Consider the following 115,343-nt stretch of genomic DNA (forward strand, 5'->3'; position numbering starts at 1 on the left):
CCGGACTCCACCTCGCCGCCATCTTCATCTGGTCGGCGAGGTGATCCGAAGGAAACGGCCTAGTCCGGCCCGATGACGCGGGGTGCCCCTTCCCGGTGGGCACCCCGCGCCCCTGTTCAGCCGGCCGTCCGCGGAGGCAGCTTCGGGCGGGACCGGTCGGGCACGCCGGTGTGGTCCGGGGGGACCGCCGCCGGGTGGGCCCGAAGCAGTTCCAGGGCCAGCCGGACGGCCTCGCCCAGCACCGGGTAGCGGCCTTCGGCCCAGTCGACGGGGGTGCGCAGGACCTCCACGTCGGGGGCGACGCCGTGGTTCTCCACGGACCAGCCGTAGGCGTCGAACCAGGCCGCGTTCATCGGGACGGTGATGACGGTGCCGTCGCCGAGGCGGTGCCGCCCGGTCATGCCGACGACCCCGCCCCAGGTCCGCTGGCCGACGACCGGTCCCAGTCCCAGCAGCTTGAAGGCGGCCGTGATCATGTCGCCGTCCGAGGAGGTCGCCTCGTCGGCCAGGGCCACCACCGGCCCGCGCGGGGCGTTGGAGGCGTACGACACCGGTTGCGCGTCCCGGGTCAGGTCCCAGCCGAGGACCGTACGGGTCAGCTTCTCCACCACGAGTTCGCTGATGTGCCCGCCCGCGTTGCCGCGCACGTCCACGATCAGCGCCGGCCGGGACATCTCCATGCGCAGGTCGCGGTTGAACTGGGCCCAGCCGGAGCCGCCCATGTCGGGGATGTGCAGATAGCCGCAGCTGCCGTCGCTCAACTCCCGCACCACCTGACGGCGTTTGGCCACCCAGTCCTGGTAGCGCAGCGGCTGTTCGTCGACGAGCGGGACGACGGCGACCCGCCGGGGCCCGCCGGGCTCCCCGTTTGGCGGGGTGAACGTCAGCTCCACGGTCGTCCCGCCGGAACCGGCGAGCAGCGGGTAGGGGCCGGTCACCGGGTCCACCGGGCGGCCGTCGACATGGGTGAGGACGGCGCCCTCGCGGATGCCCGTGCCGGCCAGCGGGGAGCGGGCCCGGGAGTCGGAGGAGTCGCCGGGCAGAATCCGCCGCACCAGCCAACGCCCGTCGCGGCGCACGAAGTTGGCGCCGAGGAGGCCCTGCCGGCGCTGGTAGTGGGCCGGGCCCTCGTTGCGGCGGGCGGCGGTGACATAGGCGTGGGAGGTGCCGAGCTCGCCCAGGACCTCCCGCAGCAGATCGGCGAACTCGTCGGGGGAGGCGACGCGTTCGACCAGCGGACGGTACTGGTCGAGGACGGCGTCCCAGTCGATGCCGCACATGCCCGGGTCCCAGAAGTAGGCGCGGATCAGCCGGCCCGCCTCGTCGTACGCCTGGCGCCACTCGGCGGGCGGGTCCACCTCGTGCAGGATGCGGCGCACGTCGATCCACACGGTCGTGTCGCCGTCGCCCACCTCGGTCGACGGCACCGCCCGCAGGTCGCCCTCGTCCACCACGACCAGCCGGGTGCCGTCGCCGCTCACCGAGAACCAGTCCAGGTGGTCGACCAGTTCGGACTTCTTCGCCTTGGTGAGGCTGAAGTACTCCAGGGTCGGGCGTCCGCTGACGTCGGCCGGGTTGACGAAGGTCTCGCCGAGCGCGCCGGAGATCGGCCAGCGCAGCCAGACCAGTCCGCCGCCCGCGACCGGGGCCAGCCCGGAGTACTTGGAGGCGATCACCGGGAACGGGGTGACCCGGTTCGCCAGCCCCTCCACCTCGACCGTGACCGTGCCGGCCTCGCCGGTCTCCTCGTCCTCCAGCGGGTCCAGCCCGCCGGCGGCCGGCCGGCCCTCCGGGTTGAGCGCGAAGGGGGAGGGGGTCGCCGAGGACAGCGGGACGAGGTAGGGGCGGCAGCCGAGCGGGAAGGACAGGTCGCCGGTGTGCACGTCGTAGACCGGGTCGAAGCCGCGCCAGGAGAGGAAGGCGAGGTAGCGGCCGTCGCGGGTGAAGACCGGGTTCTCGTCCTCGAAGCGGCCGTTGGTGACGTCCACGGTCAGCCGGTCCTTGATGCGGGCCAGCTTGATCTGTCTCAGGGAGCGGCCGATGCCGGGGTGCGACCAGGCGAGCCAGGCGCCGTCCGGGGAGAAGGCGAGGTCGCGGACGGGCCCGTTGGCGGAGCGGATCAGCTCGGTGACCGCGCCCGTGTCCGTCGTGACCGCGCCCGTGTCCGTCGTGGCCGTCTCCTCGGTGCCGTCGGGTACGTCGACGAGCAGCAGCCGTCCGTCGTGCGAGGCGATCGCCAGCCGTTCGCCCAGCGGGTCGCAGGCCAGTTCCAGGACGCGGCCCAGGGTGCCTGAGGCGAGCCGGCGGGGGACGCGGCCGCCGCTGGCGCGGGGGAGCTGGGCGATCTCCACGGCGTCCGCGCCCTCGGCGTCGGTGATGTAGGCGACCTGCCCGGTGGAGCCGAGCATCTCCGGCAGCCGTACCCGTACGCCGGGCGTCTCGGTGAGGGTGCGGGCCGGGCCGTCGCGGTGGGTGAGCCAGTACAGGCTGCCGCGGACGACGACCGCGCTGGCCCGGCCGGTCTCGTCCACGGAGATGCCGTCGATGTGCAGGGCGGCCGGCACCTGGTAGGGGCGGCGGCCGGTGCGCGGGCCGGCGAGGTGGACGTCGAGCCGGCGCGGTCCGGCGCCGGGGGAGAGGTCGTCCACCAGCCACAGGTCGCCCGCGCACTGGTACACCACCCGGCTGCCGTCGCTCGCGGCGTGCCGGGCGTAGAAGGCGTCGTGGTCGGTGTGGCGGCGCAGGCCGGTGCCGTCGGGGGCGCAGGAGTAGAGGTTGCCGACGCCCTCGTGGTCGGAGAGGAAGGCGATCCGGCCGGCGACGAACATCGGGCAGGCCAGATGGCCGTCGAGGTCCGGCAGCAGCCGCTGTCCGTGCAGCCACAGGCGGCCGGTGGCGCCGCCGCGGTAGCGCTTCCAGGAGGCCGGCTCGTGCGGCGGGGTGCCGGTGAGCAGCAGGGTCCGGCGTTCGCCGCCGAGACCGGTGACCTGGATGTCGGAGACCGGTCCCCAGGGCAGCCGGCCGCCCGGGTCGCCGTCGGGCGGCACCTTGTAGGCCCAGGTGAAGTGGGAGAAGGGCTGGCCGTGGGAGGCGACGGCCAGGATGTCGCCGTCCGGGGTCCAGCCGCACACCCGGGTGTCGACGCTGCCCCAGTACGTCAGCCGGCGCGCGGGCCCGCCGCCGGCCACGTCGACGAGGTGGATCTCGGGGACGAGGCTGCGCCAGGAGGTGTAGGCGATGTGGCGGCCGTCGGGGGAGAAGCGGGGATGGCCGGCCTTGGTGCGGTCCGCGGTGAGCCGCCAGGCGCGGTCCGGGGCGCCCAGGCGGGTCAGCCAGAGGTCGTCCTCGGCCACGAAGCACAGCAGGTCGCCGCTGAGGTGGGGGAAGCGCAGATAGCTCACCCTCCCCATGCTTTTCCGGGCACCGGGCACCGGCAACTCGTGGCCGGGGCGCCCGTGTCGGAGGCGTCTTCCTTACGGGCTCTTCACGTTCGTGACCCAGCACACGTACGAAACCGTTTCGTTTCGCTGAGGCTCCGGGGTATCTTCGGTGATACGAAGGCGGAAGACCCGGAGCGGAGGTGAGTGGCATGACCGAAGGCGTCGCGACGACGCGCCGCAGTCGGATCACGCCCGAGCGCGAGGCCGAGCTGTACGAGGCCGTGCTCGACCTGCTCCGGGAGGTCGGCTACGACGCCCTCACCATGGACGCCGTGGCCGCCCGCACCCGCTCCAGCAAGGCCACGCTCTACCGCCAGTGGGGCGGCAAGGCCGAGCTGGTGGCGAAGGCCGTCCGGCATCACAAGCCGGGCCGGGCCGCGGCGGTCGACACCGGGTCGCTGAAGGGCGACCTGCACGCCCTCATCCTGCACGCCGACGACTGCGAGATGGAGCAGAACTCCGCGCTGATGCGGGGCCTGGCCATGGCGGTGCACGGCAACCCGGACCTGCTCCAGGCCTTCCGGGAACACTTGATCGAGCCGGAGCTGGCCGAACTGCGCCGGATGCTCCAGCGGGCGGTGGAGCGGGGCGAGGTCCGCGCGGACAACCCCGCGACCGGGTTCGTGCTCCACATGATGATCGGCGCGTTCGCCGCCCGCACCCTGATCGACGAACAGCCGCCGACGCAGGACTTCCTCCTTTCGTACATCGACGCCGTGGTCCTCCCCGCCCTCGGCGTCTGAAACCGACGCAACACCCCACCTCCCCAGCAAGCCCACCACCTGACGTCACCGCTCACGTCGTCGGGCTGATCACCCCTGCCCAGCCGAACCCACGACCTGACCGGGAGAACGCCCCAAGTGGCAACGTTCCTCTATAAACTCGGCCGCCTCGCCTTCCGGCGACGGCACTTCGCCGCCCTGATATGGGTCGCGCTGCTCACCCTCGCCGGGGTGGGCGCCGCGTCCGCGCCGACCCCCGGCAACACCTCCTTCTCCATCCCCGGCACCGAGGCCCAGAAGGCCTTCGACCTGCTGGAACAGCGCTTCCCCGGGATGAGCGCCGACGGCGCCACCGCCCGGGTCGTCTTCAAGGCCCAAAGCGGCGGGAAGATGACGGACGCCGGCAACAAGGCGGCCGTCGAGAAGACCGTCGAGGAACTCGGCGCCGGCCCCGAGGTCGCCTCCGTCGCCGACCCCTACACCGGGCACGCCGTCAGCAAGAACGGCGCCGTCGCGTACGCCTCGGTGAAGTACAAGGTCTCCGGCATGGAGCTGGCGGACACCACCCGGGACGACCTCAAGGAGGCCGCGCAGCACGCGCGGGACGCCGGGTTGACCGTCGAGATCGGCGGTGACGCGCTGAACGCGACGCCGGAGACCGGCTCCGGCGAGATCATCGGCATCGCGATCGCCGCCGTCGTCCTCGTCATCACCTTCGGCTCGCTGCTCGCCGCCGGGCTGCCGCTGCTGACCGCGATCATCGGCGTCGGCATCGGCGTCGCCTCGATCACCGCGCTGGCCTCCGCGCTGGACCTGGGCTCCACCACCTCCACCCTGGCCACGATGATCGGCCTCGCCGTCGGCATCGACTACGCCCTGTTCATCGTCTCCCGCTACCGCGCCGAACTCGCCGAGGGCCGCGAGCGCGAGGAGGCCGCCGGCCGCGCCGTCGGCACGGCGGGCTCCGCGGTGGTCTTCGCCGGCCTGACCGTCGTCATCGCCCTGGTCGGCCTGTCCGTCGTCAACATCCCGATGCTGACGAAGATGGGCATCGCGGCGGCCGGCACGGTCGCCATCGCCGTCCTGATCGCCCTGACGATGATCCCGGCGCTGCTCGGCTACGCCGGCCGCCGGATCAAGCCGGCCGGCGAGAAGAGCAGGCTGCTCGGCGGCGGCCGGACGCCCAGGAACCCGGCCCGCCCCAACCTGGGCACCCGCTGGGCCCGGTTCGTCGTGCGCCGCCCGGTCGCCGTGCTGCTGCTCGGCGTCCTCGGCCTCGGCGCGGCGGCGCTCCCGGTCGCCTCCCTGGAGCTGGGCCTGCCCGACGACGGCTCCCAGCCCGTCTCCACCACCCAGCGCCGCGCCTACGACCTGCTCTCCGAGGGCTTCGGTCCCGGCTTCAACGGCCCGCTGATGGTCGTGGTCGACGCCAAGGACAGCGCCCGGCCCAAGGAGGCGTTCGCCAAGGTCGGCGCCGAGATCAAGGGCCTGAAGGACGTCGTCACGGTCGCCCCGGCCGCGCCCAACAAGGCCGGCGACACCGCGACGATCACCGTGGTGCCGAACTCCAAGCCGTCCTCCGTCACCACCGAGGACCTGGTGCACGCCATCCGCGACAAGGGCGCGGAGATCACCCGGGACACCGGCGCCACGGTGCTGGTCACCGGCTCCACGGCGATGAACATCGACGTCTCGCAGAAGCTGAACGACGCGCTGCTGCCCTACCTGGCCCTGGTGGTGGGCCTCGCGTTCCTGCTGCTGATCGTGGTGTTCCGCTCGGTGCTGGTCCCGCTGAAGGCGGCCCTCGGCTTCCTGCTGTCGGTGCTCGCCGCGCTCGGCGCCGTCGTCGCGGTCTTCCAGTGGGGCTGGCTGTCCGGCCTGATGGGCGTCGAGCAGACCGGCCCGGTCATGTCGATGATGCCGATCTTCATGGTGGGCGTCGTCTTCGGCCTGGCGATGGACTACGAGGTGTTCCTCGTGACCCGGATGCGGGAGGCGTACGTCCACGGCGAGACGCCCGGCCAGGCCGTGGTGACCGGGTTCCGGCACGGCGCCCGGGTCGTGACCGCCGCCGCCGTCATCATGATCGCCGTCTTCTCGGGCTTCATCGGCTCCAGCGAGTCGATGGTCAAGATGATCGGCTTCGGCCTCGCGATCGCCGTCTTCTTCGACGCGTTCCTCGTCCGCATGGCCATCGTCCCGGCCGTCCTCGCCCTGCTCGGCAAGCGGGCCTGGTGGCTGCCGAAGTGGCTGGACCGCGCGCTGCCCAACGTGGACGTCGAGGGCGAGGGCCTGCGCACCCACGCCGACCCGGAGGAGGAGAAGGAACTGGTACGCGTCTGACGTACCGCTTCCGGCGCTGACCGGCCGGTGAGGGTGCCCGTGGGGACGGGGACGCACCCTCACCGGCTTCGTCGTACAGCCGGACGATCACGACGAGGAGCCGGGGGCACCTCCGGTTCCCGGGGCCGAAATCCCCGTGAGCGGCGGCCGGGTGTGCCGTAGCGTGCCGCGCATGACGACGACAGACGCCGACGCCGAAGACCACGGAGCCCACCCCCGGTTCGCCGAAGCGCTGCGGGCGCTCGGGCTGGACGACGTCCTCGCGCGCACCCGCCGCTTCCCGGAGGCCACCCGGACCGCGGCCGAGGCCGCCGCCGCGATCGGGTGCGGGCTGAGCCAGATCTGCAAGTCCCTGGTGTTCGCCGCCGACGGGGTGCCGGTGCTGGTGCTGATGGACGGCGCCTCGCGGGTGGATGTGGAACGGGTACGGCGGGAACTGGACGCCGGGAAGGTCACCCGGGCCGACGCCCGGGTGGTGCGGGAGACCACCGGGTACGCCATCGGCGGTGTGCCGCCCTTCGGGCACCGTACCCGCACCCGGGTGCTCGCCGACCGCGGGCTGCTGGAGCACGACCTGGTGTGGGCGGCGGCCGGGACGCCGTACACGGTGTTCCCCGTGGCGCCGAAGGACCTCGTGCTGCACGCGGGCGCCACCGTCGCGGACGTGCGCGAACACACCGCCTGACGGCGCCGACATGACGGGCCGGGGTGGCAGGGCGCACCCTGGAAGCAGCGATTCTCGGAGGTGGTCGTGATGACGCACACCCCTGTCGGATGGCACGTCGAGCTGGAGTTCAAGGAGGAGGACGACCAGCACACACGCGCGGCGGCCCTGGTGCGCCTGCCCGACGGCAGCGAGGTACGGGCGCACGGCCGGGCCAGCAGGCACCAGGTCGACCCCAACCAGCCCCGGGTCGGTGAGGAGATCGCCGGTGCCCGCGCCCTGAACGACCTGGCCATGCAGCTGCTGAGCAAGGCGCACGAGGAGATCGACTCGGCGTCCGGGCGGACGTCCCACCCGATCCACGTATGACCCCCGCCCGGCGTGCGCCGGGCGCGGTCGCGGATCAGGCGAGCGCCGTACGGACGGCCCGTACCAGCGCCTGCGCCCTCGGGTCCGCCGTCACGCTCGCGCGGAAGCCGTTGGTGACATAGCCGAAGGCGATGCCGGACTCCGGGTCGGCGAAGCCGAGGGCCCCGCCGCGGCCGGGGTGGCCGAAGGAGCCGGGGGAGAGCAGCGGGGACGCGGCGCCGTGCAGCATGTAGCCGAGGCCGAAGCGGGTGCCCACCACCAGCACCCGGTCCGGTCCGGCGGACCGCTCGGTGCGGGCCAGCTCCATGGTGTCCGGGGTGAACAGGCGGGTGCCGCCGTCCACCTCGCCGATCAGCGCGGCGTAGAAGCGGGCCAGCCCGTCGGCCGTGGCGATGCCGTTGGAGGCGGGCAGGGCGGCGGCGCGGTAACCGGGGTCGTTCTCGTCCGGCAGCGGGGTGATCGCGGCGAACGCGCGCCGGGTGAGGGAGTCCGGGTCGGCGTAGGCCTCGGCCACCGCGCGCTTGGGGCGGGTCTTCAGCCCGCCCGCCGTCTCGGGCGTCGGTGCCGGGCCGACCCGGCCCGCCCGGGCCCGCTCCGCCTCCGGCAGCCCGAGCCACAGGCCGGCGCCGACGGGCCCGGCGATCTCCTCGGCTGTCCACTCGCCCACCGGGCGGCCGGTGACCCGGCGCACCAGTTCGCCGGTGAGCCAGCTGTAGGTCTGGGCGTGGTAGCCGTGGTCCGTGCCCGGCTCCCACACCGGCGCCTGGGCGGCCACGGCCGCGGCACCGAGGTCGGGGTCGGCGGCCTCGGCGGGGGTCAGCGGGCGGTCCAGCACCGGTACGCCCGCCCGGTGCGCGAGCAGGTGCCATACGCGTGTTTGGTCCTTGCCGGCCGCCTTGAACTCCGGCCAGTACGTGCCGACGGGGGCGTCCAGGTCCAGCTCGCCGCGCTGGTGCAGGAGCAGCAGGGCGGCGGCGGCCACGCCCTTGGTGGCCGAGCGCATGATCTGCGCGGTGCCGGGCTCCCAGGGCACCGCACCGGCCGCACCGTCGATGTCACGGGTGCCGGCCCACAGGTTCACCACCCGGTGTCCGTCGCGGTAGACCGCGACGGCCGCGCCGCGCTCGCCGAGCCGTGCGAAGTTCTCGGCGAACGCCTCCCTGACCGGCTCGAAGCCCTCGGCCACTGTGCCGTTCACGTCCACGTCCGCCATCCCTTCCCGATCGCCTGCGACAGTGGGTGCAACAGGGGAGGTGCGCCTGCGATTCCTCGGTGGGACCGGTCCAGCGGGATCGTTATGTCGATGTTGCCGGGGGAAGTGAGCGTCACGCGCCCATGGCCACGGACTTCGGGTCGAAGCCGAACGGCAGCTCCAGCCGGTGCGCCCGCATCAGCTCCTCGTCGGAGAGCAGCTCGCCGGTCGGGCCGTCCGCCGCGATCACGCCGTCACTGAGGATCAGGGAGCGCGGGCACAGCTCCAGGGCGTACGGCAGGTCGTGCGTGACCATGAGCACCGTCACGTCCAGCGAGCGCAGGATGTCGGCCAGCTCGCGGCGGGAGGCCGGGTCCAGGTTGGACGACGGCTCGTCCAGGACCAGGATCTCCGGCTCCATCGCGAGCACGGTGGCCACCGCGACCCGGCGGCGCTGCCCGAAGGACAGATGGTGCGGCGGCCGGTCGGCGAAGTCCAGCATGCCGACCCGCTCCAGCGCGGTGCGCACCCGCTCCTCCAGCGCGGCCCCCTTGATCCCGGCGGCGGCCGGACCGAACGCCACGTCCTCCCGCACGGTCGGCATGAACAGCTGGTCGTCCGGGTCCTGGAAGACGATGCCGACCTTCTGCCGGATCGCGGCCATGTGCTGCCTGCCGACCGGCAGCCCGGCCACGGTCACCGTGCCGGTGCCGCCGCTCAGGATGCCGTTGAGGTGCAGGACCAGCGTGGTCTTGCCGGCGCCGTTGGGGCCGAGCAGGGCGACCCGTTCGCCGCGCGCGATGGTGAGGTCCACGCCGAACAGCGCCTGGTGTCCGTCCGGGTAGGCGAAGGCGAGGCCGGAGACCTCCAGAGAAGCAGTCACAGGAACCATCCCAGCAGACAGACGACGAGGGCGGCGCAGGGGAGGGCGAGGGCGTGCCGCCACTGGGCGCCGGAGGCGGTCACCTCGTCGATGACCGGCATCGACCCGGCGTAGCCCCGGCTCACCATGGCCAGGTGCACCCGCTCCCCGCGTTCGTAGGAGCGGATGAAGAGCGCGCCGGCGGACTTGGCGAGCACGCCCCAGTGCCGCACGCCCTTCGCCTCGAAGCCGCGCGACTCCCGGGCGATCCGCATCCGGCGCATCTCGTCGGTGATGACATCGCCGTAGCGGATCATGAAGGAGGCGATCTGCACGAGCAGCGGCGGCAGCTTCAGCCGTTGCAGGCCGAGCAGGAGTTCGCGCAGCTCGGTGGTGGCGGCCAGCAGCACGGAGGCGGCGACACCGAGGGTGCCCTTGGCGAGCACGTTCCAGGCGCCCCACAGCCCGTTCACGCTGAGCGAGAGCCCGAGGACGTGCACCCGCTCGCCCTCCGCGACGAACGGCATGAGCACCGCGAACGCCACGAACGGCACCTCGATCAGCAGCCGCCGCAGCAGGAAACCGGCGGGCACGCGCGCGTGGTACGCGACGGACGCGAGCAGCACGGCGTACACCGCGAACGCCCACATCGCCTCGCGCGGGGTCGACACCACGACCACCACGAACAGGAACGCGGCGGCGAGCTTGGTGTGCGGCGGCAGCCCGTGCACGGGCGAGTGCCCGTGCCGGTACAGCCGGTGCGCGTGCCCCGCACCCATGTCAGACGCTCGTGTTCACGGGGGAGGCGTCGTCGCCGCGCCGCCGGCGCAGGGCCCAGAACACCGCGCTGCCCGCGACGACGGTGACGCCGACGCCGATGACGCCCGCGAGACCGCCGGACAGCCGGGCGTCGGAGATGTCCTTCACGCCGTAGTCGGCCAGCGGAGAGTCGGCCGCGGCGTGCTCCTCCTCCTTCTTGTCGATCCCCTTGTCGTGCGCGACCTTCTCCAGGCCGTCGGGGTCGGCGGAGGCGTAGAAGCTGACGAAGCCGGCCAGGACCAGGGAGGTGACCAGGCCGGTCACCCACAGCGTGCGGCGCGAGGTGCGCGCGGCCGCGGGCGCCGGGGTGGCGGGCTCGGCCGCGGGGGCGTCCACCAGGGCGCCGTCGACCCGCAGCCGGAGCCGCTGACGCAGGCCGCGCGCGCCGTGCACGAGGTCGGGGCGGACGGCGATGACGGCGCCGACCGTCAGTGCGGTGATGACCGCCTCGCCGATGCCGATGAGCACATGGACGCCGATCATCGCGGTGGCGACCTTGCCGATGGAGACGTCCGTGGTGCCGCCGATCGCGTAGACCAGGGTGAAGGCGACCGCGGCGGCGGGCACGGAGAGCAGCGCGGCGACGAAGGAGGCCACGGTCACCGAGCGCCGCTTGCGGGGCAGCACGGCGAGCAGACCGCGGAAGACGGCGTACGACACGACGGTGGTGACGAGCGCCATGTCGGTGATGTTCACGCCGAGCGCGGTCAGCCCGCCGTCGGCGAACAGCACGCCCTGCATCAGGAGCACCACCGACACGCACAGCACGGCCGTGTACGGTCCGACGAGTATTGCCGCCAGGGCCCCGCCGAGCAGGTGTCCGCTGGTCCCGGCGGCGACGGGGAAGTTGAGCATCTGCACGGCGAAGATGAACGCCGCGACCAGACCGGCCAGCGGTGCGGTGCGCTCGTCGAGCTCGCGGCGGGCACCGCGCAGGCTCACCGCGAGGGCGCCGGCGGCCACCACTCCGGCGACCGCGGAGGTCGGGGCGTCTATGAATCCGTCAGGTACATGCACCCGACGATTTTAGGCCCTTGTTGCGAACCTCTTGCAAGAGAGACAAAGTCTCGTCTCCCACCGGGGTGCGAACCGGAAATTGTGCCACTCTGGATGGAAGCGGAAGAACAGCTTTCACATAGGTCACGGTGCGTGAAAGGGCGGTCCGATGTCTGTGGTCGAACAGTACGCACGCGCTCATATCGTCACGGACGAGGAGGACCCGGGGGCCGTACCCGTCGTGCTGCGCTACGACCCCGACCGCGATCCCCGCTCCGTCCGCATCGGGCTGCCCGGCCCGCACGAGTGGACCTTCTCCCGCGCGCTGCTCGAACGGGGGCTGCGCGCGCCGGCCGGGACCGGCGCGGTCCGGGTGTGGCCCTGCGGGCGCGTCCAGGCCGTCGTCGAGTTCCACACCGACCGCGGCGTGGAAGTCGTGCAGTTCGACTCCAAGACCCTGCTGCGGTTCCTGCGCCGCACCTACATCGCCGAACCGGTACGCGGCTGACCGGCCGCCGCGCTTCAGCCGCCGAGCTTCAGCAGGGACGCCACGATGGGGCCGGCCGTGTCGCCGCCGTGACCGCCCGCCTGGACCACGCCCGCGGCGGCGAGGTCGCCCCGGTAGGCGGTGAACCAGCCGTTCGGCTTCTTCTGGCCGTCGACCTCCGCCGAGCCGGTCTTCGCGCCGTAGTCCGGTCCGAGCCCCGCCATCGCCTCCGCCGCCGTGCCCGAGGCGGCCGTGTACCGCATCAGCTCGCGCAGCTGGGAGAGGGTCTTCGGGGACAGGGTGCGCGCGGCGGTGGCCAGCGTCCGGTGGTCGACGGACGGCGCGACCAGGTACGGCTGGTGGAAGGAGCCCGCCCGCACGGTGGCCGCGACCGAGGCCATGTTCAGCGGGTTCATCCGCACCCCGCCCTGCCCGATCAGCGCGGCCGCCATCTGCGCCGCCGACTGCACCGGCACCGATCCGTCGACGCTGGGCACGCCGATCGCCCAGTTGTTCATCGACAGCCCGAAGACCTGCTGGGCCTGCTTCGTCAGATCGTCGTTGTCCAGCTTCTTTGCCTGGCTGATGAAGGCGGTGTTGCAGGAGCGGGCGAAGCTCGCCTTGAACGTGCCGCCCTTGATCTCGAAGTCGTCGTCGTTGTGGAACTTCCAGCCGCCGTAGGTGAACGTCTTCGGGCAGGGGTGCGGCTTGTCCGCCGAGGCCAGGCCCTTGTCGATGAGCAGCGACGCCGTGATGACCTTCATCGTGGAGCCGGGTGCGAGGGAGCCCTGGAAGGCGGTGTTGAAACCGTGCCCGCTGTTGGCGACCGCGAGGATCTCGCCGGTGGAGGGCCGCAGCACGACCACCGAGGCCTTCGCCCGCTTGTCCACCTGCCGCTCGGCCGCCGCCTGGAGCGCCGGGCTGAGCGTCGTGCGCACCGTGCCCGGCGTGCCCTCGCTCAGCTCCACCAGCGTCTTGTCGGACAGCTTGGCGGCCTTGGACTCCTTGCCGCGCACCACGCGCAGCTCGACCCCCGCCGTGCCGCCGGCCGTCTTGCCGTACTTCTCCCGCAGCCCGTCCAGCACCGTGCCCAGCGACGGGAACCGGGCGGCGGTGATCTCGCCGCCGTCGCGGTCCAGCGCCTTGACCGGCGGGGTGCCGGACGCACCGGTCACCAGCCGGTCGCCGTCCCTCAGGTCCGGGTGCACGACGGCCGCGTGCCAGTCGACCCGCGGCTCGCCGTCACCCGGGCGGCGGACGACGGTGAGCGAGCTGCCGTAGGCCAGCGGCTTGCCGGCACCCTGGTAGGCCACGGTGGCGCGGACGTCGAACGGCACCGTGGCGCCCTTGGCCGCCTTGGGGGTGAGGGTGACGTCCTTCAGGTGGGCTTCCTTGGCGTAGCCGGTGAGCAGCGGTGCCGCCGCCGCGGGGTCGTCGGTGGCGGCGGCGGCCTCGGCGGCCTTGCCGTGCTGCCAGGCGGTGAGGAAGCGGGTGGTGGCCGTGCGGACCTCGGCGGCGGTGAGCGGGCCGGTCTTCACGGTCTTGCGGCCGGCCGCGGCGGCGGTGCCCTCGTCGGCCGCGGCTCCACCGTCGTACAGCGCGTAGAGGCCGGCGCCGGCGCCGCCGACGACCACGGCGAGCATCCCGCCGAGCACGGCGGGACGGGTCTTCCGTCGCTCGGTGACGCGCCTTCTCTTGCCCACAGCCTCAGTTCCTCCGCGCGCTTTTCAGGCTCTCCTAAGCCCTCACACTCCCAACGACGGCTTTCACCTTAAGGTCCCCGTCTCCACGGGTGATCTCAACCGGCGTTCCGTAGCACGGTTGCGACAATCGGCCCGGCGGCGTCGACGCCGTGCCCGCCGTCCTGGACCATGGCCGCCGCGGCGGCGTCGTCGCGGTACCCGGTGAACCAGCTGTCCGACCCGGCCGTGTCGTCGGCCTCGGCGGAGCCGGTCTTCGCGCCGACGTCCCCGCTCACCTGGGCCATCACCCGCGCCGCGGTGCCGGAGCGCGCGGTGCGGTTCATCATGGCGCGCAGCTGCCGGACGGTGCCCGGCGCGAGGCCGCGCGCGCGGGCCGGTTCGCGGCCGTCCAGGCTCAGCGGGACGATCACCGGCTGGCGGAAGGCGCCGGTCATCGCGGTCGCCGTCACGGAGGCCATGGTCAGCGGGCTCATCTGCACCCGGCCCTGGCCGATCAGGCTCGCCGCGGTGTCCGGGCCGGCGGAGACGGGGACCCGCCCGTCGAAGGTCGGCACGCCGGCCTGCCAGTCGTTCCGGCCGAGCCCGAACCGGTCCTCGGCCTCCCGGGTGAGGGCGTCGGGCCCCAGCTCGTCGGCGAACTTGACGAAGGCGGTGTTGCAGGAGCGGGCGAAGCTGTCGGCGAGGGTGGCGTGCTCGTCGGGCGCCAGGTTCGCGAGGTTGCGGAAGGTCTGGCTCTGCCAGACGGCCGAGGGCGGGCAGGGCGCCGGGCCGTCCGCCGTGGTCAGGCCGGCGTCGATGAGGGCCGCCGCGCTGACGATCTTCATCGTGGAGCCGGGGGCGCGTTCGCCGAGGAGGGCGGCGTCGAAGCCGTCCACGCGGTTGTTGGCGACGGCGAGGATCTCCCCGGTGCTCGGCTTGACGGCTACCACGGAGGACTCGGGATACTTCATCACGGCCGCCTCGGCCGCCGCCTGGACGCTCGCGCTGAGCGTGGTGGGAAGCCTGCCGGGTCTGCCCTCGGCCAGGGTGACCAGCGGGGTGTCCGCGGCCCCGCCGCCGTCCGCCGCGGCCTGGTGCCGGATCACCAGCTCCACACCGGGCCTGCCGCCGGCCTTGTCGCCGTACCGGTCGCGCAGCTCGTCCAGCAGGGGGCCGAGCGAGGGGTACTTCTCCCGGGTCAGCACCTTCCCGGCGCGGTCCACGGGCTCGATCCGGGGGGCGGACGACTCCCCGGTGGCCAGCGTGTCGCCCTGGCGCAGCCGCGGGTGGACGACGGAGGGCCGCCAGTCGACCAGCGCCCGGTGCGAGGTCACGCCGCGTACGACGGTGAGCGTGCCGCGGTAGGACAGCGGCTTGGAGACGCCGTCGTAGGACACCGTCGCCGTCACCGCGAAGGGCACCGTGTCGCCGACGGGGGTGTCCGGGGTGATCCGTACCCTGCCTATGTGCGCGTCCCGGCCGTAGGCGGTCAGCAGCGCCTCGGCGGCCTGCGGGTGGTTCGTGTGGGAGGCGGCGGTCGCCGCGTCCCCCTTCTCCCAGGCGGCGAAGAACGCCTTGGCCGCCTCCCTCACCTCCGAGCCGTCGGGCGGCCCGGTCCGCGGGGGCGCCACGCCGGCCGCCGTGCCGCTGTCACCGCTCATCGCGGACGCGAAGGTGTAGAGCCCGTAACCGGCGCCGCTCAGCAGTGTGACGCACACCCCGCCCACCACGGCCGCCTTGACCCCGTTGCGCATGACGCGGATCCCCTCCCGTTCAGCCTGTTGAACATGTTCAACTCAGCGTGCGGGAGCACTGTAAGCGGTTGTGGTGCGCTGGGGGCGGGAGTTGTCCAACCGTGACGCTAGACCCACGTGTCCAGCCACATCCGCGCGCGCCAGGAGCCGATCGGGATGGCCTGGCCGGTGTACAGGGGCCAGAAGTAGACGAAGTTCCAGGCGATCAGCAGCACCAGGACGCCCGCCGCCGTCGCGCCGATCACCCGGCGGGTGTCGGATGAGCGCGCCGGGCCGATGACCGCGCCGGTCATCATCGCCACCGCCAGACACAGGAACGGCAGGAACACGACCGCGTAGAAGAGGAAGATCGTCCGCTCCTGGTACAGGAACCACGGCAGATAGCCGGCCGCGATCCCGCAGGCGATGGCACCGGCCCGCCAGTCGCGGCGCAGCGCCCAGCGCCACAGCACGTAGGCGATCGCGAAGCAGGCCGCCCACCACAGCAGCGGCGTGCCGATCGCCAGCACCTCCCGGGCGCACTTCTCCCCGGCGTCCGCCGGGCAGCCGTCGGTGCCGGGGCCGGGGGACTCGTAGAAGTACGACACCGGGCGGCCCAGCACGAGCCAGCTCCACGGGTTGGACTGGTAGGTGTGCGGCTGGTCGAGGCCGACGTGGAACTTGTACACCTCGTGCTCGTAGTGCCACAGGCTGCGCAGCCAGTCCGGCAGGAACGCCCAGGTGCCGCCCTTGCCGTCGGTGGCCGCCCAGTCGCGGTAGTAGCCGCCCGTGCCGTCGGCGGGGGAGAGGATCCAGCCGGTCCAGGAGGCCACGTAGACCACCAGCGCCACCGGGATCGTCGCCACGAAGGCGGCACCGGTGTCGTACTTGAGGACCGCGAGGTACGGGTGGCGGGCGCCGGCCACCTTGCGGGTGCCGACGTCCCACAGGACCGTCAGCACACAGAACGCCGCGAGGACGTACAGGCCGTTCCACTTCGTGCCCACGGCCAGGCCCAGCAGCACGCCCGCCGTCCAGCGCCAGGGACGCGGCCCGAACCGGAAGGTGTCGGCGACGGACGCGTCCGGCCGGACCCGGCCGTCCGGCCCGGCCGGCAGCGCGGCCGCGAGCCTCTCCCGGGCCCGGTCCCGGTCGACCACCAGCGCGCCGAACGCGGCCACCACGAAGAACATCAGCACGCCGTCCAGCAGCGACGTCCGGCTCATCACGAAGTGCAGCCCGTCCACCGCCATCAGCGCGCCCGCCAGACAGCCCAGGAACGTCGAGCGGAACATCCGGCGCCCGATCCGGCACAGCAGCAGCACGCTCAGCGTCCCCAGCAGCGCCGTCATGAACCGCCAGCCGAACGGGTCGAACCCGAACAGCAGCTCCCCGAGCCCGATCACGTACTTGCCGACCGGCGGGTGCACCACGTACGCCGCGTCCGTCGGCACCGCGAGGCCGCCGTGCTGCTGGAGCACCATGTCGTTGGTGTTCTTGCCGTACTGGTCCCAGCTGACCTCGAAACCGCGGTGGACGAGCGCCCAGGCGTCCTTGGCGTAGTACGTCTCGTCGAATATCACCGCCCGCGGACTGCCCAGGTTCCAGAACCGCATCAGGCCCGCCATCAGCGTCACCAGCAGCGGCCCGCCCCAGCCCGACCAGCGGGTGAGCCGCTCGGCCAAGGCCGGCGAGGCGCCCAGCACCCGCCACAGCCGCGGGCTCGGCTGCGTGTACGGCGGCACCAGCCGGTCGCGTACGTCACCGGCCGGCGCGTCCTTGCCCGGCGCGTACCCGAAGCGGCGCAGCCGCCGCTGCCACGACGGCCGCCCCTCGTGCGGTGCCTGGCCCTGCCGGAGGTCCATGGAGGACGCGGTACTGGTCACCGCGCCATCGTAGGGAACCGTGCTGTGCGAGTCCCGCGCATGGGCGCTACCCGGCCGTCGCGTACGCGTTTTCCTCCCCCGGCGCGCGCCCTGGGAGGATGGGGGCGTGACTGGAACCCTTGTCCTGGCAGGTACCCCCATCGGCGACATCGCGGACGCTCCGCCCCGGCTGGCCGAGGAGCTGGCCGCGGCCGACGTGGTCGCCGCCGAGGACACCCGGCGGCTGCGCCGGCTCACCCAGGCGCTGGGCGTCACCCCCCGGGGCCGCGTGCTCTCCTACTTCGAGGGCAACGAGTCCGCCCGCACCCCCGAGCTGGTCGCCGAGCTGGTCGGCGGGGCGCGCGTGCTGCTGGTGACCGACGCGGGCATGCCGTCCGTCTCCGACCCCGGCTACCGGCTGGTCGCCGCCGCCGTCGAGCAGGACGTCCGGGTCACCGCCGTCCCCGGCCCGTCCGCCGTGCTCACCGCGCTCGCCCTGTCCGGGCTGCCCGTGGACCGGTTCTGCTTCGAGGGCTTCCTGCCGCGCAAGGCCGGCGAGCGGCTGTCCCGGCTGCGCGAGGTGGCGGCCGAGCGGCGCACCCTCGTCTACTTCGAGGCCCCGCACCGGCTCGACGACACCCTCGCCGCGATGGCCGAGGTCTTCGGCGCGGACCGGCGGGCGGCCGTCTGCCGCGAGCTGACCAAGACGTACGAGGAGGTACGGCGCGGCCCGCTGGCCGAGCTGGCGCGGTGGGCCGCGGAGGGCGTGCGCGGGGAGATCACCGTCGTGGTCGAGGGCGCCCCGGAGACCGGACCGGAGGAACTGGACGCGCAGGAGCTGGTGCGCCGGGTCCGGGTGCGGGAGGAGGCCGGGGAGCGGCGCAAGGAGGCGATCGCCGCGGTGGCGGTGGAGGCGGGGGTGCCGAAGCGGGTGGTCTTCGACGCCGTCGTCGCCGCCAAGCGGGCCGGTGAGTGAGGGGGCGCCGGGTCGCGCCGTAGGGGGCCCGTGCGTTGCGGGCCGCTGGTCCGTCGTGGTTGATCGCGCGGTTCCCCGCGCCCCTTGAGGGGCGCGCCCCCCATGCGTCGGCAAAGAGCCGGCGTTGATGGCAAAGCCCAGCCGTCCCGATCGGCTCGTTCGGGCAAGCGGGGGCCAAATCGGGGCCAACACTCGGCAGGTCGGGTGCTTTCACGGCGGCCGAGGCGTCCACTGGGCGAGAGGACGCACCCGTGTCGACAGGGAGTTGGCCCATGAGTGACATAGCGTCGTACGCCTTCGCCTGCATGCGCTGCGGGCACGGCTGGGAGCAGTCGTACGCGATCGAGCACCGCACGAACGCCGAGGGGGAGCCGTTCGTGCGGTACGTGGCCGACGGCCGGGTGGTGCCGTCGCCGCTGACCCGGCCGGTCTGCCGGAACTGTGACGGCCACCTCGTGCGGATCATGCGCGCGGGCCAGGTGGCCTCCGTGCGCGCCGCGGCCGACGGGCGGTCCCGCCCGGTGCCGGCGGCGGGCCCGGTGGAGGTACCGCGGGTGCCGGGGCAGACCGAGCGGCCGCACCACTGGCACCTGTCCGACCTGCTGCACCCCTTCCACCGCAGGACGGGCTGAGCGGAGCACCGGCCGGCCGGGGCACGCCCCTTTCGTAGGATCGGGGCATGCCTTCGAACGCCGGCCACAGCTCCAAGGGCGACGACAAGAACGCGGCTCCGCCGCTCCCGGCACCCCTCGCGGTGCCCGTCGCCGACTCCCACACCCACCTCGACATGCAGTCCGGCACGGTCGAGGAGGGCCTGGCGAAGGCCGCCTCGGTGGGCGTCACGACGGTCGTCCAGGTCGGCTGCGACATCAAGGGCTCGCGGTGGGCCGCCGAGACCGCCGCCGCGCACGACGGCGTCCACGCCGCCGTCGCCCTGCACCCCAACGAGGCCCCGCGCATCGTCCACGGCGACCCCGACGGGTGGTCCCGGCAGGGCGCGCGGCCGGCGGGCGGGGACGCGGCGCTGGACGAGGCCCTCGCCGAGATCGACCGGCTGGCCGCGCTGCCGCACGTCAAGGGCGTCGGCGAGACGGGACTGGACTACTTCCGCACCGGTCCCGAGGGCAAGGCCGCCCAGGAGCGCTCCTTCCGGGCCCACATCGAGATCGCCAAGCGGCACGGCAAGGCCCTCGTCATCCACGACCGCGACGCCCACGCCGACGTGCTGCGGATCCTGAAGGAGGAGGGCGCCCCCGAGCGCACCGTCTTCCACTGCTACTCCGGCGACGCCGAGATGGCCGGGATCTGCGCCCGCGAGGGCTACTTCATGTCCTTCGCCGGCAACGTCACCTTCAAGAACGCCCAGAACCTGCGGGACGCCCTCGCCATCGCCCCGCTCGACCTGGTCCTGGTGGAGACCGACGCGCCGTTCCTCACCCCGGCGCCGTACCGCGGACGGCCCAACGCGCCGTATCTCGTTCCGGTCACCGTGCGCGCGATGGCCGCCGTACGCGGCATCGACGAGGACACGCTGGCGACGGCCCTGGCCGCGAACACCGCCCGCGCCTTCGACTACGAGGCGTAGCGACTGCCGCGTTCGCCGCTTCGGTGCGTAGTCGTGCCGCTTTGGAGAGTGACCGGCGCTCCGCTAGGTTCTGGGGGCCCGATCCGGACCCCTCTGGACCCCTCTGGCCCTCTCTGGAGCGTGTCGGCGTGAGCAAGTCGCAGTACGAGACGTATGAGGCGTACGGCCCCCGCGCGGCACCGCCCGGCGAACCCGGCGGCGCGCTGCCGGGCCTGTGCGACCCGGTGACGGCGGTACACACGCGGGCGGGCGAGCCGCTGCTGCCCCGGCAGGGCACGGGCGGGCCGCCGGGGGAGGGAGCCCGCGAGCACGGCGGGCACGGCCGCTCCGGGAACCCCCGGGCGCACGGTGCGGACCTCCGCGTGGACGACGAGGGCGGTGAACCGGACGGGCGGGACGGGCGGGCCGGGCGCCGGGGCAAGGCCCGCGGTGCCGACCGCCCCGAATCCGCCGTGCGCCGCCTGCTGCCGCAGGCGCTCGTCGTGGCCTTCCTCGCCGGCGGCACCAGCGCCTTCGTCGCCAAGGACAAGGCGGTCGAGCTGAGCGTCGACGGCAGCCGGCGCACCCTGCACACCTTCGCCGACGACGTGGGCGAACTGCTCGCCGAGGAGGGCGTACGGGTAGGGGCGCACGACATGGTCGCGCCCGCCCCCGGCACGGAACTCGGCAGCGGCGACGAGGTCGCGGTGCGCTACGGGCGCCCCGTACTGCTCACCCTGGACGGCCACCGGCGGCAGGTGTGGACGACGGCGCACACCGTGGCCGGCGCGCTCGACCAGCTGGGGGTCCGCGCCGAGGGCGCCTATCTGTCCGCCTCCCGCTCCCGGCGCATCTCACGCGCCGGGCTCGCGCTCGACGTGCGCACCGAGCGGGCCGTCACCGTCATGGCCGACGGCCGGAGCCGGACCGTCCGCACCAACGCGGCCACCGTCCGGGAGGCCGTCGCGGAGGCCGGGATCACCCTGCGCGGCCAGGACACCCTCTCCGTCCCGGGGGACAGCTTCCCGCGCGACGGACAGACCGTGACCGTGCTGCGGGTGACCGGCCGGCGGGAGGTCCACGAGGAGCAGATCCCGTTCCCGGCCGTACGCGTCACCGACCCCTCGCTCTTCCAGGGCACCGAGGTCGTCACCCGGCCCGGCCGGCCCGGACTGCGCCGCACCGTCTACTACGTGCGCACTGTCAACGGGGTCCGGCAGCGCCCGCGCCCGGAGCGGACCGAGCTGGTGCGCGCGCCCCGCACCCAGGTGGTGAAGGTCGGCACCCGGCCGCGCCCCACCTCCGTGCACGACGCCGACCACCTGGACTGGCACGCCCTCGCCGTCTGCGAGTCCGGCGCCCGCCCCGACGCCGTCGACCCCTCGGGCACGTACGGCGGCCTCTACCAGTTCGACACCCGCACCTGGCACAGCCTCGGCGGCGCGGGCCGCCCCCAGGACGCCTCCCCGGACGAACAGACCTACCGCGCGAAGAAGCTGTACCTACGGCGGGGCACCGGCCCGTGGCCGCACTGCGGCGCCAGGCTGCGGGGCTAGCACCCGGCCCCGCCGGTCCCGCCTCCCCTGGCGGCCCGGCCCCCCGCGCCCCCGTACCCTTGTCCCGTGACCAGCCCCACCCCCGACGCCCTCCTCGGCCCCGCCGACATCCGTGAGCTCGCGGCAGCGCTCGGTGTCCGCCCCACCAAGCAGCGCGGCCAGAACTTCGTGATCGACGCCAACACGGTCCGCCGGATCGTCCGGACCGCCGAGGTCCGCCCCGACGACGTGGTGGTGGAGGTCGGCCCCGGGCTCGGCTCGCTCACCCTCGCGCTGCTGGAGGTCGCCGACCGGGTCACCGCCGTCGAGATCGACGACGTGCTCGCCGCCGCCCTCCCCGCGACCATCGCCGCGCGCATGCCCGGGCGCGCCGACCGGTTCGCGCTGGTCCACTCCGACGCGATGCACGTCACCGGGCTGCCCGGCCCCGCCCCGACGGCCCTGGTGGCGAACCTGCCGTACAACGTCGCCGTGCCGGTGCTGCTGCACATGCTCGACACCTTCCCGACCATCGAGCGGACGCTGGTGATGGTGCAGTCCGAGGTCGCCGACCGGCTCGCCGCCGCGCCCGGGAACAAGGTGTACGGCGTGCCGTCCGTGAAGGCCAACTGGTACGCCGAGGTGAAGCGGGCCGGGGCCATCGGCCGGAACGTGTTCTGGCCGGCGCCGAACGTCGACAGCGGACTGGTGTCCCTGGTCCGGCGGACCGAGCCGATCAAGACGACCGCCTCCAAGCGGGAGGTGTTCGCGGTGGTCGACGCGGCGTTCGCGCAGCGCCGCAAGACCCTGCGGGCCGCGCTCGCCGGCTGGGCGGGCTCCGCCGCGGCGGCCGAGGCGGCGCTGGTCGCGGCCGGAATCTCGCCGCAGGCCCGCGGGGAGTCGCTGACGGTGGAGGAGTTCGCGCGGATCGCCGAACACAAGGAGAGCGGCAAGTGAGCGTCACGGTACGCGTCCCGGCCAAGGTCAACGTCCAGCTCGCGGTGGGCGCCGCCCGCCCCGACGGGTTCCACGACCTGGCCAACGTCTTCCTCGCCGTCGGCCTGTACGACGAGGTGACGGTGACCCCGGCGGCGGAACTCCGGGTCACCTGCGACGGCCCGGACGCCGGCCAGGTACCTCTGGACCGCACCAACCTCGCCGCCCGCGCGGCGATCGCCCTCGCCGCGCGCCGGGGCATCGAGCCGGACGTGCACCTCCACATCGCCAAGGACATCCCGGTCGCCGGCGGCATGGCGGGCGGCAGCGCGGACGGCGCGGGCGCGCTGCTCGCGTGCGACACGCTGTGGGGCACGGGCGCCTCGCGCGACGAGCTTCTGGAGATCTGCGCCGAGCTGGGCAGCGACGTGCCGTTCAGCCTGGTCGGCGGGGCGGCGCTCGGGGTCGGGCGCGGTGAGCGGCTGACGGAGCTGGAGGTCGGCGGCGCCTTCCACTGGGTGTTCGCGATGGCCGGGCGCGGGCTGTCCACCCCGGCGGTGTTCCGCGAGTTCGACCGGCTGGCCGAGGGTCGGGAGATCCCGGAGCCGGTGGCCTCGCCGGACCTGCTGGCGGCGCTGGCGAAGGGCGACCCGGACGCGCTGGCCGCCACCGTCTCCAACGACCTTCAGCCGGCGGCGCTGTCCCTGTTCCCTGAGCTGGCGGGCACGCTGGCGGCGGGGCGTGGCGCGGGGGCGCTGGCCGCGCTGGTCTCCGGGTCCGGTCCTACGACCGCGTTCCTCGTGCGGGACGCCGGGGCGGCGGAGAAGGTGGCCGAGACGCTGCGGGTGTCGGGGACGTGCGGGACGGTACGGGTGGCGGCGGGGCCGGTGGCGGGGGCGACGGTTCTCTGAGGGGGCTCAGTACTGCTCGAAGGCGGCCAAGTCGATGTGGATGTCGTAGGGAACACTCACTTTGACTTGGTCGTGAAAGATGCCGGTCAGCGCATAGGTGCCGGTGGCCTCGCCGCGTTCGTACACCTGGACCACCGGGTGGTCGTCCTGGCCCGCCATCTCGACCAGCCAGTAGTGCGGGATACCTGCCGCGGCGTACTTGTGCGGCTTGTAATCGCGGTCACGGGCCTCGGAGTCCGGTGAGACGACCTCGACGGCGAGAAGGACGTCGGCCGCCTTGAAGTGGGTCTGACGCCGGCCCGTGACAGCTTCTTTGCGCACCACGGAGATGTCCGGTTCCGGACCGTTACGCCGGTCCAGAACCACTGTCATCTCACACGCCACCTTCAGGTCGGGTGGCACGGTGCTGCGCAGTCCGTTCGCCAGCAGATGGATCACCGCGAAGTGGAAGTAGCGCTGCGGACTCACGAAGACCAGGCTCCCGTCGATCAGCTCGGTGTGCGGCGGGAGATCCGGCAGCGTGAACAGGTCGTCCACGGTGTAGCCGTCCTGCGGCGGCACCGGCCACTGGACACGATGCTCTACGGACTCGGCGGTCATGGTTCCTCCCATGGACAGGCTCCTGGTGCCTGCCCTCCACCGTAGCGGCCCCATCCCGATCACGTCATCACAAAGAGTGACAACCCCCTCGCGCCCCGCCCCTCACGCCCGAAGCCCTACGCTAGAAGGCTGACCCACACGGTGGAGCCGCATGTCGATACCGCCCCGCGCACAGGAGTGAAATGGCCGTCAACCTGGTCAATGTCGAGAACGTCAGCAAGGTCTACGGCACCCGTGCCCTGCTGGACGGCGTCTCGCTCGGCGTGTCGGAAGGGGACCGGATCGGGGTCGTCGGACGCAACGGCGACGGGAAGACCACCCTCATCCGGATGCTCGCCAAGCTGGAGGAGGCCGATACCGGAAGGGTCACGCACTCCGGCGGGCTGCGGCTCGGCGTGCTCACCCAGCACGACTCCCTCGACCCCGCCGCCACCGTCCGCCACGAGGTGATCGGCGACTTGGCCGACCACGAGTGGGCCGGCAACGCCAAGGTCAGGGACGTGCTGACCGGACTGTTCGGCGGGCTGGACCTGCCGGGCTTCCCCAAGGGGCTGGACACCGTCATCGGACCGCTCTCCGGTGGCGAGCGGCGCCGGATCGCGCTGGCCAAGCTGCTCATCGAGGAACAGGACCTGATCGTCCTGGACGAGCCCACCAACCACCTCGACGTCGAGGGCATCGCCTGGCTCGCCGAGCACCTGCGCGAGCGGCGCTCGGCGCTGGTGTGCGTCACCCACGACCGCTGGTTCCTGGACCAGGTCTGCACCCGCATGTGGGACGTGCAGCGCGGTGACGTGTACGAGTACGAGGGCGGCTACTCGGACTACGTCTTCGCGCGCGCCGAACGCGAGCGGATCGCCGCCACCGAGGAGGCCAAGCGGCAGAACCTGATCCGCAAGGAGCTGGCCTGGCTGCGGCGCGGGGCGCCCGCGCGGACCTCCAAGCCCCGCTTCCGGGTGGAGGCCGCCAACGAGCTGATCGCGGACGTGCCGCCGCCCCGGGACAGCAGCGAGCTGATGAAGTTCGCCTCCTCCCGGCTCGGCAAGACGGTCTTCGACCTGGAGGACGTCACCCTCCAGGCCGGGCCGAAGGTGCTGCTCAAGCACGTCACCTGGCAGCTCGGCCCGGGCGACCGGATCGGTCTGGTCGGGGTCAACGGCGCCGGGAAGACCTCGCTGCTGCGCGCCATGGCCGCCGCCGCGGTTACCGACGGCGAGGAGCAGCCCGCCGGGGGCCGGATCGCCGTCGGCAGGACCGTCAAGCTCGCCTACCTCTCCCAGGAGGTCGCCGAACTCGACCCCACCTGGCGGGTGCTGGAGGCCGTACAGCGGGTCCGGGAGCGCGTCGACCTCGGCAAGGGGCGCGAGATGACGGCCGGGCAGCTGTGCGAGACGTTCGGCTTCGGCAAGGAGAAGCAGTGGACGCCGGTCGGGGACCTCTCCGGCGGCGAGCGGCGGCGGCTCCAGCTGCTGCGGCTGCTCATGGCCGAGCCCAACGTCCTCTTCCTGGACGAGCCCACCAACGACCTCGACATCGAGACCCTGACCCAGCTGGAGGACGTCCTCGACGGCTGGCCCGGTTCGATGATCGTCATCTCCCACGACCGGTTCTTCGTGGAGCGGACGACGGACCGGGTGTTCGCGCTGCTCGGCGACGGCACCCTGCGGATGCTGCCGCGCGGCATCGACGAGTACCTGGAGCGGCGCCGACGCATGGAGGAGGCGGTCGCCGAGCGGTCCGCCGCCGCGGCGCCCAAGCCGGTCACGACGGAGAAGAGCGCCGCCGACCAGCGCGCCGCGAAGAAGGAACTCCAGAAGATCGAGCGCCAGTTGGACAAGATCTCCGAGAAGGAGGCGAAGCTGCACGCGCAGATCGCCGACAACGCCACCGACTTCGCCAAGGTGGCCGAACTGGACGCCCGGCTGCGGGAGCTCGCCGGGGAGCGCGAGGAACTGGAGCTGCGCTGGCTGGAACTGGCGGAGGACGCCTGACCCCCGACCCGGCGCGCGAAGGGGGCGCGTGCGCTGGGTGAAGGGGGCGTGAAGGCGCGTAACGAGGGCATCACGGGCCGGTCCTCCCTTGGGAACAGGGGAGGGCGCGGCCCCGTGTGCTGTCGGTGCCGGGTGATAGAAAGAGCCGTCTGAAAACCGTCTGAGAAACGGCCCAGAGCCGTCCGTCGCGTGCTTCGGGGCGTGGCTAAAAATCAGTGAACGAGGGGGAAGAGCGCTGATGACTCAGCCGCCCGACCAGCCGCCGCAGGGCGGGTTCGGAGCACCGCAGGACCAGCCGCCACAGCCCGGCGGCCACGGCGCCCCCCAACCCCCGCCCGCCCAGGCCGGCTTCGGCGCCCCGCAGTCCCCCGCCGCACCCCCGCAGCCCCCGCGGACGCCTCCGGCGCAGGGCGGTTTCGGCGCGCCCCGGCCGCCCGCCGGGTCCCCGCAGCCCCAGCCGGGCTACGGCTACCCGCAGCCGGGACCCTACGGCGGCACCCCGGGCCCCTACGGCCGGCCGCAGCCGGGCCCCTACGGGTACCCGCAGCAGGCGCCGCAGCAGCAGGGCCCGTACGGTGCCCCCCAGCCCGGTTACGGCCTGCCGCCGCAGCCGCCGTACCCGGGCACGCCCGGGTCCGCACCCGGCATACCCGGGGCCGCGCCCGGCGGGCCGGCGTCCAAGAAGAAGACGGCGCTGATCATCGGGTCCGCGGTCGCCGCGCTGCTCGTCATCGGCGGCACGGTGTTCGCGGTCACCTCCGGCGGCGACGACGAGGGCGGCGGCAAGAAGCCCGTCGCCCAGGGCGGCGACGGCCCCGCCCACTCCCCCACCGCCTCGCCGACGACCTCCGGCGGCGCGGACCCGGACCACCTCAACGACGGACGCGGCCCCGGCGAGGCCAAGGTCCTCTGGTACGCGCCGCCCCCCGACGCCCCCGCGTCCGGCGCCGACGCGCCCGGCATGTGGACCAGCGGGGACACGGTGGTGAAGGCGGCGTACAAGCAGGTCTTCGCCTTCGGCGCCGGGGACGGCCACACCGCCTGGGGGCCGGTCTCCCTCCCGCAGAAGATCTGCGCGGTCACCCCGGTGAAGTCGGCCGACGACAAGATCGTCGTGGCGTACCTGAGCGGTGCCGGCGAGCGCGCCAAGTGCAACCGGCTCCAGCAGCTCGACCTGCGCACCGGCCGGAAGGGCTGGAGCGGCGAGGTCGCCGACGGCGGCCTGTTCGACAGCGCCCTCCACATCGAGCTGACGGTCGGCGGCAAGACGCTGATGGTGGGCCGTTCGCAGTCGGGCACGGCGTACGACATCGACACCGGCAAGAAGCTGTACGACAAGAAGCGGTACGGCGCGGCCTGCTTCCCCGCCGCCTACGCGGGCGGCACCGACCGGCTGATCCAGGTGGCCTCCTGTGGCGTCGGCGGCTCCGACGAGCACGAGGAACTCCAGGAGCTGGACCCGTCGAACGGCACGGTGCGCTGGACGCAGAAGCTCAAGAAGGGCTGGGAGGTCAGCCGTACCTACTCGGTCGACCCCCTCGTGGTGTATCTGAGGAACCGCGAGAACAAGACCTGGAACATCTCCTCCTTCTCCGAGGACGGCACGTTCCGTTCCCAGGTGATGGTGGACGAGAAGTTCGCCCCCCGCTGCGGCTGGGCGATCCTGGAGCGCGAGCTGCAGGGCTGTCAGGGGGTCGCGGTCGACGCCGACACGCTCTACCTGCCCACCGACGCCACCGTCAGCGCCAACGAGATCGTGGCCATCGGCCTCGCCGACGGCAAGGAGAAGTGGCGGGTGAAGTCCCCGGGCGACCGGCCGATGTACCCGGTGAGGACCGAGGGCGGCAAGCTCATCGCGTATGTGCAGCCGTCGTACGACAGCGGCGGCCAGGTGGTGTCGGTGCCGGTCGCCGGCTCCTCCCACGGGACGACCGCGCTGCTGCGCAACCCGCGGGGCGCCGCCGGTGTCGAGAACACCTTCTACGACGGTGTCGTCGACTGGTCCGGCGGGCGGCTGTTCATCTCCTCGGGCCGGCTGTCCGGCGACGACGACTCCAAGGAGAAGCTGATCATGGCCTTCGGCGACTGAGCCGGACGCCAGGTCCCGTCCTCCCCGTCCCCTTCGCCGTCCGCCCGCAGAGCGTCACCGAGGTATCCGCCGCCATGACCCAGCCACCCCCGCCGCCGCCCAACCAGCCCCCGCAGCCCGGCTACGGCTATCCGCCGCAGCCGCCGGGCCCCGGTTACGGCCCGCCCGGCGCGCAGCCCAACCCGTACGCCCAGCAGCCGCCGGCCCAGCCCCCGGCCTACGGCGCCCAGCCGCCGGCCCAGCCCCCGGCGTACGGCGCCCAGCCGCCCGCCGGTTACCCGCCCCAGCCGCACAACCCCTACGCCCAGCCCGTCCAGCCCGTCCAGCCCGTCCAGGGCATGCGGCCGGGCTACGGCTACCCGGGCCAGGCGCAGCCGCCGACCGCGCCGATGACGCCCCGGCCGGTGCCGGGCGGCGGCCGGCGGAACACCACCCTGTTCATCGTGGTGGCGGCGGTCGTCGCCATCGCACTGATCGTCGGCGGCGGCATCTGGTACGCCAACTCCTCCGGGGACGAAGGCGGTTCCCACGGACCCGCCTCCTCCGCCGGCGGGACCGGCGGCACGAGCGGCGGCTCCGGCGGCTCCGGGAGCGGGGGCGGCGGTGGCGGCAAGGAGAAGGTGCCGGCCGATCCGGCCGCCGAGGTGCTCTTCAAGGTGCCGCTGCCCAAGACGGACGACACGGTCGTCACCTCCGGCTCCTGGCTGACGGACACGGTGTACGCCAAGAGCGGCATCGCGGAGATCGTCGGCTACGACCCGGACCGGGGCACCAGGCTGTGGACGGTCAAGCTGCCCGGCCCGATCTGCGCGGCCAGCGACCACGTGAACGACGACGGCCGGACGGCGGTCACCTTCCAGCCGAGGATGCCCCCGAAGGACTCCTCCGCGGGGTGCAGCCAGGTCGCCGCGATCGACCTCGCCGCGGGGAAGAAGCTGTGGACGAAATCGATCAATTCCGGTGACTATCCGGTCACCTTCCAGAACGTGACGGTCGCCCAGGATACGGTCGCGGTCGGCAGCTCCGACGGTGGTGCCGCGTTCGACATCGACTCCGGCAAGGCGCTGTGGCAGCCGAAGGCGGACGACACCTGCTCCGACGCGGGGTACGGCGGCGGCGCCCGGCTGGTCGCGGTGCGCAAGTGCGGCGCGTACGACAGCCGCAAGCTGCACATCCAGACCATCGACCCGAAGACCGGCAAGGTGATCTCCGAGTACCGGATGCCCGACGGCGTCGAGTACGCGTCCGTCGTCTCCACCGACCCCCTCGTGGTCGCCGCCGACGTCGGGGACACCGCCGGCGACGGCAGCGGTGTCTCGGACTACTTCTCCATCGACGACAAGACCGGCAGACTGCTCGCCCGTATCGCCGCGCCCGGCGACACCTACGGGGGCCGCTGCGACGGCATCACCCGGATCGAGGGCTGCAACCAGGTCGTCGCCGGCAACGGCAGGCTGTACCTGATGACCGAGTCGCACGACGGCCGGGCCGAGTACAGCAGGACGAACGAGATCGTCGCCTTCGACCTGCAAACCGGCAAGCCGACCGGGCAGCGCGCCGAGGCCGGCGACGGCTACACGCTCTCCCCGCTGCGCATGGACGGCGGCAACCTGCTGGCCTACAACGCGCCGCCGTACAACAAGGGCGGCCAGGTCCTCAGCATCGACGGCGGCACCTTCAAGGTGACCAAGCTGCTGGAGAACCCCGGCGAGCGCAGCGTGCACACGGCGGAGACCAGCCTGCTGCCCGAGTACGCCGAGCTGCTCTTCGGCAAGGGCCGCCTGTACATGTCGGCCCAGTTCGCCCACAAGGCCAACCGGACGTACGACCAGGAGTACCTGGTGATGGCGTTCGGCACGGACGGCTGACCGGCCGCCGGCACCGTTGCCGGACTCGCCCGAACGAGTGAACTGCCCTGTGGTGCCCCGGATTTCATCGATCCGGGGCACTTCTCTTCTGGAGGGGCAGCGCGACGTCGAACAAGCGTGTAGCTTCCGGGGGCATGAAGCGCGGGGGTGCCGGGGGGACTGGGGGGTTGCTCAATGGGAGTGCGGCTCGTGGTCGTCGACGACCATCGCCTGCTCGCGGAGGCGCTGGCGTCGGCGCTCAAGCTGCGCGGGCACCGGGTGGTCGCCGCGGCGGCACCGGCCGCGGGCGCGGCGGACCTGGTGATCGCGCGGGCACCCGAGGTGTGCCTGCTGGGCACGGCGGCACCGGCCGAGCCGGGCGCCTTCGACCCGGTGGTCAAGATCAAGCGGGAGCGTCCGCAGGTGGCGGTGGTGGTGCTGGGCCCGGTGCCGTCGCCGCGCGGCATCGCGGCGGCCTTCGCGGCGGGCGCGTCGGGGTACGTACGGCACGACGAGCGGATCGAGGGCGTCGAGCGGGCCATGACGAAGGCCCGCGCCGGGGAGGCGGCCGTCGCCCCGCAACTGCTCCAGGGCGCGTTCGGCGAGCTGCTGAACCCGGCCGCGCAGCCCGACGACGAGGCCCAGCGGCTGCTGGAGGTGCTGACGCCGCGCGAGGTGGAGGTCCTGGTCCGGGTGGCCGACGGCGAGGACACGCGCCTGATCGCGGCGGGCATGGGCATCGCCCCCAGCACGGCCCGCACCCACGTCCAGCGGGTCCTGATGAAACTGGGCGTGGGCTCCCGCCTGGAGGCGGCGGCCCTGGCCGCCCGCACGGGCTTACTGGAACGGGCGGGCCCGCGCGGGAACACCGGCCTGGGGTAGACGGGCTGCCGGGCGGCACCGTGGAAGCCGACGGGACCGCGATTCCCCAGGGGCGCGGGGCCGTGCCGATAGGCGGCTTTGCCGCGTGCGCGCGACCGGCCCCCACGCCCCCGCGGCCGGCGTACGGCCTCAGGTCTCCCGGCGCTCCTCCGCCTGCTCGTCCGCCGGAGGCACGGGCCGCAGCTTCAGCCACGCCAGGAAGAAGATCCCCAGCAGCAGCATGCCGATCCCGGTCCACAGGTTGATGTTGACGCCCTCGGCCTTGTCGATCGCGGCCTGGGAGTCGGTGAGGCCCGTGATCGTGACGATGACGCCGTAGACCACGAACAGCCCGCCGATGATACGGCGCAGATCGAAGATGCGGGCCGCCGTCGCGGACTTGGTCTGCAGCTCGGTGACCTCCCGCTGGACGTCGTGCTCGGTGTAGTGCGGCGGACGGTGCTCAGGGTGCTCGGTCATGGTTTCCTCGGTCCTCCCGCGTCAGAACGAGAACGGGATGTAGCAGGCGGCGGCCAGGACGACCGCGCCCCAGCCCAGCAGGGCCGGCTTGCGGTACCACGCGTCGTCGCCCTCGGCGGGCGGCTCGGACATACCGGGGGAGCGGGTGCCGTAGACCAGGCCCTGGAGCTCCTCCGCCGGCTTCGGCCTGGTGAACAGGGACACCGCGATCATCACGACCGCGCCGGCGACGAACCCCGCGATCGCGGAGACGAAGTTGGCGCCCTGGTCGGAGGGGATGGAGATGACGCCCTGCTTGTAGAAGACGAAGTAGTTGACCATCGCGGCGGTGGTGCCGGCGAGCAGGCCCCAGAAGCCGGACTTGGCGGACGCGCGCTTCCAGAACATGCCGACGACGAAGACGACGAACATCGGCACGTTGAAGAAGGAGAACAGCGTCTGCAGGTAGCTCATGATGTTCGAGAACGAGGACGCCAGGAACGCCGTGCCGATGGAGGCGCAGACACCGATCACGGTGATCAGGCGGCCGAACCGCACGTAGTAGTCGTCCGCGCGGCCCGGCACCACGTACTTGGCCCAGATGTCGTTGGTGAACACCGTGTTGAACGACGACACGTTCGCCGCCATGCCCGCCATGAAGGCGGCCAGCAGACCGGTGACGGCGATGCCGAGCACGCCGTTGGGCAGGAGCTCCTGCATCAGGTAGGGGATGGCGTCGTTGTACTGGAGCCCGGACTCCTTGCTGCCGATGTTCGGCACGAGCGCGGCGGCGACCAGGCCCGGGGTCATCACCAGGAAGACGATGAAGATCTTCGGGAAGGCGGCGATGAGCGGGGTGCGCTGCCCGGCGGAGAGGTTCTTCGCGGACAGGGCGCGCTGCACCTCGGCGAAGTTGGTGGTCCAGTAGCCGAAGGAGAGCACGAAGCCGAGGCCGAGGACGATGGTGAGCCAGTTGGCGCCGAGCGGATTGGCGTGCCCGATGCCGGTGCCGCCCCAGGCCGTGGTGAAGTCGGCGCCGTGCTGCGCGGTGAGCTTGTCGGTCAGGCCGTCCCAGCCGCCGGCCTTCTTCAGGCCGAGCACGGTGATGGGGATGAGCGCGGCGAGGATCACGAAGAACTGGAGCACCTCGTTGTAGATCGCCGAGGACAGGCCGCCCAGGGTGATGTAACCGAGCACCAGGGCGCCGGCGACGACGATGGCGACCCACTTCGGCCAGCCGAGCAGGGCCTCGACGACGAGGGCGAGGGCGTAGAGGTTGACGCCGGCGATCAGCACCGAGGCGAACGCGAAGAGCGCCGAGCTGAGCAGGTGGGCGGCCCGGTCGAAGCGCAGCAGCAGGAACTCGGGGACCGAGCGGACCTTGCTGCCGTAGTAGAAGGGCATCATCACCAGGCCGAGGAAGACCATGGCGGGGATGGCGCCGATCCAGTACCAGTGGACGGTGTAGGCGCCGTACTGGGCGCTGTTGGCCGCCATGCCCAGGATCTCGGTGGCCGCCAGGTTCGCCGAGATGAAGGCGAGGCCGGTGATCCAGGCGGGCAGCGAGCGTCCGGAGAGGAAGAAGTCGAGGCTGGTCTTGACCGAGCGGCGGGCGGCGAGACCGATGCCGAGGACGACGACGAAGTAGATCGCCAGGATCGTGTAGTCCAGCCAGTTGGTGGGGAGCCGTAGCTCCGCCGCCAGGGAGGTGGGGGCGTATGGGGGGGTTTGCATGAGAACTCGCTTCGTTGCGCGAACTGATCCAAGCGGAACCTACGCCGCCGTGTTCGGTATTTGAACACTCCGACTGGTGTTCTTTGTTTGATTGTGATCGAGCACGGGGGTATCGAGTTGTGCTCTGTTATGTTTGATTGTGTTGAGTGATGGAGTGGGGATGTGGAGGAGTCCGGCGTGAAGAAGACCTCGACCCGGCTGGCCGACGGTCGTGAGCTGATCTACTACGACCTTCGGGACGACACCGTGCGTGACGCGGTCGACCGGCGTCCTCTGGACCGTACGGTCACCACGTCCGAGATCCGCCGCGACCCGCTGCTCGGCGACGGCGTCGCCATCGCCTCGCACCGCCAGGGCCGCACCTACCACCCGCCGGCCGACGAGTGCCCCCTGTGTCCGACGCGCGGCGACCGGCTCAGCGAGATCCCGGACTCCTCGTACGACGTCGTCGTCTTCGAGAACCGCTTCCCCTCCCTCGCCGGCGACTCCGGCCGCTGCGAGGTCGTCTGCTTCACCTCCGACCACGACGCCTCCTTCGCCGACCTCACCCCCCGGCACGCCCGTCTGGTGCTGGACGCGTGGACGGACCGCACCTCGGAGCTGTCCCATCTGCCCTCCGTCGAGCAGGTGTTCTGCTTCGAGAACCGCGGTGCCGAGATCGGCGTGACGCTGGGCCACCCGCACGGGCAGATCTACGCCTATCCCTTCACCACCCCGCGCACCGCGCTGATGCTCCGCTCGCTCGCCGCCCACAAGGAGGCCACCGGCGGACAGAACCTGTTCGACGCGGTCCTGGAGCGTGAACTGGCCGGCGAGCGGGTCGTCCTGGAGGGTGAACACTGGGCGGCCTTCGTGCCGTACGCGGCCCACTGGCCGTACGAGGTCCACCTGTACCCCAAGCGCCGCGTGCCCGATCTGCTCGCCCTCGACGAGGCGGCCCGCACAGAGTTCCCCCAGGTGTATCTGGAACTCTTGAAGCGGTTCGACCGGATCTTCGACGGGCGGGACGGAGGGGAAAGCCCCGCGGGTGAGCCTCCGACGCCGTACATCGCGGCCTGGCACCAGGCGCCGTTCGGCACCCTGGAGGAGTTCGACGGTGTGACGCGCGACGACTTCGCGCTCCACCTTGAGCTTTTCACCATCCGCCGCACTTCCGGCAAACTGAAGTTTCTCGCGGGTTCCGAGTCCGGCATGAACGTGTTCATCAACGACGTGCCGCCGGAGCGCGCGGCCGAGCGACTGCGAGAGGTAGCGAGTTCATGAAGTACCTGGTGACGGGTGGCGCCGGATATGTCGGCAGTGTCGTGGCCCAGCACCTGCTGGAAGCCGGACACGAGGTCACCGTCCTCGACAACCTCTCCACCGGCTTCCGCGCCGGCGTGCCCGCCGGCGCCGCCTTCATCGAGGGCGACATCCGCGACGCCGCCAAGTGGCTCGACCCCTCCTTCGACGGCGTGCTGCACTTCGCGGCGTTCTCGCAGGTCGGCGAGTCGGTGCTGAAGCCGGAGAAGTACTGGGACAACAACGTCGGCGGCAGCATGGCACTGCTCGCCGCGATGCGCGAGGCCGGCGTGCGCAAGCTGGTGTTCTCCTCCACCGCGGCGACCTACGGCGAGCCCGAGCAGACCCCCATCCGGGAGACCGCCCCGACGCGCCCCACCAGCCCCTACGGCGCCTCCAAGCTGGCCGTGGACCACATGATCACCGGCGAGGCGCACGCCCACGGCCTGGCCGCGGTCTCCCTGCGCTACTTCAACGTGGCCGGCGCCTACGGCGCGTACGGCGAGCGCCACGACCCCGAGTCGCACCTGATCCCGCTGGTCCTCCAGGTCGCCCAGGGCCGCCGCGAGGCCATCTCGGTCTACGGCGACGACTACCCGACCCCCGACGGCACCTGCGTCCGCGACTACATCCACGTGGCGGACCTGGCCGAGGCCCACCTGCTGGCCCTGGGCGCCGCCGCCCCCGGCGAGCACCTGATCTGCAACCTCGGCAACGGCAACGGCTTCTCCGTGCGCGAGGTCGTCGAGACCGTGCGCGAGGTCACCGGCCACCCGATCCCCGAGGTGACCGCGGAGCGCCGCGGCGGCGACCCGGCGGTCCTGGTCGCCTCCGCGGACACCGCCCGCGAGAAACTGGGCTGGAACCCGACCCGCGCGGATCTCGCGGGCATCGTCGCGGACGCGTGGGAGTTCGCGCAGAGCATCACAAGGGAGCACTAGTGGGGGCACAGCAGGTCGCGGACCGCTTCGCCGAGCTGTACGGGGCACGGCCGGAGGGCGTCTGGGCGGCACCGGGCCGGGTCAACCTGATCGGCGAGCACACCGACTACAACGACGGCTTCGTCATGCCGTTCGCCCTGCCGCACCAGGCGGTCGCGGCGGTCTCCCGCCGCACCGACGGGGTCCTGCGCCTGCACTCGGCGGACATCGACGGCGGGGTCGCGCAGCTGCGCCTGGACGACCTCGCGCCCGGCGGCGACCACGACTGGACGGCCTACCCGGCGGGCGTGGTCTGGGCGCTGCGCGAGGCGGGGCACGCGATCACCGGCGCCGACGTCCACCTGGCGTCCACCGTCCCGACGGGCGCGGGCCTGTCCTCCTCCGCCGCCCTGGAGGTCGTGATCGCGCTCGCGCTCAACGACCTGTACGACCTGGGCCTCAAGGGCTGGCGGCTGGCCCGGCTGTGCCAGCGCGCCGAGAACGTCTACGTCGGTGCCCCCACCGGCATCATGGACCAGACGGCTTCGGCCTGCTGCGAGCAGGGCCACGCACTGTTCCTGGACACCCGTGACCTGTCCCAGCAGCAGATCCCCTTCGACCTCGCGGCCGAGGGGCTGCGGCTGCTGGTGGTGGACACCCAGGTCAAGCACGCGCACAGCGGCGGCGAGTACGGCAGGCGCCGGGCCGGCTGCGAGAAGGGCGCGGCCCTGCTCGGCGTCGACGCCCTGCGCGACATCCCCTACGACGGGCTGGACGAGGCCCTCGCCCGCCTCGGCGACGAGGAGGACGTGATCCCCCTGGTCCGCCACGTCGTGACGGAGAACGAGCGGGTCGAACGCACGGTCGCCCTGCTGCGGGCCGGCGACCCCCGCGCCATCGGCCCGGTCCTCACCGAGGGCCACGCCTCCCTGCGCGACGACTTCCGCATCTCCTGCCCGGAACTGGACCTGGTGGTCGACACCGCCCTGGCCGGCGGCGCCCTGGGCGCCCGCATGACCGGCGGCGGCTTCGGCGGCTCGGCGATCGTCCTCGCGGAGGCGACGGCCGTCGACACCCTGTCCAAGACCATCGAAGAGGCCTTCACCGCAGCGGGCTTCACGTCCCCCCGCGTCTTCGAAGCGCTCCCGTCCCCAGGCGCCCGACGGCTGGTCTGACCCGCCGTCAGCCCAGGCGTTTGGTCAGGGTGTACTCCGTGAGCCCCGGCGGATAGTCGGGGATCACGCAGACCACCTCGTAGCCCTGCTTGCGGTAGAAGCCGGGGGCCTGGAAGTCCCAGGTCTCCAGGCGGGCGGCGGTGCAGCCGCGGGTGGTGGCGAGCCGTTCCGCCTCGGCGAGCAGGCGGGAGCCGAGGCCCGTGCCGCGGTGGCGGGCGTCGACCCACAGGTAGGTGACGTGCAGCCAGGTCGTCCAGGTGTGGCCGACCAGCCCGCCCGCCAGATCGCCGGCCGCGTCCAGACCCCACACATGGAGCGGCGCCTCGCGTTCGCCGGGGGTGCCGCGCAGCGCGGCCAGCACCGGGGACGCCGCCGTGTTGGTGTTCCGCAGGCGTGAGCGGAGCAGATCGCGTCGTGCCTTGTCGACTTCCGCCTCGATACGAAACATGTGTCACACCATAGACGTGGTGGACGGCCAGTTCTGCAAATCTCCTTCCGCTCCGTGCCCGCATCCGTACTCTGTGGAACAGCACCGGTGGGGGCCGGTGCCGCTCAGGGGGCGAGACACGCGGGTACGGCGCCCGCGGTGGGGGCAGCAGCTCCGCGACGGCGGCGGCCGTGCGGCGCGCGCTGCCCCTGTCCGCCGGTGTCGTACCCGTGCCCGTCGTCGTTCTCCGGACTTTTTCCGGGACTTCCCGGAACTACCGGCCTATTCCGGAGCTTTCCGGACCTTGGACATCCCCTGCTCCACGCGGAGCCCGGGGAAGGGGGTTACGTGGTTCGTATCCGAGTCCTGGTCGTCGACGACCACCGTATCTTCGCCGAGTCGCTGGCCGCCGCCCTGGCCGCCGAACCGGACGTCGACGTCTTCGCCGCCGGCAGCGGCCCGGCCGCGCTGCGCTGCCTGGAACGGGCGGCCGGCGAGGGCCGCCGCTACGACGTGCTGCTGGTCGACGCCGACCTCGGCGGCCCCCCGCCCGGCGCCCGCCCGGCCGTACCGGTGCGGGACGGCAACGAGGAGGGCCTGGTCGACGGCATCTCCCTGGTCGCCGGGGTGCGCACCGCCCAGCCCGGCGTCCGGACCGTCGTCCTCGCCGAGAAGGACGACCCGCGCCGCGCGGCCCTCGCCCTCCAGGCCGGCGCCTCCGGCTGGGTCGCCAAGGACTGTTCGCTGTCCCGGCTGCTGACGGTGATACGGGGCGTGCTGCGCGACGAGACGCATCTGCCGCCCGCGCTGCTCACCGGGGTGCTCAAAGAGCTGACGGCGGCCCGCCGGCACCGCACCGAGAGCGAGCGGCTGGTGGAGTCCCTCACCCCCAGGGAGCGGGAGGTGCTGCGCTGCATGGTCGCCGGGCTGGGCCGCAAGGCCGTCGCCGAGCGGCTGTTCCTCTCCCCGCACACCGTCCGCACCCATATGCAGAACGTCCTCGGCAAGCTGGGCGTGCACTCCACGCTGGCGGCCGTCGCGCTCGCCCGGCGGGCCGGGGTGGGGCCGGTGGACCTAGCCGGGGATGTTGTCGAACGGGGCGGTCAGCTGGCGTAGCAGCCCGGCCAGTTCCGCGCGCTGGGCTCGGGACAGCTCGGCGAGGATCGCCCGCTCCTGCTCCAGCAGTCCCGCCAGCGCCTGGTCCGCGCGGTCCCGGCCCTCGTCGGTCAGCCGGACCAGTACGCCCCGCCGGTCGCTGGGGTCGGGCAGCCGCTCCACCAGGCCCTTCTTCGCCAGCCGGTCGATACGGTTGGTCATCGTGCCCGAGGTGACCAGGGTCTGCGTCAGCAGCTGGCCCGGGGAGAGCTGGTACGGCGTGCCCGCGCGCCGCAGCGCGGTCAGCACGTCGAACTCCCAGGGCTCCAGCTGGTGCTCGGAGAAGGCGAGCCGGCGGGCGCGGTCCAGGTGCCGGGCGAGCCGACTCACCCGGCTCAGCACTTCCAGCGGCTCCACGTCGAGGTCCGGGCGCTCCCGGCGCCACGCTGCGACCAGCCGATCGACCTCGTCCTCCATGGAGATCAGTGTAGTGGTTGTGTCGACATGAAGTCTCTTGATATCGAGTCTCTTGATATCGAGATAATCCTGGGGGACAGTGGACGCATGACCACGCCCCGCTGGGACCCCGCCCAGTACCTCCGCCACGCCGGCCACCGCGCCCGCGCCTTCACCGACCTCCTCGCGCGCCTCCCCGCCCCGCCCCGCGACCGCCCCCGCATCGCCGACCTCGGCTGCGGCCCCGGCAACGGCACCGCCCTGCTCGCCGAGCGCCGGCCCACCGCCCGCATCACCGGATACGACAACTCCCCCGAGATGCTCGACCGGGCCCGCACCGACCACGAAGGGCCGACGGGGGGCGGCGGCCGGCTCGACTTCGCCCACGCCGACGTACGGACCTGGACGCCCGGGGAGCCGTACGACCTGATCGTCTCCAACGCCACCCTGCAATGGGTGCCGGGCCACGCCGACCGGTTCGCCGACTGGACCGCCGCCCTCACCCCCGGCGGCGCCCTCGCCTTCCAGGTGCCCGACAACCTCGACGCCCCGCTGCACGTCCTGCTGCGCGACCTCGCCGCCGCACCCCGCTGGCGCTCCCGTCTCGCCGGCGTCCCGCGCGCCACCGACTCCGTGCACGGCCCCGGCTTCTACCTGGACCGCCTCGCCCGCCTGGGCTGCGCGGCCGACGTGTGGCAGACCACGTACCAGCACGTCCTCCAGGGCGAGGACCCGGTGCTCGACTGGGTGAAGGGCACCGGACTGCGGCCCGTCCTGACCGCGCTCGCCGACGACCCCGAGGCGTGCGAGGCGTTCGTCACCGCCTACCGGGACCTGCTGCGCACCGCCTACCCCAGCACCCCCTACGGCACGGTCCTGCCGTTCCGCCGCCTGTTCGCGGTCGCGGTGAAGCCGTCGCCGTGAAGCTCCTGCCGTGAAGCCGCCGCCGTAGCCGGTGGTTCATCCGTGCGGCGGGCGCCCGGCGAGCGCGCGCCATTCGTCCTCCAGCACGCTGAACACCTCGGAGTCCCGCCAGCCGTCCCGGATCAACGCGGTATGACGATGGCGCCCCTCCCACGTCATGCCGAGCTTCCTCAGTATCCGGGCCGACCCGAGGTTTCGCGGGTCGCAGGTGGCATGGACGCGGTGCAGCCCGAGCTCCCCGAACCCTCGTACCAGCAACTCTTCACCGATCGCCGTTCCGACGCCCCGCCCCCAGACCCGGGGATGCACGACATAGGTGATCTCCCCCTGACGCTGTTCCCGGCTCCGGATGCGCAGCTCCCCCATGCCGACCGCCTCGCCCCCGACCCGCGCCACATAGGCGAACCGTCGCCGAGGCGACTCGGACCAGGCCCGCACTGCGGCCGCCACGAACGCGCGGGTCTGCTCCTCGGTGTTCGGTCCCCAGGCCTGGAAACGGCAGACCTCGGGGAGGGAGGCCCAGGAATGGACGGCCCGCCAGTCCGCGAGCTCGATCCTGCTCAGGATCACCGGAATGTCCGCCACGAGATGATCCTGCCCTACGCCTTGCGGTGGCCTATCAGCCGCGGCTTCTGCTCCAGCCCGTCCAGGCCGTGCCACGCCAGGTTCACCAGGTGCGCCGCCACCTCCGCCTTCTTCGGCCGGCGCACGTCCAGCCACCACTGCCCGGTCAGCGCCACCATGCCGACCAGCGCCTGGGCGTAGAGCGGGGCGAGCTTCGGATCGAAGCCCCGCGACTTGAACTCGCGGCCCAGGATGTCCTCCACCTGGGTGGCGATGTCGGAGATCAGGGACGCGAAGGAACCCGTGGACTGCGGAATGGGGGAGTCCCGGACCAGGATGCGGAACCCGTCCGTGTACTCCTCGATGTAGTCCAGCAGCGCGAACGCCGCCTGCTCGCACAGCTCACGCGGATGACCGGCGGTCAGGGAGCTGGTGACCATGTCCAGCAGCCGGCGCATCTCCCGGTCCACCACCACCGCGTACAGCCCCTCCTTCCCGCCGAAGTGCTCGTACACCACCGGCTTGGACACCCCGGCCTTCGCCGCGATCTCCTCCACCGACGTGCCCTCGAAGCCCTTCGCCGCGAACAGGGTGCGACCGATCTCCAGCAACTGCTGGCGGCGCTCGGCACCGGTCATACGGGTCCGGCGGGTCCGCCGCTGCTTGTCGTTGCCTGGATTGCTGCTGGAGTCGGTCGCCACGGCGTCAATCATGCCGCCTCGGCGGGTTCCCTCCGGCGCCGGGAGCCGCCTTCGCCGGTGTCCCGCCGCGAATCGATACGCGAGCGTGACGGCCAGCGCACGTCATACGCCCAGCCCAGCTGCTCGAACCACCGGATGAACCGCGCCGAGGAGTCCAGCTGGCCGCGCATCACCCCGTGCCGCGCCGACGTCGGGTCGGCGTGGTGCAGGTTGTGCCAGGACTCGCCGCAGGACAGGATCGCCAGCCACCACACGTTGCCCGAACGGTCCCGCGACTTGAACGGCCGCTTGCCCACCGCGTGGCAGATCGAGTTGATCGACCACGTCACATGGTGCAACAGCGCCACCCGGACGAGTGAACCCCAGAAGAACGCGGTGAACGCGCCCCACCACGACATCGTCACCAGGCCGCCGATCAGCGGCGGCAGCAGCAGCGACACCAGCGTCCACAGCACGAACTGCCGGGAGATCGCCCGCATCGCCGGGTCCTTGATCAGGTCCGGGGCGTACTTGTCCTGCGGGGTCTGCTCCTCGTCGAACATCCAGCCGATGTGCGCCCACCACAGGCCCTTCATCAGCGCCGGAACCGTCTCCCCGAACCGCCACGGAGAGTGCGGGTCACCCTCGGCGTCGGAGAACTTGTGATGCTTGCGGTGATCGGCCACCCACCGCACCAGCGGCCCCTCCACCGCCAGCGACCCCATGATCGCCAGCGCGATCCGCAGCGGCCGCTTGGCCTTGAACGAGCCATGGGTGAAGTACCGGTGGAACCCGATCGTGATGCCGTGGCACCCGAGGAAGTAGAAGAACACCAGCAGGCCCAGATCGAGCCAGCTCACCCCCCATCCCCAGGCCAGTGGCACCGCGGCCACCAGCGCCAGGAACGGCACGGTGATGAAGAGCAGCAGCGTGATCTGCTCGATCGAACGCTTCCGCTCACCGCCCAGCGTGGCGGAGGGAACAGGTGTGTCGGTGGCCTCGCGGGCCTCTTCGATCACATCGGAGCTTGAGGTCATACGCGTCCCCTGTGGGGTCGAGAGTCGAGTCGGATGCCGGGGGCCGCCGGGACCGGACGGGGGCTCGACGGTACTTCCCTACGGTTCCGTAACCTACGGCATCGTAAGTATGGCAGCGCGTCATGTCGCGGCAAGAGCCCCAGACCCTGCGCGTCCTCATCGCCACCTATCCTTGGAACCGGTCGGACAGCGCGGTCCGCTGAAGTTTCCTTCCCGGACGCCACGGCCCGTATGCGGCGCCCGCCGCGTGGTGGCCGGCCGGGTTCCCCGCCAGCCGAGCTTCAACACTGCAAGGAGCCGCAACCTGTGAGCAGTGCCGACGACCAGACCACCACGACCAGCAGCGAGCTGCGCGCCGACATCCGCCGGCTGGGCGACCTCCTGGGCGAGACCCTCGTCCGGCAGGAGGGCCCCGAACTCCTCGAACTGGTCGAGAAGGTCCGCCGCCTCACCCGCGAGGACGGCGAAGCCGCCGCCGAGCTGCTGCGCGGCACCGAACTGGAGACCGCGGCCAAGCTGGTCCGCGCCTTCTCGACCTACTTCCACCTCGCCAACGTCACCGAACAGGTGCACCGCGGCCGCGAGCTGCGCGCCCGCCGCGCCGCCGAGGGCGGCCTGCTCTCCCGCACCGCCGACCGGCTCAAGGACGCCGACCCCGAGCACCTGCGCCAGACCGTGCAGAACCTCAACGTCCGCCCGGTCTTCACCGCCCACCCCACCGAGGCCGCCCGCCGGTCCGTCCTGAACAAGCTGCGCCGCATCGCCGCGCTCCTGGACACCCCCGTCCTCGACAGCGACCGCCGCCGCCACGACGTCCGCCTCGCCGAGAACATCGACCTCGTCTGGCAGACCGACGAGCTGCGCGTCGTACGCCCCGAACCCGCCGACGAGGCCCGCAACGCCATCTACTACCTGGACGAACTGCACGCCGGAGCCGTCGGCGACGTCCTGGAGGACCTCACCGCGGAACTCGAGCGCGTCGGCGTCAAGCTCCCCGACGACACCCGACCGCTCACCTTCGGCACCTGGATCGGCGGCGACCGCGACGGCAACCCCAACGTCACCCCCCAGGTGACCTGGGACGTCCTCATCCTCCAGCACGAGCACGGCATCAACGACGCCCTGGAGACGATCGACGAGCTGCGCGGCCTGCTGTCCAACTCCATCCGCTACACCGGGGCCACCCAGGAGCTGCTCGACTCCCTCCAGACCGACCTGGAGCTGCTCCCCGAGATCAGCCCCCGCTACAAGCGCCTCAACGCCGAGGAGCCCTACCGGCTCAAGGCCACCTGCATCCGGCAGAAGCTGGTCAACACCAAGCAGCGCCTCGCCAAGGGCACCCCGCACGAGGACGGCCGCGACTACCTCGGCACCGCCGAGCTGCTGAAGGACCTCAGGATCATCCAGGCCTCCCTGCGCGAACACCGCGGCGGCCTGTTCGCCGACGGCCGCCTGGCCCGCACCATCCGCACCCTGGCCGCCTTCGGCCTCCAGCTCGCCACCATGGACGTCCGCGAACACGCCGACGCCCACCACCACGCCCTCGGCCAGCTCTTCGACCGGCTCGGCGAGGAATCCTGGCGCTACGCCGACATGCCCCGCGAGTACCGGGCCAAGCTCCTCGCCAAGGAACTCCGCTCCAGAAGGCCGCTCGCCCCCTCCCCGGCCCCCGTCGACGCCGCCGGGCAGAAGACCCTCGGCGTCTTCCAGACGGTCAGGAAGGCCCTGGAGGTCTTCGGCCCCGAGGTCATCGAGTCCTACATCATCTCCATGTGCCAGGGCGCCGACGACGTCTTCGCCGCCACCGTCCTCGCCCGCGAGGCCGGCCTCCTCGACCTGCACGCCGGCTGGGCGAAGATCGGCATCGTCCCGCTGCTGGAGACCACCGACGAGCTGAAGGCCGCCGACACCATCCTGGAGGACATGCTCTCCGACCCGTCCTACCGGCGCCTGGTCGCGCTCAGGGGCGACGTCCAGGAGGTCATGCTCGGCTACTCCGACTCCTCCAAGTTCGGCGGCATCACCACCAGCCAGTGGGAGATCCACCGCGCCCAGCGCCGGCTGCGCGACGTCGCCCACCGCTACGGCGTCCGGCTGCGCCTCTTCCACGGCCGCGGCGGCACCGTCGGCCGCGGCGGCGGGCCCTCCCACGACGCCATCCTCGCCCAGCCCTGGGGCACCCTGGAGGGCGAGATCAAGGTCACCGAGCAGGGCGAGGTCATCTCCGACAAGTACCTCATCCCCTCCCTCGCCCGGGAGAACCTGGAACTGACGGTCGCGGCCACCCTGCAGGCCTCCGCCCTGCACACCGCCCCCCGCCAGTCCGACGAGGCCCTCGCCCGCTGGGACGCGGCCATGGACGTCGTCTCCGACGCCGCCCACGCCGCCTACCGCCGCCTGGTCGAGGACCCGGACCTGCCGACGTACTTCCTCGCGTCGACGCCGGTCGACCAGCTCGCCGACCTGCACCTGGGCTCCCGGCCCTCCCGCCGCCCCGGCTCCGGCGTCTCGCTCGACGGCCTGCGCGCCATCCCGTGGGTGTTCGGCTGGACCCAGTCCCGGCAGATCGTCCCCGGCTGGTTCGGCGTCGGCTCCGGCCTGAAGGCCCTGCGCGAGGCCGGCCTGGACACCGTCCTCGACGAAATGCACCAGGAGTGGCACTTCTTCCGCAACTTCATCTCCAACGTCGAGATGACCCTCGCCAAGACGGACCTGCGGATCGCCCGGCACTACGTCGACACCCTCGTCCCCGACGAGCTCAAGCACGTCTTCGACACCATCGAGGCCGAACACGAGCTGACCGTCGCCGAGGTCCTGAAGGTCACCGGCGAGAACGAACTGCTGGACGCCCAGCCCGTCCTCAAGCAGACCTTCGCCATCCGCGACGCCTACCTGGACCCCATCTCCTACCTCCAGGTCGCCCTGCTCAAGCGGCAGCGCGACGCCGCCGCGGCCGGCGTCACCCCCGACCCGCTGCTCTCCCGCGCCCTGCTCCTCACCGTCAACGGCGTGGCGGCGGGCCTGCGCAACACCGGCTGACCACGGCCGGTCACCGGCCGGTCAGGCCGCGGAAAAGGGTGCCCCCGAGGTCGTACGACCCCGGGGGCACCCCCGTGTCCGGCTCACCGCACCGCCACGGACGAGCCCAGTTCCACCCGCGCGCGGGCCCGTCCCCCCGCCGACGCCGGCGTGAACGGCCCCGTACAGACGTCCCCGGCACACCGCGTCACCTTCACCGTGCCGGACTCACGCCCCTTCGCGAGCATCACGTGCTGTGCGGTCCCCCAGGAACCCCACACCCCGGCGAACAGGATCAGCGCGGCGAGCGCACCCATCACGGCGACCCGGCCGAACCGCAACGCGGTCCCGGACGCCTGACGAGCGGTACGGGCGGTGGCAGGCATGGCCGGGATCATTGGCCATACCCCTACGACCGGTCAACTCCGCTGGGCGGCCTGGGCGGACACATCACGAGTTGTACGGACACCCCGCCCACCCGGCCCCCGCCCTCACGAGTTGTACGCGCTCTGCGCCCGCTCCAGCCCCTCGGTCACCAGGGCCTCCACCGCGTCCGCCGCACGGTCCACGAAGTAGTCCAGCTCCTTGCGCTCCGCCGACGAGAAGTCCTTCAGCACGAAATCGGCCACCTGCATCCGCCCCGGCGGCCGGCCGATACCGAACCGCACCCGGTGGTAGTCCGGCCCCATCGCCTTCGTCATCGACTTCAGACCGTTGTGCCCGTTGTCCCCGCCGCCCAGCTTCAGCCGCAGCGTGCCGTAGTCGATGTCCAGCTCGTCGTGGACCGCCACGATGTTCCCCACCGGAACCTTGTAGAAGTCCCGCAGCGCGTTCACCGGACCACCGGACAGATTCATGAACGACATCGGCTTCGCCAGGATCACCCGGCGGTTCGCCGGCCCCACAGGACCGATCCGGCCCTCCAGCACCTGCGCCTGCGCCTTGCCCGCCCGCTTGAACTTCCCCCCGATCCGCTCCGCGAGCAGGTCGGCCACCATGAAACCGACGTTGTGCCGGTTCATCGCGTACTCCGGACCCGGATTGCCGAGCCCGACGATCAGCCAGGGGGAACTGGCGGGAGTGGTCACGTCCATCTCTCCTTGATACGCGCCAGCCGCTGCCCCCCACGGGAACAGCGGCTGACGAAACGACGACTACGAGGATCAGGCCTCGGCGGACTCACCCTCGGCGGACTCGCCCTCGGACTCCTCGGCCTGGGCGGCCAGGACCTGCAGGACGACCGCGTCCTCCTCGACGGCCAGCGTGGTGCCGCCCGGCAGGGAGATGTCCTTGGCCAGGATGGAGGCACCGGCCTCCAGGCCCTCGATGGACACGGTGACCGACTCGGGGATGTGCGTGGCCTCGGTCTCGACCGGCAGCGCGTCCAGGACGTGCTCCAGCAGGTTGCCACCCGGGGCCAGCTCGCCCTCGGTGTGCACCGGGATCTCGACCTGGACCTTCTCGCCACGCTTGACCAGCAGCAGGTCGACGTGCTCCAGGAAGCCCTTCAGCGGGTCACGCTGCACGGCCTTCGGGATCGCCAGCTCGTTGGTCTTGCCGTCGATGTCCAGGGAGATCAGGACGTTCGGCGTACGCAGCGCCAGCAGCAGCTCGTGACCCGGCAGGGTCAGGTGGACCGGCTCGGTGCCGTGGCCGTACAGAACGACCGGCACCTTGTTGTCACGGCGGATACGACGGGCGGCACCCTTACCGAACTCGGTACGGGTCTCGGCGGCGAGCTTCACCTCGGACATATCGATCACTCCTCGTAGGAACTCGGAACGGACGTGGTCACCCGGCCACGAACGGCCTGCTACGAAGAGCGCGTCGATAACGGACCGCCGTATTCGCAGACACGAGTACGGCCTCCCTCGCCGAGCAACTCAGGCAGTCTACTCGGAGGGGGAGGCCGCACCCAAAAGGATCACCCGCTAGCCCGCACCACGGACCAGCAGAAACCTCACTGCTCGTCGAAGAGGCTCGTCACCGAACCATCCTCGAACACCTCACGCACCGCGCTCGCGATCGTCGGAGCGATCGACAGCACCGTGATCTTGTCCAGATCCCGGCCCAGCTCCGCCGGCGTCGGCAGCGTGTTCGTGAACACGAACTCGCTCACCCGCGAGTTCTTCAGCCGGTCCGCCGCCGGACCCGACAGCACACCGTGCGTCGCCGTCACGATGACATCCTCCGCACCGTGCGCGAACAGCGCGTCGGCGGCCGCACAGATCGTGCCACCCGTGTCGATCATGTCGTCCACCAGGACACACACACGACCCTTGACCTCGCCCACGACCTCGTGGACCGTCACCTGGTTCGCCACGTCCTTGTCACGACGCTTGTGCACGATCGCCAGCGGCGCACCGAGCCGGTCACACCACCGGTCCGCCACCCGCACCCGGCCCGCGTCCGGGGACACCACCGTCAGCTTGTCCCGGTCCACCTTCTTGCCCACGTAGTCCGCCAGCAGCGGCAGCGCGAACAGGTGATCCACCGGACCGTCGAAGAAGCCCTGGATCTGATCCGTGTGCAGATCCACCGTCAGGATCCGGTCGGCACCCGCCGTCTTCATCAGATCGGCGATCAGACGCGCCGAGATCGGTTCACGACCCCGGTGCTTCTTGTCCTGCCGCGCGTAACCGTAGAACGGCACGATGACGGTGATCGACCGCGCCGAAGCCCGCTTCAGCGCATCGATCATGATCAGCTGCTCCATGATCCACTGGTTGATCGGAGCCGTGTGGCTCTGGATCACGAAGCAGTCCGCACCACGCGCCGACTCCTGGTAACGGACGTAGATCTCACCGTTGGCGAAGTCGAAGGCCTTCGTCGGGACGACCCCGACACCCAGCTGCTGGGCGACCTCCTCGGCAAGCTCGGGGTGGGCGCGGCCGGAGAAGAACATCAACTTCTTCTCGCCGGTCGTCTTGATCCCGGTCACAGCACAGTCTCCTCAGAGGTTGTCTCAACCAGCCGGCTGCTCGGCGACCTCTCGGCTGGGCATGAGAGGCCGAATCAGCTGGTAAGGGTGCGGGGTGCACATGTGCGGATGTGCACTTATCACGGTACGCCGTGTTTGGCGCACACGTTTCCGGTCAGTCCTCGCTCTCGCCCCGCCGGGACACCGCCTCGGCCGCCTTCGCCGCCGCGCTCCCCGGCCGCTTCCGGGCCACCCAACCCTCGATATTCCGCTGCTGACCGCGGGCCACGGCCAGCGAACCCGGCGGCACGTCCTTCGTGATCACCGACCCGGCGGCGGTGTAGGCACCGTCCCCGACCGTGACAGGAGCCACAAACATGTTGTCCGAACCCGTCCGGCAGTGCGACCCGATCGTCGTGTGATGCTTGTCCTGGCCGTCGTAGTTCACGAACACGCTCGCCGCGCCGATGTTCGTGTACTCACCGATCGTCGCGTCCCCGACATACGACAGGTGAGGCACCTTCGTGCCCTCCCCGATCGACGCGTTCTTCGTCTCCACGTACGTCCCGATCTTGCCCTTCGCACCCAGCCGGGTACCGGGCCGCAGGTACGCGTACGGCCCCACGCTCGCCCCCGCACCGATCCGGGCCCCGTCGGACACCGTGTTGTCCACCCGGGCCCCCGCACCCACGTGCGTGTCCTTCAGCCGGCTGTTCGGCCCGACCTCGGCACCCTCGCCCAGATGCGTGGACCCCGTCAGCTGCGTACCCGGCTGCACCACCGCGTCCCGCTCGAACGTCACGGTCACATCCACCCAGGTGGTGGCCGGGTCGACCACCGTCACCCCGTCCAGCATCGCCCGCGTCAGCAGCCGGTCGTTCAGGATGCGGCGCGCCTCGGCGAGCTGCACCCGGTTGTTGATGCCCGCGATCTCCCGGTGGTCGGCCGCGATCGACGCGCCCACCCGGTGCCCGGCGTCCCGCAGGATCCCGAGCACGTCCGTCAGGTACTCCTCGCCCTGGCTGTTGTCCGTGCGCACCTTCTTCAGCGCGTCCGCCAGCAGCTGCCCGTCGAAGGCGAACACACCGCTGTTGATCTCCCGGATCGACCGCTGGGCATCGGTCGCGTCCTTGTGCTCCACGATCGCGGTGACGGCACCCGTCGCCTCGTCCCGCACGATCCGGCCGTAGCCGGTGGCGTCCGGCACCTCGGCCGTCAGCACGGTCACGGCGTTGCCGTCCGCGTGGTGCGTCTCGGTGAGGCGCTGGAGCGTCTCGGCGGTCAGCAGCGGCGTGTCCCCGCACACCACCACGACGGTGCCGTCCACGGCACCGCCCAGCTCCTCCAGACCCATCCGTACGGCGTGCCCGGTGCCGTTCTGCTCCGCCTGCACGGCGGTCCTGGTGTCCGGGTCGATCTCGGCGAGGTGGGCGCCGACCTGCTCGCGGGCGTGGCCGACCACGACGACGAGGTGCTGCGGGGTCAACGCGCGGGAGGCGGCCAGCACATGGCCGACGAGGGAGCGGCCGCAGATCTCGTGCAGGACCTTCGGTGTGGCCGACTTCATACGGGTGCCCTCACCCGCTGCGAGAACGACGACGGCTGCCGGGCGGATGGCACTCACGGGGTTGCCCTTCGGCTGGGGGTGGGTGGGTGACAGCCGCAGGATACCGGGGGGTGGGGTGGGGGATATGGGTGCGGGCCCTGACGCGGAGGTCAGGGCCCGGGTGCAAGAGGCTCCCCCATCAGGATTTGAACCTGAACTTAAGGGACCAAAACCCTCAGTGCTGCCTAGTTACACCATGGGGGATGAAACTCGACTAAACCGGACATCCGGTCGGGTCGCCGAGTCGGCACCCAACACTATGCCGTACCAAGTGCCTTCGATGCGACGGTACAGATCGGCACTCTGCAGGACGCTGATCACCAGACAGCCCCTGTAGGCCTCGCCCGAGTTCTTGCGGACCGTCTTCGGGTTGTGCTTCTTCAGTGTGGTCCTGCTGAAAAGGCCGGCATCCACGCCGACCAGGTCGGCCCAGTAGCGCTCGGCGGCCGCTACGTCGGCCGACTCGTGGATCATCACCCGGAATCGCCGGCGGTCGCGCTCCACGCCGAGGAGGTCGAGCCAGGCGAGGAAGACGGAGATCATTCCCGGATCGCTGTTGACGAAGAGGACCAGCTCCCGTCGGCTGTAGGGCTTGTCCTTGGCGCCCTCGGCCCAATACAGGCCGACGCCGATCAGGAACAGCTCGCGGTCGGACAGTCGGCCGACGGCTGCCGCCGCGCGCTGCTTGGTCTCCTCGCGCTCGCGATCCCGCGTGGCCCGCAGGTGCGCCAGGCCCTCGTTCATCAGGGCTCGCTGTTCCTCGGGTGTGTAGCGGGGCTCGGGCTTCGGCAGATCCCGTACCCACAGGGAGATGGAGCTCTTCGAGCAGCCCAGTTCCGCCTGGATGCGGTCGTACGTCCAGCCCTGGAGTCGTAGCTCTCGTGCCCTGTCGCGCAGGTCGTCCTTCGCGTTCGGGCGCTTGGTCCACTCCGGTGGCGGCTCCCCTTTCACCAGCTGGTTGAGGAGGTCGTTGTTGTGGATCTTCAGCTCGTCGCGGATCTGCCGGAGGCTGTGGCCGGAACGCCGCAGCGCCACCGCCCGCTCCCGCAGCCCTTCGAAGTCGGCGTATTTGCCGGATGTCGGTGCCATGGGCATACCGTCCGGGCGGAATGGGAGGTTCCGGGGTCGAACGGGAAAGGTTCACTAGTTCGAGGGATAGGGGGAGGTTTCGAGGTCGTTCGGTTACCGAGTGTGGTGTGTGGAGGTAGGTGAAAGTCACCGGAAAAGCCGCACCCGTCGCCCGTAGGCTGGAGGCATGACCACGACGGGGGAAGACCATGCCAGGGCCCTGACCGGCCCGTGGTGGTGGGCGAGGTGGCGCAGCGCGGTGCTCGACGGGGGTCTCGCGCTGCTGTCCGCCGTGGAGTGTGCCGCGGAGGGGGTTCCGTTCGCCCGGGAGGCGGGGATCCCGGTCTTTGTGGGCATCGTGTTCGGGCTGGTCGCCGGTGCGGTGCTGCTGGTGCGGCGGAAGTGGCCGATCGCCGTGGTGCTGGTGGCGATCGCGGTGACGCCGGCCGAGATGGGCTTCCTGATGGGCGTCGTCGGCCTGTACACGCTGGCGTCGTGCGAGCTGCCGCGCCGGGTGATCGGGGCGCTGTCGGGGATGTCGTTGCTGGGCACGGCGGTGGTGACGTTCGTGCGGGTGCGGCAGGACATGGCGCGCGGTGATCTCACGCTGGGTGACTGGTTCCTGCCGTTCGCCGCGGTGACGACGTCGTTGGGGCTGACGGCCCCGCCGGTGCTGCTGGGACTGTACGTGGGGGCGCGGCGGCGGTTGATGGAGAGTCTGCGGGAGCGGGCGGATTCGTTGGAGCGGGAGCTGCAGCTGCTCGCGGAGCGGGCGGAGGAGCGGGCCGAGTGGGCGCGCAACGAGGAGCGGACGCGGATCGCGCGGGAGATGCACGACGTGGTGGCGCACCGGGTGAGTCTGATGGTGGTGCACGCGGCGGCGTTGCAGGCGGTGGCGCGGAAGGATCCGGAGAAGGCGGTGCGGAACGCGGCCCTGGTGGGCGACATGGGGCGGCAGGCGTTGACGGAGTTGCGGGAGATGCTCGGGGTGCTGCGGGCGGGTGAGGGCGCGGTGCGGCGTCCGTCGGGGGTGCCGTTGGCCGCGGTGGGGGAGGCGGCCCAGGCGGCGGCGTCCCGGGCGGAGGAGTCGCGTGCGGCGGCCGAGGCGGCGGAAGGGCCGTGTCTGTCGGAGCTGGAGGAGCTGGTCGGGCAGTCGGCCGCCGCGGGTATGGCGGTGGATCTGTCGGTGGAGGGGGAGGCGCGGTCGTATCCGGCGGAGATCGAGCAGACGGCGTACCGGGTGGTGCAGGAGGCGTTGACGAACGTCCACAAGCACGCGGCGGGTGCGAAGACGTATGTGCGGCTGGCGCACCGGGTGTCGGAGATCGCGATGCAGGTGGAGAACGAGCCGCCGCCGGAGCCGGCGTCGGCGTCGGCGGCGGGGCTGCCGTCGGGTGGGAACGGCCTGGTGGGGATGCGGGAGCGGGTCGTGGCGCTGGGCGGGGTGTTCGTGTCGGGGCCGACGGACGCGGGTGGGTTCCGGGTGTCGGCGGTGATTCCGGCGGCGTGAGCGGTGGGGGGCGGCTCGGGGGTCAGCCGGCGGTGAGGCGTACGGGCTGGATGCCGGTGATGAGGGTGGTCAGGGCGTGGTCGATGTCGGGGCCCGCGTACCAGTCGCCGGTGTGGTCGATGGTGTAGACGCGGCCTTCGGCGTCGATGGCGAGGAGGGCGGCGGTGTCGGTCTCCTCGCCGAGGGGGCACAGCTGGGTGCCGAGGGCGCGGCCGAGGTCGCCGAGGGTGCGGGCGAGGTGGAGGCCGTGCAGGGGGTCGAGGTGGAGGGTGGCGGGGGCGATCTGGCGGCCGGGGCCGGTGGGGGTGATGGTGAGGCCGCCGAATTCGGCCCAGGCTTCGACGGCGGCGGGGAAGACGGTGTGCCGGTGGCCGGCGGGTGAGGTGTGGGCGCGCAGGGCGTCGGCCCAGACCTCGGCCTGCTTGATGTCCCAGCGTCCGGGTTGCCAGCCGGCGGCGCGCAGGGCGGCGTCGACGGGTACGGGGAAGCGCGAGGGGGGTCCCGCCGGTCGAGCGAAGCCGGGACTGGGGGAGGGGGTGCGGTCGGGGTGCATCTGCCCTTCGTTCGTCGAGCTTGCCGGGTGGTTCGGGTGGGCGGCGGGGTCAGCCGTCGGTGGGGGTGGGGTCGACGATGCGGACGCCGAAGTGGGCGCTGAGGGCGGTGCAGGCGCGGCAGGGGGCGGCGAAGCGGCCGTGCAGGGGGTCGCCGTCCTCGCGTATGCGGCGGGCGGTGAGTTTGGCGTGTTTGAGGGCTTTGCGGGCCTCGCCGTTGGTCATGGGTCTGCGGGCGGCGCGTTTGCTGCGGGCGGCGTCGGCGGTGGTGAGGTGCCGGGAGATGAGGATGGTCTCGGCGCAGCGGCCGGTGAAGCGGTCGCGCTGGGCGCTGGTGAGGGTGTCGAGGAAGTCCTGGACGAGGGGGTGCAGGGTGGGGGGCTGGTCGCCGCGGGCGGCGGTGCAGGTGAGGGTGGTGCCGCGGACGGAGAGGGCGGCGGCGACGGCGGGCAGGATGCCGTCGCGGCGGTGCCGGAGGGTGGGGGTGGGGGGTGTCTCGGTGCCGCTCCAGTCGATGCGAGGGTCGCCGGCCCGCACGTCGGCACCTCCGGTCTGCAAGGTCGTCATGATCGTTGTCCCTCCCCTGGGGCATCCCCCCGAAGGACTTAGGGTGCCAAATGCCGTGGCTGGTGGGGAAGCTGGGGCGGTGTGACACGCCCGTCGCGGGGCGGGGTGTGACGGTGGGGTGACGGCTGGTCACGGTGGCGGCCGCCGGTGCGGCCGCCGGTGTGGCGGGGTGGGGCGGGGGAGGCCGGTGGGGTTGTGGTGGGCCGGTGACCGGGGTCGGTGTACCGCATAGGCTGGGCGCCATCCGCGATCGACACCGCCGTTCAGGCCAGAGAGAACGCCGCAGGGGGCATCCGCCATGACGACAGGTCGGCTCGGGCAGCGAGCCGCGCCGCCGAACGCGGCCTATGCCGGGCAGGTCGTGCACTTTCCGGATCCGGTCCGGGCGGCACGTCACCCGAGGGGGGTACGGGTCGACGAGCGGGGTTACCCGGATTTCTCGTCGTACGCGCGCGTGGCGGTGGAGATCGCCGAGCCGCCGGAGGGTTTCGGGGTCGACGAACTGCGGCTGACGGATTACGTGTCGGCGAACGCGGCGCTGGCGGCGGCGGGGCACGAGTTGTGGGACACGGTGCCGAATGTGGCGACGCCCCATGGCTGGACGTGGCATCACGTGGCGGGCACCCGGCGGCTGGAGCTGATCCCGGTCGAGGTGAAGGCGCTGCTGAGGCATCACGGCGGGGTGGCGACGGCGGTGGTGGACCACGCCAAGCGCGGGACGCGGCCGTTGCAGGAGTCGCGGCCGGCGCACTTCGGGCTGCCGAAGTCGGGTGTGGCGGTGTCGGAGACGCAGGTGCAGGGGATCGAGGAGGACCTGGGCTACCGGCTGCCCGGTGCCTACCGTTCGTTCCTGAAGGCGGCGGGCGGCTGCGCGCCGGTCGGCGCGGCGCTGGACGCCGGGCTGGGGCTGCTGCTGGACCAGCCGTTCTTCACGGTGCGGGACGAGGCCGCGGTCAACGACCTGGTGTATGTGAACAAGTGTCTGCGCGACCACCTGACGAAGGATTACCTCGGGGTGGGGTTCGTGCAGGGCGGTCTGCTCGCGGTGAAGGTGAAGGGCGAGCGGGTCGGTTCGGTGTGGTTCTGCGCGTACGACGATGTGCGGGACGTGGATCCGTCGTGGTCGCCGGCGGAGCGGGTGGAGCGTCTGCTGCTGCCGTGCGGCGACGACTTCGACGCGTTCTTGTCCCGGCTGGCCGGTAATCCGCCGGAGTTGGAGACGGTGGCCGGTCTGATGGTGGACGGCGGTTTCGTCCGGGTCGTCCCGGTGTCTTCCGGCCCGGTGGGGGAGTGAGCTGCACGCGATGGTGACGTACGCGCAGGCGCAGGAGCGCGCCGAGGAGTGGATCAACGGCGACGTGCCCGTGTACCAGCACCGTGAGGTGCGGGTGCGGGAGTTCGAGCTGGGGTTCGTGGTGTGGGGCGAGGACCGCGCGGAGGGTCCGCGTTCGGACGCGGGCGGCCAGCGGCTGGTGATCGCCCGGGACAGCGGGGAGGCCACGCTGTGGCCCGCGCTGCCGGTGGGTGAGGTGATCCGCCGGTACGAGGAGGAGTACGGCCGTGCCGACGCTCCGCAGGACGCGGTGCCGGCGCCCGCGCGGCTGGACCTCAACCAGACGTCGTTCCTGCTGACTCCTCCGGAGTGGTTGCAGGAGGCGGCGGACAAGCGGGGGTTGGGGGAGCGGGGAGCGGGGGGTTCGGCGGATTCGTTGGATTCGGCGGATTCGGCGGATTCAACAGGCTCGGGTTCTGCTCCGGTTGCGGCTTCGGTCTCGGGTTCTGCTTCGGCTTCGGGCGGTGGTCCGGTGCCGGGTGCGGCGGCTTCGTCCGGTGCGGGCGGGCCGGCCGGGGCGCCGACGGGTGCGACCGGTGGGGCGCCGGGTCTTCCGGGTTCCTCCGGTGTTCCGGGTGCGTCCGGTTTCGCGGAGGTGCCAGTGGGGGCCACGCCCTGGGCCGGGACCGACACCAACGCGGAGTCGGGTGAGGACGACCGTTCCGTGCCGCTGCCCGCCACGGTGTTCGCGCCGCCGTTGAGTGACTCGGGCGACGCCCCGCGGCCCCCGGCGGTCGCGGCGGACGCGCCGACGGCGCTGATGTCGGGCGGCAGTCAGCTGCCGCCGACGGCCGTCGCACCGGCGCCGGACGCGTCGGGCACGCCGGCCGACGGTCGGAACGACACGCCCCCGCCTGCACCGGGAGCGTCGGCGTACGGCCAGCCGCAGGCGCCGGCGGCTCCGGGTGCACCCGCGCCGGGCGTAGCGCCGTACCCTCCGGCGCACGGCACTCCGCCCCCGCAGCCCCCGACGACGTCCGGTGCACCGGGGGCCCCGCAGGGCAGCACGCCTCCGCCGCCTCCGTCGCCCGTTCCGTCGTACGGCTACCCGCAGGGGCCGGGCGGTGCTCCGGGGTACGGCTATCCGCAGCCCCCGGCGGGCCCGGGTACGCCCGGGCGTCCGCTGCCGCCCCACGCGGGGGACATCGCGGACGCCGCGACGAGCAAGGCGGTGCCGCCGCCGAAGAAGGGGCGCGGGGGAGTGGGTGCGCCTCCGCCGCCTCCGCCGCCGGGCGCCCCGGGCATGCCGGGCGCGCGCCCGGGGAGTACGCCGCCGCCCGCGCCGGGCGCCCCCGCGGGCGGGTATGTGCCGACGCAGCTGGTGTCGGCGCTCGGGCCGGAGGGTCCCGAGGGACAGGGCGGTCCGGGGAGCGCGGCGCCGGGCGTGCCGCACGCTCCGGGCGCCCCCAACCCGCCTGCCGCGCCTCCGGGCGCCCCAGGTGGCCCGGGTGCCCCGGGTGGTACGCCTCCGGGCGGTGTGCACCAGGCGGCCACGATGCTGGCCGACCCGAACCGGCTGGACACAGGCGCGCCGCAGCCTCCGGGCGCTCCCCACGCCCCGGGTGCCCCCGTACCCGGCGCGCCGCAGCCTCCTGCCGCGCCGCAGCCGCCCGCGGCGCCCCATGCCCCAGGCGCGGCCGGCGCTCCGAGCACTCCCGGCACTCCCGGCACTCCTGGCACCGGCAGCACTCCTGGTGCTCCCGGCGCCGTGCACCAGGCCGAAACCGTGCTGTCCGCACCCCCCGTGGCCGGCGCCCCGAACGCCGCGCCCCCGCCCCCGCCCGGTGCGCCGGGCACCCCGCCCCCGATGCCACCCGGCGCCATGCCGCCGCCGGGTGCGCCCGTGCCGGGGCAGGCGCCGGGGCCGGGGCAGGCGTACGGGTATCCGCAGGGCCGGCCGATGGTCGGCCCGGGTTATCAGGCCGTACTGCGCTACCGCGCGCAGGACGGTTCCGAGCAGCAGCTGATCCGGCGTTCGGCGCCGGGCACCCCGCATCCGGAGTGGCAGATCTTCCACGAGCTGCGGGCCATGAACGTGCCGCCGGACCAGGTGCTGGAGCTGCACACCGAGCTGGAGTCGTGTGAGCTGCCGGGTGCCTACTGCGCGCGGATGATCCGCGAGCAGTGGCCGCAGGCGCGGATCACGAGCATCGCGCCGTACGGCACGGACCACGCGAGCCGGCGCCAGGGCATGCACCAGTTGCTGGCGCATCAGGGCGAGTTGCACCAGGTGGCGGACGGTCCCGCGCGGCCGGCGCCGGTGCGGGCGCCGCTGCCGCCGGTGCAGGCGGCGCCGCCGGTGCCGCCGGAGGGGATCGCGCAGGAGCTGGCGGCGGCGTTCGGGCCGGGGGTCTTCCGGTTCGAGCAGCAGGCGGTGTCCCGGCAGGGTGTGCCGCCGATCGTCGCGCACACCCTGGTGGTGGCCGGGCTGCCGGTGGACATGGGCCCGTTCTTCTGGGCGCAGGCGCAGCCGGGCCGTCCGGTGCCGACGCTGGCGGAGCTGGCGGCCGAGCGCGGGGTGATGGCGGCGCCGGACGCGGGTTCGTACCTGGTGATGGGCACCGACTTCGGCAAGGCGGTGTGTGTGCAGTACGGGACGGCGAACATCGTGGCCGTGCCGGTGGAGGCGGGTCCGGGCGGTGCGCCGGTGCCGCCGCAGTTCGTGAACTCCGGGCTGCCGGAGTTCACGCGCTGTCTGGCGCTGCTGGGCCGGATGTGGCGCCTGAGGTACGGGCTGAACCAGGAGCAGGCGGGCCGCTGGACGGTCGACTTCCAGGCGCAGCTGGCCGCCCTGGACCCGGCGGCGCTCGGTTCGCCGGAGAGCTGGTGGTCGGTGCTGCTGGAGCAGATGTGGGACGGGCTGTTGTAGTCCCTCCGCCGCGGGCGCGTTCGCCGCTTGCCGCCGTCGGGCCCTTCACGCGCGCGTGAAGGGCCCGACGCGTGTCCGGGTACGGGTCCGGCACGTATCCGACGCCTGTCCGGGCGTGCGTTCCGGATCCGCGCGCCGTTCTGCGGAGTGTCGAAGGGCGACCCCGTATGTCCGATCCATCAAGATATGCACGAAATCATCCTGTCGTGTAGGTCCGGTGGAGAGGAGTCCCCAGGGTGAGCAGCGCATCGATGCCGCCGCACGGCTTCGCGACCGTCCGGGGGCGCGGCTACCGCCCCGACCAGGTCGACGCCTGCCTGGAGGCGCTGTCCGAGGACCGGGACGCGGCCTGGGAGCGGGCCGCCCGGTTGACCGTGCTCGCCAAGGAGATGGAGGCGGAGGCGGCGCGGCTGCGCGAGGTGGTCGCCGGGCTCGCGCCGCAGACGTACGAGGCGCTGGGGGAGGGCGCGCAGCGCCTGTTCCAGCGGGTGCAGAGCGAGGCGGCGGATCTCCGGGAGCGCGCGCGGCGGGCGGCCGGGCAGCAGGTCGCGCGGGCCGAGGCGGAGGCCGAGCGGGTCCGCCGGGAGGCGCGGGAGGCGGCGGACGCGGTCCGCGCGGCGGCCGACGAGCACGCGCGCGGGCGGATCCTGGCCGCCCGGGCCGAGGCCAACTGCATCCGGGTCGGGACCCGGCGTGAGGTGCGGACGGCGCGCATGGAGGCGCTCGCCCTGGTGCGTGAGGCGCGGCAGCGCGCCGCCGGGATGCTGGCCGAGCACTCCCGGGAGAACGCCGGACGCTGGGCGGCGGCCGAACGTGAGGAGGTCGAACTGGCGGCCGGGCTGGACGCCCGGAACGCCGAGCGGGCGAACCGGGCCGAGGCCGCGCTGGCGGCGGCCGGGCGGGCTGTCGAGGAGGCCGGGGAGTACGCCCGCCGCTGCGAGGAGGTGGCACGCGCGCGTGCCGCGGAGATCGTCGCGGACGCGCGCGTGCGGGAGGAGCGGATCGCCCAGGAGACCGAGCGGGTGCTGCGCGAGCACGGCGACACCTGGGACGCCGTCCAGGCGCACATGGACTCCGCGCGCCGGAACCTGATGTCGTTGACCGGGAGAGTCGTCACCGACTGAGCCGGCCCGCCGGTCCACCCCGCCGGCGCCGGACCCGCCGGTTCACCCAGGGTGCGCCGGACCCGCCGGTTCACTCCGGGAGTACCGGGAACCGGCGCGGGGCCACCAGCAGCAGCACCACGAACGCCAGGGCCGCCGCGCCGGCCGCGCCGAGGTAGACGGCGTGGACCGCGTCGGCGATGGCCCGCCGGGTCGCCTCCGGGGCCGTGCCGGCGCCCAGCGCGCGGGTGACGGAGTCCAGGTCGCCGGCCCCGCCCAGCCGCGCGGCCAGCACCCCGTTGGCGACGGCGCCGAACAGGGACGCGCCGAGGGTCTGGCCGGTCTGCCGGCAGAACAGCACCGAGGCGGTCGTGGTGCCCCGCTCCGACCAGCCCACGGTCGACTGCACCCCGACGATCAGCGGCAGCTGGAACAGGCCCAGCGCCCCGCCGAGCAGCAGCATCAGCAGCGTCGGTTGCCACCAGGACCCGGGGTACGGCAGGAACGGGAACGCGAGGAGGACGAGCGTGCCGAGGCCGATGCCGAGCAGCGCGGTGTCCCGGAAGCCGATCCGCCGGTAGACGTGCTGGCTGAGCGCGGCGGACAGCGGCCAGCTGAGCGTCCACACCGACAGCACGAACCCGGCGGCCACCGGGCCCAGACCGAGCACCGACTGGGCGTACGTCGGCAGGAACACCGCGGGCGCCACCATGAGCAGCCCCAGCGCGCCGAGCGCCAGGTTGACGGCGGCGATCGTCCGGCGCCGCCACACCCACCCCGGGATGACGGGCTGTGCGGCCCGCCGCTCCACCGCCACCACCACGGCGACCAGGGCGAGGCCCGCGCCGAACAGGGTCAGCGACGGCGCCGACAGCCACGGCCAGGCGACCCCGCCCTGCACCAGCGCGGTCAGCAGCACCCCGCCGCACGCGAACACCGCGAGCGCGCCGGCCCAGTCCACGCGCGTGTGGCGGGCGGTCTCCCGTTCCGGCTCGTGCAGGTGACGCACGATCAGCCACAGGGCGGCGGCGCCGATCGGCAGGTTGATCAGGAAGATCCAGCGCCAGTCGGCGTAGGCGGCGAGCACTCCGCCCAGTCCGGGGCCGGCCACCGCGGAGACCGCCCAGACCGTGGACAGCCGGGACTGGATCTTCGGGCGCTCCGCCAGCGGGTACAGGTCGGCGGCGAGCGTCTGCACGGTCCCCTGCAGCGCCCCGCCGCCCAGGCCCTGGACGATCCGGAACGCGATCAGCGCGCCCATGTTCCACGCCGCCGCGCACAGCAGCGACCCGGCCAGGAACACGGCCGCGCCCACCACCAGCACCGGTTTGCGGCCGAAGGTGTCGGAGAGTTTGCCGTAGACGGGGAGTGTGACGGTGACGGCGAGCAGATAGCCGGAGAACAGCCAGGAGAAGACGGAGAACCCGCCCAGGTCGCCGACGATCTGGGGTACGGCCGTGGAGACGACGGTGGAGTCGAGCGCGGCCAGCGCCATCGCCAGCATCAGCGCGGCCACGACCGCCCCCCGGCGCCGTTCCCTCCGGTGCCGGGCCGCGCCGCCGCGTATCGCGGGTGTCGTACTCCCCACCGCAAACCCCTCCCCTGCTTCCCGTCGGAAGCTACCCAGGTGCCCCCTGCACCCATGTCTGGGACGACAGCTTTCCACGGGGTGGCGGGCCGGGGGCCGGGGACGGCGGCAGGCGGAGGCGGGCGGAGGCGGCGCGCGACGAAGGGGGGAGGCACCCCGGGAATGTCTCCACCCGTCGGCGGAGATCCCCTAGGGGTTCCTCCGTACCCCGGCCCGGGGAGGGTTCGTCCCGGCGGAGGAGGAGCCCCGCCGAGGGTGCTCCGTAACCTGGTTGCACGCCGCCGGGGGGCGGCGGACCGCACCGTCGGGGGTGGGGTTTTCCCCCCGGAAAGACGGGGCTTCGCACCAGCGCGCGACGCCCTTGCCGACCGCGAGACTCATCGGCGTACGCATCGACGTACCCGACGTACTTCACCGACGTATCCGACGTACTTCATCGACGTACTCACGACGACGATCCGGCACACCGGGCGCTGTGCACCGGCCTGTCGACCGACATAGGAGACATAACGTGACATCGGCTGTAACGATTCCCAGGCACGGGGGTACTGGAGGGCGTACGGCCGTTGCCGCGCGGGCGCGCCAGGTCGTGAAGGCGTACGGGTCCGGGGAGACCCGTGTCGTCGCGCTGGACCGCGTGGACGTGGACATCGCCCGCGGGCGGTTCACCGCGATCATGGGCCCCTCCGGGTCCGGCAAGTCGACCCTGATGCACTGCCTCGCCGGCCTGGACACGGTGACGAGCGGTCACATCCACCTGGACGAGACCGAGATCACCGGCCTGAAGGACAAGAAGCTCACCCAGCTGCGCCGGGACCGCATCGGCTTCATCTTCCAGGCGTTCAACCTGCTGCCCACGCTGAACGCCCTGGAGAACATCACGCTGCCCATGGACATCGCCGGCCGCAAGCCCGACCGGGCCTGGCTGGAGCGGGTGGTGGAGACCGTCGGGCTCACCGGGCGGCTCAAGCACCGCCCCGCCCAGCTCTCCGGCGGCCAGCAGCAGCGCGTCGCCGTGGCCCGCGCCCTCGCCGCCCGCCCGGAGATCATCTTCGGGGACGAGCCGACCGGAAACCTCGACTCCCGCGCGGGCGCCGAGGTGCTGGGCTTCCTGCGCCGCTCGGTGGACGAACTCGGCCAGACCATCGTCATGGTCACCCACGACCCGGTGGCCGCCTCCTACGCCGACCGCGTGCTCTACCTCGCCGACGGCCGCATCGTCGACGAGATGTACCAGCCGACGGCCGAGCAGGTCCTGGACCGCATGAAGGACTTCGACGCCCGGGGGCGTACGTCGTGACCGTCCTGAAGACCTCGATGCGCAACTTCCTCGCGCACAAGGGACGCATGGCGCTGTCGGCGGTCGCCGTACTGCTGTCGGTGGCGTTCGTGTGCGGCACGCTGGTGTTCACCGACACCATGAACACCACCTTCGACAAGCTCTTCCAGGCCACGGCCTCCGACGTCCAGATCGGCGCCAAGGGCGCCTCCGACACCGGGCAGACCACCTCCCGCACCGGCAAGCCGCCGGTCCTGCCGGCCTCGGTCGTCGGCGAGGTCCGCCGCGCCCGGGGCGTGAAGTCGGCCGAGGGCACGGTGTTCTCCACCTCGGTGACCGTCGTGGACGCCGGCAAGGACAAGCTGGCGCCCGGCAACGGCGGGCCCACCATCGTCGGCAGCTGGAACGGCAACGACGCCCGCACCATGGAGATCACCTCCGGTACGGCGCCCAAGGGCCCCGACCAGGTGATGGTCGACGCCGACACCGCCGACCGGCACGGACTGGAGCGCGGCGACGAGATCGGCGTCATCACGGCCCTCGGCACGCACCACGCGCGCGTGTCCGGCATCGCCGCCTTCAAGGTCACCAACCCCGGCGCGGCGATCTTCTACCTGGACACCAGGACCGCCCAGCAGACCCTGATCGGCCGCACCGGCGTCTACACCAACGTCAACGTGACCGCGGCGAAGGGCGTGAGCGACGAGCAGCTGAAGAAGAACGTCGTCGCCGTCCTCGGCCGGGACTACAAGGTGCAGACCGCCAAGGAGGTCGCCGACGCCAACCAGAAGGAAGTCCAGAGCTTCCTGAACGTCATGAAGTACGCGATGCTCGGCTTCGCCGGGATCGCCTTCCTGGTCGGCATCTTCCTGATCATCAACACCTTCTCCATGCTGGTTGCCCAGCGCACCCGGGAGATCGGCCTGCTGCGCGCCATCGGCTCCTCCCGCAAGCAGGTCAACCGCTCGGTGCTGGTCGAGGCGCTGCTGCTGGGCGTGGTCGGCTCCGTCCTCGGCGTCGGCGCGGGCGTCGGCCTCGCCATCGGCCTGATGAAGCTCATGGGGCAGATGGGCATGAAGCTGTCCACCGACGACCTGACGGTGGCCTGGACCACCCCCGCGCTCGGCCTGCTCCTCGGCGTGCTCGTCACCGTCCTCGCCGCCTATCTGCCCGCCCGGCGCGCCGGCAAGGTCTCCCCGATGGCCGCCCTGCGTGACGCCGGCGCCCCCGCCGACGCCCGGTCCGGTGCCGTCCGCGCCGCCCTCGGCCTGCTGCTGACCGCCGCCGGCGGCTGGAGCCTGTACGTGGCCGCCACCGCCGACCAGGCCAAGACCGGCTCGGGCTGGCTGGGCCTGGGCGTACTGCTCACCCTGATCGGCTTCGTCGTCGTCGGCCCGCTGCTCGCCGGCGCACTGGTCCGCGTCCTCGGCGCGCTCCTGCTGCGGGTGTTCGGGCCCGTCGGCCGGATGGCCGAGCGCAACGCGCTGCGCAACCCGCGCCGCACCGGCGCCACCGGCGCCGCCCTGATGATCGGCCTGGCCCTGGTGGCGTGCCTGGCGGTGGTCGGCTCCTCCATGGTGGCCTCCGCCACCGACCAGCTGGACAAGACGGTGGGGGCGGACTTCATCATCCGCAGCGACCAGGAGGACGGGCTCGTCGCCCGGCAGGCGGTGCGGGCCGTCAAGGACACCCCGGGCCTGGAGCGGGTCACCGAGTACAAGTGGACCGAGGCCGCCCTCACCACCCCGGACGGCAAGCGGCTGCCGAACACCACGATCGTGGCCGCCGACCCGGCCTACGCGACCGACGTACGGACCGAGACCGCGGCCGGCGAGATGGAGGACGCCTACCGGACCGACTCGATGTCGGTGCCCGAGAAGTTCGCCCGGGACCACGGCGTCCGGCTCGGTTCCGTGATCACCGTCGCCTACGAGGACGGCCGTACCGCCCGCCTGACGGTCCGGGCGATCACCCGCAGCGACACGCTCATCGACTCGGGCGCGATGTACACCTCCATCGACACGCTCGCGAAGTACGTTCCCGCCGACAGGATGCCGCTCGACGAGATCGTCCTGGCCACCGCCGAGGAAGGACGGCAGGCCGCCGCCTACCGCGCGCTCAAGGCGGCGCTGCACGACGACTTCCCGCAGCTGACGGTGCGGGACCAGACCGATTACAAGCAGGAGCTCAAGGACCAGGTCGGCCAGCTGCTCAACATGATCTACGGCCTGCTGGCACTCGCCATCGTCGTCGCGGTCCTCGGTGTGGTGAACACCCTGGCCCTGTCGGTGGTCGAGCGCACCCGGGAGATCGGCCTCATGCGGGCCATCGGCCTCTCCCGCCGCCAGCTGCGCCGCATGATCCGCCTGGAGTCGGTGGTGATCGCCGTCTTCGGCGCGCTGCTCGGTCTCGGGCTGGGCATGAGCTGGGGCGCCACCGCACAGCGGCTCCTCGCCATGGAGGGCCTGAAGATCCTGGAGATCCCCTGGCCGACGATCACCGGCGTCTTCGTCGGCTCGGCCTTCGTGGGCCTGTTCGCGGCCCTGGTGCCGGCGTTCCGGGCGGCGCGGATGAACGTGCTGAACGCCATCGCCACCGACTAGTCAGACGGGCCGGACGGGCCCAGGCATACGGGCCGGACGGGTCCGGGCACACGGCCGGACGGCGGGGCGCGGGGTCTCTCCCCGCGCCCCGCCGTCCTCACGCGTGCCGCCGTCCCGGCGGCCGGCCGGTGTATGCCGGTGGATCAGCCGACGGCGCTGACCGCGTCGTAGTACGTCTTGGCGGTCTTACGGCAGGCCGCCTTCAGCCGCTTGCGTTCCGAGGCCGGCAGGGGGTCCGCCCACGGCTTGTAGTCGCACGCGGTGTACAGGTCCCTGAGGAGGGCCTTGTCGACGCGCTTCTTGTGGCCGTTCTTCTTGAAGTAGTAGTTGCCGATGAGGCCCTTGTAGTTGCGGTAGCCGAAATCGTGCCGCCAGCACCCCATCTTGAAGTTGTAGCCACCGGGCAGGGTGTCCGGGGAGCTGGTGCAGTAATCGGTCTTCCAGTTGAACTTGTACTTCTCGATCGACTGCTTGTGGGCCATGTGCTGATTCATGGCATCCAGCCATCTGCCCTGCGAGGCGTAGGAATCCTCGGTGAGATTCTTCAGCTTGGAGAGCTTCTGCGCCTTCGTCACGGACGCGGTTGCCGAAGAGGGGCCGGATCCGCCGGGTGCCGAATCCGCCAGCGCGGGCGTTGCCCCGATGGTGAGAAGGGCGCCCGAAAGGGCGATTCCGGACAGTGTGGTGGGCAACTTGGTCAAGGCTGCTTTCCTTCCCGTGGAGGACGGCGGTGATCGTGGCATGTCCGTCCCGGGCGGGCAAACTCCTTTTCGTCGGAGGCGGCGCGGCGAAAATCGGAACACGCAACTCCGGGCTTCTGACCTCGCTGTCCGTGCACCGATGGGCCGATATACCACTCTCGCTATATGCCCTGGAATTAGAGATTCCGGATGACGCCGGAGGGCAAGGCTGCCAACCTCAGATGTTGCTCAAACAGAAGCCGTGCCCGGCCGGGGCGCGGCTAGCCTTCGAAAGGGAATCTGGGCCGATGTGTATCGGCGTCGAGCGATCCGGGGGCAAGGTGCAGTGTCATCGACGGGGAATGAGCCGGACGCGTGCCGAGCACGGAGAAATCCCCGCGGAAAAGCTGGAGCAAGCGGTGGGGCGGGCCGTCCGTGAATGCCGTGGCAGGATCGGAATGACCCAGACGCGCCTGGCGGAACTCTCCGGGCTGACCCAGGCGGCGATCTCCCGGCTGGAGCACGGAAAATGCATGCCGACTTTCGCCCTGCTGGAACGCATCGCCGGAGCCTTCGGCTCGGCCCTGCTCGTGTCGGTCGACCCGGGACACGGCGTGACGGTCGCCTTCACCGGCAACGGCGAAACCGCCTGACCCACACGGACGCGCGGGCCGGGGTGACGGCGAGACCCGGGCGCCGGGGCCGACGGCGTGGGCTCGGGGCGCCGGGTTGACGGTGCGGATTGCGGGTGCAGTGTGCAGTGCTGGTGGCGCGGATTCGGGTGCGGTGCTGGCGGCTGGCGCGGATTCCGGTGCGGTGCTGGCGGCTCGCGGCGCGGATTCGCGGCACGGTTGGCGGTGTGGATTCGTGAGTCGGGCTGGTGGCGCCGACTCGGTGCCGGGCGAGAGGCTCCGCCGGCGGCGTCCGGTCCTCCAGTCCGCCCGGCTGCCCGCCCGGGGGCGGGGGCTTCGGGCCCGGCCCGCAGCGCCGAAGGCCGTTCGGCGGGACGAAGGTCGGCCGGCGTCGTCGGCCGGTGCCGTGGGTGGTCAGGGTCGTGGGCGGGCACCGCTCGCTGGGGCGAGGGCTGTCAGGGGTGTGGGCCGGTGCCGTCTGGCGGGGGGCGAAGGGTGGCCAGGGCCGTGGCGGGCACCGCTCGCTGGGGCGAGGGCTGTCAGGGGTGTGGGCCGGTGCCGTCTGGCGGGGGGCGAAGGGTGGCCAGGGGTGTGGGCCGGTGCCGTCCATCCTGGGGCGAGGGCTGCCAGGGGCGTGGGCCGGTGCCGTCTGGCGGGGGGCGAAGGGTGGCCAGGGGTGTGGGCCGGTGCCGTCCATCCTGGGGCGAGGGCTGTCAGGGGTGTGGGCCGGCGTCGTCGGCCGGTGCCGTGGGTGGCCAGGGCCGTGGCGGGCACCGCTCCCTGGGGCGAGGGCTGCCAGGGTCCTCGGCCGGTGCGGTGAAGGGGCGACCGGAAGTCGTCGGCCGGGGCCGTTCGGTGCCGGCGGGCGTGGCCGTCCGGCGCCGCGCCGGCGGCGTCGGCGTCGTAGGCTGGGCAGCCCGGCCCGTGAGACGTGTCGGGCTGTCTGCGTTGCCCCCGCCCGGATGGAAGCCCCCATGAGCCTGCACGGTCTGCTCGACGCCGTCGTCAAGGACCCCGCCCTCGCGGAAGCGATGCGCGCGGCAGCGGACGGCAACCGCCCGCACATCGACCTGGTCGGCCCCCCGGCGGCCCGGCCCTTCGCCGTCGCCGCCCTGGCCCGCGACGCCGGCCGCCCGGTGCTGGCGGTCACGGCGACCGGCCGCGAGGCCGAGGACCTGGCCGCCGCCCTGCGCTCCCTGCTGCCCCCCGAGGGCGTCGTGGAGTACCCCTCCTGGGAGACCCTCCCGCACGAGCGGCTCAGCCCCCGCAGCGACACCGTCGGCCGCCGCCTCGCCGTCCTGCGCCGCCTCGCCCACCCCAGCGCCGACGACCCCGAGACCGGGCCCGTCTCCGTCGTCGTAGCCCCCGTGCGCTCCGTGCTCCAGCCGCAGGTCAAGGGCCTCGGCGACCTGGAACCGGTGGCCCTGCGGGCCGGCCGGAGCGCCGATCTGAACGACATCGTCGAAGCCCTCGCGGCCGCCGCCTACGCGCGCGTGGAGCTGGTCGAGAAGCGCGGCGAGTTCGCCGTGCGCGGCGGCATCCTGGACGTGTTCCCGCCCACCGAGGAACACCCCCTGCGCATCGAGTTCTGGGGCGACGAGATCGAGGAGATCCGCTACTTCAAGGTCGCCGACCAGCGCTCCCTCGAAATCGCCGAACACGGCCTGTGGGCACCCCCGTGCCGGGAGCTGCTGCTCACCGACGACGTCCGCGCACGCGCTCGCGCCCTCGCCGAGGACCACCCCGAACTGGGCGAACTGCTCGGCAAGATCGCCGAGGGCATCGCGGTGGAGGGCATGGAGTCCCTGGCCCCGGTCCTGGTGGACGACATGGAGCTGCTGCTCGACGTGCTGCCCGCGGGCGCCATGGCCGTCGTCTGCGACCCGGAGCGGGTCCGCACCCGCGCCGCCGACCTCGTCGCCACCAGCCAGGAGTTCCTCCAGGCGTCCTGGGCGGCGACCGCCGGCGGCGGCGAGGCCCCCATCGACGTCGGCGCGGCCTCCCTGTGGTCCATCGCCGACGTCCGTGACCGCGCCCGCGAGCTGGGCATGATGTGGTGGTCGGTCTCCCCGTTCGCCGCCGACGCCGACGCCGCGGGCGATGCCGACACCCTCAAGCTCGGCATGCGCGCCCCCGAGACCTACCGCGGCGACACCGCGCGCGCCCTCGCCGACACCAAGGGCTGGCTCGCCGACGGCTGGCGCACGGTGTTCGTCACCGAGGGCCACGGCCCGGCCGCCCGCACCGTGGAGGTGCTCGGCGGCGAGGGCATCGCCGCCCGCCTGGACGCCGACCTCGGCGAACTCGGCCCCTCCGTGGTGCACGTCTCCTGCGGCTCCATCGAGTACGGCTTCGTGGACCCGGCGCTCAAGCTCGCCGTGCTCACCGAGACCGACCTCTCCGGGCAGCGCACCGCCGGCCGCGACGGCGCCCGCATGCCGGCCCGCCGCCGCAAGACCATCGACCCGCTCACCCTGGAACCGGGCGACTACATCGTCCACGAACAGCACGGCGTCGGCCGCTACATCGAGATGGTGCAGCGCACCGTGCAGGGCGCCACCCGCGAGTACCTGGTCGTGGAGTACGCGCCCGCCAAGCGCGGTCAGCCCGGCGACCGGCTGTACATCCCGACCGACCAGCTGGAGCAGATCACCAAGTACGTCGGCGGCGAGGCACCCACCCTGCACCGTCTCGGCGGCGCCGACTGGACCAAGACCAAGGCCCGCGCCAAGAAGGCCGTCAAGGAGATCGCCGCCGACCTGATCAAGCTGTACAGCGCGCGCATGGCCGCCCCCGGCCACGCCTTCGGCACCGACACCCCCTGGCAGCGCGAGCTGGAGGACGCCTTCCCCTACGCCGAGACCCCGGACCAGCTCACCACCATCGCCGAGGTCAAGGAGGACATGGAGAAGTCCGTCCCGATGGACCGCCTGATCTGCGGCGACGTCGGCTACGGCAAGACCGAGATCGCGGTGCGGGCCGCCTTCAAGGCCGTACAGGACGGCAAGCAGGTCGCCGTCCTGGTGCCCACCACCCTGCTGGTGCAGCAGCACTACGGCACGTTCTCCGAGCGGTACGCGCAATTCCCCGTCAACGTGCGCGCCCTGTCCCGCTTCCAGACCGACACCGAGGCCAAGGCCGTCCTGGAGGGGCTGAAGGACGGCTCGGTGGACGTCGTCATCGGCACCCACCGCCTGTTCTCCTCCGAGACCAAGTTCAAGGACCTCGGCCTGGTCATCGTCGACGAGGAGCAGCGCTTCGGCGTCGAGCACAAGGAACAGCTGAAGAAGCTCCGCGCCAACGTCGACGTGCTGACGATGTCCGCGACCCCGATCCCGCGCACCCTGGAGATGGCGGTCACCGGCATCCGCGAGATGTCCACGATCACCACACCCCCCGAGGAGCGCCACCCGGTGCTCACCTTCGTCGGGCCGTACGAGGAGAAGCAGATCGGCGCCGCCATCCGCCGCGAACTGCTGCGCGAGGGCCAGGTCTTCTACATCCACAACCGCGTCGAGTCCATCGACCGCGCGGCGGCCAGGCTCCGCGACATCGTCCCCGAGGCGCGCATCGCCACCGCCCACGGCCAGATGTCGGAGTCCGCGCTGGAACAGGTCGTGGTCGACTTCTGGGAGAAGAAGTTCGACGTGCTGGTCTCCACCACGATCGTGGAGTCCGGCATCGACATCTCCAACGCCAACACCCTGATCGTGGAGCGCGGCGACACCTTCGGCCTGTCCCAGCTGCACCAGCTGCGCGGCCGGGTCGGCCGGGGCCGCGAGCGCGGGTACGCCTACTTCCTGTACCCGCCGGAGAAGCCGCTCACCGAGACCGCGCACGAGCGCCTGGCGACCATCGCCCAGCACACCGAGATGGGCGCGGGCATGTACGTGGCGATGAAGGACCTGGAGATCCGCGGCGCCGGAAACCTCCTCGGCGGCGAGCAGTCCGGCCATATCGCGGGTGTCGGCTTCGACCTGTACGTCCGCATGGTCGGCGAGGCCGTCGCCGACTACCGGCGCCAGCTGGAGACCGGCGGGATCGAGGAGGAGCCGCCGCTGGAGGTCAAGATCGAGCTGCCCGTCGACGCGCACGTCCCGCACGACTACGCGCCCGGCGAACGGCTGCGCCTCCAGGCCTACCGCTCGATCGCCTCCGCCAACAGCGAGGAGGACATCAAGGCCGTCCGCGAGGAACTCACCGACCGCTACGGCAAGCTGCCCGAACCGGTGGAGAACCTGCTGCTGGTGGCCGGCCTGAGGATGCTCGCGCGCGCCTGCGGCGTCGGCGAGATCGTGCTCCAGGGCACCAACATCCGCTTCGCGCCGGTGGAGTTGCGCGAGTCGCAGGAGCTTCGGCTCAAGCGGCTCTACCCCGGCACGGTCATCAAGCCGGCCGCCCACCAGGTGCTGGTCCCGCGTCCGAAGACCGCCAAGGTCGGCGGCAAGCCGCTGGTCGGCCGGGAACTGCTGGCCTGGGTCGGCGAGTTCCTCACCTCCGTCCTGGGCTAGCGCACGGTGGACGACGACCGGCACCGGAACGGGGAGCGGGTCGGGTGGGGGAGCGGGGGCGCGCGTGCGGATCGGTGAGCTGGCCAAGGCGACCGGAACGACACCGCGCGCCCTGCGCCACTACGAACAGCAGGGCCTGATCACCTCCACGCGCGCCGCCAACGGCTACCGCGAGTACGACGCCGGTGCGGCCGTACGGGTGCGCAACATCCGCCGGCTGCTCGCGGCGGGCCTCACCCTGGACGACGTACTGGCCTTCCTCCCCTGCCTGGACGGTGACGTCACCGCCGGCCCCGCCGCTCCCCGGGCGCTCCAGGTCGCCCGGGACCGGCTGGCCGTCCTGGACGCCCGTATCGCCGCCCAGACCGAGCTGCGGGACCGGCTGGCGGCGGCCTTGCGGGAGGCGGGCGCCGAGGTCCCCTGAGATGGCCGGGGTTGCCAAGGTGGCCGAGGTTCCCTGAGCCGGCCCAGGCTCCTTGAGCCGGCCGAGGTTCCCTGAAGGGCCGGTTCAGGAGACGACCGCGCCGCCGTCCACGGGCAGCACCACCCCTGTCACGAACGACGCCCGCGGAGAGGCGAGGCGGGTGATGGCCCAGGCGACCTCCTCGGGGCGGCCGATCCGGCCGAGCGGGGTGTGGGCGAGCTGCCACCGCCTGATGGCGGCCCGCTGTTCGGGGGTGTAGCCGGAGTGGTCGGCGATCGGCGTCTCGATCGCGCCCGGGGCCACCGCGACCACCCGGATGCCCTGCGGCGCCAGCTCCACCGCCCAGCTGCGGGTCAGCACCTCCAGCGCCGCCTTGCCCGCCGCGTACAGCGAGTTGCCGGGCCAGCCGCGCTGGCCCACCGCCGTCGTCACGTTCACCACGACCCCCCGGCTCTCCTCCAGCGCGGGCAGCGCGGCCTGGGTGAGCAGCACGGGCGCGAGGAGGTTGGTCTCCAGCAGCGGCCGTACCGACGCGCGGGTATAGCTGCGCAGGGAGTCGGTGGTGACGACGGCCGCGTTGTTGACCAGCACGTCGAGCCGGCCGTAGCGCTCCAGCACGGCCCGTACGGCGGTGGCGGGCCCGTCCTCGGTGGTCAGGTCGGCGGACAGGGGCGTGATCCCGGGGTGTCCCTCGGCGGTCTCGGCCAGCGGCGCGCAGCGGCGGCCGACGGCGACGACCCGGGCGCCCTCGGCGGCGAACGCGCGCGCCGTCGCCCGGCCGATCCCGGTGCCGGCGCCGGTCACGAGGACGGTACGAGGGTCCCGGCGGGAGCCGCCGCGGGAGGTGCTGTTCTCGGTCATGCCGGGATCGTCGGACCCTGACGCCAGTGACAAGGTCAAACGGCGGCGATTCTTCACCGGACATGAGGCCTTTGTCATGGCATGACAGGACAACGTCCCATCTGCTGTGCCGCGAGGGGAAGTTACCGTGGAGAGCGGAACGACCCGCCCGCGCGAAGGGCGGACCAGCACGAGCAAGGGGGGCGCACCGTGACGCGTCTGAGGGGCGGGGTGGTCACCGCCGTGGCCACGCTGGTCGCCGTGACCGGCTGTACGGCCGAGCAGGACAGCGGGGCCGCCGGGCCCGGGCAGAGCGGAGGCGGGGGCGCGGCCCTGACCGCCGCCGGCTCACTGACCGTCAAGGGACGCGCGCCGAAGACCGGTTACTCCCGTGACCGGTTCGGCACCGCCTGGGCGGACACCGACTCCAACTCCTGCGACACCCGCGACGACATCCTCAAACGCGACCTGAAGGACGTGAAGTTCACCGGCGGCACCTGCAAGGTCACCTACGGACTGCTGGACCCCGACCCCTACTCCGGCAAGAAGATCACCTACCGGCGCGGCCGCAGCCAGGTCGACATCGACCACGTCGTGGCCCTCTCCGACGCCTGGCAGAAGGGCGCCAAGTACTGGGATCCCGGCAAGCGCATCGCCCTGGCCAACGACCCGCTCAACCTCCTCGCCGTGGACGCGCGCACCAACCGCGGCAAGGGCGACGGCGACGCGGCCACCTGGCTCCCGCCCGACAAGGACTACCGGTGTGAGTACGTCGCCGCCCAGGTCGCGGTCAAGAAGAAGTACGGCCTGTGGGTCACCGCCGCCGAACAGTCCGCCATGAAGAAGGTCCTCGCCGGCTGCCCGGACCAGAAACTGCCCACCGGCGGCAACCCGACCCGGGCACCCGAGCGCTTCCGGGCCCGGTGACCGGGCGAACCGCTGTTCCGGCGGGTCCGCCCCACCTATCGTGACCGGCATGGACATCAAGGTGAGCAGCCTCGCCGAGCGGCCCGACCGGCTGGACGCGGTGTCCGGCATGCCCGACACCTGGCCGGAGTTCGTCACCAACGACCCCGTGGGCGCCACCCACTACGGCCGTATCCCCACCGAACTGCCGGAGTACGCCCTGTTCGCCGAGGACGGGGACGGCCGGGTCGTCGCCCACGCCTACAGCGTGCCCTTCGCCCTCGACGCGCCCGGCCGGGGCACCCTGCCCGCCCGGGGCTGGGACCAGGTCCTCGCGTGGGCCTTCGCCGACCTGCGCCGCGGCACCCGCCCGGACACGGTGAGCGCCGTCTCGGTCACCATCGCCCCGCACGCCCAGGGCCGGGGACTGTCCGCCGTCCTGCTTGCCGCGATGCGGGACAACGCCCGCGCCCGCGGCTTCCACGAGGTCGTCGCCCCCGTCCGGCCGAGCGCCAAGCACCGCGAACCGCACACCCCGATCGCCGAGTACGCCCACCGGGTCCGCCCCGACGGGCTGCCCGAGGACCCGTGGCTGCGCGTCCACGCCCGGGCCGGCGCCACCATCGACTCCATCGCCCCGGCCTCCATGACCGTCGGCGGCTCGCTTCAGGAGTGGCGCCGCTGGACCGGGCTGCCCTTCGACCGCCTAGGCGATATCGAGGTGCCCGGCGCGCTGGTCCCGGTCCGCTGCGAACCGGAGCGCGGGTACGCCGTCTACGTCGAACCCAACGTCTGGATGCGGCACCCGCTGTGACCCGCGCGGCCGGGCCCGGCCCCGTACCGGTTTCCTACAGCGCGTCCAGGTCGATGATCTTCCCCGCGGGCTTGTCCGCGGGAACCGGACGGCCGTAGTCGCTGAAGGCCAGGTGGATCTGCTCCTTGGCCTTCGCCCCGCTGTCGATGCGCAGCAGGTACGGCTTGCCCTCGGTCGCCACGTGCGCCGTGTAGTCGTCCGTGCCGTCCTTCTCGTGCAGGACGATCGCGGGCGTGCCGTCGACCTTCGTGGTCTTGCCGCGGGTGGCCTCCGTGTCGCCCTCCTTGATGTCGCCGAGGATCGTGTCCAGGTCGCAGAAGGCCGCGATGTCCTTGGCGTCCTGGCCCTTCACGGCCATCTTGGTCCACTTTCCGGCGAGCATGTCGACCGCCGCGTCCGTGTCCTCCTTGGGCTCGCCCTCGCTCTGGGCGCGCAGGAACTTCTCGTCGTACTTCATGTAGACCGTGCTGCCGGACCTGACCAGGTCGGCCTTGCCCTCGCCGCCCATGCTCATCGTGCCCGCGCACCGGCCCTGCTTGTCGATCGCCATGTCGATGTCGATGAAGCCCTTGCTCTCCTCGTCGGGAACCCGGCCCTTCAGGCGCAGGGACGAGGCGCCGGTGGTGGCCTTCAACGCCCGGTCGGTGATCTGTCCACCGCTCAGCCCGGCGAACGGGCCCTTCGGCTTGCTGTCGGCCGAGTCGTCCCCCGACTGGCAGCCGGTGACGAGGCCGGCGGTGGCCGCGGCGGCGAGACAGAGAGCGGCAAATGCGGTACGACGCATGAGGGTTCCTTGTTGAGAGAGGTGTTCTGGTGAGCGGGGAGCCGGGACGGCTCCGTTCGGGGTGAGTGGTACGGGGGTGTGCGGGGTGTTACGGGGTGGTGGCTGCCGGCGCGGGGTGAGTGTCCCCGCGCCGGGGTGGGCAAACGGGTCAGGCCTTCTTCCAGTCACCGCAGTCGTCGGTCTTGAAGTAGCCGTCCGAGGCGCTGATGGTGACGACGGCCGTACCGGTCACGTTGTCGTTGGCGAGGATCGAGTCCACGCCGTTGCCGGCGTCCTTGGTGCGCTCCCAGTAGCAGGAGTCGTCGGCGTTCCCGGCCGACTTGTAGGTGCCCGGCGCGATGTCCGTCCCCACCTTGAACATGCCCCCGTCACCGGCCATCGAGGTGGCGGGAGTGCCCTTCGCCTTCGGGTCCACGGCCTCCCAGTCGGCGCAGCCGCTGGACTTGAACACCTTGTCGGTGGCCTTGAGGGTCACGTAACTCGTGCCGCTGACATTGTCGTTGGCGAGCAGGGAGTCCGGCTCGCCGGAGGCGTCCTTGGCACGCTCCCAGTAGCACATGTCATCGGTGTTGCCGGTCGTGCGGTACGTCCCCGGCTCGATGTCGGTGCCCACCTGGTAGTCCCCGTCGCCCCCGAACGAGGCCTTCTTCTCCTCGGCCGCCTCGGCGCCGTCCGAGTCGTTCGAGCCGCCGGAGTCCCGGCCGGCGCCGCCGGGCTTGTGCTCGGCCGAGGCGGTGGAGCCGGTCTTGGCACCGCCGTTGGGACCACCGTCTTCGCCGTCGCCGCCGGCGGTGGCGGACACGGCCCCGATGACGGCGATCCCCACTACCGCACCGACCGCGAGCTTGGCCTTCATGCCCATGACGAATCCCTCCCCGAATGCGGCGGCCTCCCCCTCCGGCGACCGCTCGTTCGCTGGGTCAATAACAGCAGAGCGTGTGAACCGAGTCAACACGGTTCACACTTGAGGGTGTGTACACGGCCGTGAACCCCTGAGACTTTGTGTACGCCGGTATGCTCGGCGCACACACGGGACGAGGGGAGCGAATCCGGTGCAGGACAACGCGACAGAGGTGACCGCAGCGGGGATCGCCCGACTCGCGGGAGTGGGCCGGGCCGCCGTCAGCAACTGGCGCCGCCGGCACGCCGATTTCCCCAAGCCGGTCGGCGGCACCGAGACGAGCCCGTCCTTCGCCCTCGCCGAGGTCGAGGCCTGGCTGCGCAAGCAGGGGAAGCTCGCGGAGGTACCGCTGCGTGAACGGGTCTGGCAGCAGCTCGCCGGCCACCCGGAGGGCCCGCTGACGGCCCTGGTGCACACCGGCTGTGCGCTGCTGCTGATCCACGAGCGCCCCACGGTCTGGCTCGACGCCAGCGCCGGCTCCGACGCGAGGCTGGCCGCCATGCTGCCGGGGGCGCTGGAGAAGGTGCTGACGCCGCGGGTGGGGGCCGTGCGGGGGCGCGGGAGAGCGGGAGGTGGGGGTGCGGGCGCGGCCGCGATCGCGGGCGGCGGTGACGGTGGCGGTGGCGGTGTGAACTCGGCTTACGGGCGATCCGCTGTGAACGGGGAGTTCGGGCAGTCCGGCGTGAACGGGCTCGGCAGCTCGCCTGCTGTGAACGCGGTTTCCGCGTCGACCGGTGTGAACTCGGGCCCGGCATCGCCTGGTGTGAACTCGGGCGTCGCGTCGCCGGGTGTGACCTCAGGTTCCCCGACTCCCGGTGTGAACTCGGGCTCTACGGCGTCCGGTGTGAACTCGGGGTCCGACGCGCCTGTTGTGAACCCCGACACCAGCGCGCCCGGTGTGAACCCCGACCCCACCGCACCCGCTGTGTATCCCCACCCCACCTCGCCCGTTGTGAACCCCTCTCCGACGACCCCGACTGTGGACGCCCCGCCCACTGTTCACAACGCCCCGGCCGTCCACGGCGAATCAACGGTTCACAGCACGCAGCCCGTCCACAACCAGCCCACGGCTCACACCACCGTCCCTGACCCCACCGTCCCTGACACCCCCGCCCTCACCACCCCCACCGGCCCCCAACTCCTCCCCTCCGTCCCCCTCCTCCGCGGCGCGGCCGAACTCGCCGCCGAGATCGGCACCCGGCAGACGTTCGAGTTCCTCCTGGGCCGGCACCTGGACGCCAACCCCCGCCAGTACACGCTCACCCCCGGCGAGTTGGCGGGCCTGATGGCCGACCTGGCCGGCCCGGCCCGCACCGTCCTGGACCCGGCCTGCGGCACCGGCGCTCTGCTGCGCGCGGTGGACGCCCGCCCCGGTCAGGAGCTGTACGCCCAGGACAGCGCGCCCGAACTCGCCGCGCTCAGCGCGCTGCGGCTGGCACTGCACAGCCGGGCCACCGTGCGCGCCGCCGTCGGTGACACCCTGCGCGCCGACGCCCACCCCGGGCTGCGCGCCGACGCGGTGCTGTGCCATCCGCCGTTCAACGAGCGCAACTGGGGCCACGACGAACTCGCCTACGACCCCCGGTGGGAGTACGGCTTCCCGGCGCGCACGGAATCGGAGATGGCCTGGGTGCAGCACGCGCTGGCCCGGCTGACCGACGGCGGCACCGCCGTCCTGCTGATGCCGCCGGCCGCCGCCTCCCGCCGCTCCGGGCGCCGGATCCGGGCCGATCTGCTGCGCCGGGGCGCGCTGCGGGCCGTGGTCGCGCTGCCGGTCGGCGCGGCGCCGCCGTACAACATCCCCCTGCACCTGTGGGTGCTGCGCCGGCCCGACCGGACCCCGGCGGCGCCCGAGGTGCTGCTCGTGGACACCGGAAGGTTCGCCGGGGAGGCGCGGGGCGGCCCGGACTGGGAGGCGGTACGGGAGGCGGTACTGGACGCGTGGCGTGCCTTCGCGGGCGCGGGGCGGCTCGCGGAGCGGCCCGGACTCGCCCGTTCCGTGCCGGTCATCGAACTCCTCGACGACGACGTGGACCTCGCGCCCGCCCGCCATCTGCCGCCGGCCGCGGTGGCCGACGGCGCGGAGCAGCTCACGCAGGTGCGCGAGCGCCTGGGGGCGACGCTGCGGCTCACCGCCGACCTCACCCCGCCGCCCGCCGACCCGGCACCGCCCGCGCGCTGGCCGCTGACCACCGTCGGCGAGCTCGCGCGCGGGGGCGCGCTGGTGATGCGTACCGGCGGGAACGGCGGCCACGCGCGCGTGCCGGTGCTCACCGACCACGACGTCCTCGCCGGGACGGCGCCCTCCGGCACGCTGCCCGAGAGCGAGGAGGAGGCCGTGCTGACCGAGCCGGGCGACGTCGTCGTACCCGTGCTCGGCGGGGGCGCGGTGGCGCGCGTGATCGACGAGGCGACGGGGGGCGCGGCCCTGGGGCGCAACCTGGTGCTGCTGCGCCCCGACCGCACGGCGCTCGACCCGTGGTTCCTGGCCGGGTTCCTGCGCGGTACCGCCAACAACCGGCAGGCCAGCAGCTACGCCTCCACGGCGACCCGGCTGGACGTGCGCCGGCTGCACCTGCCCCGGCTGCCGCTGGAGGAGCAGCGGCGCTACGGGGCGCGGTTCCGCGCACTCGACGAGTTCGAGCGGGCGCTCAGGCACGCGAGCCGGCTCGGGGAGCAGCTGGTGCGCGGGATGTACGACGGGCTCACCGACGGAACGGTGGCACCGGACTGACCCCGCGCCGGCGGCCGGACAACGGTTCGGTACACACCTGATCAGTTGTCCGTGCCGGGCCATATGCTCGAAGCGACAAGCACACGAGTGGTGTGATCCGCGCGCCCGCGGACCGCCGGGCGACCGGATACGCCCACTTCCAGGATCGGGAGCAGCCATGCAAGGCCACGGCTACGGACAGCCGGTGACGCAGCCGCCGCACACGGCGTGGCTGGTCTTCCTGCGTGTGCTGTTCGTGGCACTCGGGATCCTCACCATCGGCTTCCTGTCCTGGGCGATGCTGCTGCGGCTGGCGCTCGTCACGCGCCGGTCGCTGGACTGGGGTCTGTTCGTCGCGGTGCTGGCCGCCGACGTCCTCGGCTTCACCCTGCTGGGGACGGAGCCCGGCGACGAGGTCCACACCACGGGCGGTTATGTGGGCCTGTTCCTGGTGCTGGGCACGCTCGTGGGCGCGATCGCGTACTACCTGGCCGCGGACATCCAGCACTTCGTGCTGCGCCGGCAGGCGTACGCGGTGGTGCCCGGGGGCCCGGCGTACGGCTACCCGGCCCCGGCGGCGCCGTACGGCGTGACGACCGTACCGACCGCGCCGACGGGACCGACCGCCCCGGCCCCGGCCCCGCACACCCCCGTGCCCGCGCCCATGCCCGCGCCCGGGCCGCCGCCGGTCGCCCCGCCGCCGCAGCCCCCGGCGCCCGCGCGGATCGAGCAGGTGCGCGCGGAGCTGGACGAGTTGAGCGACTACCTGCGGCGGCAGGACGGCCACGAGGGCGGTCGGTGAGCGTGGCGACCGGACGAGCCGTCGCCGGACGCTACGAACTGTCCACGCTCATCGGGCAGGGCGGCATGGGCCAGGTCTGGACGGCGTACGACCGGCGGCTGGACCGGCGCGTGGCGGTGAAGCTGCTGCGCCCGGACAAGGTGGCGGGCCAGGAGGCGGACGAGCTGCGCCGCCGGTTCCTGCGCGAGTGCCGGGTCACCGCGCAGGTGGACCACCCCGGCCTGGTGACCGTGCACGACGCGGGCAGCGAGGGCGACGAGCTGTTCCTGGTCATGCAGTACGTCGACGGCGCCGACCTGTCCGACCACCTCGCCGAGCACGACCCGTACCCGTGGCCGTGGGCGGTCGCCGTGGCCGCGCAACTGTGCGCCGTGCTGAGCGCCGTGCACGCCGTGCCGATCGTGCACCGCGACCTCAAGCCGCGCAACGTGATGGTGAAGCAGGACGGCACGGTCACCGTCCTCGACCTGGGCGTGGCCTCGGTGATGGACACCGACACCACCCGGCTCACCCACACCGGCTCCCCGATCGGCTCGCCCGCCTATATGGCGCCCGAGCAGGCGATGGGCGGCGCGGTCGGCCCGTACACCGACCTGTACGCGCTGGGTGTGCTGTTGCACGAACTGCTCAGCGGCGAGGTGCCGTTCGCCGGGTCCACGGCGCTCGGAGTGCTGCACCGGCATCTGTACGAGCCGCCGCTGCCCGTGCGCCGGATCCGCCCCGAGGTCCCCGAGGCACTGGAGACCCTGGTGCTGCGCCTGCTGGCCAAGGACCCGCAGCACCGGCCGGCGTCCGCGCAGGAGGTCTACGAGGATCTGGCGCTGCTGCTGCCCGCGCGCGGCACCCCCACCGGGGCGCCCCTGGATCCCACGCGCCCCTTCCTGCGTCCGCACGCCCCCTGGCCGGACCGCGCACGGATACCCGCACACCGGCCCGCCCCCGTCGCGCCCGCACCGCCGGTGGCCGACAAGCCCGATGTCGCGGCCGCCGTGGACGAGGTCAAACGGCTGCTCGGCGAGGGCCGTATCACGCAGGCCGTGGACATCCTGGGCGCGATCCTGCCGGCCGCCGCCGACCAGCACGGCGAGCACTCCCCGGTCGTACGCACCCTGCGCAAGCAGTACGCGGCCACGCTCCTGGACGACGGCCAGTACCGGCGCGCGCTGCCCGAACTGCGCCGCCTCGCGGACGAACGCGCCGCCGAGGCCGGCCCGGCGGACGCGCAGTCGCTGCGCTACCGCTACGAGGCCGCGCAGTGTCTGGAGCAGCTGGGAGAACCGGCGGCGGCGCTCGCCGAGTACCGCGCGCTGCTGCCGTACTACGAGAACCAGTACATCTCCGAGGACCCGCGGCTCGCCCACGAGGTGCGCCGGCGGGTCGGTCATCTGCTGCTCGCGCTCGGCGACCGGCCGGCCGCCCACGACACGCTCGCGCGGCTGGTGATGGACGTCGAGCGGCTGCACGGCCCGGGTCACCCGCTGGCCGTGGAGGTCCGCCGGACCCTCCAGTGGCTCGGACAGGTGCGCGGATAGATTGTCCGTCGATCGATCGCGTCAGGCGATCGCGTCAGGCACGCACGCGGGTGAGCCGCGGTGCACGAACAGGGGTGGGAATCATGGCCGGACACCGGCAGTCCAAGAAGCGCAGATACATCGCCTGGGGAGCGGTCGGCGTGGTGGTCGCCGCCGGGGCCGGCATCGCCGCCCAGACCTCCATGGCCGCCACCGGCTGGCCCGCGCAGAAGACGTTCACCGGCCGCGCGTTCGACACCTGCACCGCGCCCTCGCTGTCCGCGATGAAGGCCTGGAACACCGGCTACTACGGCGCCGTCGCCGTCTATGTGGGCGGCAAGAACCGCGGCTGCGCCCAGCCCAACCTCACCGCCTCGTGGGTGAAGTCGGTGAACTCCCTCGGCTGGAAGATCATCCCGATCTACGTCGGCGCCCAGCCGCCCTGCCAGACCGGCTCCAGCCCCGAGAAGCTGACCGCCGCGACGGCCGCCTCGCTGGGCGCGAAGGACGCCGCCGACGCCGTGGCCAAGGCGTCCGCGCTCCGCATGAAGGCCGGCAGCCCCGTCTACCTCGACATGGAGGCGTACGACATCAAGAACAAGGCGTGCAACGACGCCGTCCTGACGTACGTGCGCTCCTTCACGAAGACGCTGCGCGCCAAGACCTACCGCGCCGGCTACTACGGCTTCACCAGCTCCAGCGCCAAGGCCGTCGCCACCGCCGCGGACAAGAAGGACCTGCCGGGCAACCTCTGGTACGCGCTGTACGACAAGAAGGACACGACGACCGCTGACTGGCCGTGGGGCGCCGGCCAGTTCACCCCGCACAGCCGCGGTCACCAGTACATGGTCAACAGCAAGGAGACGCGCGGCGGTGTCACGCTGACCGTCGACCGGGACTCCTGGGACGCGCCGGTGGCCATCATCGGCTGACCCGGCGGTCCGCTCCCGGGGCGGCGCGGCGGTGCCCGAAGTACGCGCGAATCGTTGGTCGAATGGGTTGGCCGCGGCCTGCCCACTGCCTACCATCGATCATCGCAAGACTTTGTGCACCGTCGCACAATCTCCCCCCAGGAGGTCTACCTTGCACCGCCGCCGTCGCACCGCGCTCGTCCTCACCGCCGCGATCGCCACCGCGGCCCCCCTGCTGACCGCCTGCGGAAGCGAGGCGCACCCGGGCGCCGCGGCCGTGGTCGGCGGGCAGCGGATCACCGTCGCCCAGCTGGAGCACCGGGTCGACGAGGTCCGCCGGGCCCAGCGGGCCGCGGTACCGGACGACACGCAGTACCAGCAGGTCGTCTCCTCCACCAGCAGCCTCACCCGCGACACCCTGCACAACATGGTGCTCGACCGGGTACTGCACCGCGCCGCCGAGGACAAGGGCATCACGGTCACCCGCGCGGAGATCCAGCGGATGCGCGCGGGCCTGGAGAAACAGGCCGGCGGCGGCAAGGGCCTGGAGACGGCCTGGCTGCAGCGGTACGGCATCGCACCGGCCCGCCTCGACGACAACCTGCGCCTGCAACTGGAGGCGCAGAAGCTCGCCGCCAAGCTCGGCACCGACACCAGTCAGCCCGCGTTCTGGAAGGCTCTGTCCAAGGCGTCCACCGACCTCCACGTCGACCTCAACCCGCGCTACGGCACCTGGGACGTGCAGAAGAGCAGCCGGGTGGACGCGAAGACACCATGGGTCCGGGAGGCCACGGCGGCGGGCGGCCAGCCGGTGACGACGTAGGCGGGCCGGGGCCGGACGGCGGCCTGGTCCGCATCCGCATCCGCATCCGGAACCGAAACCGGAACCGGAAGCAAGCGTTCCGATCGTACGATCACACGAGCACCCTGGCCCTGTGGATAACTCGTCCCACCCTCGCGTGCCGTGGGTTACGTTCGGATCGTGAACGAATCCAGCGCCGAAGCCCGCCCCGAACCCAGCCCCGCCCCCGGCCGGGAAGCAGCCCCCGGCCGCATCGTCCTGCTGACCACCAGCCACCGCGTCGCCCCCGGCCTGCTGTCCTGGCCCGCCTGGCAGGCCCTGCGCGCCGCCGACACCGTGCTGTGCGCGGACGGCACGCACCCGCAGCTGCCGTATCTGCGCGAGGCCGGGATAGCGGTGACGCAGGCGTCCCCCACCGCGCGGGAACTGGTCGACGCCTGTGCCGGCGGCCGGACGGTGGTGGTCGTGGCGACCGGCGAGGGCGAACCGGAGCTCACCGACGGCCTCGCCCGGCTGGCCGGCTCCGGCCGGGTCGCCATGCCGGAGCTGGAGCTGCTCCCCGCCTCCTACGACCTGCCCGGCGCCCGTCTGCTGGACCTGGTGCAGGTCATGGATCGCATCCGCGCCGAGTGCCCCTGGTCGTCCCGGCAGACCCACGAGGGCCTGGCCAAGTACGGCATCGAGGAGGCCTACGAACTGGTCGAGGCGATCGAGGCCGGCGACCGCGTGGAACTGCGCGAGGAACTGGGCGACGTCCTCCTCCAGGTCGTCTTCCACTCCCGGATCGCCGAGGAGGACCCGGACGCGCCGTTCTCCATCGACGACGTGGCCGGCGGCATCGTCGCCAAGCTCATCCGCCGGCACCCGCACATCTTCGGTGACGAGCGGGCCGAGACCCCGGAGGACGTCAGGGCGCAGTGGCTGCGCGTGAAAGCCGACGAGAAGCGGCGCACCTCGGTCACGGAAGGCGTCCCGCTCGGCCAGCCCGGCCTGGCCCTGGCCGCCAAGCTCGCCTCCCGCGTCCGTACGGCGGGCCTGGAGGTGCCCCTGCCCCGCGGCGAGGGCATCGGGTACGAACTGCTGGCGCTCGCGGTCGGCGCCGAGGCGGACGGCGTCGATCCGGAGGCGGCGCTGCGGGCGGCGGCCCGGGTGTACCGGGACGCGATCAAGGCCGGCGAGGCGGCGCGCGCGGCCGGTGACGCGGAGGAGGACGAGGGATAGGCGGATCACCCACCGGCACCTCGGGATCCCTCCCGCCCCAGTACGGCGGGGCGGAAAAGCGGAAGTGTCCCCGAAGCAGGCCACGGGCACCCGGAGCCGGCGAACCGGCAACCCCTACGCCCGACGCCCAACGCCCCGGCCCCCCGCGCGACCGGCACGGCGAGGACGAGCAGGTACACCACCGGTACGACGAGCCCGGCCGATCCACCGACCCGCCACCCCGGGTCGCCCCCCGTCCCGAAGGCGCTCCCCGAGGCGCCCGCCGTCCTGGCTGTCCCGCCGCTCCGAAGGCGCTCCGCAAGGTGTCCGTCGCCCCGGCTGTCCCGCCGCTCCGAAGGCGCTCCGCAAGGTGTCCGTCGCCCCGGCTGTCCCGCCGCTCCGAAGTCGCCCCGCAAGGTGTCCGCCGACCCGGACCATCCCGCCACCCCCCAAGGCGATCGGCGAGGTGGGTGCCGGGGCGGATACGGTCGAGGTGTGAGCGACCAGCACCACCCCGACCAGCCGGCCCCCGCCCTCTTCACGTGGGAGTTCGCCGCCGACCCCTACCCCGCCTACGCCTGGCTGCGCGAGCACGCCCCCGTGCACCGCACGCGGCTGCCGAGCGGGGTGGAGGCATGGCTGGTCACCCGGTACGCCGACGCCCGGCAGGCCCTGGCCGACCCGCGGCTGAGCAAGAACCCGGCCCACCACGACGAGCCCGCGCACGCCAAGGGCAAGACCGGCATCCCCGGCGAGCGCAAGGCCGAGCTGATGACGCATCTGCTGAACATCGACCCGCCGGACCACACCCGGCTGCGCAGGCTGGTCAGCAAGGCGTTCACCCCGCGCCGGGTCGCCGAGTTCGCCCCCCGGGTGCGGGAGCTGACCGACCAGCTCATCGACCGGTTCGCGAAGACCGGCTCCGCCGACCTCATCCATGAGTTCGCCTTCCCGCTGCCCATCTACGCCATCTGCGACCTGCTCGGCGTCCCGCGCGAGGACCAGGACGACTTCCGGGACTGGGCGGGCATGATGATCCGGCACGGGGGAGGACCGAGGGGAGGGGTCGCGCGGTCCGTGAAGAAGATGCGCGGCTACCTCGCCGAGCTGATCCACAAGAAGCGCGAGGCGCTGTCCGCCACGCCCGCGCCCGGCGAGGACCTGATCTCCGGTCTCATCCGCGCCTCCGACCACGGTGAGCACCTCACCGAGAACGAGGCCGCCGCCATGGCCTTCATCCTGCTGTTCGCCGGCTTCGAGACGACCGTCAACCTCATCGGCAACGGCACCTACGCCCTGCTCACCCACCCCGGCCAGCGCGCCCGGCTGCAGGACTCCCTGGCCCGCGGCGAACGCGACCTGCTGGAGACGGGCGTGGAGGAACTCCTGCGCTTCGACGGCCCGGTGGAGCTGGCCACCTGGCGGTTCGCCACCGAACCGCTGACCATCGGCGGGCAGGGCATAGCGCAGGGCGACCCGGTGCTCGTCGTCCTCGCCGCCGCCGACCGGGACCCGGAGCGGTTCGCCGACCCGGATGTGCTGGACCTCGCCCGCCGCGACAACCAGCACCTCGGTTACGGCCACGGCATCCACTACTGCCTGGGCGCGCCGCTCGCCCGGCTGGAGGGTCAGACCGCGCTGGCCGCCCTGTTCAACCGCCTGCCCGACCTGCGGCTCGCCGCCGATCCGGCCGACCTGCGCTGGCGCGGCGGGCTCATCATGCGCGGCCTGCGCACCCTGCCGGTGAAGTTCACGCCGACCGCCTGAACACAGCCTCTCCAGAGAAACCTGACACTTTCTCAACTCTGTGATCTTCACGTGATCTGTGCGGCATGAACTTGTGACAAGTGATCGTCTGCCGATACGTTCACCCATCAGCGCGGCGAGCGGCTCCGACCGCCGCGCCGGTCCTGCTGTCGCTCGAAAGGCTTCTGCATGCTCTCCGGGAACGGTCGACACCGTCGCCCCCGCCAGGCTCCGGCCCTCCTCGTCGCGGCCGGAGTGACCGGCTCCGCCATCGCCATCCCGCTGCTCGGCGCCGCGAGCGCCAACGCGGCCGACGGCACCACGTGGGACAAGGTGGCCGAGTGCGAGAGCGGCGGCTCCTGGAGCGCGGACAACGGAAGCGGTTACTACGGCGGCCTGCAGATCTCGCAGGAGGACTGGGACAAGTACGGCGGCGGCCAGTACGCGACCAGCGCCGACCAGGCCAGCCGTCAGCAGCAGATCGCCGTCGCCGAGAAGATCCTGGCCGACCGGGGCACCGCCCCCTGGGCCACCTGCGCCCTGCTGTCCGGCCTGACGCGGAACTCGGGGTCCGTGGACGTCGACACGGGCGTCGGCGGCTCCGGTGACACCGGCGGTTCCGAGGACTCGTCCGGACCGGCCGGCGACTCCGGCACGTCCGCGACCCCCGGGACCTCCACCCCGTCCGGCTCGCCGGACGCGTCGCCCTCCACCGGCTCCACTGCCGACCCGGGATCCGGCTCCTCCGCGGAGCCGACCGGCACGCCGTCCACCAAGCAGGACAAGGGCAACAAGGACGTCAAGGGCGACAACGGCGACAAGGGCGACAAGGGCGCGGACAAGGCCGCCGGCGAAGACGCGGACAGGGAAACGGGCAAGGGCACCGGCGAGACCCCCGGTTCCGCCGGGACCGACACCCCCGAGTCCGACAAGTCCCCCACGCCCGACATCGGCGGTTCGCAGGGCCCGGGCGGCTTCCCGACGGCCACGCCGGACGTCGGGACCGTGGGCAACCCGCAGCAGGCGGCCGGGTCTTGGAGCCTGGTCGACACCGGCGCCGTCGGCACCGGCGGGCGCCACCGGGGCCCGAGCGCGGACGAAAGCGTGACAAACGGTCAGCACGACGCCTCGTCCGGCCGTCACGCGTCCCGTGAACCGGACACCTACACCGTCCGCCAGGGCGACTCGCTGTCCTCCATCGCCGACTCCCTTGACGTCGACGGCGGATGGCGCGCGCTGTACGCCGGCAACAAGAAGGCCATCGGCGCCGACCCGAATCACATCGCCGCCGGTCAGACCCTGGATGTCCAGGGCGAAACGGGCGCAAAGTAGCGGGACTTGGCGCCCTACTTAACGCCTGAATGTCCGGTTTGGCGAAAGTGTGGGATGAGTCTCAGAAGCCCTGATCGTCTTTGAAATTCCGGCGATCACCTGTCTACGGTCGAGGCCGCTCGTCACCACGAGCCCCGGTATCCGCCACGCCGAATCCTGCCGGCGGTCGTCCGGGAACAGTCGTCGCGTCAAGCGCCGTAGGCAGGAGCGGGGGACCCAAGGTAAGTGCCGGGCCCAGCAGTTGAGGCTGGGACCGGCTGGGGGTGAAGCCGTGTCACGCGAAAGCGGACGCGGCCGGGCAACTCAACCGGCCCGAACCCGACAGCTCACCTCGCAGGCGTCGGTGAGGGGAATCGATCCATGCTGTTTACCGGCAAGGGCAAGCACCGTCGTCCGTCCAAGGCCGTCCGCGCCGTCACGCTCGCCGGTGTCACCGGCGCCGCCGTCGCCGCCCCGCTGATGGCGGCCGGCAACGCCTCCGCCGCCACCGCCTCCCAGTGGGACGCGGTCGCCCAGTGCGAGTCCGGCGGCAACTGGTCCATCAACACCGGCAACGGCTACTACGGCGGTCTGCAGTTCTCCGCCTCCACCTGGGCCGCGTACGGCGGCACGCAGTACGCCTCCACCGCCGACAAGGCGAGCAAGTCCCAGCAGATAGCCGTCGCCGAGAAGGTCCTCGCCTCGCAGGGCAAGGGCGCCTGGCCGGTGTGCGGCACAGGCCTGTCGGGCACCCCGTACAACGGCTCGGCCCCGAGCGCCCCCGCGCCGTCCACCCCCTCCACCCCCTCCTCCCCGTCCACCCAGGACTCGGGCACCACCACCCGCTCCACCGACCAGCAGGCCGCCTCCCGCTCCGCCGAGCGCCCGGCCGCCTCCACGTCCAAGAGCGCGGGCAAGACCGTCACCACCCCGACCGGCAAGAAGGTCCAGAAGGGCGACGGCGAGTACAAGGTGGTCGAGGGCGACACGCTCAGCACCGTCGCCGCGCGGCACAAGGTCGCCGGCGGCTGGCAGAAGCTGTTCGAGCTGAACAAGGACATCGTCCAGGACGCCGACCTGATCTACCCGGGCCAGCAGCTCCACCTGAAGTAACCCCCCGGCCCCCGGCCCGGCGGCCCGCACATCCCGGCGGGCCCACGGGAGGCTGCGAGGCCCGCACAGGCCGGCCGCTCACCGAAGGGCCGTGCGGGCCACCCCCGTCCCCCAGGGGCTCCCCGTCCCGGCGCGTGTTCCCCCGTACGCGCCGGGACGGGGTTTTTCCGCGTCCGCCCGGCGCCCCTTCGCCCGGAACCGGCCGGGACCCCTTTGTTTCGAATGGAAACAAACGGTACGGTCGCTCTGTCCACGGGGCGGTCGGTCGCCGGCCGAGCGGCCCGGGACGGTTAGGCTCTAGTCGCAAGGCACACCAGCCCCGCACTTCCAGCGTCACATCCAAGAAGGAGATGCTCGTGCCGTCCATCGACGTCGTCGTAGCCCGGGAAATCCTGGACTCCCGAGGCAACCCCACGGTCGAGGTCGAGGTCGGCCTCGACGACGGCAGCACGGGTCGTGCCGCCGTGCCGTCCGGCGCCTCGACCGGCGCCTTCGAGGCCATCGAGCTGCGCGACGGTGACCCGAACCGTTACCAGGGCAAGGGCGTCGAGAAGGCCGTCCTCGCCGTCATCGAGCAGATCGGCCCCGAGCTGGTCGGCTACGACGCCACCGAGCAGCGCCTGATCGACCAGGCCATGTTCGACCTGGACGCCACCGACAACAAGGGCTCCCTCGGCGCCAACGCCATCCTCGGTGTCTCGCTCGCCGTCGCCCACGCCGCCTCCGAGGCCAGCGACCTGCCGCTCTTCCGCTACCTGGGCGGCCCGAACGCGCACCTGCTGCCGGTGCCGATGATGAACATCCTGAACGGCGGCTCGCACGCCGACTCCAACGTGGACATCCAGGAGTTCATGATCGCCCCGATCGGCGCGGAGTCCTTCTCCGAGGCCCTGCGCTGGGGTGCCGAGGTCTACCACACCCTGAAGAAGGTCCTGAAGAACAAGGGCCTGTCCACCGGCCTCGGCGACGAGGGCGGCTTCGCCCCGAACCTCGGCTCCAACCGTGAGGCCCTCGACCTCATCCTGGAGGCGATCAAGGAGGCCGGCTACACCCCCGGCGAGCAGATCGCCCTGGCGCTCGACGTCGCCGCGTCCGAGTTCTACAAGGACGGCTCGTACGTCTTCGAGGGCAAGAACCGCACCGCCTCCGAGATGACCGAGTACTACGCCGAGCTGGTCGAGGCGTACCCGCTGGTCTCCATCGAGGACCCGCTCTTCGAGGACGACTGGGAGGGCTGGAAGACCATCACCGCCAAGCTCGGCGACAAGGTCCAGCTGGTCGGCGACGACCTGTTCGTGACCAACCCGGAGCGCCTGGCCAAGGGCATCGAGGAGGGCGCCGCCAACGCCCTGCTGGTCAAGGTCAACCAGATCGGCTCGCTGACCGAGACCCTGGACGCCGTCGAGCTGGCCCAGCGCAACGGCTACAAGTGCATGATGTCCCACCGCTCCGGCGAGACCGAGGACGTCACCATCGCCGACCTGGCCGTCGCCACCAACTGCGGCCAGATCAAGACCGGCGCCCCGGCCCGCTCCGAGCGCGTCGCCAAGTACAACCAGCTGCTGCGCATCGAGGAGATCCTCGACGACGCCGCGGTGTACGCCGGCCGCAGCGCCTTCCCGCGCTTCAAGGGCTGAGCGCCTGCCCGGGCTAACGTCCTAGCCAGTCGTACGTACGTCCCCGCACCCGGTCCCGTACCGTGTCCGGGGACGTACGCGCGTGTGACGGGAGGCGGGGAAGATGGGCGTGAAGGACCGTGACCGGTTCTCCACCGCGACCAGGATCAGGCTGCTCGGCGAGCAGACCGCGGCCCGTGTCTACCGCTCCCAGACCAGACGGCAGGCCCGCCGCTCCCGGCTCACCGGCCGCGCGGCGCTGCTCGCACTGGTGCTGTGCACGATGGTCGTCGCCCTCGCCTACCCGATGCGGCAGTACGTCTCCCAGCGCGCGGAGATCGCCGACCTCCAGCGCCGGCAGCAGCAGGCCCGCGAGCGGGTGGAACAGCTGCGGGACCTCAAGGCGCGCTGGCAGGACGACGCCTACGCCGAGCAGCAGATCCGCCGCCGGCTGCACTACGTACGGCCCGGCGAGACCGGGTACGTGGTCGTCGACCCCGGCGCGGCCAAGCAGTCCCGCGCCGACCTCGGGGCCGCCCGCCGGCCCTGGTACGCGAACGTCTGGGACGGCGTCGACAAGTCCGACGCCTCCGACCAGTGAACCGACAGAAAGTCTCCGACAGCCAGCCATGGAAACCCCTCCGTCGCCCACTCCGCGCACCGAGCCCACCGACGCGGACGTAGAGGCCTTCAAGCAGCAGCTGGGCCGCCCGCCGCGGGGCCTTCGGGCCATCGCGCACCGCTGCCCGTGCGGTCAGCCGGACGTCGTGGAGACGGCGCCGCGCCTGCCCGACGGCACCCCCTTCCCGACGCTGTACTACCTGACGTGCCCCAAGGCGTCCTCCGCCATCGGCACGCTGGAGGCGGACGGCGTGATGAAGGAGATGACCGAGCGGCTCCAGCGCGACCCGGAGCTGGCCGCCGCCTACCGGGCCGCGCACGAGGACTACATCCGGCGCCGGGACGAGATCGAGGTCCTCCAGGGCTTCCCGAGCGCGGGCGGCATGCCCGATCGGGTGAAGTGCCTGCACGTCCTCGTCGCCCACTCGCTGGCCGCCGGACCGGGCGTGAACCCGCTCGGCGACGAGGCCCTGGCGATGCTGCCGGAGTGGTGGCGCAAGGGCGCGTGCGTGACGGTCGACACCACCACCGAGGGGGACGCCAAGTGACCCGTGTGGCCGCCGTCGACTGCGGGACGAACTCCATCCGGCTGCTGGTCGCCGACGCCGACCCGGCGACGGGGGAACTGACCGAGCTGGACCGCCGGATGACGATCGTACGGCTCGGCCAGGGCGTCGACCGCACCGGCCGGCTCGCCCCCGAGGCGCTGGAGCGCACCTTCGCCGCCTGCCGCGAGTACGCCGGGATCATCAAGGAGCACGGGGCCGAACGGGTCCGCTTCGTCGCCACCTCCGCCTCCCGGGACGCCGAGAACCGCGAGGACTTCACGCGCGGGGTGCTGGACATCCTCGGGGTGGAGCCGGAGGTCATCACCGGTGACCAGGAGGCCGAGTTCTCCTTCACCGGCGCCACGAAGGAACTCACCGGCCGCACCGACCTCGCCCGGCCCTATCTGGTGGTGGACATCGGCGGCGGCTCCACCGAGTTCGTCGTCGGCGACGACCGGGTGCGCGCCGCGCGGTCGGTGGACATCGGCTGTGTGCGCATGACCGAGCGGCACCTGGTGCACGGCGGCGAGGTCTCCGACCCGCCCACCGGGGAGCAGATCGCCGCCATAAGGGCCGATGTGGAGGCCGCCCTGGACCTGGCCGAGCGGACGGTCCCGCTGCGCGAGGCGCGCACCCTGGTGGGCCTGGCCGGATCGGTCACCACGGTCTCCGCGATCGCCCAGGAGCTGCCCGAGTACGACTCCGCGCGCATCCACCACTCCCGGATCTCCCGGGACCGGGTGCGGGAGATCACCGAGTGGCTGCTGCGCTCCACGCACGCCGAGCGCGCGGCCGTCCCGTCCATGCATCCGGGCCGGGTCGACGTGATCGGCGCGGGCGCCCTCGTCCTGCTCGCGATCATGGAACGCACCGGCGCCGAGGAGGTCGTGGTGAGCGAGCACGACATCCTGGACGGCATCGCGTGGTCGGTGGCGTAGATCTCTTTTGTTACTCACCGGTAGCCGACCGCTGAGCAGGTTGGATAACGTTTGAGCGGCCCGGAGGGCCCCCTCGGGGGCCCTCCGTCGTATGCGCGCGGAAAAGTTCGTGAAGTTCTTCACAAGGAATTGGGCCCAGGGGGACCCCCGAACGGGGCCGGATGGCCCTTCCGGGGCATCAAAGACCGTTTGAACATGTTCAGATGAAGGGCGCGAACGGGCCCTGGAGGAGGCTGTTCCGGAGGCGTCACGACACTCTCACGGCCACCCCGCGACTCCGGAGAGGCTGCTCACGCGGCCTTGACAACGGGGCGAACCGCCGCGCGGTTCCCGCCGGACCACATGACCTCGCTCACGTGGGTCGCGGAGTTTAACACAGGGCCTGTCGGTTCTTGTGAAGGGGCGCACGAGCGACCCCCCTGGGGCGGGTGGATACTCGATGGCATGAGCACCACGGAGCGTCCCAGGATCCTCGTAGTAGGCGGTGGGTACGTAGGCCTGTACGCAGCTCGGCGCATCCTCAAGAAGATGCGCTACGGCGAGGCGACCGTCACGGTCGTCGACCCCCGGTCGTACATGACCTACCAGCCCTTCCTCCCCGAAGCCGCCGCCGGCAGCATCTCCCCTCGCCACGTCGTCGTCCCGCTGCGACGCGTGCTGCCGAAGGCGGAGATCCTCACCGGTCGGGTCACCACCATCGACCAGGACCGCAAGGTCGCCACGATCGCCCCGCTGGTGGGCGAGGCGTACGAGCTGCCCTTCGACTACCTGGTCATCGCCATGGGCGCGGTCTCCCGCACCTTCCCGATCCCCGGCCTCGCCGAACAGGGCATCGGCATGAAGGGCATCGAGGAGTCCATCGGCCTGCGCAACCACGTCCTGGAGCAGCTGGACAAGGCCGACTCCACGACCGACGAGGAGATCCGCCGCAAGGCGCTCACCTTCGTCTTCATCGGCGGCGGCTTCGCGGGCGCGGAGACCATCGGCGAGGTCGAGGACATGGCCCGGGACGCGGCCAAGTACTACAAGAACGTGTCCCGCGAGGACATGCGTTTCATCCTTGTCGACGCCGCCGACAAGATCCTGCCCGAGGTCGGCCCCAAGCTCGGCCAGTACGGCAAGGAGCACCTGGAGAGCCGGGGCGTGGAGATCTACCTCTCCACCTCGATGGACTCCTGCGTCGACGGCCACGTGGTGCTGAAGAACGGCCTGGAGGTCGACGCCAACACCATCGTGTGGACGGCCGGCGTCAAGCCGAACCCGGCCCTCGCCCGCTTCGGCCTGCCCCTCGGCCCGCGCGGCCACGTCGACTGCGAGCCCACGCTCCAGGTCAAGGGCACGGACTACATCTGGGCCGCCGGTGACAACGCACAGGTCCCGGACCTCGTCGGCCGCAAGGCGGGCAACGAGAACGCCTGGTGCCCGCCGAACGCCCAGCACGCGCTGCGCCAGGCCAAGGTCCTCGGCGACAACGTGATCTCCGGTATGCGGGGCTTCCCGCAGAAGGAGTACGAGCACGCCAACAAGGGCGCGGTCGCCGGCCTCGGCCTGCACAAGGGCGTGGCGATGATCGTCATGGGCAAGATGAAGATCAAGCTCAAGGGCCGTCTCGCCTGGTACATGCACCGTGGCTACCACGGTCTGGCGATGCCGACCTGGAACCGCAAGATCCGTGTCTTCGCCGACTGGACCCTCGGCATGTTCCTCAAGCGCGAGGTCGTCTCCCTCGGCGCCATGGAGAACCCGCGCGAGGAGTTCTACGAGGCCGCCAAGCCGGCGCCGGTCGCCGCCGCCAAGCCGGAGGAGAAGGCCAAGGCCTCCTGACCTCCCGGTCACCTGCTTCAAGCCCGAAGGGGCCGCCTGCCATCCGTGGTGCGGGCGGCCCCTTCGGGTTGTTCGGCACCCAAGCGCCCGTCGCCTTCGGTAGGTTGAGGGATCGGTAGGAGGCCCTGCGATGCCTCGCGATCGGCAGACGCTTCTCGGGGACCAGAGGCCCGCAGGACCAGGCATCAGGGGACCAGGCGTCAGGGGACCAGGGATCAGGGGGCGCGGGGAGATGGCGTGGGACGAGTGGGAACGGCTCAAGGCCGACGCGGCCCGGCGAAGCTCGCCGCACACCCGGCTCGACCAGCTCTCCGCGAGCGGAACCGCGGGCGGGGGCGGTGCCGCCGGTGACCTGGTGGTCCACCAGGACGACCTCGGCGCCGTAGGCCATGAGGCGCACACCCTCTTCCAGGACCTCCACACCGGTACGGACCTGAACCGGGACGGCGCCGGCTCCACGATGCCGGCCGCCGCCGCCCTGAAGTCCCACGGCTTCGAGATGGGCGGCGCCCTGGAGCTGACGAGCGAGGTCTGGACGTCCCAGGCCAAGACGGTCCTCCAGGCGTGCGCGCACATCTCCAACCACCTCGACTACAGCAAGAAGCTGCACGCCCGGGACGATGCAGGGATCGCGGCCGTGATGCGCGGCCGGGACGGCTCTGCCGCATCCGTGTCCGAGATCGGCAAGTACCTCACGTAGGAGCAGCCGGTGACCATCACCTACAAAGACCTGGTCGAGGTGGACCTCGGCAGACTGGAATCGGCCGTCTCCGACTGGAAGGGCACCGTCGACAAGCTCAAGACCGCGGCGGAGAACGCCCGGAAGGGCATGAAGGCCAAGGCGGACAGCGCTCGCTGGGCCGGGGTGAACGCCACGTTGACGCGCGAGTTCGTCGACAAGACGGCGAAGGAGATCGCCGACCTCCACACCGAGGCGAGCAGCATCCACCAGGTCCTCGACGACGCCCACACCGAACTGGTCGCGCTCCAGAAACGGTTACGGGCCGCACACACCGAGACCCGGGGATGGGGCATACGCGTCGACGACCACGGCGACGGAACCGTTCGCTGTGTCTACCCGCACGACAGGAGCGCCGGGGACGAACACACCCCCGAACAGGTGGCGGCCAGACAGGAACTGGAGGGAAGGATCAACCGGATCCTCTCCCACGCCGCGGAGATCGACGCCTCGGCGGCCCGCGCCCTGCGCAGGAGCCACGGCAGCGATCCGCACAACGCCGGTCACAGCGCGTACGAGTCCCTCGACGCGGCCCAGGTCGAGCGTGCGGCGGAACTGGCCCGGCTCGGCACGGAGATGACCGACAAGCAGTTCACCGAGCTGAACTCCCTCCTGAAGTGGAACGCGCGGGACGCCGACTTCAGCACCGCCTTCTACACGTCACTCGGCGGGCCCGAGAAAACCCTCGAATTCTACGGACGTATGTCCCTCGACGGCACACAGGGCAACGACAGGGAACGATTAGCCCTGACCCGGCAGCTTCAGCGCGGTATGGGAATCGCGCTCGCCACCGCGACCGACGCGGACAACGCACCGCACCTGCCGGCGCGCTGGGGCGGCGATTTCAGGAAGCTGGGCACTCGGCCGATCGAACTCTATCCGGGAGCCCCGAGCCCCCCGTACGGCTACCAGATCCTCGGCGGACTGCTCCGGTACGGGAACTACGACGCGAAATTCATCAACCCCATCGCGGAACACATCGTCCAACTGCACCACAAGGAACCGGACTTGTTCATGAGCAACAAGCCGGTGACAGGGGGAGCCGATGTCGACTGGGGCTTCAACCCGTCCGGACGCAACGGCGCGGGCTACGACCCGCTGACGAGCGTGCTGGAAGGGCTCGGACACAGCCCGGAGGCCGCGAAGAAGTTCTTCTCCGGCGAGCCGACCGTGTACAAGGAGGACGGCACGGCCGACAAGAACGCCTCGCTCGGTTACGACTACTTCGACGAGCTGAACGAGAAGGACTTCGTGTGGCCCCCGGACAGCCTCGTCCACCCCGGCAGTGACGAGGCGAAGCATGTGCGCGACATGGGCCCCGCCGCCCTCGGGCACGCGCTGGAGGCGGCGGTCACGGGCAGCGCCTGGGACGCGGACCCGCCGTCGCTGCACCGTGACGGGACGACCCGGGACATCATGACGCGCGTCGTCGAGCGGTACAACGTCACCGTGGCCGACGGGCCGCACGACGCGATGAAGAACAGCCTGGCGCGCATGGGCGCCGCGTACATCGACGACCTCAACTACTCGATCAAGGACTTCGGCGGTTCGGGCGACGAACTGGGCCGCGATCGGCTCTTCGCGCACAGCAGCGACGGTTCGGCACGGAAGTCCTTCGGCGAGCAGGAGGCACGGAACTTCATGATGCTGGTGGCCGCGGACGAGGACGGCTACAAAACCTTGTCCGCCGCCCACCAGGTCTTCGCGGCAAGCGGCCTCGCCTCCCTGGAGAACAACCGAGACGACGGAATCTCTTTCGCCCACAACGCAGCAAAGGTGAACGGGATCCTGGACGAGTCCCGGGAACATCAGATCCGTGAGGACTTCAAGGATGACAAGACCGCACGGAATCTGGAGCTGGAGAAGCAGGGTGAGTGGCGCAAAACCTTGATGTCGGGGGGTGTCGCCGCGGTCGCGGCCGGTGGTACGGCCCTGCTCCTCGGACCGGCCGCCGGCGTTGTCGCCGCCACCGTCGTTCCGGTATTGGTTGAGTCGGCCGGCGAGACGGTCAACACCGCGTACGGAAATCACACGCTGCAGTATCTGGAGAACCATGAGTACAAGAACGACGCCGAGGCTCTGGTAGCAGTACAGGATATTGACAGAATCGGTCGGCGCGGTGCCTGGACGCCTGCCTCCAACTATGCGGACGCGATCGGTATGACCCTGCCGGAGAAGGAAGAGTTCAACCGGGAAATCGAAGGTTCGTACGTGGTTGGAAAGGCTGCCATATCGGAAGCAGAAAAGGTGTCGTCATGACGTTCAGGAGGAGGCTGCATCCGGCCCTCGGGGTGGTTGTCGCGGCGGTTGTCGTGCTCTCGGCCTGCGCCGGGGGCGATGGCCGGGACAGGGACGACGATCCGCTGGGTTGGAGCGTGTGCAACCAGCTTTTCGGTGCCGATCGGATCGACAGGCTGCAGGATGAGATGGGCACCGGAACCTTGTCGGTGCTGAATGTGAGCAGGCCGGTTGGCGAACTGATGTCCGACCGGGCCAGTGTTGCAAGGCGTTGGGAGCCGGGCAGTGAAGTGCATTTTTCGAATGTCAGTGAGCCCTGCAGCCTGGGTGTTGACGGGAAACGTGCGAGGTTCGAGTCCTATGTGAGCTGGTCCCTCGACTCGGTGGAGGACATCAGGGCTGGTGTTGCGGGTGGGGGTTGGGGGGCCCTGGGTGGGGATGTCTACGTCAAGCGGGAAGAGGGCGGGCTGCATCTGACCGCGGTGATCCCGTGCAAGGTCAAGGGTTCTCACCAGGCGCAGGAGGCGGAGTTGCCTCTGGAAGTGGAGACCGAGGTCAGGGGGGTTCCCGGTTTCGATACCAAGCTGCTGAGGCAGATGACCGCCCGGTTCGCGCGGAAGATGGTGGACGGTCTTCCGTGTGTCAACGGTCCGGTCGTGCCGGGTGAGCTCTGAGGCGTGGCGGGGGACGCGCTTTTTACCCAGCCGCAACACGGCGTGGGGACTACCGCCCGGCCCCGCGTGTGTTTACGTGGTGTTGGCATTCCGGGATCGTCCGTCACGGAGGTGTGCGTCATGGCCGACGCCGCACAGCGGCTGAGGAGTCTTGCCGAGCAGGTGCTGGGGGCCCCGCTCCCGGTGCGTCTGAGGGCCTGGGACGGATCGCAGGCCGGTCCGCCGGACGCGCCGGCCCTCGTGGTGCGCAACCGCCGCGCTCTGCGCCGCATGCTCTTCAAGCCCGGTGAACTGGGCCTCGCCCGCGCCTGGGTCTCCGGTGACCTGGACGTCGAGGGCGACCTGTACACCGTGCTGGACGCCATGGCGGGCCTGGTCTGGGAGCGCGGCGAGGACGCCCGCACCCTGCGCCAGGCCGTGCGCGACCCCGCCGTCCGGGCCGCCGTCCGCGACCTGCTGAGACTGGCCGGCCCCCCGGTCCCGCCCACCCCGCCGCGCGAGGAGATGCGCAGACCCCGCCGGCATCTGCACACCCGCCGCACCGACAAGCGGGCCATCAGCCACCACTACGACGTCGGCAACGACTTCTACGAGATCGTCCTCGGTCCCTCCATGGTGTACTCCTGCGCCTACTGGGATGACGCCGGCACCCTGGAGACCGCCCAGCGCGACAAGCTCGAACTCGTCTGCGCCAAGCTGGGCCTGAAGGAGGGCCAGCGGCTGCTGGACGTCGGCTGCGGCTGGGGCTCGATGGCCATCCACGCGGCCCGCGAGCACGGGGTGAGCGTCGTCGGGGTCACCCTGTCGCAGGAGCAGGCCGCCTACGCCCGTAAGCGCGTCGCCGACGCGGGGCTGACCGACCGGGTGGAGATCAGGGTCCAGGACTACCGGGACGTCGTGGACGGCCCCTACGACGCGATCTCCTCCATCGGCATGGCCGAACACGTGGGCGCCGAACGCTACCTGGAGTACGCCCGCCAGCTGTACGCCCTGCTCAAGCCCGGCGGCCGGCTGCTCAACCACCAGATCGCCCGCCGCCCGCAGCGGGACGAGTCGGCGTACCAGGTGGACGAGTTCATCGACTCCTACGTCTTCCCCGACGGCGAACTCGCGCCCATCGGCACCACCGTCACCCAGCTGGAGCGGGCCGGGTTCGAGGTGCGGGACGTGGAGTCCATCCGCGAGCACTACGCCCGTACCCTGCGCCGCTGGGTGGCCAACCTGGAGGACGACTGGGACCGCGCGGTCGGGCTCACCAGCCCCGGCCGGGCCCGGGTGTGGCTGCTGTACATGGCCGCCTCGGCGCTCGCCTTCGAGCGCAACCGGATCGGCGTCAACCAGGTCCTCGCGATCCGTACCCCCGCCTCCGGCGCCTCCGGACTCGCCCTGCGGCCCCGCACCTGGCACGGCTGACCGCCCGCGCCGATCAGCCGGTACGCACGGCAAGGGGGCCCCTTCCCGAGGGGCCCCCTTGCGCCGTCGTACGCCGACTGCTCCGTCTGTGGCCGGCTACTCGGCCTTGATGGCCGCGAGCATGTTCAGCCGGGCCGCGCGGCGGGCCGGCCACAGGGCGGCCAGGACGCCGATCACACCCGCCAGCAGCAGGAAGACCGTCATGCGGCCCCACGGCAGGATCAGTTCGTACGTCGGTATCTTCGTGGCCAGCAGCTCCCCGGCCGCCCAGCCGAAGAACACGCCCAGGCCGAGCCCCAGCACGCCGCCGAACAGGGAGATCACCAGGGACTCCAGGCGGACCATCCGCTTGACCGCCCGGCGGTCCAGGCCGATCGCACGGAGCATGCCGATCTCCTGCGCGCGCTCGAAGACGGACATGGCCAGCGTGTTGACGACACCCAGCACGGCGACGATCACCGCCATGCCGAGCAGGCCGTAGACCATGTTCAGCACCTGCGTGAACACATTCCCGATCTCATGGGAGATGTCCTGCTTGTCCTGGATCTTGATCGCCGGGTTGATGCCGAGGGTCTTCACCAGACCGTCCTTGGCCGCGTCGGACGCGCCGTCCGCCATCTTGACCATGACCTGCATGTCGGCGGGGTCGCTCAGGTGCGGGGTGAGGACCTTGTTGTCGAGGATGATCCCGTTGATCATGTCGTTGCCCTCGTAGACCCCGGCGACGGTCAGCCGGCGGGCGGCGCCGTCCTCGAAGTGCGCGGTGACCTGCGAACCGGGCTTCCAGCCGTGCTCCTCGGCCCGGTCCTCGTCCACGACGATCCGCGTGCCGCCCACCGTGAAGGAGCCCTCGGTCACCTTCAGGTCGGTCAGCTTGCCGATGGCCGCGCCGTCGACGCCGGTCAGCCACTCGGTGCCGCCGTCGATACGGGACTCGGCGTTGCGCAGCGGACTGCTGACGGTGACCCCGTCGGCGGTGGCGAGCTTCTTCGCCACGTCGGGGGAGAGCGGGCCGCGGTTGGCCATCGAGACGACGTAGTCGGCCCGGATCGCCGAGCTGGCCAGCCGGTCGATGGAGGTCTGCAGGCTGCCCGCCATCACCGTCATGCCCGTGATCAGGGTCAGGCCGATCATCAGCGCGGAGGCGGTGGCCGCGGTACGGCGCGGGTTGCGCACCGAGTTCTGGCGGGCCAGCTTGCCCGACACCCCGAAGGCGCGCAGCACCGGAGCGGCGGCGGCGATCAGCGGGCGGGACAGCAGCGGGGTCAGCACGAACACACCGATGATCAGCAGGACCGCGCCGATGCCCATCGGGCCCTGGGCGGCGTCGGCGTCCATGCGGGTGGCCATGAGGACCACCGCGATGCCGGCGGCCGCGAACAGCGAGCCGAGCGTGTTGCGCAGTACCAGGGACCTGGTGGTGGCCTTGGCGTGCAGGCTGCTCATCGCCGCCACCGGCGGGATCTTCGCGGCCCGGCGGGCGGGCAGCCAGGCGGCGAGCATGGTGATGAGGATGCCGACGGCGAGGGCGGCCACCACCGTGCCGGGACTGATCACCAGCGGCCCGTCGGGCACGGTCTCGCCCATGGCGCCCAGCAGGGAGCGCAGGCCCGCGCCGATGCCGACACCGGCGGCCAGACCGGCCACGCCGGCCACCGTGCCGACCGCGAGCGCCTCGACGAGCACCGAACGGGTGACCTGGCGGCGGGAGGCACCGACCGCCCGCAGCAGGGCCAGCTCACGGGTGCGCTGGGCGACCAGCATGGTGAAGGTGTTGGCGATGATGAAGGTGCCGACGAACAGGGCGATGCCCGCGAACACCAGCAGGCTCTGCTTCAGGCTGCTCATGGAATCGGCGATCGCCACCGCCTGGTCGTCGGCGAGCTGCTCACCGGTGGTGGTCTCCACCAGCCCCGCGGGCAGGGCCTTGTCCAGCGCGGACTTCAGCGTCTCCTGGCTGGTTCCGGCCGCCGCCCGTACGTCGATCTCGTCGTACGTGCCCTTCTTGCCGAACAGGGACTGCGCGGTCGGCGTGTCGAACAGGGTGAGGCTGCCGCCGGCGGCCACGTTGCCGTCGTCGGTGCGGAAGATGCCGCTGATGGTGGGGGTGAGGACCGGGCCGTCGACGGAGAGGCGCACGGTGTCGCCGACCTTGAAGCCGGTCCGCTCGGCCGTCGCGGAGTCGATCAGCACCTCGCCCTTGCCGTGCGGGGCATGGCCGCTGACGAGCGGGTAGCGGGGGTCCTTGGTGCCCCAGTAGTTGCCGCCGGCCGACTGCCAGTCGCCGCCGACGAGCTCGCCGTCCTTGCCGGCGACGGCGGTGAAGCCGGTGACGACCCCGGCGGCGGAGGCGGCCCCGGGGACCTTGGCGGCCCGGTCCAGCAGGGCCTGGGTCAGCTCGGCGTCCTTGCCGACCTGGTCGCCCTTGGAATCCTGGTACTTGGGCCGTACGGCGACGTCGACCTGGTCGAAGCCCTTGGCGAAGCTCTTCTGGTAGGCGTCGGAGAGGGTGTTGGTGAAGACCAGCGTCCCGGAGACGAACGCCACGCCGAGCATGACGGCGAGCACGGTCATCAGGAGCCGGGCCTTGTGCGCGAGGACGTTGCGCAGGGCGGTGCGGAACATCAGCTGGTACGGCCCTTCGCGTCGAACTGCTTCATCGTGTCGAGGACGGACTCGGCCGTGGGGCCGTACATCTCGTCGACGATCCGCCCGTCGGCCAGGAAGATCACCCGGTCCGCGTAGGCGGCGGCCACCGGGTCGTGGGTCACCATGACCACCGTCTGGCCCAGCTCGCGCACGGAGTTGCGCAGGAAGCCGAGGACCTCGGCGCCGGAGCGGGAGTCCAGGTTGCCGGTGGGCTCGTCACCGAAGATGATCTCCGGCTTGGAGGCGAGGGCCCGGGCCACGGCGACGCGCTGCTGCTGGCCGCCGGACAGCTGGGAGGGCCGGTGGCCGAGACGCCCGGACAGGCCCACCATCTGGATGACCTGATCCAGCCACGCCTTGTCCGGCTTCCGCCCGGCGATGTCCATCGGGAGGGTGATGTTCTCCAGCGCGGTCAGCGTCGGCAGCAGGTTGAACGCCTGGAAGATGAAGCCGATCTTGTCCCGGCGCAACCTGGTGAGCTGCTTGTCCTTCAGGGAGCCCAGCTCGGTGTCGCCTATCCGCACGGACCCGGAGGAGAAGGTGTCCAGACCTGCCACGCAGTGCATCAGCGTGGACTTGCCGGAGCCGGACGGTCCCATGATGGCGGTGAACTCGGCGGCCCGGAAGTCGACGGAGACCCGGTCCAGGGCGACCACCCGGGTCTCACCCTGCCCGTAGATCTTCGACAGCTCCATGGCGCGCGCGGCTACGGCGGTGGTCCGGCCGGCGGTGGGTGTGGTGGTCACGGGACGGTGCTCCTGTCGGGACGACGTGCTTCCTGGGGACCGTTCCATCGTCCCGGCGCGGTGCGCGCCCGGAGTCAGACGCTGTTCCGGTTCCGGGGGGCGACTGGGGTCGGACGAGGAGCCGTCGTGTCATACCTGGGGAGGACGGCCGACCCTGAGAAGGCGCCGGGGGCCCCGACAGCCGTCCGGTATCCCGTTAACCGGTGGACCGGTCTGGTTCGTGCGGTGAAATTCCGTCATTCCGCGTACGCGCGCGCACCTCTCACGGCACGCTATTGGCAAGTGCGGATGGCTCGTTCCGTCCGCTGATGCACCCTCAGACGTCAATAAAATAAGACAACATCGGCCCACCCGTCCGCTGTTCGGGGGATGGGTCCCGATAGGCTCGGACCCTCGTTGCGGAGCCCCTGGCAAGCCCGGATGGTGGAATGCAGACACGGCGAGCTTAAACCTCGCTGCCCCTTCGCGGGCGTGCCGGTTCGAGTCCGGCTCCGGGCACTTTCCGCCATACGGCACCTTTTGCACGGTTCTGGTCGTTGTGTGGCGGTGTTCCGTTTCTTTCGTTCTTTCCGTTTCTTCCGTACGCGCCTCCCGGTTCGGCGCCCGCTCTCGCCGGGCGCGGACGGTCGCGACCATTGACAGGGGGAAGTGCCAGGCGGAGACTCGCGGGCAGCCGGTGAAGAAAAGTTCACCTGGCGAACAGCGGGACGGGAAGCGTGAAGAGAAAGGGACGGTCGATGCGTACCACCGTGGGGATCATCGGGGCGGGGCCGGCCGGGTTGTTGCTCGCGCGGCTGCTCCACCGCGCCGGGATCGAGTCGGTCGTCCTGGAGAGCCGTGACCGCGCCTACGTCGAGCGGCGGCAGCGGGCCGGGATCCTGGAGCAGGGCACGGTCGACGTGCTGCGCGCCGCCGGGGCCGGGGAGCGGATGGACCGCGAGGGACTGCGGCACGACGGGATCGAGCTGCGCTTCGACCGGCGCCGGCACCGCGTCGACTTCCCCGCGCTCACCGGCGGGCGCTCCGTGACCGTCTACGCCCAGACCGAGGTCTGCAAGGACCTCATCGCGCTCCGGCTCGAGGAGGGCGGACCGCTGCTGTTCGAGGCCGAGGCGCTGGCCGTGGAGGGGGCCGAGGGCGACCGGCCGCGGATCCCGTTCCGCCATCAGGGGCGTGAGGACGTGCTGGAGTGCGAGTACGTCGTCGGCTGCGACGGGTTCTGGGGGGTGGCCCGGGGCGCCTTCCCGGCCGAGGTCTCCCGGGTGTTCGAGCGGTCGTACCCGTACGCCTGGCTCGGTGTCCTCGCCGACGTCGCCCCCTCGCACGACGAACTCGTCTACGCCCGCCACGAGCGCGGCTTCGCCCTGCTGTCCATGCGGTCCCCGGCCGTCTCCCGGCTCTACCTCCAGGTCCCCGCGGGGACGGAGGCCGGGCAGTGGAGCGACGAGGAGATCTGGGACGAGCTGGACCGGCGGCTGGAGACGGACGACGGCTGGCGGCTGGAGCGCGGCCCCCTCACCCAGAAGTCGGTGACCCCCATGCGTTCCTTCGTGCACGAGCCGATGCGGCACGGCCGGCTCTTCCTCGCCGGCGACGCCGCCCACATCGTGCCGCCGACCGGCGCCAAGGGCCTGAACCTCGCCGTCGGCGACGTCGTCACCCTCGCCCGGGCCCTCGTCCACGAGCGGGAGACCGGCTCCCCGGACCTCCTCGACGCCTACTCCGCGACCTGCCTGCGCCGTGTCTGGCAGGCCGAACGGTTCTCCTACGACATGACGACCCTGCTGCACCCCGCCCCGGACGCCACCCCCTTCGACGCCCGGCTCCAGCTCGCCCGGCTGGAACGGATCGCCTCCTCCCGCGCGGCCGAGACCGACCTCGCCGAGGCGTACACCGGGTTCCCGCTCGGTTAGCCGCCCCTCCCTGGCCGGGAATCGGACGCGCGCGTAGCGTGTTGCGCAGCATGCAAGGGGAAGGATCCTCCTCAAGTATCATGGTCGGTCCTTTGCCAATCCATTACTCTTGAGCCAAGACTGCACTCGGCAGTCATGGAGGAGTGAAATGAGGAGCAGCAACCCGGTCTTCTCGCGACGGGGCTTCAGCCGCGACAACGGCTACGCCGGCTTCAACACCGCACCGCAGGCCGGGTACGCACAGGGCAACCCGTACGCGCAGAACCCCTACGCCCAGAACCCGTACGCCCAGGCGGACGTCCAGGCCCCGGCCGGCACCGACCGGATGACCATGGACGACGTCGTCGTCCGCTCGGCTCTCACGCTCGGCACGGTCGCCGTCGGCGCCGTCCTCGCCTGGGCGCTGCTGCCGGTCTCGGGCACCAGCTACGGCCTGGCCGTCGGCGCCGCGCTGGTCGCGTTCGTCCTGGCCATCGTGCAGAGCTTCAAGCGCACCGCGTCGCCCGCGCTGATCCTCGGCTACGCCGCCTTCGAAGGCGTCTTCCTCGGCGTCTTCAGCGAGATGTTCAACAGCCGCTGGAGCGGCGCCCCGTTCCAGGCGGTGCTCGGCACCATGGCGGTCTCGGGTGCCACCCTGCTGATCTACAAGGCCGGCTGGATCCGCGTCACCGCCCGCTACGCCCGCATCGGCCTCGCCATCGCGATCGCCTTCATGGTCGTCATGGCGGTCAACCTGCTGCTGGTCGCGTTCGGTGTCGCCGAGGACGGCGGGCTGCGCAGCTTCGGCCCGCTCGGCGCGATCGTCGGCATCTTCGCGATCGTGCTCGGCGCGTTCTTCCTGACGCTGGACTTCAAGCAGATCGAGGACGGCATCGCCTACGGCGCCCCGCGCAGCGAGTCCTGGCTCGCCGCGTTCGGCCTCACCATGACCCTGGTGTGGATCTACGTCGAGATGCTGCGCCTGGTGGCCATCTTCAGCAGCAACGACTAGCGCCGGTCGGTCAGGACGGACGGAGTGCCCCGGGTGACCCACCCGGGGCACTCCGGCGTTCACAGCAGCCTGCGCGCCGCCCTCCTCAGGTCGTACTCGTGCACGATCGCCTTGGCGTGGCCGTACGCCAGGTCGTACTCGTGCCGGAGCCAGCTGACCTTCTCCTCGAAGCGGAACAGGGCCGGGCCTTCTTCTACGGCACGCAGCCAGTCGGACACCTCACGACCGGTGCAGTGCGGGATACGGGCGAGCAGGTTGCGGTGGGTCTCCTCGGAGAAGACGTGGGACATCGGCGCCTCCGGACACAAAGGGGATGTAAGCCGGTCCTTCACGTCACCGTGCCTGAGCGTTCGCGTATTGGCAACAGTGCGGCACGTTACGCTCGGCGGGTGGTTGATACGACGCCCTTGACCCAAGCAGTGGATCACTTCGCCGACCGGTTGCGGGCCGCACCGCAGAGCCGGCTCCAGCGCGGGGCCGCGGCGGAGGCGCTGGCGCTGGCCCGGGAGCTGTCCGGGTGGGCCCAGCGCGAGGAGGCGCCCGGCGCCGAGCCCCGCGAGATGCCGGACGCCGGGATGTTCGCCGCCGCCGACCAGATCCTGGTGGCCGCCCACGACCTCGCTGTCGTGCTGGACAGCGACGAACAGGTCGCCGAGGCGGTGCGCCGGGTGGAGGAGGCGCGGCAGCGCGCCGGGGTCTGAGGCTCCCCCGCGGGTACCCCGGGGGCTACAGGGACGCGATCACCCGGTCGGCCAGGATGTACACCATGTCCTCGCCGCACGCGAAGGTCAGCGTGTAGGCGCCCGAGACGCCCGAGCCGCCCAGGAGGTACGGCGTCTCACCCGACTCCAGGGCCGCGGCCAGCCGTTCCGCCGTCTCGCGGTGGCCCGGGGTCATGCACAGCGTGGTGCCGTCGGCGAAGACATAGACGTCGAGCGTGCCCAGCGGGCCGGGGCGCACGTCGGCGAGCCGCACCTGCTCGGCGGCCAGCTCCTCCAGGGCGGCCACCGTGCGCTCGTGGTCGCCCACGGCCGGCGGCTGCGCCGGGACGAAGTCCGGGTGCGAGGGGTGCCGACGGCGGGCGGCGGCCAGCTCCGCGGACTCGCCTCCGGAGAACTCCTCGGCGTCGACGGTCGGCTCGGACACCGGCTCCAGAGGCTCCAGGCCCGCGAAGTCCGCCTGCCGGGGCATGAAGAGATCGCCCTCGGGCAGGCCGAACAGCATCGGCGCGTCGGAGGCGTCACGGGCCTCCTGGGCGGCCCAGAAGGCGCGTGCCTCGGCCAGCTCCCGCTCCCGTTCCTCGGCGAGCGCCTCGGCCACGGCCGCCCGTATCCGGTCGGCGTCGGCGGCGGACCGGGCGCCGGGCAGCAGGGCGCGCGCGGTGACCGCCTGCTCGTCGGCGAGCTGCCGCTGCAGCTCGGTGAGCTGGCGGCGCAGCTTCAGGACGGTGCGCAGGACGGCGACGCCCACGGCGCCGGTGGCTGCCGTGGTGAGCAGCAGGGCGATAGGCATGGCGCTCACTGACGTACTCCCGGTTCAAAGTCGACCCCCGACTTCCTACATCAGCTTGAAGGGCGGACTAACCAACTGTCAGTGCGTAACGTCACGAATCGGACAGGACGTACGGCACGTGGATTCGCCGTACGGCGAGCCGATCGCCGCTGACCTGCGGTGATGTGCCCGGCGAGCGAGATAGGTCACATCCTGGGGGAGATTGGGTCACGGAAAGGCCCAAAACCGTGGTGTTTCCCCGGTTCTGGGCCTTTTCGTGACGTACCGTGCCGGGCCCGCTACGGGCCGTGGGCCGCAGGTCAGCTGAGGCGCTCGATGACCATCGCCATGCCCTGGCCGCCGCCGACGCACATGGTCTCCAGGCCGAACTGCTTGTCGTGCCACTGGAGCGAGTTGATGAGCGTGCCGGTGATGCGGGCGCCGGTCATGCCGAAGGGGTGGCCGACGGCGATGGCGCCGCCGTTGACGTTCAGCTTGTCGAGGTCGATGCCCAGGTCCCGGTAGGAGGGGATCACCTGGGCGGCGAAGGCCTCGTTGATCTCGACCAGGTCGATGTCGTCGATGGTCAGGCCCGCCCGCTTCAGGGCCTGCCTGCTGGCCTCGACCGGGCCGAGGCCCATGATCTCGGGCGAGAGGCCGGAGACGCCGGTGGACACGATCCGGGCGAGCGGGGTCAGGCCCAGCTCGCGCGCCTTGGTGTCGGACATGATGACGAGGGCGGCGGCGCCGTCGTTGAGCGGGCAGCAGTTGCCGGCCGTGACGAGCCCGTCGGGGCGGAAGACCGGCTTCAGACCGGCCACGCCCTCCAGGGTGACGCCGGCGCGCGGGCCGTCGTCCTTGCTGACCACCGTGCCGTCGGGGAGGGTCACCGGGGTGATCTCGCGCTCCCAGAAGCCGTTCTTGATGGCCTGCTCGGCGAGGTTCTGGGAGCGGACGCCGAACTCGTCCATCTCCTGGCGGGTGACGCCCTTCCAGCGGGCGAGGTTCTCGGCGGTCTGGCCCATCGCGATGTACGGGTCGGGCAGCAGGCCGTCCTCGCGCGGGTCGTGCCAGGTGGTGCCCTCCTGCTGGGCGACGGCCTCGGTGCGGGCCTCGGCGTCGGCGAACAGCGGGTTGTGCGTGCCCGGGATGCCGTCGGAGCTGCCCTTGGCGTAGCGGGAGACCATCTCGACGCCGGCCGAGATGAAGACGTCGCCCTCGCCGGCCTTGATGGCGTGCAGCGCCATGCGGGAGGTCTGCAGGGAGGAGGAGCAGTAGCGGGTGATCGTGCAGCCCGGCAGGTGGTCCATGCCCATCTGCACGGCGACGACGCGGCCGAGGTTGTGGCCCTGTTCGCCGCCGGGCAGGCCGCAGCCGAGCATGAGGTCGTCGATGTCCTCGGGGTCGAGCTCGGGAATCTTGTCGAGCGCGGCCTGGATGATCGTGGCGGTGAGGTCGTCGGGGCGCAGGTCCTTCAGGGAGCCCTTGTTCGCGCGGCCGATGGGGGAGCGGGCGGTCGAGACGATGACGGCTTCGGGCATCACGGCTCCAGTGGAAGGAGGTTGGGCAGGGCCGGTTGGGAAGTTACCCGGCCGTATGGTCCAGGTCACCGGTGTCGCGGTGTGACACTGGCCGCAGTTTTCTAAGCGCTTGCTTGGCGCGCCGGGCCCTCGCCCGCCGCACCCCGGATCAGGCACGCCGACGGACCGACCGGCCCGACCCGGCTCGACGGCCCGACCGGCCCGGCCCGACCCGCCCGCCGGGCCGGGTCGGGCCGGTCAGGGCGACGGAGTCGCCGGTTCGGCTTCCGGGACGCGCCGGCGGCGCCTGCGCTTGAGCAACGCCCACGGCCCCCGCGGCCCCGCCGGCATCGCCGCCGCGACCTCCGTCCCCGCCTCCGACGCCGCCTCGGCCGCGGCCCGCGCGACCGGGAGGAAACCCTCGCGGCGCGACGCGTCCGGCCGTTCCTCCTCCGCCGGCCACAGCCCCAGCGCCGCGCACACCGTCGGCAGGACGGCCATCGCCGCCGTGGCGTACCCCTCCGCCGACGGGTGGTAGTTGTCCGGCCCGAACAACTCCCGCGGATTCGCCTCGAACTCCGGCCCGAGCAGGTCCCCCAGCGACACCGTCCGCCCGCCCTGCTCCACCACCCCGATCGTCTGGGCCGCCGCCAATTGCCGGGACGCCCGCCGGGCCAGCCACCGCAGCGGCTGCTGCACCGGCTCGATCGTGCCGAGGTCGGGACAGGTGCCGACGACCACCTCGGCACCGGCCGTGCGCAGCCGCCGTACCGCCGTCGACAGCTGCCGTACCGACTGGGTCGGCGGCATCCGGTGCGTCACGTCGTTCGCGCCGATCATGATCACGCACACGTCGGGGACGGGCCCGGGAGCGGCCAGGACCAGCCCCACCTGACGGTCCAGGTCGTCCGAGCGCGCACCGGTCACCGCCACGTTCCGCAGCTCCACCGGGCGCTCCGCCACCGCCGCCAGCCCCGACGCCAGCAGCGCCCCCGGTGTCTGGCCCGCCCGGTGCACGCCCTGCCCCGCCGCCGTGGAGTCGCCCAGCATGGCCAGCCGCAGCGGCGGTTCGCCCGGGATGTCGTACCCGTGCCCGTACACGCCCTCGGCCGACGGCACCCGGTCGCTGAGCCCGTTGCCCAGCTGCCGCCGCGCCAGCCGTACCTCCGCCAGCACCAGACCCACGACGGCCACACCGACCAGGCCGGCCCCGCCACCGCCGTACGCCGCCCCGGCCGCGATGCGCCGGGCCACCCGCGCCCTCGACATGCTCGTCATGCGTCGCCGCCACCTCCTCGTAGCCGTACACCCACTCCTTGCCCCGTACGGACCGTGCGTCAATCTCAACGGGGAGTGAACGACCGCGCTCCCCGCATGGCTGGCCTTAGGCTGGCGACACCACTACGAACCCATCTTTTTTGCAGCGACCGGAGACAACGGTGCGATACCACGACTCGATGATCAGCCTCGTCGGCAACACCCCGCTGGTGCGGCTCAACAACGTGACCAAGGGCATCCAGGCGACCGTCCTGGCCAAGGTGGAGTACTTCAACCCCGGCGGCTCCGTGAAGGACCGCATCGCCCTGCGCATGATCGAGGCCGCCGAGAAGAGCGGGGAGCTGAAGCCAGGTGGCACGATCGTCGAGCCGACCAGCGGGAACACCGGTGTCGGACTTGCCATCGTGGCCCAGCAGAAGGGCTACAAGTGCATCTTCGTCTGCCCGGACAAGGTGAGCACCGACAAGATCAACGTGCTGCGCGCGTACGGCGCCGAGGTCGTGGTCTGCCCGACCGCCGTGGCGCCGGAGCACCCGGACTCCTACTACAACGTCTCCGACCGGCTCGTCCGTGAGACCCCGGGCGCCTGGAAGCCCGACCAGTACTCCAACCCCAACAACCCGCTCTCGCACTACCACTCCACCGGTCCCGAGCTGTGGGAGCAGACCGAGGGGAAGATCACCCACTTCGTGGCGGGCGTCGGCACCGGCGGCACCATCTCCGGCACCGGCCGCTACCTGAAGGAGGCCAGCGAGGGCCGGGTCAAGGTCGTCGGCGCCGACCCGGAGGGCTCGGTGTACTCCGGCGGCTCGGGCCGGCCGTACCTGGTCGAGGGCGTCGGCGAGGACTTCTGGCCGACCGCCTACGACCGCTCCGTCGCGGACGAGATCGTCGCCGTCTCCGACAAGGACTCCTTCCAGATGACCCGCCGGCTGGCCAAGGAGGAGGGCCTGCTGGTGGGCGGCTCCTGCGGCATGGCCGTCGTGGCCGCGCTGAAGGTCGCCGAGCGGCTCGGACCGGACGACGTCGTGGTGGTCCTGCTCCCGGACAGCGGGCGCGGCTACCTCAGCAAGATCTTCAACGACGAGTGGATGGCGGACTACGGCTTCCTGGAGGACGAGGGCCCCAGCGCCCGCGTCGGCGACGTCCTGAACGACAAGGCCGCCGGTGCCATCCCGTCCCTGGTGCACATGCACCCGGAGGAGACCGTCGGCCAGGCCATCGAGGTGCTGCGCGAGTACGGCGTCTCGCAGATGCCCGTCGTCAAGCCGGGCGCCGGTCACCCGGACGTGATGGCCGCCGAGGTCGTCGGCTCCGTGGTGGAACGGGAGCTGCTGGACGCCCTGTTCAGCAAGCGGGCCTCGCTGGACGACCCGCTGGAGAAGCACATGTGCTCCCCGCTGCCGCAGGTCGGCTCCGGTGAGCCGGTCGGCGACCTGATGCAGGTGCTGGGCGAGGCGGACGCGGCGATCGTCCTGGTCGAGGGCAAGCCGACCGGCGTGGTCAGCCGGCAGGACCTGCTCGCCTTCCTGGCCAAGGGCGGCAACAAGTAGCCGACTTCGGCGCAGGCGGGGTTCGCGCAAGTGGTACGAGCGTGTCACGTGCGCGCAGCACCCGCTTAACACGCGTCCGGCAGATTGGAGTGCGTCGGCAGGGCGGGAACGGCTCCCCGCCCGGGCCGGCGCCGAACGGCGCCAGGACCTCCGGAGCGGCTCCCGGACCTCCATGGACGCCACGGACGCGCACATCCGGTTCCGGCCGGGCCGCGTCCCTCGCGGGGACCGCCGTCGTCCCGCCCCCCGGCAACGGGGGTGCGGCGGTCCCCGCGACAGTCCTCCCGGCGGCTAGAGGGTTGCCCAACTACCCAGCAAGGCCAGCCGTTCCGCCGTCTCCGAGCCCGGTTCCGGGGAGTAGACCACGAGGGTCTGGTCCGGTTGGGAGGGCACCGTCAGGGTTTCGTACGGCAGCGTCAGCAGGCCCGCGACCGGGTGCCGGATCCGCTTGACGCCGTAGGAGCACTCCCGGACCTCGTGGTCCGCCCACAGCCGGCGGAAGTCCTCGCTCTTCACGGAGAGTTCGCCGATCAGCGCGCACAGCCCGGCGTCGTCGGCGTACCGGCCGGCGCCCAGCCGCAGATGGGCCACCGCCATCGCGGCCACGGCCGGCCAGTCCGGGTACAGCTCCCGGGCGTCGGGGTCGAGGAAGAGCTGCCGGGGCACGTTCCGTTCGGCCGGCGTCATCCGGCCGTAGCCGCTCACCGCGTCGCCGAGCGCGTTCCAGGCCAGCACGTTCATGCGGTGGTCCAGCACGAACGCGGGGCTGCGCTCCATGCCGTCGAGGAGCGCCCGGATCCCGGGGCGGACCCGGGTCGGCGCGGCGGGCCGCATCCGCCGCCGGGCCGGGCGCGCCACCGTGCGCAGATATCCGTGCTCGGTCTCGTCCAGCCGCAGCACCCGCGCGATCGCGTCCAGGACGGCGTCGCTGACGCGCGTGCCCCGCCCCTGCTCCAGCCGGATGTAGTAGTCGACGCTCACGCCCGCGAGCTGGGCCACCTCCTCGCGGCGCAGACCCGGCACGCGACGCCGTCCGTGCGTGGGCAGCCCCACCTCCCCGGGCCGGATGCGGGCGCGGCGCGAGCGCAGGAAGTCGCCCACCTCTGCTTCGGTCCAGTCCCCGTCCATGTGCCGATCGTAGGGGTCCGGGCCGGTCCCGTCCTGGTACTGGCAGACCCAGGAAAAGCGCATCCCTGGGTACGGTCCCCGGGCCCGGTGACAGTGGTGCCGACCGCCGGGGAGCCGCCCCGGACGGCAGCTTGAGGGAGCACCCATGTCGTACGAGAGCCTGTCCGGCCGTACCGCCGTCGTCACCGGGGCCGCCAGCGGCATCGGCGAGGCCGCCGCCCTGCGCCTGGCCGCCGAGGGCGCCCGGGTGGCGCTGCTCGCCCGCCGCGCGGACCGGCTGGACGCGCTGGTGGACAAGATCCGGGCGGACGGCGGGCAGGCGCTCGCCGTGGTCGCCGACGTCACCGACGACGCCTCCGTGACGGCCGCCCGGGACCGGATCCACGAGGTCTTCGGGGCCGCCGACCTCGTCGTCAACAACGCCGGTGTCATGGTGCCGGGCCCCGTCGAGGAGGGCCGGCTGGAGGAGTGGCGGCGGATGCTGGACACCAACGTCACCGGAGTACTGCGGATCATCCGTACCTTCACCGCCGACCTGGTCGCCGCCGCGGCCCGGGGCGGCACCGCCGACCTGGTCGACGTCTCCTCCGTCTCCGCCCATCTGACCTTCCCCGGCTACACGGTGTACGGGGCGACCAAGGCGGCCGTCACGCATCTGTCGCGGTCCCTGCGCACCGAGTTCGGGCCGCGGGACGTCCGGGTGACCAACATCGAGCCGGGACTGACCGACACCGAGCTGAAGACGTCCGTCCGCGACCCGGAGCTGTCCGGGCAGCTGGAGGGGATGTTCGCGGAGATCGGCGCGCTGTCGGCGGCGGAGGTGGCCGACGTCATCGCCTACGCGGCCAGCCGCCCCCGGCACGTCAACCTGCGCCAGATCATGGTGCTGCCGACCCGGCAGGCGTGAGGCCTCCGGGGCGGGTCACTCCTCGGGCGCGGGGCGCTCGCGGCCGGCCGGGGGTTCCCGGTTCGGGCGTACGGCCTGCGCCGCGTTGACGCCGACGATGCCGAGCCAGGCGACCACCAGCCCGGACAGCCCGGCCATGCCGCCCGCGACCGCGGACAGCGGGATCGCCAGGACCAGCGTGATCAGCGCGAAGCCGTACCGCTCGGCCCAGGAGCCGGCTGTTCCCGGCGTCCGGGCCGTGCGGGCGTCGGCCAGCCGCCGTTCGGCCAGTTGCCGGCGCACCCGGCGGTCCACCGCGTCGTCGATCCGCTGCTCGACCCGTTCCAGGAACGACTCCGCCAGGGCGGAGTCGTACTCGTCGCCCAGCTCCGCGCGGGCCCGCACGGTCGCGTCCAGCTCCCTCCTGAGGTCGGGGTCCTTCCCGAGGCCGGGGTCCTTCCCGAGGCCGGGATTCCGACGGGGAGCGGTGCCCTCCCCGGGGCCGGTGTCGCGCGGATCGCGAGTGTCCATGGCGGTCAGCCTAGGGAGCCGTGGGCTCCACCGCACTGGTGCCGGCCCCCCTTTCCGGGGCCGGGTCGGCCGGCGGGGTCCGGCGGGCGACGAGCCGGTACAGCAGCGCCGGCACGGCCAGGCCGACGATCCAGGAGACGTCGGCGCCGCCGAGCGGGTCCACCAGCGGGCCGGTGTAGAAGCCGGTGGCGAGGAACGGCAGCTGGGCCAGCAGGCCGGCCGCGTACACCGCGAGGGCGTCGAAGCGCCAGGCGCCGTAGCGACCGTGCGGGTCGGCGAGGGCCGCTAGGTCGTAGCGCTCCTTGGAGATCAGGTAGTAGTCGACCAGGTTGATCGCCGACCAGGGCGTGAAGAACGTCAGCAGGAACAGCAGGAAGTCCTTGAAGGAGGACAGGAAGCCGTCCTTGCCCAGCAGGGCCACCGCGGTGCCCGCCGCCATCACCAGCGCGATGTACGCCGTCCGGCCCGCCCGGGACAGCCGGCGCTGCCCGCACAGGCCGCTCACGCCGGTCACCAGCGACATGAAACCGCCGTAGGTGTTGAGGACGTTGACGGTGAGCTTGCCGAGCGCGATGACGAAGTACAGGAAGGACGCGACCAGGCCGGTGCCGCCGAGGCCGACCACATAGCCGACCTGGCTGTCCAGGAACTCCTCCCCGGCCGTGGCCGCGACCAGCACCCCGAAGGTCATCGACCACTGCGAGCCCAGCGCCGAGCCGGACAGCGTCCACCAGAAGGTCGCCTTGGCGGACGTCGTACGCGGCAGATAGCGGGAGTAGTCGGCCACGTACGGCCCGAACGCCAGCTGCCAGGACGCCGACAGGGACACCGCCAGCAGGAACAGCGGCAGTGAGAAGTGCGCGTCGTGCAGCAGCGCGGAGGTGTCGGCGCGCTCCAGGAGGCGTACGGCGAGGTAGACGAAGGCGAGCGCGCACACCGTGCTCGCCACCCGGCCGAGGGCGTGCACGACCCGGTACCCGGCGGTCGCGATGACCCCCGTGACGGCGGCGAAGACGAGGATCCCGGTGGTGTCGTCCGTGTGGGTCAGCTCGCCCACCGCCTGTCCGGCGAGCACGCTGCCGGAGGCGAAGAAGCCGATGTACATCACGACCACCAGCAGCAGCGGGACGACCGCCCCGCGCACCCCGAACTGGGCCCGCGACTGGATCATCTGCGGCAGGCCCAGGCGCGGGCCCTGCGCGGAGTGCAGGGCCATCACCGCGCCGCCGAGCAGATTGCCGAGCAGCAGCCCGAGCACCGACCAGACCACGTCACCGCCGAAGACGACCGCGAGGGCGCCGGTGACGACGGCCGTGATCTGGAGGTTGGCCCCCAGCCACAGCGTGAACTGGCCGAAGGCCCTGCCGTGCCGTTCCTCGTCCGGGACGACGTCGATGGAGCGCGATTCCACGAACTGTGCCATGCGTTCTCCCCACACCGGGCTGTATAACGGTATGCAGCGACACACTGTCTGAATAGGCGGCCGGTGTTTGTCAATGCCCCGGCGCTGTACTCTCCCGGGGCGTCGAGGAGATCTGGAGGGGGAGTACCGCATGAGCGCGAGCGACAGCTCTGCGAACCGGTTGCAGGCGCTCTTCGAGGGCCACCGGCTCACGCCGACCCAGCGCCGCATCGCGCACAGCATGGTGCGCCGGGCCGCCGACGTGCCCTTTCTGTCCAGTGTGGAGCTGGCCGAACTGGCCGGGGTCAGCCAGCCGTCGGTGACCCGGTTCGCCGTCGCCCTCGGCTTCGACGGCTACCCCGCCCTGCGCCGGCACCTGCGCGAGGTCGTCCCGGCCGAACCGGCCGCGGGCGACGGCGCCTACAACGAGTACCAGCAGGCCGTCGAGGCCGAGATCGAGAACCTCAGGCACCTCGCCGAACTGCTCGCCGACCCGCGCCCGGTGCAGCGGGCCGGCCGGATCCTCGCCGCCTCCCGCCCCCTGCCGGTGCTGGGCCTGCGCGCCGCCGCCTCCCAGGCCTACGGCTTCGCCTACTTCGCCGCCAAGGTCCACCCGGACGTCCGGCTGCTCCACGAGGGCGGCACGATGATCCAGGACCGGATCGACGCCGCCGTCCGGGCCGGCGCCACCGCCCTGCTGTGCTTCGCGCTGCCCCGGCACCCGCGCGAGGTCGTGGACACCCTCGCCTACGCCAAGGACGCGGGCCTGACCGTGGTCACGGTCGCCGACTCGGCGTTCGCGCCGGTCGCCAAGTACTCCGACCTGCTGCTGCCCGCCGCCGTCGGCACCGGGCTCGCCTTCGACACCGCGTGCGCGCCGATGCTGCTCGGCCGGGTGCTGCTGGAGGCGCTGTGCGACGACCTGCCGGACGCCCAGGCCCGGCTGGAGGAGTTCGACGCCAAGGCGGCGGCCCGGGGGCTGTTCGTGGAGTGAGCCGGGTGAGCCGGGTGAGCCGGGTGACCGGGCCCCGCCGCTCTCAGATTCGTCTCACGTTCTGCTATTAGCTTCCCCAGCGAGACACAAGCGCTGTGGACACGTGACACGGGAGGCTGACGTGGCGCGCGGAGGACGCGGAGGACGTGGCGGGCAGGGACTGGCGCGGGTGGCCGTCGTGGTACGGGCGGGCGCCGCGCCGCTGTGGTGGCTCGGGCTGGTCGCGGCCGGGACCGGGGCCGTGCCCGAGGGACTGACCGGGCGGCGGATCGGGGTACTGGCCGGGGCGGCGCTGTTCCTGCTCGGCGCGGCCGGTGTGCTGCTCGCCCGCCGGGGCCGGTACGCGGCGCTCGCCCGCGGGGCGGCCCGCGCGGGCAAGTACGACGTGCTCCAGGACCGCGCGGTGACCGTGCGCGCCTGGCGCCGGGGGCACCGCTGGTGGCTGCTGCTGGGCTGGGCGCTCGCGCTCGGCTCCGCGTTCGCGGTGCCCGTGGCCGGCGGGCTGCTGCTGGCCGGGCTCGGCGCCGGGCTGTGGCTGAAGGCCGCCTGGATCGGACGGCTGGAGCGGTCCGCCGAGGCCCTGCTGTGGGTGCGCGTCGACTGGCTCGGCCCCGGCGGCGGGAGCCCGGCGGGCAAGGCCGTCAAGAGCCTGCGGGCCACGGGCGTCGCGGCCGGCGACGCGGCCCCGGGCGGGGCCCGCCGCCGTACCCCGGCACTGGTCTGAGCCGTACCGGTCCGGGCCGGCGTCAGACCTCCAGCTCCTCCTCGATCCTGCGCAGCTGGTGCCGGGCCATCGCCAGATTGGCCCGGGAGGAGTCCAGGACCAGGTACAGGAACAGACCGTTGCCGCCACGGCCCTTGAGCAGGCGGATCAGGTGGTACTGGTCCGTCAGGGTGATCAGGATGTCCTCGATCTCGCCCTTGAGGCCGAGGAGTTCCATCGTGCGCATCTTGGCGCGGACCACGTCGGTGTTGCCGGCGGCGGCCACGTTCAGGTCGAAGCTCGCGCTGTCGCCCATCGTGCCCAGCGCCATCCCGCTGGTGTAGTCGACCAGCGCGGCGCCGGTGGCGCCCGCGATGGTGGTGAGGGCCTGCTTCAGCGCGGTTCCGGTGTCGGACATGGGGGTCCTCTCAGCTGTCGGTTGCGGTGCGGGCCTCGGCGGCCGTGGTGCGCGGCGCGCGGGGGCCCGGGGGGCGTGCGGGGGTGGTGCCGGGGAGCGGGCGTACGGCCTCGGCGGCGTCCAGCAGCTCCCCGACGCGGGCGCCGGCCCGGCGGCCCTCCAGATGCAGCCGGCCCACGTTGACCCGGTCCTGGGCGAGCAGCGTCAGCACGGCGGTGCGGCCGGCCGCGTAGGTGGCGACATAGCCGCGCTCGCCGCGCACCAGCAGCTCCCGCAGGGCCCCCTGGCCGGTGGCGTCGGCGGTCCGTACGGCGACCCCGAGCGCGGCGGCGGTGAGTGCGGCCAGGCCCTCGGGGTCCACGCCGGGGGTGTCGTGGGCGATGACGAGGCCGTCGACGCCGGCCGCGAGGGCGCCGGTGAGCTGCGGGACCCGGGTGCGCAGCCGGTGCAGTTCGGCCAGCACGCTCCGCAGGTCGTCCTCGGTCACCATCAGCTGTCTCCTCTCGGCGGGGCGGTGCCGTTCAAAGCGCCTCCAGCGCATCCCTGAGCCTCTTCAGCAGCGCGATGTCGGGGTCGGTGGCGGTCGGGCGGGGCGGTGGCGCGGGGGGCGGGGCGGGGTCCGCGGGCACCGGCGCGATCCATCCGGCCGCCGTGAGCCGGCGGACGTCGACCAGGGT

General features: G+C 72.2%; 97 protein-coding genes, 1 tRNA gene, 1 pseudogene and 1 riboswitch (1 of these 100 running past the window's edge). Of the genes and pseudogenes, 58 read left to right on the forward strand and 41 right to left on the reverse strand.

All coding sequences use genetic code 11. The features are described from left to right. Positions 1-116 precede the first annotated feature (116 nt). The gene (locus ABD350_RS20630; protein ID WP_344349691.1) at positions 117-3,401 is read right to left on the reverse strand and encodes a S41 family peptidase; all 3,285 of its coding nucleotides are present in this window, start codon (positions 3,399-3,401) and stop codon (positions 117-119) included. 188 nt (positions 3,402-3,589) lie between these two features. Here ABD350_RS20630 and ABD350_RS20635 point away from each other — a divergent pair, with 188 nt between their 5' ends. The 4 genes from ABD350_RS20635 (at position 3,590) to ABD350_RS20650 (ending at position 7,538) form a co-directional block, all read left to right on the forward strand. Then, on the forward strand, positions 3,590-4,183 hold the full coding sequence (locus tag ABD350_RS20635) for a TetR/AcrR family transcriptional regulator (RefSeq protein WP_189992135.1): 594 nt from the start codon (positions 3,590-3,592) through the stop codon (positions 4,181-4,183). A 117-nt stretch (positions 4,184-4,300) separates the two neighbouring features. Next, positions 4,301-6,505: an MMPL family transporter gene (locus tag ABD350_RS20640; RefSeq protein WP_344349692.1), complete on the forward strand. Its 2,205-nt coding sequence runs from the start codon at positions 4,301-4,303 to the stop codon at positions 6,503-6,505. A gap of 172 nt (positions 6,506-6,677) precedes the next feature. Beyond that, positions 6,678-7,190 (forward strand): YbaK/EbsC family protein, encoded by a 513-nt coding sequence (locus ABD350_RS20645; protein ID WP_344349694.1) that lies wholly within the window; start codon positions 6,678-6,680, stop codon positions 7,188-7,190. Positions 7,191-7,259: 69 nt separating this feature from the next. Continuing rightward, the gene (locus ABD350_RS20650; protein WP_344349695.1) at positions 7,260-7,538 is read left to right on the forward strand and encodes a DUF1876 domain-containing protein; all 279 of its coding nucleotides are present in this window, start codon (positions 7,260-7,262) and stop codon (positions 7,536-7,538) included. Positions 7,539-7,572: 34 nt separating this feature from the next. On the opposite strand, the gene ABD350_RS20655 is transcribed toward ABD350_RS20650, so the two are convergent. The 4 genes from ABD350_RS20655 to ABD350_RS20670 all read right to left on the reverse strand — a co-directional run bounded on the left by ABD350_RS20655 (position 7,573) and on the right by ABD350_RS20670 (position 11,428). Then, complete coding sequence (locus ABD350_RS20655; protein ID WP_344349696.1) at positions 7,573-8,742, reverse strand: serine hydrolase domain-containing protein; 1,170 nt, start codon at positions 8,740-8,742, stop codon at positions 7,573-7,575. Positions 8,743-8,863: 121 nt separating this feature from the next. After that, positions 8,864-9,622, reverse strand: coding sequence for an energy-coupling factor ABC transporter ATP-binding protein (locus ABD350_RS20660; RefSeq protein ID WP_344349697.1), 759 nt, complete (start codon positions 9,620-9,622; stop codon positions 8,864-8,866). Next, positions 9,610-10,371 (reverse strand): cobalt ECF transporter T component CbiQ, encoded by a 762-nt coding sequence (cbiQ, locus tag ABD350_RS20665; RefSeq protein WP_181796233.1) that lies wholly within the window; start codon positions 10,369-10,371, stop codon positions 9,610-9,612. The genes ABD350_RS20660 and cbiQ overlap by 13 nt, the downstream gene beginning before the upstream one ends. Position 10,372: 1 nt before the next feature. Then, positions 10,373-11,428: an energy-coupling factor ABC transporter permease gene (locus ABD350_RS20670; protein ID WP_344349698.1), complete on the reverse strand. Its 1,056-nt coding sequence runs from the start codon at positions 11,426-11,428 to the stop codon at positions 10,373-10,375. A 148-nt stretch (positions 11,429-11,576) separates the two neighbouring features. On the opposite strand from ABD350_RS20670, the gene ABD350_RS20675 reads away from it, so the two are divergent. Then, positions 11,577-11,915 (forward strand): SsgA family sporulation/cell division regulator, encoded by a 339-nt coding sequence (locus tag ABD350_RS20675; protein ID WP_344349699.1) that lies wholly within the window; start codon positions 11,577-11,579, stop codon positions 11,913-11,915. 14 nt (positions 11,916-11,929) lie between these two features. On the opposite strand, the gene ABD350_RS20680 is transcribed toward ABD350_RS20675, so the two are convergent. The 3 genes from ABD350_RS20680 to ABD350_RS20690 all read right to left on the reverse strand — a co-directional run bounded on the left by ABD350_RS20680 (position 11,930) and on the right by ABD350_RS20690 (position 17,195). Next, a complete protein-coding gene (locus ABD350_RS20680) occupies positions 11,930-13,597 on the reverse strand; it encodes a penicillin-binding transpeptidase domain-containing protein (RefSeq protein ID WP_344349700.1) in 1,668 nt (555 codons plus the stop codon). A 95-nt stretch (positions 13,598-13,692) separates the two neighbouring features. After that, entirely contained in the window at positions 13,693-15,330 is a 1,638-nt protein-coding gene (locus ABD350_RS20685) for a penicillin-binding transpeptidase domain-containing protein (RefSeq protein WP_344349701.1), read from the reverse strand. Positions 15,331-15,437: 107 nt separating this feature from the next. Beyond that, complete coding sequence (locus tag ABD350_RS20690) at positions 15,438-17,195, reverse strand: dolichyl-phosphate-mannose--protein mannosyltransferase (RefSeq protein ID WP_344349702.1); 1,758 nt, start codon at positions 17,193-17,195, stop codon at positions 15,438-15,440. A gap of 106 nt (positions 17,196-17,301) precedes the next feature. On the opposite strand from ABD350_RS20690, the gene rsmI reads away from it, so the two are divergent. The 6 genes from rsmI to ABD350_RS20720 all read left to right on the forward strand — a co-directional run bounded on the left by rsmI (position 17,302) and on the right by ABD350_RS20720 (position 23,096). Beyond that, complete coding sequence (gene rsmI / locus ABD350_RS20695; protein ID WP_344349703.1) at positions 17,302-18,150, forward strand: 16S rRNA (cytidine(1402)-2'-O)-methyltransferase; 849 nt, start codon at positions 17,302-17,304, stop codon at positions 18,148-18,150. Positions 18,151-18,422: 272 nt separating this feature from the next. Then, on the forward strand, positions 18,423-18,782 hold the full coding sequence (locus ABD350_RS20700) for a hypothetical protein (protein WP_344349704.1): 360 nt from the start codon (positions 18,423-18,425) through the stop codon (positions 18,780-18,782). A gap of 47 nt (positions 18,783-18,829) precedes the next feature. After that, positions 18,830-19,735, forward strand: a complete 906-nt coding sequence (locus tag ABD350_RS20705) for a TatD family hydrolase (RefSeq protein WP_344349705.1) — start codon at positions 18,830-18,832, stop codon at positions 19,733-19,735. 128 nt (positions 19,736-19,863) lie between these two features. After that, on the forward strand, positions 19,864-21,270 hold the full coding sequence (locus tag ABD350_RS20710; RefSeq protein ID WP_344349706.1) for a resuscitation-promoting factor: 1,407 nt from the start codon (positions 19,864-19,866) through the stop codon (positions 21,268-21,270). A gap of 66 nt (positions 21,271-21,336) precedes the next feature. Next, positions 21,337-22,206 carry a 16S rRNA (adenine(1518)-N(6)/adenine(1519)-N(6))-dimethyltransferase RsmA gene (gene rsmA, locus ABD350_RS20715; protein WP_344349707.1) on the forward strand — a complete coding sequence of 290 codons (870 nt, stop codon included), beginning with the start codon at positions 21,337-21,339 and terminating at the stop codon, positions 22,204-22,206. After that, a complete protein-coding gene (locus ABD350_RS20720; protein ID WP_344349708.1) occupies positions 22,203-23,096 on the forward strand; it encodes a 4-(cytidine 5'-diphospho)-2-C-methyl-D-erythritol kinase in 894 nt (297 codons plus the stop codon). The genes rsmA and ABD350_RS20720 overlap by 4 nt, the downstream gene beginning before the upstream one ends. 6 nt (positions 23,097-23,102) lie before the next feature. On the opposite strand, the gene ABD350_RS20725 is transcribed toward ABD350_RS20720, so the two are convergent. Continuing rightward, entirely contained in the window at positions 23,103-23,696 is a 594-nt protein-coding gene (locus ABD350_RS20725; protein ID WP_344349854.1) for a Uma2 family endonuclease, read from the reverse strand. Positions 23,697-23,878: 182 nt separating this feature from the next. Between ABD350_RS20725 and ABD350_RS20730 the strand changes: the two genes are divergently transcribed. The 4 genes from ABD350_RS20730 (at position 23,879) to ABD350_RS20745 (ending at position 30,505) form a co-directional block, all read left to right on the forward strand. Further along, the gene (locus ABD350_RS20730) at positions 23,879-25,687 is read left to right on the forward strand and encodes an ABC-F family ATP-binding cassette domain-containing protein (protein ID WP_344349709.1); all 1,809 of its coding nucleotides are present in this window, start codon (positions 23,879-23,881) and stop codon (positions 25,685-25,687) included. Positions 25,688-25,925: 238 nt separating this feature from the next. Beyond that, a complete protein-coding gene (locus tag ABD350_RS20735) occupies positions 25,926-27,776 on the forward strand; it encodes an outer membrane protein assembly factor BamB family protein (RefSeq protein ID WP_344349710.1) in 1,851 nt (616 codons plus the stop codon). A gap of 74 nt (positions 27,777-27,850) precedes the next feature. Beyond that, complete coding sequence (locus tag ABD350_RS20740) at positions 27,851-29,644, forward strand: outer membrane protein assembly factor BamB family protein (protein ID WP_344349712.1); 1,794 nt, start codon at positions 27,851-27,853, stop codon at positions 29,642-29,644. A 174-nt stretch (positions 29,645-29,818) separates the two neighbouring features. Then, entirely contained in the window at positions 29,819-30,505 is a 687-nt protein-coding gene (locus ABD350_RS20745; protein ID WP_344349713.1) for a helix-turn-helix transcriptional regulator, read from the forward strand. Positions 30,506-30,634: 129 nt separating this feature from the next. Here ABD350_RS20745 and ABD350_RS20750 read toward each other — a convergent pair whose 3' ends face one another. Together ABD350_RS20750 and ABD350_RS20755 are read right to left on the reverse strand one after the other, a co-directional pair. Continuing rightward, positions 30,635-30,964, reverse strand: coding sequence for a hypothetical protein (locus tag ABD350_RS20750; protein ID WP_344349715.1), 330 nt, complete (start codon positions 30,962-30,964; stop codon positions 30,635-30,637). A 21-nt stretch (positions 30,965-30,985) separates the two neighbouring features. Next, positions 30,986-32,677 (reverse strand): sodium:solute symporter family protein, encoded by a 1,692-nt coding sequence (locus ABD350_RS20755; RefSeq protein ID WP_344349717.1) that lies wholly within the window; start codon positions 32,675-32,677, stop codon positions 30,986-30,988. Positions 32,678-32,854: 177 nt separating this feature from the next. Between ABD350_RS20755 and galT the strand changes: the two genes are divergently transcribed. From galT to galK, 3 genes are read left to right on the forward strand one after another with little or no spacing between them, the layout of a single operon-like run. Beyond that, on the forward strand, positions 32,855-33,940 hold the full coding sequence (gene galT / locus ABD350_RS20760; protein WP_344349718.1) for a galactose-1-phosphate uridylyltransferase: 1,086 nt from the start codon (positions 32,855-32,857) through the stop codon (positions 33,938-33,940). Beyond that, positions 33,937-34,899, forward strand: coding sequence for a UDP-glucose 4-epimerase GalE (galE, locus tag ABD350_RS20765; RefSeq protein ID WP_344349719.1), 963 nt, complete (start codon positions 33,937-33,939; stop codon positions 34,897-34,899). The genes galT and galE overlap by 4 nt, the downstream gene beginning before the upstream one ends. After that, on the forward strand, positions 34,899-36,053 hold the full coding sequence (gene galK, locus ABD350_RS20770) for a galactokinase (RefSeq protein ID WP_344349720.1): 1,155 nt from the start codon (positions 34,899-34,901) through the stop codon (positions 36,051-36,053). Before galE ends, galK begins: the two co-directional genes overlap by 1 nt. Before the next feature lie 7 nt (positions 36,054-36,060). Here galK and ABD350_RS20775 read toward each other — a convergent pair whose 3' ends face one another. Next, the gene (locus ABD350_RS20775) at positions 36,061-36,501 is read right to left on the reverse strand and encodes a GNAT family N-acetyltransferase (RefSeq protein ID WP_344349721.1); all 441 of its coding nucleotides are present in this window, start codon (positions 36,499-36,501) and stop codon (positions 36,061-36,063) included. 327 nt (positions 36,502-36,828) lie between these two features. On the opposite strand from ABD350_RS20775, the gene ABD350_RS20780 reads away from it, so the two are divergent. Then, complete coding sequence (locus ABD350_RS20780; RefSeq protein ID WP_344349722.1) at positions 36,829-37,596, forward strand: LuxR C-terminal-related transcriptional regulator; 768 nt, start codon at positions 36,829-36,831, stop codon at positions 37,594-37,596. Here the strand turns inward: ABD350_RS20780 and tamR are convergent. Further along, positions 37,555-38,052 carry a MarR family transcriptional regulator TamR gene (tamR, locus tag ABD350_RS20785; RefSeq protein WP_030616064.1) on the reverse strand — a complete coding sequence of 166 codons (498 nt, stop codon included), beginning with the start codon at positions 38,050-38,052 and terminating at the stop codon, positions 37,555-37,557. The two genes, ABD350_RS20780 and tamR, sit on opposite strands and share 42 nt — an antisense overlap. 87 nt (positions 38,053-38,139) lie before the next feature. On the opposite strand from tamR, the gene ABD350_RS20790 reads away from it, so the two are divergent. Next, on the forward strand, positions 38,140-38,955 hold the full coding sequence (locus tag ABD350_RS20790; protein ID WP_344349724.1) for a trans-aconitate 2-methyltransferase: 816 nt from the start codon (positions 38,140-38,142) through the stop codon (positions 38,953-38,955). 36 nt (positions 38,956-38,991) lie between these two features. Here the strand turns inward: ABD350_RS20790 and ABD350_RS20795 are convergent, their stop codons facing one another. The 3 genes from ABD350_RS20795 to ABD350_RS20805 are packed head-to-tail and all read right to left on the reverse strand — an operon-like array spanning position 38,992 to position 41,236. Then, on the reverse strand, positions 38,992-39,540 hold the full coding sequence (locus ABD350_RS20795) for a GNAT family N-acetyltransferase (RefSeq protein ID WP_344349726.1): 549 nt from the start codon (positions 39,538-39,540) through the stop codon (positions 38,992-38,994). 14 nt (positions 39,541-39,554) lie between these two features. Beyond that, positions 39,555-40,232, reverse strand: a complete 678-nt coding sequence (locus ABD350_RS20800) for a TetR family transcriptional regulator (protein WP_344349727.1) — start codon at positions 40,230-40,232, stop codon at positions 39,555-39,557. Next, positions 40,229-41,236: an acyl-CoA desaturase gene (locus ABD350_RS20805; protein ID WP_344349728.1), complete on the reverse strand. Its 1,008-nt coding sequence runs from the start codon at positions 41,234-41,236 to the stop codon at positions 40,229-40,231. Before ABD350_RS20805 ends, ABD350_RS20800 begins: the two co-directional genes overlap by 4 nt. A gap of 306 nt (positions 41,237-41,542) precedes the next feature. On the opposite strand from ABD350_RS20805, the gene ppc reads away from it, so the two are divergent. Then, positions 41,543-44,275, forward strand: a complete 2,733-nt coding sequence (gene ppc / locus ABD350_RS20810) for a phosphoenolpyruvate carboxylase (RefSeq protein ID WP_344349729.1) — start codon at positions 41,543-41,545, stop codon at positions 44,273-44,275. A gap of 86 nt (positions 44,276-44,361) precedes the next feature. On the opposite strand, the pseudogene ABD350_RS20815 reads toward ppc, so the two are convergent. The 6 genes and pseudogenes from ABD350_RS20815 to ABD350_RS20840 form a co-directional block, all read right to left on the reverse strand. Beyond that, positions 44,362-44,652: pseudogene (locus tag ABD350_RS20815) on the reverse strand (hypothetical protein); the annotation flags it as partial. A 93-nt stretch (positions 44,653-44,745) separates the two neighbouring features. Beyond that, positions 44,746-45,348 carry an aminoacyl-tRNA hydrolase gene (gene pth / locus ABD350_RS20820; protein WP_344349730.1) on the reverse strand — a complete coding sequence of 201 codons (603 nt, stop codon included), beginning with the start codon at positions 45,346-45,348 and terminating at the stop codon, positions 44,746-44,748. Positions 45,349-45,417: 69 nt separating this feature from the next. Then, complete coding sequence (locus tag ABD350_RS20825; protein WP_344349731.1) at positions 45,418-46,008, reverse strand: 50S ribosomal protein L25/general stress protein Ctc; 591 nt, start codon at positions 46,006-46,008, stop codon at positions 45,418-45,420. Positions 46,009-46,214: 206 nt separating this feature from the next. Next, positions 46,215-47,195, reverse strand: coding sequence for a ribose-phosphate diphosphokinase (locus ABD350_RS20830; RefSeq protein ID WP_181793527.1), 981 nt, complete (start codon positions 47,193-47,195; stop codon positions 46,215-46,217). A 154-nt stretch (positions 47,196-47,349) separates the two neighbouring features. Next, positions 47,350-48,798 (reverse strand): bifunctional UDP-N-acetylglucosamine diphosphorylase/glucosamine-1-phosphate N-acetyltransferase GlmU, encoded by a 1,449-nt coding sequence (glmU, locus tag ABD350_RS20835; protein WP_344349732.1) that lies wholly within the window; start codon positions 48,796-48,798, stop codon positions 47,350-47,352. 171 nt (positions 48,799-48,969) lie between these two features. Then, entirely contained in the window at positions 48,970-49,869 is a 900-nt protein-coding gene (locus tag ABD350_RS20840; protein WP_344349733.1) for a hypothetical protein, read from the reverse strand. A 166-nt stretch (positions 49,870-50,035) separates the two neighbouring features. Between ABD350_RS20840 and ABD350_RS20845 the strand changes: the two genes are divergently transcribed. Continuing rightward, positions 50,036-51,358, forward strand: a complete 1,323-nt coding sequence (locus tag ABD350_RS20845; RefSeq protein ID WP_344349734.1) for a sensor histidine kinase — start codon at positions 50,036-50,038, stop codon at positions 51,356-51,358. Between the two features lie 22 nt (positions 51,359-51,380). Here ABD350_RS20845 and ABD350_RS20850 read toward each other — a convergent pair whose 3' ends face one another. Together ABD350_RS20850 and ABD350_RS20855 are read right to left on the reverse strand one after the other, a co-directional pair. Beyond that, entirely contained in the window at positions 51,381-51,911 is a 531-nt protein-coding gene (locus tag ABD350_RS20850; protein WP_344349735.1) for an SUKH-3 domain-containing protein, read from the reverse strand. A gap of 49 nt (positions 51,912-51,960) precedes the next feature. Further along, positions 51,961-52,476: a YwqJ-related putative deaminase gene (locus ABD350_RS20855; protein ID WP_344349736.1), complete on the reverse strand. Its 516-nt coding sequence runs from the start codon at positions 52,474-52,476 to the stop codon at positions 51,961-51,963. Between the two features lie 298 nt (positions 52,477-52,774). Here ABD350_RS20855 and ABD350_RS20860 point away from each other — a divergent pair, with 298 nt between their 5' ends. The 3 genes from ABD350_RS20860 (at position 52,775) to ABD350_RS20870 (ending at position 57,802) form a co-directional block, all read left to right on the forward strand. Further along, complete coding sequence (locus tag ABD350_RS20860) at positions 52,775-53,770, forward strand: SMI1/KNR4 family protein (RefSeq protein ID WP_344349737.1); 996 nt, start codon at positions 52,775-52,777, stop codon at positions 53,768-53,770. 10 nt (positions 53,771-53,780) lie between these two features. Continuing rightward, positions 53,781-56,678, forward strand: a complete 2,898-nt coding sequence (locus ABD350_RS20865; RefSeq protein ID WP_344349739.1) for an SUKH-4 family immunity protein — start codon at positions 53,781-53,783, stop codon at positions 56,676-56,678. Between the two features lie 236 nt (positions 56,679-56,914). After that, entirely contained in the window at positions 56,915-57,802 is an 888-nt protein-coding gene (locus tag ABD350_RS20870) for a coiled-coil domain-containing protein (RefSeq protein WP_344349740.1), read from the forward strand. Between the two features lie 70 nt (positions 57,803-57,872). On the opposite strand, the gene ABD350_RS20875 is transcribed toward ABD350_RS20870, so the two are convergent. Then, positions 57,873-59,369: an MFS transporter gene (locus ABD350_RS20875; protein WP_344349741.1), complete on the reverse strand. Its 1,497-nt coding sequence runs from the start codon at positions 59,367-59,369 to the stop codon at positions 57,873-57,875. 511 nt (positions 59,370-59,880) lie between these two features. On the opposite strand from ABD350_RS20875, the gene ABD350_RS20880 reads away from it, so the two are divergent. Further along, positions 59,881-60,669 (forward strand): ABC transporter ATP-binding protein, encoded by a 789-nt coding sequence (locus ABD350_RS20880; protein WP_344349742.1) that lies wholly within the window; start codon positions 59,881-59,883, stop codon positions 60,667-60,669. After that, complete coding sequence (locus ABD350_RS20885) at positions 60,666-63,251, forward strand: ABC transporter permease (protein ID WP_344349744.1); 2,586 nt, start codon at positions 60,666-60,668, stop codon at positions 63,249-63,251. The genes ABD350_RS20880 and ABD350_RS20885 overlap by 4 nt, the downstream gene beginning before the upstream one ends. Before the next feature lie 143 nt (positions 63,252-63,394). Here ABD350_RS20885 and ABD350_RS20890 read toward each other — a convergent pair whose 3' ends face one another. Then, on the reverse strand, positions 63,395-63,952 hold the full coding sequence (locus ABD350_RS20890) for a phospholipase A2 (RefSeq protein WP_344349745.1): 558 nt from the start codon (positions 63,950-63,952) through the stop codon (positions 63,395-63,397). Positions 63,953-64,350: 398 nt separating this feature from the next. On the opposite strand from ABD350_RS20890, the gene ABD350_RS20895 reads away from it, so the two are divergent. From ABD350_RS20895 to ABD350_RS20905, 3 genes are all read left to right on the forward strand, one after another. Then, entirely contained in the window at positions 64,351-64,584 is a 234-nt protein-coding gene (locus ABD350_RS20895; protein WP_344349855.1) for a helix-turn-helix domain-containing protein, read from the forward strand. A gap of 953 nt (positions 64,585-65,537) precedes the next feature. After that, positions 65,538-69,074 carry a transcription-repair coupling factor gene (gene mfd, locus ABD350_RS20900; RefSeq protein WP_344349746.1) on the forward strand — a complete coding sequence of 1,179 codons (3,537 nt, stop codon included), beginning with the start codon at positions 65,538-65,540 and terminating at the stop codon, positions 69,072-69,074. Positions 69,075-69,138: 64 nt separating this feature from the next. Then, entirely contained in the window at positions 69,139-69,498 is a 360-nt protein-coding gene (locus ABD350_RS20905) for a MerR family transcriptional regulator (RefSeq protein ID WP_344349747.1), read from the forward strand. 84 nt (positions 69,499-69,582) lie between these two features. Here ABD350_RS20905 and ABD350_RS20910 read toward each other — a convergent pair whose 3' ends face one another. After that, positions 69,583-70,359 (reverse strand): SDR family NAD(P)-dependent oxidoreductase, encoded by a 777-nt coding sequence (locus tag ABD350_RS20910; RefSeq protein ID WP_344349748.1) that lies wholly within the window; start codon positions 70,357-70,359, stop codon positions 69,583-69,585. Positions 70,360-70,548: 189 nt separating this feature from the next. Between ABD350_RS20910 and ABD350_RS20915 the strand changes: the two genes are divergently transcribed. After that, on the forward strand, positions 70,549-71,265 hold the full coding sequence (locus tag ABD350_RS20915) for an HNH endonuclease family protein (RefSeq protein WP_344349749.1): 717 nt from the start codon (positions 70,549-70,551) through the stop codon (positions 71,263-71,265). A 49-nt stretch (positions 71,266-71,314) separates the two neighbouring features. Next, positions 71,315-72,058, forward strand: coding sequence for a GNAT family N-acetyltransferase (locus ABD350_RS20920; RefSeq protein ID WP_344349750.1), 744 nt, complete (start codon positions 71,315-71,317; stop codon positions 72,056-72,058). 34 nt (positions 72,059-72,092) lie between these two features. On the opposite strand, the gene ABD350_RS20925 is transcribed toward ABD350_RS20920, so the two are convergent. Then, complete coding sequence (locus ABD350_RS20925; RefSeq protein WP_344349751.1) at positions 72,093-72,842, reverse strand: hypothetical protein; 750 nt, start codon at positions 72,840-72,842, stop codon at positions 72,093-72,095. A gap of 148 nt (positions 72,843-72,990) precedes the next feature. Continuing rightward, entirely contained in the window at positions 72,991-73,704 is a 714-nt protein-coding gene (locus ABD350_RS20930; protein WP_344349753.1) for an Rv1352/Rv1906c domain-containing protein, read from the reverse strand. A gap of 190 nt (positions 73,705-73,894) precedes the next feature. Here ABD350_RS20930 and ABD350_RS20935 point away from each other — a divergent pair, with 190 nt between their 5' ends. From ABD350_RS20935 to ABD350_RS21020, 18 genes are all read left to right on the forward strand, one after another. Further along, positions 73,895-76,477, forward strand: coding sequence for an N-6 DNA methylase (locus tag ABD350_RS20935; protein ID WP_344349754.1), 2,583 nt, complete (start codon positions 73,895-73,897; stop codon positions 76,475-76,477). Positions 76,478-76,634: 157 nt separating this feature from the next. Next, on the forward strand, positions 76,635-77,258 hold the full coding sequence (locus tag ABD350_RS20940) for a hypothetical protein (protein WP_344349755.1): 624 nt from the start codon (positions 76,635-76,637) through the stop codon (positions 77,256-77,258). A 38-nt stretch (positions 77,259-77,296) separates the two neighbouring features. Beyond that, positions 77,297-78,790 (forward strand): serine/threonine-protein kinase, encoded by a 1,494-nt coding sequence (locus ABD350_RS20945; RefSeq protein ID WP_344349856.1) that lies wholly within the window; start codon positions 77,297-77,299, stop codon positions 78,788-78,790. A gap of 83 nt (positions 78,791-78,873) precedes the next feature. After that, positions 78,874-79,701, forward strand: coding sequence for a glycoside hydrolase domain-containing protein (locus tag ABD350_RS20950; protein WP_344349756.1), 828 nt, complete (start codon positions 78,874-78,876; stop codon positions 79,699-79,701). A gap of 151 nt (positions 79,702-79,852) precedes the next feature. Continuing rightward, the gene (locus ABD350_RS20955) at positions 79,853-80,503 is read left to right on the forward strand and encodes a SurA N-terminal domain-containing protein (RefSeq protein ID WP_344349758.1); all 651 of its coding nucleotides are present in this window, start codon (positions 79,853-79,855) and stop codon (positions 80,501-80,503) included. 159 nt (positions 80,504-80,662) lie between these two features. Beyond that, positions 80,663-81,703 (forward strand): nucleoside triphosphate pyrophosphohydrolase, encoded by a 1,041-nt coding sequence (locus tag ABD350_RS20960; RefSeq protein ID WP_344349759.1) that lies wholly within the window; start codon positions 80,663-80,665, stop codon positions 81,701-81,703. 474 nt (positions 81,704-82,177) lie between these two features. Next, on the forward strand, positions 82,178-83,449 hold the full coding sequence (locus tag ABD350_RS20965) for a cytochrome P450 family protein (protein ID WP_344349761.1): 1,272 nt from the start codon (positions 82,178-82,180) through the stop codon (positions 83,447-83,449). Positions 83,450-83,617: 168 nt separating this feature from the next. After that, the gene (locus ABD350_RS20970) at positions 83,618-84,760 is read left to right on the forward strand and encodes a transglycosylase family protein (protein ID WP_344349762.1); all 1,143 of its coding nucleotides are present in this window, start codon (positions 83,618-83,620) and stop codon (positions 84,758-84,760) included. 183 nt (positions 84,761-84,943) lie between these two features. Further along, positions 84,944-85,115: riboswitch (cyclic di-AMP (ydaO/yuaA leader) on the forward strand. Positions 85,116-85,120: 5 nt separating this feature from the next. Then, positions 85,121-85,852: a transglycosylase family protein gene (locus tag ABD350_RS20975; protein WP_344349763.1), complete on the forward strand. Its 732-nt coding sequence runs from the start codon at positions 85,121-85,123 to the stop codon at positions 85,850-85,852. 356 nt (positions 85,853-86,208) lie between these two features. Next, entirely contained in the window at positions 86,209-87,489 is a 1,281-nt protein-coding gene (gene eno / locus ABD350_RS20980; RefSeq protein ID WP_344349764.1) for a phosphopyruvate hydratase, read from the forward strand. Between the two features lie 103 nt (positions 87,490-87,592). Continuing rightward, complete coding sequence (locus ABD350_RS20985; protein WP_344349765.1) at positions 87,593-88,069, forward strand: FtsB family cell division protein; 477 nt, start codon at positions 87,593-87,595, stop codon at positions 88,067-88,069. Positions 88,070-88,097: 28 nt separating this feature from the next. Next, positions 88,098-88,637: a DUF501 domain-containing protein gene (locus ABD350_RS20990; protein ID WP_344349766.1), complete on the forward strand. Its 540-nt coding sequence runs from the start codon at positions 88,098-88,100 to the stop codon at positions 88,635-88,637. Next, positions 88,634-89,575, forward strand: a complete 942-nt coding sequence (locus tag ABD350_RS20995) for a Ppx/GppA phosphatase family protein (protein ID WP_344349767.1) — start codon at positions 88,634-88,636, stop codon at positions 89,573-89,575. Before ABD350_RS20990 ends, ABD350_RS20995 begins: the two co-directional genes overlap by 4 nt. 444 nt (positions 89,576-90,019) lie before the next feature. Then, the gene (locus tag ABD350_RS21000) at positions 90,020-91,399 is read left to right on the forward strand and encodes an NAD(P)/FAD-dependent oxidoreductase (protein ID WP_344349768.1); all 1,380 of its coding nucleotides are present in this window, start codon (positions 90,020-90,022) and stop codon (positions 91,397-91,399) included. 232 nt (positions 91,400-91,631) lie between these two features. Further along, the gene (locus ABD350_RS21005; RefSeq protein WP_344349769.1) at positions 91,632-92,099 is read left to right on the forward strand and encodes a hypothetical protein; all 468 of its coding nucleotides are present in this window, start codon (positions 91,632-91,634) and stop codon (positions 92,097-92,099) included. 9 nt (positions 92,100-92,108) lie between these two features. Further along, on the forward strand, positions 92,109-94,397 hold the full coding sequence (locus ABD350_RS21010; protein WP_344349771.1) for a DUF6571 family protein: 2,289 nt from the start codon (positions 92,109-92,111) through the stop codon (positions 94,395-94,397). After that, positions 94,394-95,050: a hypothetical protein gene (locus tag ABD350_RS21015; RefSeq protein ID WP_344349772.1), complete on the forward strand. Its 657-nt coding sequence runs from the start codon at positions 94,394-94,396 to the stop codon at positions 95,048-95,050. The genes ABD350_RS21010 and ABD350_RS21015 overlap by 4 nt, the downstream gene beginning before the upstream one ends. A 120-nt stretch (positions 95,051-95,170) precedes the next feature. Further along, positions 95,171-96,463 (forward strand): class I SAM-dependent methyltransferase, encoded by a 1,293-nt coding sequence (locus tag ABD350_RS21020; RefSeq protein ID WP_344349773.1) that lies wholly within the window; start codon positions 95,171-95,173, stop codon positions 96,461-96,463. A 96-nt stretch (positions 96,464-96,559) separates the two neighbouring features. On the opposite strand, the gene ABD350_RS21025 is transcribed toward ABD350_RS21020, so the two are convergent. Together ABD350_RS21025 and ABD350_RS21030 are read right to left on the reverse strand one after the other, a co-directional pair. After that, positions 96,560-99,088 carry an ABC transporter permease gene (locus tag ABD350_RS21025; RefSeq protein WP_344349774.1) on the reverse strand — a complete coding sequence of 843 codons (2,529 nt, stop codon included), beginning with the start codon at positions 99,086-99,088 and terminating at the stop codon, positions 96,560-96,562. Next, the gene (locus ABD350_RS21030; RefSeq protein WP_344349775.1) at positions 99,088-99,858 is read right to left on the reverse strand and encodes an ABC transporter ATP-binding protein; all 771 of its coding nucleotides are present in this window, start codon (positions 99,856-99,858) and stop codon (positions 99,088-99,090) included. Before ABD350_RS21030 ends, ABD350_RS21025 begins: the two co-directional genes overlap by 1 nt. A gap of 414 nt (positions 99,859-100,272) precedes the next feature. On the opposite strand from ABD350_RS21030, the gene ABD350_RS21035 reads away from it, so the two are divergent. The 3 genes from ABD350_RS21035 (at position 100,273) to ABD350_RS21045 (ending at position 102,762) form a co-directional block, all read left to right on the forward strand. Then, positions 100,273-100,356: transfer RNA gene (locus ABD350_RS21035), tRNA-Leu, on the forward strand. Between the two features lie 239 nt (positions 100,357-100,595). After that, positions 100,596-101,771, forward strand: a complete 1,176-nt coding sequence (locus ABD350_RS21040) for a 4-hydroxybenzoate 3-monooxygenase (RefSeq protein ID WP_344349777.1) — start codon at positions 100,596-100,598, stop codon at positions 101,769-101,771. Positions 101,772-101,919: 148 nt separating this feature from the next. Beyond that, positions 101,920-102,762, forward strand: coding sequence for a Bax inhibitor-1/YccA family protein (locus ABD350_RS21045; protein ID WP_344349779.1), 843 nt, complete (start codon positions 101,920-101,922; stop codon positions 102,760-102,762). A 59-nt stretch (positions 102,763-102,821) separates the two neighbouring features. Here the strand turns inward: ABD350_RS21045 and ABD350_RS21050 are convergent, their stop codons facing one another. Beyond that, positions 102,822-103,052 (reverse strand): DUF4287 domain-containing protein, encoded by a 231-nt coding sequence (locus ABD350_RS21050; RefSeq protein ID WP_030615555.1) that lies wholly within the window; start codon positions 103,050-103,052, stop codon positions 102,822-102,824. A 99-nt stretch (positions 103,053-103,151) separates the two neighbouring features. Between ABD350_RS21050 and ABD350_RS21055 the strand changes: the two genes are divergently transcribed. Continuing rightward, a complete protein-coding gene (locus tag ABD350_RS21055) occupies positions 103,152-103,463 on the forward strand; it encodes a hypothetical protein (protein WP_344349780.1) in 312 nt (103 codons plus the stop codon). Between the two features lie 25 nt (positions 103,464-103,488). On the opposite strand, the gene ABD350_RS21060 is transcribed toward ABD350_RS21055, so the two are convergent. From ABD350_RS21060 to ABD350_RS21070, 3 genes are all read right to left on the reverse strand, one after another. Continuing rightward, complete coding sequence (locus tag ABD350_RS21060) at positions 103,489-104,283, reverse strand: hypothetical protein (RefSeq protein WP_344349781.1); 795 nt, start codon at positions 104,281-104,283, stop codon at positions 103,489-103,491. Positions 104,284-104,573: 290 nt separating this feature from the next. Next, a complete protein-coding gene (locus ABD350_RS21065) occupies positions 104,574-105,794 on the reverse strand; it encodes an acetyl-CoA C-acetyltransferase (protein ID WP_344349782.1) in 1,221 nt (406 codons plus the stop codon). A 237-nt stretch (positions 105,795-106,031) separates the two neighbouring features. Continuing rightward, on the reverse strand, positions 106,032-107,051 hold the full coding sequence (locus ABD350_RS21070) for an SGNH/GDSL hydrolase family protein (RefSeq protein WP_344349783.1): 1,020 nt from the start codon (positions 107,049-107,051) through the stop codon (positions 106,032-106,034). A 161-nt stretch (positions 107,052-107,212) separates the two neighbouring features. Here ABD350_RS21070 and ABD350_RS21075 point away from each other — a divergent pair, with 161 nt between their 5' ends. Beyond that, positions 107,213-108,604: a cystathionine beta-synthase gene (locus tag ABD350_RS21075; RefSeq protein WP_344349784.1), complete on the forward strand. Its 1,392-nt coding sequence runs from the start codon at positions 107,213-107,215 to the stop codon at positions 108,602-108,604. Positions 108,605-108,895: 291 nt separating this feature from the next. Here ABD350_RS21075 and ABD350_RS21080 read toward each other — a convergent pair whose 3' ends face one another. Next, positions 108,896-109,732, reverse strand: coding sequence for a helix-turn-helix transcriptional regulator (locus ABD350_RS21080; protein ID WP_344349785.1), 837 nt, complete (start codon positions 109,730-109,732; stop codon positions 108,896-108,898). A 145-nt stretch (positions 109,733-109,877) separates the two neighbouring features. On the opposite strand from ABD350_RS21080, the gene ABD350_RS21085 reads away from it, so the two are divergent. After that, positions 109,878-110,639 carry an SDR family oxidoreductase gene (locus tag ABD350_RS21085; protein ID WP_344349786.1) on the forward strand — a complete coding sequence of 254 codons (762 nt, stop codon included), beginning with the start codon at positions 109,878-109,880 and terminating at the stop codon, positions 110,637-110,639. A gap of 15 nt (positions 110,640-110,654) precedes the next feature. Here the strand turns inward: ABD350_RS21085 and ABD350_RS21090 are convergent, their stop codons facing one another. Next, positions 110,655-111,149: a hypothetical protein gene (locus ABD350_RS21090; RefSeq protein WP_344349787.1), complete on the reverse strand. Its 495-nt coding sequence runs from the start codon at positions 111,147-111,149 to the stop codon at positions 110,655-110,657. Positions 111,150-111,159: 10 nt separating this feature from the next. Then, on the reverse strand, positions 111,160-112,572 hold the full coding sequence (locus ABD350_RS21095; protein ID WP_344349788.1) for a purine-cytosine permease family protein: 1,413 nt from the start codon (positions 112,570-112,572) through the stop codon (positions 111,160-111,162). Between the two features lie 130 nt (positions 112,573-112,702). Between ABD350_RS21095 and ABD350_RS21100 the strand changes: the two genes are divergently transcribed. Beyond that, on the forward strand, positions 112,703-113,545 hold the full coding sequence (locus tag ABD350_RS21100; RefSeq protein WP_344349789.1) for a MurR/RpiR family transcriptional regulator: 843 nt from the start codon (positions 112,703-112,705) through the stop codon (positions 113,543-113,545). A 169-nt stretch (positions 113,546-113,714) separates the two neighbouring features. Next, positions 113,715-114,269 carry a hypothetical protein gene (locus ABD350_RS21105; RefSeq protein ID WP_344349790.1) on the forward strand — a complete coding sequence of 185 codons (555 nt, stop codon included), beginning with the start codon at positions 113,715-113,717 and terminating at the stop codon, positions 114,267-114,269. A 22-nt stretch (positions 114,270-114,291) separates the two neighbouring features. On the opposite strand, the gene ABD350_RS21110 is transcribed toward ABD350_RS21105, so the two are convergent. The 3 genes in view from ABD350_RS21110 to ABD350_RS21120 are tightly spaced (at most 31 nt apart) and all read right to left on the reverse strand, a layout consistent with a single transcriptional unit that may run on beyond the window. Next, entirely contained in the window at positions 114,292-114,666 is a 375-nt protein-coding gene (locus tag ABD350_RS21110) for a roadblock/LC7 domain-containing protein (protein ID WP_344349791.1), read from the reverse strand. Positions 114,667-114,676: 10 nt separating this feature from the next. Further along, the gene (locus tag ABD350_RS21115; RefSeq protein WP_344349792.1) at positions 114,677-115,156 is read right to left on the reverse strand and encodes a roadblock/LC7 domain-containing protein; all 480 of its coding nucleotides are present in this window, start codon (positions 115,154-115,156) and stop codon (positions 114,677-114,679) included. A gap of 31 nt (positions 115,157-115,187) precedes the next feature. Further along, a protein-coding gene (locus tag ABD350_RS21120) for a transcriptional regulator (protein ID WP_344349793.1) crosses the window boundary here: on the reverse strand, positions 115,188-115,343 show its end. The gene runs 660 nt beyond the window's last position; only the last 156 of its 816 coding nucleotides appear in the window; its start codon lies beyond the right edge, outside the window; it ends in the stop codon at positions 115,188-115,190.

The sequence above is a fragment of the Streptomyces nogalater genome (genome assembly GCF_039532885.1).
GTDB lineage: Bacteria > Actinomycetota > Actinomycetes > Streptomycetales > Streptomycetaceae > Streptomyces > Streptomyces nogalater.

Excerpts from the sequence above, each read along its gene's own strand:
- ABD350_RS20635 (WP_189992135.1), top strand. The coding sequence starts at position 3,590 with ATGACCGAAGGCGTCGCGACGACGCGCCGCAGTCGGATCACGCCCGAG.
- ABD350_RS20645 (WP_344349694.1), top strand. The coding sequence starts at position 6,678 with ATGACGACGACAGACGCCGACGCCGAAGACCACGGAGCCCACCCCCGG.
- ABD350_RS20650 (WP_344349695.1), top strand. The coding sequence starts at position 7,260 with ATGACGCACACCCCTGTCGGATGGCACGTCGAGCTGGAGTTCAAGGAG.
- ABD350_RS20660 (WP_344349697.1), bottom strand. The coding sequence starts at position 9,622 with ATGGTTCCTGTGACTGCTTCTCTGGAGGTCTCCGGCCTCGCCTTCGCC.
- cbiQ (WP_181796233.1), bottom strand. The coding sequence starts at position 10,371 with ATGGGTGCGGGGCACGCGCACCGGCTGTACCGGCACGGGCACTCGCCC.
- ABD350_RS20675 (WP_344349699.1), top strand. The coding sequence starts at position 11,577 with ATGTCTGTGGTCGAACAGTACGCACGCGCTCATATCGTCACGGACGAG.
- ABD350_RS20685 (WP_344349701.1), bottom strand. The coding sequence starts at position 15,330 with ATGCGCAACGGGGTCAAGGCGGCCGTGGTGGGCGGGGTGTGCGTCACA.
- ABD350_RS20700 (WP_344349704.1), top strand. The coding sequence starts at position 18,423 with ATGAGTGACATAGCGTCGTACGCCTTCGCCTGCATGCGCTGCGGGCAC.
- ABD350_RS20705 (WP_344349705.1), top strand. The coding sequence starts at position 18,830 with ATGCCTTCGAACGCCGGCCACAGCTCCAAGGGCGACGACAAGAACGCG.
- ABD350_RS20725 (WP_344349854.1), bottom strand. The coding sequence starts at position 23,696 with ATGACCGCCGAGTCCGTAGAGCATCGTGTCCAGTGGCCGGTGCCGCCG.
- ABD350_RS20730 (WP_344349709.1), top strand. The coding sequence starts at position 23,879 with ATGGCCGTCAACCTGGTCAATGTCGAGAACGTCAGCAAGGTCTACGGC.
- ABD350_RS20735 (WP_344349710.1), top strand. The coding sequence starts at position 25,926 with ATGACTCAGCCGCCCGACCAGCCGCCGCAGGGCGGGTTCGGAGCACCG.
- ABD350_RS20740 (WP_344349712.1), top strand. The coding sequence starts at position 27,851 with ATGACCCAGCCACCCCCGCCGCCGCCCAACCAGCCCCCGCAGCCCGGC.
- ABD350_RS20745 (WP_344349713.1), top strand. The coding sequence starts at position 29,819 with ATGGGAGTGCGGCTCGTGGTCGTCGACGACCATCGCCTGCTCGCGGAG.
- ABD350_RS20750 (WP_344349715.1), bottom strand. The coding sequence starts at position 30,964 with ATGACCGAGCACCCTGAGCACCGTCCGCCGCACTACACCGAGCACGAC.
- ABD350_RS20755 (WP_344349717.1), bottom strand. The coding sequence starts at position 32,677 with ATGCAAACCCCCCCATACGCCCCCACCTCCCTGGCGGCGGAGCTACGG.
- galE (WP_344349719.1), top strand. The coding sequence starts at position 33,937 with ATGAAGTACCTGGTGACGGGTGGCGCCGGATATGTCGGCAGTGTCGTG.
- ABD350_RS20775 (WP_344349721.1), bottom strand. The coding sequence starts at position 36,501 with ATGTTTCGTATCGAGGCGGAAGTCGACAAGGCACGACGCGATCTGCTC.
- tamR (WP_030616064.1), bottom strand. The coding sequence starts at position 38,052 with ATGGAGGACGAGGTCGATCGGCTGGTCGCAGCGTGGCGCCGGGAGCGC.
- ABD350_RS20790 (WP_344349724.1), top strand. The coding sequence starts at position 38,140 with ATGACCACGCCCCGCTGGGACCCCGCCCAGTACCTCCGCCACGCCGGC.
- ABD350_RS20800 (WP_344349727.1), bottom strand. The coding sequence starts at position 40,232 with ATGATTGACGCCGTGGCGACCGACTCCAGCAGCAATCCAGGCAACGAC.
- ABD350_RS20805 (WP_344349728.1), bottom strand. The coding sequence starts at position 41,236 with ATGACCTCAAGCTCCGATGTGATCGAAGAGGCCCGCGAGGCCACCGAC.
- pth (WP_344349730.1), bottom strand. The coding sequence starts at position 45,348 with ATGGACGTGACCACTCCCGCCAGTTCCCCCTGGCTGATCGTCGGGCTC.
- ABD350_RS20825 (WP_344349731.1), bottom strand. The coding sequence starts at position 46,008 with ATGTCCGAGGTGAAGCTCGCCGCCGAGACCCGTACCGAGTTCGGTAAG.
- ABD350_RS20840 (WP_344349733.1), bottom strand. The coding sequence starts at position 49,869 with ATGGCACCGACATCCGGCAAATACGCCGACTTCGAAGGGCTGCGGGAG.
- ABD350_RS20845 (WP_344349734.1), top strand. The coding sequence starts at position 50,036 with ATGACCACGACGGGGGAAGACCATGCCAGGGCCCTGACCGGCCCGTGG.
- ABD350_RS20850 (WP_344349735.1), bottom strand. The coding sequence starts at position 51,911 with ATGCACCCCGACCGCACCCCCTCCCCCAGTCCCGGCTTCGCTCGACCG.
- ABD350_RS20855 (WP_344349736.1), bottom strand. The coding sequence starts at position 52,476 with ATGACGACCTTGCAGACCGGAGGTGCCGACGTGCGGGCCGGCGACCCT.
- ABD350_RS20860 (WP_344349737.1), top strand. The coding sequence starts at position 52,775 with ATGACGACAGGTCGGCTCGGGCAGCGAGCCGCGCCGCCGAACGCGGCC.
- ABD350_RS20865 (WP_344349739.1), top strand. The coding sequence starts at position 53,781 with ATGGTGACGTACGCGCAGGCGCAGGAGCGCGCCGAGGAGTGGATCAAC.
- mfd (WP_344349746.1), top strand. The coding sequence starts at position 65,538 with ATGAGCCTGCACGGTCTGCTCGACGCCGTCGTCAAGGACCCCGCCCTC.
- ABD350_RS20910 (WP_344349748.1), bottom strand. The coding sequence starts at position 70,359 with ATGACCGAGAACAGCACCTCCCGCGGCGGCTCCCGCCGGGACCCTCGT.
- ABD350_RS20920 (WP_344349750.1), top strand. The coding sequence starts at position 71,315 with ATGGACATCAAGGTGAGCAGCCTCGCCGAGCGGCCCGACCGGCTGGAC.
- ABD350_RS20925 (WP_344349751.1), bottom strand. The coding sequence starts at position 72,842 with ATGCGTCGTACCGCATTTGCCGCTCTCTGTCTCGCCGCCGCGGCCACC.
- ABD350_RS20930 (WP_344349753.1), bottom strand. The coding sequence starts at position 73,704 with ATGGGCATGAAGGCCAAGCTCGCGGTCGGTGCGGTAGTGGGGATCGCC.
- ABD350_RS20940 (WP_344349755.1), top strand. The coding sequence starts at position 76,635 with ATGCAAGGCCACGGCTACGGACAGCCGGTGACGCAGCCGCCGCACACG.
- ABD350_RS20950 (WP_344349756.1), top strand. The coding sequence starts at position 78,874 with ATGGCCGGACACCGGCAGTCCAAGAAGCGCAGATACATCGCCTGGGGA.
- ABD350_RS20970 (WP_344349762.1), top strand. The coding sequence starts at position 83,618 with ATGCTCTCCGGGAACGGTCGACACCGTCGCCCCCGCCAGGCTCCGGCC.
- ABD350_RS20975 (WP_344349763.1), top strand. The coding sequence starts at position 85,121 with ATGCTGTTTACCGGCAAGGGCAAGCACCGTCGTCCGTCCAAGGCCGTC.
- ABD350_RS20985 (WP_344349765.1), top strand. The coding sequence starts at position 87,593 with ATGGGCGTGAAGGACCGTGACCGGTTCTCCACCGCGACCAGGATCAGG.
- ABD350_RS20990 (WP_344349766.1), top strand. The coding sequence starts at position 88,098 with ATGGAAACCCCTCCGTCGCCCACTCCGCGCACCGAGCCCACCGACGCG.
- ABD350_RS21000 (WP_344349768.1), top strand. The coding sequence starts at position 90,020 with ATGAGCACCACGGAGCGTCCCAGGATCCTCGTAGTAGGCGGTGGGTAC.
- ABD350_RS21005 (WP_344349769.1), top strand. The coding sequence starts at position 91,632 with ATGGCGTGGGACGAGTGGGAACGGCTCAAGGCCGACGCGGCCCGGCGA.
- ABD350_RS21015 (WP_344349772.1), top strand. The coding sequence starts at position 94,394 with ATGACGTTCAGGAGGAGGCTGCATCCGGCCCTCGGGGTGGTTGTCGCG.
- ABD350_RS21020 (WP_344349773.1), top strand. The coding sequence starts at position 95,171 with ATGGCCGACGCCGCACAGCGGCTGAGGAGTCTTGCCGAGCAGGTGCTG.
- ABD350_RS21025 (WP_344349774.1), bottom strand. The coding sequence starts at position 99,088 with ATGTTCCGCACCGCCCTGCGCAACGTCCTCGCGCACAAGGCCCGGCTC.
- ABD350_RS21040 (WP_344349777.1), top strand. The coding sequence starts at position 100,596 with ATGCGTACCACCGTGGGGATCATCGGGGCGGGGCCGGCCGGGTTGTTG.
- ABD350_RS21045 (WP_344349779.1), top strand. The coding sequence starts at position 101,920 with ATGAGGAGCAGCAACCCGGTCTTCTCGCGACGGGGCTTCAGCCGCGAC.
- ABD350_RS21050 (WP_030615555.1), bottom strand. The coding sequence starts at position 103,052 with ATGTCCCACGTCTTCTCCGAGGAGACCCACCGCAACCTGCTCGCCCGT.
- ABD350_RS21065 (WP_344349782.1), bottom strand. The coding sequence starts at position 105,794 with ATGCCCGAAGCCGTCATCGTCTCGACCGCCCGCTCCCCCATCGGCCGC.
- ABD350_RS21070 (WP_344349783.1), bottom strand. The coding sequence starts at position 107,051 with ATGACGAGCATGTCGAGGGCGCGGGTGGCCCGGCGCATCGCGGCCGGG.
- ABD350_RS21080 (WP_344349785.1), bottom strand. The coding sequence starts at position 109,732 with ATGGACGGGGACTGGACCGAAGCAGAGGTGGGCGACTTCCTGCGCTCG.
- ABD350_RS21085 (WP_344349786.1), top strand. The coding sequence starts at position 109,878 with ATGTCGTACGAGAGCCTGTCCGGCCGTACCGCCGTCGTCACCGGGGCC.
- ABD350_RS21090 (WP_344349787.1), bottom strand. The coding sequence starts at position 111,149 with ATGGACACTCGCGATCCGCGCGACACCGGCCCCGGGGAGGGCACCGCT.
- ABD350_RS21095 (WP_344349788.1), bottom strand. The coding sequence starts at position 112,572 with ATGGCACAGTTCGTGGAATCGCGCTCCATCGACGTCGTCCCGGACGAG.
- ABD350_RS21100 (WP_344349789.1), top strand. The coding sequence starts at position 112,703 with ATGAGCGCGAGCGACAGCTCTGCGAACCGGTTGCAGGCGCTCTTCGAG.
- ABD350_RS21110 (WP_344349791.1), bottom strand. The coding sequence starts at position 114,666 with ATGTCCGACACCGGAACCGCGCTGAAGCAGGCCCTCACCACCATCGCG.
- ABD350_RS21115 (WP_344349792.1), bottom strand. The coding sequence starts at position 115,156 with ATGGTGACCGAGGACGACCTGCGGAGCGTGCTGGCCGAACTGCACCGG.